The sequence below is a fragment of the Pseudarthrobacter sp. BRE9 genome (assembly GCF_031844305.1).
GTDB lineage: Bacteria > Actinomycetota > Actinomycetes > Actinomycetales > Micrococcaceae > Arthrobacter.
Map to the genome: position 1 here is coordinate 168,900 of NZ_JAUZUY010000004.1, position 115,343 is coordinate 284,242.

The following is a 115,343-nucleotide window of genomic DNA, read 5'->3' on the forward strand; positions in this document are numbered from 1 at the left end:
TGTGGATCAACCGGCGCGCAGGCCGGCAGCGCCGGGCTCCCGAGGCTTTCCGGCGCTACCCCAAGGCCGGGGCGGTGGACGTCCTGCCGGCGAACTGCCGGCGGGCCCACCGGGCGAGCTTCTTGCCCTTCCCCTTCCACCAGTTGTCCTCGTCCTGGTTGTGGTGGAACCGGAAAACGATGGCCACCAGGACGAACATGCCCATCACCACGTCCACCCAGGAGGACAGCACCAGGGCGATGAAGACGGTCATGGCGTTGGCCGCGATCGACGGGATGGCCAGGGTACGGAAGACGGTGCTGGCCACGTAACGCCGATGGGACCGCGGGACGGACAACTCGCGGACCATGTCGAAGCAGACGCAGACCACCACGATGGTCTGCCCGATGGCCAGCAGGATCTGGCCCGGCATGGAGCTGCTGAATGCGGCCACGGATTCCATTCCCGGGCTCATGGCCGGGCCTTGGTCGAAAAGGCTTTGCTGAGAACTTTAAACACGGAAAACCCCCAGAACTTGCGGAACCATCGCCGCTGATCCGGCGATGGTTCCATTCAAGTTCCAGGGGGCTTTTCCGTCACGAGTAGCGGGTACTCGTATTTGGACGGGCGCCGGGAAGCACTACTTATTTTCCGATTGCCTTATTGTCCGATTGCGCGGGGCCGCCACAGCATGACCGCCTGGGAGCGGGGCCGGGGGCGCTGGCCGCGGGCCAGGCTGACCACGTCACCCGCCGCGCCAGCCGCAAAGATACGCGAATCGACAGAACGCGGCCGCCGCCCAAGTTCCTCGGTAAGTTCAACGATCCGGTTTTGGAGGGCTGCCACCTGGTTTTCAAGTTCCAGGATGCGCTTGATCCCCTCCAGCGATACGCCTTCCTGGGACAGCCGCTGCACCTCACGGAGCATGTTCACGTCACGCTGCGAGTAGCGCCGGGACTTTCCGGGGGCACGGCTGGGTGAAACGATGCCCAGCCTGTCGTATTGCCGCAGGGTCTGGGGGTGCATGTCCGCCAGCTCGGCCGCCACGGAAATCACGAAGATCGGCTGGTCAGCACTGATGTCCACGGCTCACCTCCGGTCCTAGAGCCGGGCCTTGGCTGCCAGGCCCTCGCGAACATCCGCCGAAGACGTGGCCTCGGCGAACGCCTTGACCGCAGCTTCGGCATCCTTGTTGAGATTCTTGGGAACCGCGACGTCGATGGTCACCAGCAGGTCGCCGGTGCCCTTGGACGTCTTCACGCCTTTGCCTTTGACCCGCAGGGTACGGCCTGACGGGGTGCCCGCCGGAACACGGACCTTTACCTTGTCGCCGTCGATGGTGGGAACCTCGATGTCCGCGCCCAAAGCAGCCTCCGGGAAGGTGACGGGGACGTGGATCCGGAGATTGTCGCCGTCGCGCGTGTAGAACTGGTGCGGCTGGACCGAGACGGAGACCACCAGGTCACCGTTGCCGGCAGCACCCGGCTGGCCCTTGCCCCGCACGCGGACCTTCTGGCCGTCCTTGATGCCGGCCGGAACCCGGACGTCGATGACTTCACCGCTGGGTTCGCGCAGTCCGATGGTGGTGCCGCGGATCGAGCCGGCAAAGGAAATGCTGGTGGAGGCGGTCCGGTCGGCGCCCTTCTGCGGGGTGCGCTGGAAGCCCGTCTGGCCAAATCCGCCGCCGAACAGATCGGCGAACTCGGGTGGAATACCGCCGGCGGACGGGTTGAAGCCGCCCGCATGCCTGCCGGTGTTGCCGGTGAAAAGGCCGCCGAACAGGTCCTCGAACCCGCCGTTCGTGGCTCCCCCGCCGCCGGGAGCGAAGCGGGCTCCGCCGCCCATGGCCCGGATGGCGTCGTACTGCTGGCGCTCGTCGGGATCCGAGAGCACCGAATAAGCCTCGGAGATGTCCTTGAACTTCTTCTCGGAAGCAGTGTTCCCCGAGTTGGTGTCAGGGTGGTGCTGCCGCGCAAGCTTCCGGTAGGCCTTCTTGATGTCGGCGTCGGAAGCGTCCTTGGCAACACCAAGGATCTTGTAAAAGTCCTTGTCCACCCAATCCTGGCTAGCCAATGGCGTTTCCTTTCAAAGTCTCTCTAAGTATCAGCCCTCCGCGGTACAGGGGCCCCCGCCCCTACGCTGGGTGGCTAAGGATCTGCGATCCTTCGCCACCCAGCTCCGGTAGGCCCGATGCCACTCCCGGGCCCCTGTACCGCTGCGGGCTCTGTGGTTACCTCACCTTAGGCGAGACAACCCGCCGGCGCGGAGGCCGGATAGGGGGCGGCGGTGTGGAGGGCACCGCGCAGCGGGCACCGCCCCCTATCCGGCGTAGCGCCGGAAGTACCCCAACTACGCGGGGACTGCGACGATGACCTGGGCCGCGCGGAGGACGCGGTCGCCTGACTTGTAGCCGGAGCGGAGGACCTGGCTGACGGTGTCAACTTCGATGTCCTCGCCGGGCTGCTGGATCAGTGCCTCGTGGATCGTGGGATCGAACTCCACGCCGGTCTCGTCGATGCGGACCAGGCCGTAGGTCTTCAGCGCGTTCTCCAGTTTGGTGGCGATCGCGGCGAAGGGACCGTCGGTGAGGTCGCCGTGCTGCCGGGCGGCGTCGACGTCGTCCAGGACCGGGAGCAGGGAGTTCAGGACGCCGATGACGGCCATTTCCCCTGCCACGGCGCGGTCCCGTTCAACCCGCTTGCGGTAGTTGACGTACTCAGCCTGGAGGCGGAGCAGGTCGTTGCGCAGTTCGGCTGCCTCGGCGTTGCCGGCGGACCCTCCGGGCGCACCCTGGGCCACGGATTCCTCGGCCGGCACCTCCACGCCGTTGAGAATCTCCTCGGCCTGGGCCAGCGCGTCGCCGTCGGAATCCGCCGCCCCGGCCTGGGAGCCGGCTCCGGGAGCGGACTGGCCGCCCTCGGGGTGCCGGGCCTGCCCGGTCACCGGGTCAACCTTGCGGTTGTCCCGGATGACCGGCTCCTGGCCGTTGCCCTGCGTGTTCTGCTGGCTTGCGGATGTGTTGTGCTCTTCCTCGTTACCGTGGTGCGGCATGGTTACTTCTTCGCTTCGTCTTCGTCGATGATCTCGGCGTCGACGATGTCTTCGTCGGAGGAACCTGCCGAAGCTCCGGCGGCACCGGCGCCCTCAGCACCTGCGGAAGCTCCTGCGCCGTCCGGCGAACCGGCCTGGGCGTAGATGGCTTCGCCGAGCTTGGTCTGGGAAGCCTGCAGCTTCTCGAACGCGGACTTCACGGCGGCGTCGTCAGTGCCTTCCAGGGCCTTCTTGAGGTTGTCGACGTCGGCCTGGACCTCGGTCTTGACCTCTTCAGGCAGCTTGTCGGCGTTGTCGGCGATCAGCTTGTCCACGGAGTAGGCCAGCTGCTCGGCGGAGTTGCGGGTGTCGGTTGCCTCGCGGCGGGCCTTGTCCTCGGCTGCGTGCTCCTCGGCGTCACGGACCATGCGGTCGATGTCTTCCTTGGAGAGTGCGGTGCCGCCGGTGATGGTCATGGACTGTTCCTTGCCGGTGCCCTTGTCCTTCGCGGAGACGTGGACGATGCCGTTGGCGTCGATGTCGAAGGTGACCTCGATCTGCGGGATGCCGCGCGGAGCCGGGGCGATGCCGGTCAGCTCGAACGTGCCGAGCGGCTTGTTGTCGCGGGTGAATTCGCGTTCGCCCTGGAAGACCTGGATGGCCACGGACGGCTGGTTGTCGTCAGCGGTGGTGAAGGTCTCGGACCGCTTGGTGGGGATGGCGGTGTTGCGCTCGATCAGGTGCGTCATCACGCCACCCTTGGTTTCGATGCCGAGGGACAGCGGGGTGACGTCGATCAGGAGGACGTCCTTGCGCTCACCCTTCAGCACACCGGCCTGCAGGGCTGCACCAACGGCCACAACCTCATCCGGGTTCACGCCCTTGTTCGGCTCCTTGCCGCCGGCCAGTTCCTTGACCAGGTCGTACACAGCGGGCATACGGGTGGAGCCACCGACGAGGACGATGTGGTTGATGTCGGAAAGCTTGATGCCGGCTTCCTTGATCACATCGTGGAACGGCTTCTTGGTGCGCTCCAGCAGGTCCTTGGTGAGGTCCTGGAACTTGGCGCGGGTCAGCTGCTCGTCCAGGTGGACCGGGCCGTCGGGGGTGACAGAGAGGTACTGGAGCGAGACGTTGGTGCTGGTGGAGGAGGAGAGTTCCTTCTTGGCCTGCTCAGCTGCTTCGCGGAGGCGCTGCAGGGCGATCTTGTCCTTGGACAGGTCGATGCCCTTGACCTTGAGCTGGTTCAGCAGGTAGTCAACGACGCGCTGGTCCCAGTCGTCGCCGCCCAGGCGGTTGTCACCGGCGGTGGCGCGGACCTGGATGGTGGAGAAGTTGTCCTCGTCCTTGCCGACTTCCAGCAGCGAGACGTCGAAGGTACCGCCACCGAGGTCGAAGACCAGGATGAGTTCATCTTCCTTGCCCTTGTCCAGGCCGTAGGCGAGCGCTGCGGCGGTGGGCTCGTTGACGATGCGCAGGACGTTCAGGCCTGCGATTTCGCCGGCTTCCTTGGTGGCCTGGCGCTCGGCGTCGTTGAAGTAGGCCGGGACGGTGATGACGGCGTCGGTGACCTTTTCACCCAGGTAGGACTCGGCGTCGTTCTTCAGCTTCATGAGGATACGCGCGGAGATTTCCTGCGGGGTGTACTTCTTGCCATCGATGTCCACCTTCCAGTCGGTGCCCATGTGGCGCTTGACCGACGCGATGGTGCGCTCGATGTTGTTGACGGCCTGGCGCTTGGCGATCTCGCCGACCAGAACCTCGCCGGACTTGGAGAATGCAACGACCGACGGCGTGGTGCGGCCACCCTCGGCGTTGGCAATAACGGTGGGCTCGCCACCTTCGAGAACGGAGACGACGGAGTTGGTGGTTCCGAGGTCGATACCTACTGCACGTGACATGTGTTGCTTCCTTCTTTCCTTGGAAACTGGTTGGCGCCCTAAGCATTGAGCGTTCTGCACTCAACTTTACTCAGGGCGCCACCGATGTCAATCCAAAGTTGAGTGGAGTCCGCTCAACTTTGGCTGTCACGTCAGGTTCTTATCTCAGCATTCCTTGGATTTCCGGGCTTTCGTACGCAGAATTACGACGCCGATAAGCGGGTTCGCTGTTGGAGAACGGACCGCCGGGCTGCTTACCGGTCCGCGTCCCGGTCGCCATGAAGGGGGCCGCGCTCTTCCGGCGTCGCCTGGACCTGGCGGTCCGTGAGCCCCTCGCGGATGGCTTCCTCGGTGCGGCCGCCCGCACTGCCGGCGTCGCCGTAGTCGCCTTCCTCGTACTCGCCCTCGGCAAGGTCCCGCTCGGGCTCGTTGATGGTGCCGGCGTCGCCGTAGTCCCCGTCCACGTACTGCCCGCCTTCCCCCTCCAGTCCGGGTGCGCTGCCGCCCTTGCGGGGTTCCTCGCCTGCAACTTCAGGGTTCTCAGTCATGGTGCATCTCTCCTTCGAGGCTGCGCGTCCATGCGGGCGCACTGGCAGTCTATCGACGGCCCGGGCGCATCAACAGGGCTTCGACGCCGCTTATCGGGAGGCGTGTGCCCGCAGGCCGGCAATGCCCGCCAGGACGGCCAGGTGATGGTCGAAGAGCTCAGCGGGTACACGAAAGGTGTCCGGGCCGTACTGGTTGAACACCTCAAAGCTGACGGCACCGAAGAGGGAACTCCACACCAGGACACCCCGCGCCACGAGTTCCTCCGGGAGGTCCAGACCGAACTCTGAACGGATGGCAGCCAGGTCGGCGGCCAGGGTGGGCGGCAGTTGGTGGGACCCATCGGCTGGAACTGACAACTGACCGGCCCGGGAAGCCGCGTCAAGGATGCCGACGAGGCTGACGATGACCCTTGTGCCGGGGCCCGTGGTGCGCTCCGCCGGGGCGTTGTAGCCGGGAACGGGGCTGCCGAAAAGGAGTGCGTAGCTGGCGGGCTCGCGCAGGGCCCATTCCCGGACGGCCCTGCCCAGCGCCAGGAAGCGGGCACGATGGTCGCCTTCCGGCGCCTGCCCGACGGCGGTGTCCACCTCGTCGCCAAGCTCGCCGAAGGCATCGATCAGCAACAAGGTCAGCAGTTCGTCGCGGCTCTCCACATACCGGTAGACGGCGGAGGACACCACTCCCAGGTCCCTGGCTACCGCCCGCAGGGAGAGGGCGGCCGCACCGTGGGTGGCCAGGTGCTGCCGGCCCAGGCGGACGATATCCGCGATGGTTTGCGTCCTTGCGCGCTGCCGGGGGGTGAGGGGGCGGTCGACGCCAGCGGCTGTTTCCTTAACTTCAGTCACCGGTCCAGCATGCCACAACCGAGAGCTGCGGTAACAAAAGAGAGCGCTGCTCTTGACTTAGCGGGCAAGCCGCGCCAAGCTGTTTCTGAGAGCACTGCTCTCAGAAACTGAACGAGGAGGACACGATGGCGCAGGTATATGTAGTAACCGGAGCGGGACCGGTGGGGTGGACGGTCGCCGAACAGTTGGCGGACCGGGGGCGGCAGGTGCGGATCCTCACGCGTTCGGGCAGCGGGCCCGGGCATCCGCTGGTCGAGCGCATTGCCGGGGACGCGAAGGATCCGGACATTCTGCGTACTGCCCTTGCCGGTGCGAAGGCTGTCTTCCACTGCATCCACGGGTCTGCGTATACGGCCCCGGCATGGCAGGCGGAACTTCCCGCCGCCGAGCAGTCAGTCCTCGCCGCGGCGCACGAAGCAGGCGCCGTCGTCGTATTCCCCGAAAGCCTCTATTCCTACTCCGAGCCAGACAGCGTGATGACGGAGGGCAGCCCGCGCCAGGCTGCCGGCGGCAAGCGCGGGGTGCGGACGGGGCTGCTTCGGGCCCGCGAGGCCGCAGCGGCTCCAACCGTGAGCGTGGTGGCAGGCGACTTCTTTGGCCCCCGCGTCCGGATGGCGCACGGAGGCGAACGCATGGTGGTGCCGATCCTGGCGGGAAAGAACGTCAGCGTGGTGGGCAGCTCCCGGCAGCCGCACTCGTTCACGTACGTCCCGGATCTTGCCAGGGCGATGATCGCGGCGGCAGACAGGCCGTCCGCCTGGAATGCCGTCTGGCACGCGCCCACGGGGCCGGCGCTCACCCAGACGGACCTTGCCCACGCTTTCGCCGCCGCGGCGGGACAACGTGCCCCCAAAGTGCGCGCCCTGCCCGGCTGGACGCTGCGCGCGGCGGGCCTGGTCTCAGGCGGTGCCCGCGAGCTGGCGGAGATGCTGTACCAGTTTGAGCGGCCGTTCATCATGGACTCGGCCGCGTCGCAGGCTGCCCTGGACGTCAAACCCACTCCGCTGGAAACGGCTGCTGCCGCCACTGTGGACTGGTGGCGGCAGCAGGCTTAGTGGTTCAGGAGCAGGGGTTTAGCGGCTGGGAACTTCTTCCAGGGGTTCGACGCCGGGCTCCCGCGGCCGCAGTGAAGTCCCGCCGTCGGCGCGTCCGAGCTTGCCCGGCCACCAGATCCTCGGTCCGATGTCGTAGGCCAGGGCCGGCACCAGCAGCGAGCGCACCAGGACGGTGTCCAGCAGCACGCCGAACGCCACAATGAAGGCCAGCTGCACCAGGAACATGATGGGGATGACACCCAGCGCAGCGAACGTGGCGGCGAGCACCACGCCCGCGGAGGTGATGACGCCGCCGGTCACCACCAGGCCGCGGAGGATGCCGGCCCGGGTTCCGTGCTTCAGTGACTCTTCCCGGACCCGGCTCATCAGGAAAATGTTGTAGTCCACGCCCAGGGCCACCAGGAACACGAAGCCAAACAGCGGAACGGTCGCATCGGCGCCGGGGAAGCCAAAGATGTTGTTGAAGGCGAATGCCGAAACACCGAGCGCCGCCGCATAGGAAAGCACCACGGAGAGGACCAGCAGGACCGGGGCCACGATGGAGCGCAGCAGCAGCATCAGGATGAAGAGGATCACCACCAGGACCACGGGGATGATGACCGCCAGGTCGTGCTGGGCTGTGGTGTTGGTGTCCAATGCCGTGGCGGTGACGCCGCCTACCAGCGCGCCGGGGTCGACGGCCTTCACGCCGGTGCGCAGGGCCTTGACCGTTTCCTCCGCTTCCAGCGAGTCTGCCGCGTCGTTGAGGGTGGCGTTGATGATCACCTTTCCGTCGCGGACGTCCGGGGCGCCGGGAGCCCCGGGGGCTCCGGTGATGGGCACACTGCCCGCACCCAGCAGGTAAGCCTCGCCCACGCCGTCGTCCGCTTTCACGCGGTCCAGCACTTCAGCTGCCTTGCCCTGGTCGGCAATCACGACGGCGGGGCTGCCGCTGCCTGCGTTGAAGTGGCGGGCCAGCGCGTCCTGGCCGTCAACGGCGTTGGAGGCGGTGAGGATGACATCGGTCTGCGGCACGCCGTTGGCCTTCAGCTGGAACAGGCCGCCGGCCGCAACCAGCAGCAGGAGGACTGACGCCACCCACACCGTCCGGGGCCGGCGCGCCACCAGTGAACCGGTGGCACGCCACAGCCCCTTCTGGCCCTCCAGGCCCGTGACCAATTCGGGTTCGCGCTGGTCTGCCGGGAGGAGTTTGGGCCGGAACGGCCAGAAGGCGGCCCGGCCCAGCAGAGCCATCAGCGCGGGCAGCAGGGTCAGCGCGGCGAACAGGGCACACAGGATGCCTGCGGCAGCCACGGGGCCCAGCGCCTTGTTGGAGTTCAGGTCGGAGAAGAGCAGGCAGAGCAGCGCGATGATCACGGTGGCGCCGGAGGCCAGGATGGGCTCGAAGGATGCCTTCCATGCGGTGAGGACGGCGGCCGTGCGGTTGGTGGTGTGGGTGAGCGCTTCGCGGAAGCGTGCCACAAACAGCAGGGCGTAGTCCGTGGCCGCGCCGATCACCAGGATGGAGAGGATGCCCTGGCTTTGGCCGTTGAGCTGGATCCAGCCGGCCTTGGCCATGCCGAACACCAGCAGGATTGCTGCGCACAGGGCAAACACGGACGTCAGCAGCACCATGACGGGCAGCAGCAGGGACCGGTAGACGATGAGGAGGATCACGAACACGGCGGACAGGGCAACCAGCAGGAGGATGCCGTCGATGCCGCCGAAGGCTGCGGTGAGGTCCGCGGCAAGGCCGGCGGGACCGGTCACGAAGGTCCGGGCACCCTCCGGCGCTGCCTCCGCCACCGTGCCGCGGAGCTCCTTGACCGCGTCCTTGATCTCCACCGGGGACCCGACGGGGACCACGAACTGGACTGCCTTGGCGTCCTTGGAGGGAATCGGGCCGATCACCGTGCTGCCCAGCTTGAGGTCTTCAAGGCTGGACTTGAGCGCGGCCAGCTCCCCCAGCTGTACGGGCGTGAACGCCTCGTTCTTCTCGATGACGATGATGCCCGGAACCTCGTCCGAGTCACGGAACTTTGCCTGCCAGTCCTGCGCCTCGGTGGCCTCGGCGTTGGCGGGCAGGAACGACGCCTGGTCATTGGAGGAGACCTCCTCCAACCGGCCGAACGTGGGGCCGCCAACCCCGGCAAGTCCCAGCCAGGCCAGCACCAAGACGACAGGGACGAGCCAGCGCAGCCAGAAAGGGACTCGCTCCTTGGCAACTTTTGTGCGGTTCATGGCGCCTTCCATTAATCAGGGGTGGAGTAGAATTTGTTCCATCATAGATTATCTCCATCGTAGACATAAGTGCCTGCCAAGCTTTTTCCGGCAGCTGAAGACGAAAGCGGGAACTGCAGTAATATCCGTCAGTACGGCCGGAAAGAAACGTTGGCGTGGAACCAGGAATGCGGGGAGGTGGGCATGGCAGGCAAAGCTTCGGCTGATTCGGCGCGGGCGCACTTCGACGGCCCTCCCGACGGCCCGCCGCAGCCGCTGCTCCGCCTCCTGCAGGAATTCACCATGGAGGCCAACCGCTACGTGGATGTTGCCGGCGGCCGGAAGGACATGCACCGCACGGACATGAATGCCCTGGCCGCCATCATGCGGCACACCTCCGCCGGCAGCGTGGTGACGCCCGGGGTCCTGCGCAAAGAACTGAACTTGAGCTCTCCGGCCACCACCGCCCTGATCGACCGCCTGGACAAGTCGGGGCACATCGTGCGGGAACGGAACAGTGCGGACCGGCGCCAGGTCCAGCTGAAGATGACCCCCAAGGCGTTCCAGGAAGGCGGTGCGATCTTTGCTCCCCTGGCGCAACACATGGGCAGCGCCATGGCCGCCTTCTCGGAGGAGGAGCTGGAAACCGTCACACGGTTCATGACGGCGATGGTGGAAGCCACGGTGGCGGCAAGGACGGAGTCCGGGTAGCCGCAGGCACGCCGGCATTGGGGGTAGCGTTTGGTTATGAGTGCGCAGCAGCCTGAAGACGACGTTTACACGCACGGCCACCACGAATCGGTGGTCCGCGCCCATGCCGCCAGGACCGCCGAAAATTCAGCGGCGTTCGTCCTTCCGCACGTCACGCCGGGTTCGTCGCTGCTCGACGTCGGTTGCGGCCCTGGCACCATCACCTGCGACTTCGCCGCCCTGGTCAGCCCCGGGAAGGTCACCGGCCTGGACCGCTCACCGGACATCATTGCCCAGGCGCAGGCCCTCGCCGTCGAGCGGGAAGTACCCAACGTTGAATTCGTGGCCGGCAACATCTACGACCTCGACTTCCCTGACGAAACATTCGACGTCGTCCACGCCCACCAGGTACTCCAGCACCTGACCGACCCCGTCGAGGCCCTGCGTGAGATGCGCCGGGTCGCCAAGCCCGGCGGCATCGTGGCAGTGCGCGACGCCGACTTCCACGGCATGAGCTGGTACCCAGCCATCCCCGAGCTGGACGAGTGGATGGACCTGTACCAGCGGATTGCCCGCCGGAACGGAGCAGAGCCCGACGCCGGGCGGCGGCTGGTCAGCTGGGCACAGGCTGCGGGATTCACGGACGTCGCCCCCAGCAGCAGCAACTGGCTTTACGCCACGGCGCAGCAGCGCCGCTGGCAGGCGCGTGTCTGGGGTGAGCGGGTGCTGCACTCGGCCTTCGCCGAGCAGGCGCTGGAGTACGGATTCGCCAACCCGGCAGACCTTGCCCGGATCTCTGCCGGCTGGCACCGCTGGGGCTCCACCGACGACGGCTGGTTCCTGATCCCGAACGGCGAGGTCATCGCCAGGGCCTGAGAGCCCCCAATGGGAGTTGCAACCTTCTGCCGGCAGGGACACTAAACTTGGGTGGTGCAATTCTCCCTCTGGCTGGCCCTGGCCGGCGCCGGCGCCCTGATCAGCTTCACCCCGGGTGCCGGGGCCATCAACACCATGAGCAATTCGCTGAACGCGGGCTTCCGCCGGTCCATCTGGGGAATCCTGGGCCAGCAGGCAGCCCTGGTGGTGCACGTGCTGATTGTGGCCCTGGGCGTTGGGGTACTGGTGGCCAGTTCACCCCTCGCCTTCAACGTGATCCGCTACGCCGGCGCGGCGTACCTGGTGTACCTGGGCATCCGCCAGTTCCTGAGCAAGCCCACGGTGGCCCAGGAACAGGCCGCCACCCTTCGCAACGAACCCGGCTGGTCACTCTTCCGGCGCGGGTTCTGGGTCAACCTCCTGAACCCGAAGGCGATCGTGTTCTTCCTCGCCTTCACCCCCCAGTTCATCCGGCCGGATCAACCCCTGTTCAACCAGTACGCCGTGCTGACGGCCACGATTGTTGTCATCGACATCCTGGTGATGTGGTTCTTCTTTGCTGCGGCCGCGAGGTCGTTCCAACGGTTCACCAACACTGATCGGGGCCAAACGGTCCTGAGCAGGGTGTTCGGAGTCCTGTTTGTGGGCGTGGGCATCCTGCTGGCCCTGATCCACTGAAAAAGCCCTCCCTCAAGGCGGGCACCAACGTGACCCGTACCCCGTTCAGGGGTTAGTAATGCATCTTTACAAAGCCGTAAATCTTTGTGAACACGCGGCTAGCCAAGAGTGATCGGAAGCGCGCATGCTTAGGGGCATGGACTCAGCGTCGAGCGCATACCGCGTCATCACCGTTTGCACCGGCAATATCTGCCGGTCCCCCATGGCCGAGCTTATGCTCGAGGCAGCACTCGAACGCGAGGGTCTTGACGGCCTGGTGGAGGTGGACTCCGCCGGCATCACCGGTTACGAGGCAGGCCGGCCCATTGATCCCCGTGCCGCCCGCCGGCTCGCCGCAACCCAATTGGCCTCCGATCACCACATAGCCCGCGAGTGGGAGCATGGGTGGTTCCGCGAGCGCGACCTGATCCTCGCCCTGGACATTGACCACTACGCCTGGCTCAGCGAAGCGGCGCCGGACCAGGAATCCCTGGACAAGATCCGGATGCTGCGCAGTTTTGATCCCAGCATGGCCGGGCGTGACCGGTTGGACCAGGGCATCGAGGATCCCTGGTACGGCGGCCATGCGGATTTCGACGCCGTCTGGCACCAGATCCATGCAGCGTTGCCGGGACTGGTCCAGCACATCAAGTCCGCCGTCCTGCAGAACACCCAGCTGCAGCCGCACTAGTTGCGGGGGAACCGGTCAGTCCAGGCCGACGAACCGGGGCACAACCAAACCCAAACGCACCACGGAAAACGGTACGCTCTAGTCCATGAGCCCAGCCCCCGTCATTATCGCCATCGACGGGCGCTCCGGCGCAGGGAAGACCACCCTCGCCGTCGAGCTCGCGGCCCGGCTCCGCGCCCACCACAAGGTCTCGCTGTTCCACCTTGAGGACATCTACCCGGGCTGGGACGGACTGGCGGCCGGCGTCGAGCGCTATGTCTCCACGGTCCTCACCCCGCTCAGCCGCGGCCAGGCAGCGACCTGGACCAGCTGGGACTGGGAGAACCATTACGACGGCGACGTCCGGGTGACGCTGCCGGCGGAAATCGTCATCGTGGAGGGGGTAGGGGCCGCCGCGGAGGCCGCCCGGCCCATGCTGGGTGCGGTGATCTGGACCGAATCCCCGGACGATGTCCGGCGGACCCGGGCCCTGGACCGCGACGGCGCAACCTATGAACCGTACTGGGACGTGTGGGCCGCCCAGGAGGAAGAGTGGCTGGGCCGTGACGACGTGCCGGGCCAAGCGGACCTTCGCGTCCGGAACCTTGCCGACGGATCGGCCCCGGCGGACATTGTGCAGCTCCTCCCCTACCTGCCCGCCCTGGCCCCGGTCCTCGGCCCCGAATTGTCAGCCCGCCGCGGCCTGCGCCTTCATGCCGAGCGCATCGATGCCGTCCCCAAGGCACCGGCCCTGTTCCAGTCGCTGTACGGCCGCTCCACCAACGCCGTGTGGCTCGACTCCTCCAACGCGGGCACGGAGCCTGACGGCGGGGACCAGGCGCAGCGGACGGCGGCAGAGCGCAGCCGGTTCAGCATCATGGCGGACGACGGCGGCACGTTCGGACAGTGCGTCACACACCGCGGGGGTGCGAGCCGGATCAGCGCAGGCTCGTCCACTGCCAACGTTCCGGGCCCCTTCTTCCGCTGGCTCGACACCGTCTGGGGCCGCCGGGCGGTGCGGACACCCGAAGGCTACCCCGGCGAATTCACCCTGGGCTGGCTGGGCTGTCTGGGGTACGAGCTGAAACGTGAAACCGGCGGCAGTGATCTTTCCGCACCCACCCCGGACGCTGCCCTGATCTTCGCAGGCCGTGCCGTGGTCCTGGACCACGCCGAAGGCGCCGTCTGGCTCCTGGCGCTGGAGGCACCGGACGCCGACGAGTGGCTGCAGCAGGCGCGTGCAGCCGTGGAAGCCGCGGCGCACCCAACAGCGGACGCGGGCGGCAGCACCGGCGTCGTACCTCCCGCGCCGCCCACGTTCCGCAGCCGGGACACGGGCGAACGGTACCGGGAAAAGATCGCCGCCGCCCAACACCAAATCGCTGAGGGCAACACCTACGAGGTGTGCCTGACCACCACGCTCGAAGCCAGGATCCAGGCCGGCTCGCTGGATCCCTGGACCACCTACCTGGCCCTTCGCCGCAGGAACCCGGCCCCGTTCGCCAGCTACCTCCGGGTGGGAAACCTTGCCGTGGCCAGCACCTCGCCGGAGCGGTTCCTGAAGATAGGGTCCGACGGCGGTATGCGCGCCGAGCCGATCAAGGGCACCCGGCGCCGGGCTGCTGACCCGCAGGAGGACAGCCGGCTGCGTGCGGACCTGGCCACCTCCCTGAAGGACAGGGCCGAGAACATCATGATCGTGGACCTGCTGCGTAACGACCTCAGCCACTTTGCCATGCCGGGCTCCGTCACGGTCAGCCGGCTCTGCGCCATCGAGAGCTACGCCACCGTCCACCAGATGGTCAGCACCATCGATGCCCACCTCCTGCCCGGAGCGCCGCGGGCAGAGGCGGTGGCAGCCTGCTTCCCTGCCGGCTCCATGACCGGCGCCCCCAAGATCAGCACCATGGCCATCCTCGACCAGCTGGAAGCAGGGCCCCGGGGGATCTATTCGGGAGCCATCGGCTATTTCTCCCTGAACGCGGCGGCGGACCTCGCCGTCGCCATCCGGACCCTGGTGGTCAGCGCGGCAGGTGACGGAACCGCGGAACTCTCGCTCGGCGTCGGCGGCGCCATCACCTCGGACTCCGACCCGGACGACGAATATGAGGAGATCCGGACCAAGGCCTACGGGGTCCTCTCCACCCTGGGGGCGGATTTTCCGGACGACTGAAGCGTCCACGGCGGACGGTCCGGCCGGCAGCTTGCCTTGCCACCGCAGCCGGGAAAACGGTTTAGGAGGACACCGCCGCGGGTAGGGAGCTGAGCGTCAGCTGAACCGCTCAAGCAATGCGGCGGGATACCCAAGCGCCCACACGAGTGAGGTTTGCCGCGTGACAGACCCTTCCCACCCCGACAACACCAGCAAGCAGGCACCCCGCAGCGTTAAGTACGTCCTCATGCTGGGTGCCCTGGCCGCCCTTCCCGCCATCACTACGGACATGTACCTGCCCTCGCTGCCTGCCGTGGAAGCCGATCTGCACACCACCCAGACCGCCGCCCAGCTGACACTGTCCGGAACGCTCGTCGGGGCGGGGGTCGGCCAGCTGGTCATCGGACCCTTCTCGGACCGGTTCGGACGACGGTTGCCGCTGATCATCGGGATTTCGCTGCACGTGGCCATCTCGCTGCTGTGTTCAGTAGCCCCGAACATTGAAACCCTGACAGGGCTGCGTGTGCTCCAGGGCTTTTTCAACGCGGCCGCCGCCGTGGTGGCACTGGCCGTCATCCGCGACCGCTTCGTTGGCTCCGCCGCCGCCCGGCTGCTCTCCCGGCTGATGCTGGTGATCGGCGTGGCGCCGCTCCTGGCTCCCACCGTCGGGCAGGCCATTGCCGGCGCCTGGGACTGGCGCGCCGTCTTCTACGCCCTTGCGCTGATCGGGGTGGTCCTGGTCGCAATCGTTTGGCGCTTCATGCCGGAAACGCTGCCGACGGACAGCCGCAGCCCGGGCAACCCCCGGCACGTCGCCGGAGCCTACTGGTCGCTGCTGCGGGACAGGCACTTCATGGCGCTGGCCGTCATCCCCGGGCTGGGGCTGGCCCTGATCATGAGCTACGTGGTGGGCTCCCCCTTCGTCTTCCAGAACGAATACGGCCTCACCGCCCAGCAGTTCGCCCTTGTCTTCGCCCTTAACGGCGCCGCACTTGTCCTTTCCGCCCAGCTCAATGCCGCCCTGGTCCGCAAGTTCCCGCCGGTCCGCCTCCTGCGCACCGCCCTGCTGGTCCAGTTATGCCTGGCCTTGGTGCTGCTCGTGGTGGTGGCCACGGGTGCCGGTGGCGCGTTTGGGCTGGTGGCCGCCCTGTGGCTGGTCCTCTCAGCCCAGGGAATGGTCCCGGCAAACGCCTCCGTCCTGGCCCTGCACAACTACGGCCACATGGCGGGAACGGCGGCGGCGGTCATCGGTGCCCTGCAGTCAGGGGTGGCCGGACTGGTGAGTCCCCTGGTGGGGGTGCTGGGCGGAAATTCGCTGTCGATGGCCAGCGTCATGATCGGCAGCTGCGCCGTGGCGGTGACAGTGCTTGCCCTGGGGACTCCCGCCTACCGGAAGGGCGGCTGGGCGGAGCATGCCGGGCGCGACGACGGCCAGCGGGTCAGTGCCGACGAATAGCTGGCTGCAGCGCGCTTACTGGACCGTGGCCGTCAGCCGGGCCACGTTGTCCACATACCGGGCGGCGAGCGGACGGTTGAGCCAGTCCGCCAGTTTCAGCTCATGGGAGATGTCCCGGTAGGTATCCTCCACCGCCCGCATCTTGTTCACGATGTCCTCGCCCAGAAGCATCACCGAGACCTCAAGGTTCAACGAGAACGACCGCATGTCCATGTTGCTGGACCCCAGGACGGCCACCTCGTCGTCGATCGTGAAGTGCTTGGCGTGCAGAACGAACGGCGCCTTGTACAGGTAGATCCGCACGCCGGCCTCGAGGAGCGCCTCGTAGTAGGACCGCTGCGCGTGGTGCACCAGGAACTGGTCCCCCTTCTCGGACACGAACAGTTCCACGTCAACGCCGCGCTGGGCCGCGGTGGTGATGGCGTACAGCAGTGAGTCATCCGGCACGAAGTAGGGGCTGCAGATGGAGATCCGGTGCTGTGCGGAGTAGATGAGCGTGTTGAAGAGCCGGAGGTTGTTTTCCGTGATGAAGCCGGGGCCGCTGGGCACTACCTGGGCTGTAACGTTGCCGGGTTCCGGGTTCGCCGGGAGCTGCAGCTGGTGTTCCAGGGATTCGTCGGTCTCGCTCAGCCAGTCGGTGGCGAAGACGACGTTCAGGGTGGTCACGATGGGGCCGCGCAGGCATGCCATCAGTTCCACCCATTCGCGGCCTGCCTTGCGGTGGCGCGGGTTGTTGTAGGAGGGCTCGATCAGGTTCTGCGACCCCGTGAAGGCGATTTCGCCGTCGACCACCATGATCTTGCGGTGGTTGCGCAGGTCCGGCCGGCGCCACTGGCCGTGGATGGGCAGGAGCGGCAGCATCCGCTTCCACTGGATCTTGCCTGCCCTTAACCGCTTGAGCAGCTTCCGGTAGCCCTTAATGCGCAGCGTGCCGATGTGGTCGAAGAGGAGCCGCACTTCCACGCCGCGTTCGGCGGCTTCCTCGAGGGCGGTGAGCAGGTCGTTGGTGACGTGGTCCGAGCTCATGATGTAGAACTCCGCGTTGACGAATTTCTTCGCCTTACGCACGGCGTTGGTCATGTCGAGGATGGAGTCCGGGTAGCCGGGGATGAGCTCAACCGAGTTGTTGTCCACCATGGGCAGCGAACCCAGGGTGCGGTTGAGCTCAGCGGCGGATTTCACCCACTCCGGCCCGGGGTAGTCGCTGTCGGCGTCCGCGAGGGCTGAGATGCCAGCCCGCACCCGCTCGTTGACCTGCTGCTGCTGCGCGCGGCGGCGGCTGGAGAGCTGGAAGTTGCCGAACAGCAGGAACAGCACGATGCCCACGAACGGGATGAAGAAGATCCCCAGCAGCCAGGCCATGGCCGTGGTGGGACGCCTGTTGCCGGGGATGATGCCCAGGGCCAGGACCCTGATGACAAGGTCGGCGAAACCCAGGAGCACCACAACCCATGTCGGCGCGGTGCCGGCAAGCGAAAAAGGCCACAACACGTCAATAACTCCCGGCGAGGTTGGGCTCCGGAGGACGGTTTCCCGCCGGGGCACTCTGCCCAGCTTATCCGCGGCGCCGCACTAAGCTGGTGCCATGACCTCTCCAGCCCCCGTGGTTCTCGTTTTCCTTGACCCCGCTTTCCCCGACGGCAGGGTGGCCGACGCTTCCAAGCCCCAGCTGCTGGTCACGGACCTCGGCGTCACGCGCGGCGATGGCGTCTTCGAAACCATGCTGGCGGTCGGTGGAACGGTGCGGAAAATGCAGGCCCACCTGGACCGGCTGGCCGGCTCGGCCACAGCACTGGACCTGGACATCCCCGGCCAGGACGCCTGGCGGCGCGCCATTGCGGCCGCGGTCGCCAGGCACCGGTCAGAGAACCCGCCGGCAGACCCTGCCGCAGATGAGCTAGTGATCAAACTGGTGGTGACACGCGGCGTGGAGGGCGCGCCCGCCCCCACTGCCTGGGTGCAGGCCTCGCCGGCGGGAGCTGCCGGCCGGCGGCAGCGGGAAACGGGCATCGACGTCATCCTCCTTGACCGCGGCTACGACAGTGACGTGGCTGAACGGGCACCCTGGCTGCTCCTGGGAGCCAAGACCCTCTCCTACGCCGTCAACATGGCAGCGCTGCGCCACGCGCACAAGCAGGGCGCCGACGACGTCATCTTCACCTCCTCGAACGGCCGCGTCCTGGAAGGCCCCACGTCCACGGTGCTGCTGGCGCACCTGGAAAAGTCCGACGACGGCACAACAGTCAAGCGCCTGATCACACCACAGCTGGACAGCGGCATCCTGCCCGGAACATCCCAGGGGGCGCTCTTTGCTGCAGCCAAGGCGGCGGGCTGGGAACTGGGCTATGGGCCGCTGGAGCCGCAGGACCTCCTGGACGCCGACGCCGTCTGGCTGATCTCCAGCGTCCGCCTGCTGGCCCCCGTGAACCGGATCGACGGCAAGGAGATCGGCACCCCGGCCGTCCAAAAGGAACTGACCGCTGAATTGAGCGGACTTTTCGCGGGCATCCACTAGCCCCCAGCAGGCCGGGCCAACCCTTTTCCCGTCCCGGCATCGCCCGTAAGGTGTGCAGCATGGACTCGCAAAAGCTGCCGATCGAAAATCTGTCCTTTGACGACTGCTGGGACCTCCTTGAGGGTGACACCTTGGGCAGGCTGGCCATTGTGGTGGACGGGCATCCGGAGATCTTTCCCGTGAATTACGTTGTCCATCTGCGCAGCATCCTGTTCCGCACGGCGCCGGGGTCCAAGCTCTGGGGCGCCAGGATGGAGCGGCCGGCCGCCCTGGAAATCGACGGCTACGATCCCGCGAACGAACTGGCATGGAGTGTGGTGGTGCGGGGCGATACGGAGATCGTCGAGGACCAGGCCGTAAAGGATGCCGTGGACAGCCTCGGCCTGGAGCCGTGGCAGCCCGGCGAGAAGGCAAACTACGTCAGGCTGAACGCCAAGGCACTGACCGGACGCCGGTTCCGGGTGAACCGGCCGGACATCTGGAACACCCGGGTCCAGGACCGGCGCCGGGCCTCGTTCGAATAGCCCGACTCGAATAGCACCGTTTGAATAACCGCGTCTTGACGGCTGCGCCCGTCAGGAGGTGGAGCCTGCCACCTGCCGTGATAGCTGCGCTTCCAGCCCGGACAGCAGGATGGTGAGTCCCTGGTCGAGCTCCCTGGCGCCGTCGTACTCCGCCAATGCCGGCGCAAGGGCGCGGAGCCGGGGGAATTCCTTTGCGGGCAGGCGGTGGAGCCCCAGGCGCAGCAGTACCTCGTTCTCTTCCGGGTCCACAACGTACTCCTGCAGTTCGTTCAGGATGTGCCCGTAGAGGAAACCGTAGTAGGCGCGGTAGACGTGGAGCGCATCTGCCGGTTGGAATCCCGCCGATGCCAGCAGTGTCAGGATCTGTTCCAGCGGCCGGAGCGTGCCCAGCGGGCGCAGCCCCAGCGGCGTGGACAGGGGCCGGGTCACCAGCAGGGGGACAACGTTGGGATGCTCAAGCGCCAGCATCCGCAGATCATGGGCGATGTTCCGCAGCTGGGCTTTCCAGTCCGGGTCTTCCGGATGAATCGGGAGCTGGTCAAGGACCAGCTCAGAAACCCCGTCCAGCAGTGCGGCGCGGTTCTCGGCGTAGCGGTAGAGACTCATGGGGTCCCGGCCAAGCTCCTGCCCCAGGCGCCGCATGGTCAACGCGTCCAGCCCTTCCGCGTCAACCAGTTCGAGTGCCTTGGCCAGCACCGTTTCCCTGCTCAACCTTGCCTTGGCAGGTGTGCGCCCTGAAGCACGCGGGGCATTCATGATGTTGTCCTAGCTGTGGAGGTGGCGTCCCGAATAAATCGAGACGGTTGCGTCACTTGTAGTCTACGGGTAAAGTCTACAGCGTAGACAGGCGCTGACAACGCTGAGGCCCACTGCAGTTCGAGGGGACTCAACCTATAAATCCGATGGCCGCGTGCAGGGCATCGGGTTTTGCTGCTGTAGCCGAACGGCGGCGCCGAGCACTTAGCGAAGGGGAGCCATCATGGCACATTCGCAGTTCGATATTTTTCTCAAGGAAGCCACCTACCCCGACCAAGCCTCAGGTACCAGCCTGGACGGCGACCGCCTCTACGGGCTCTACACCAGCTGGTGCGTTATCAACCAGCAGCCACCGGGCACCGAGTCCAGCTTCTGGTCAGCCATGAAGCACCGGATCTCCCCGCGCCGCAATGGGCTTCGCATGAAGGGTCCTGCCGCCGCGGACTACATCCTGACCAGCTACCCGGGCCTGGTCTAAGACCCACCCGGCTCATAAGAGGCCACCGGGCAACCAGTGGCACATGTTCAAATGCTGTGGCACGCCCGTGCCGCAGCATTTTTCATGCCCGCATTGGTGTGGAAGCGCCGGGGCTAGGTAGGGATGATCCGGAACAGGAACCTGGTGCGGACCATCACCCAGAGCAGGGCCAGGACCACGGCGTAGGCCGCGGTGTTGAGGAAGATGCTTTGCTGCTGCAGCGCCGGAATATTGGCCACGACGGCGATCAGGACCACGTGCATGATGAACACGTAGAGCGTTGCCCTGCCTAGCGGGACCAGGAACCATCCCAGTGCCCGCTCCACCGGCTTCCAGTAGGTACTGAGGAACGCGTAGGCAGCCACCACCAGGGCCAGGACGTTGAGCAGTCGCCCCGGGGCAAGATATGTCCGGCCGAAGAATGCGTCATACATGGCCCGGTAGGACGCATCCGGCAGAAGCGCCAGGCGGACGTCATAGTTGTTGGCCAGGTACGGGTTGCCCCAGGACAGGAAAGCCAGCGCGAAGGCGGCGGTAGTGCAGGCAACCACCACCCAAGTGTGCGCGGACAGCCACTCCGTGATGCTGCGCCGGTAGTAACCCGCAACCAGCCCGAGCACGAACAGCACCTGCCACACCAGCAACGGGAAGGAATCCTCGAACTGCGATGGCATGATCCGGAACCTGGTCACGGTCCCGACTGCGTACACGAGGAGCGTCGCAACCAGCACCCAGATGGCCTTGCCGCGGTTCAACGCCGCGAGGATCAGCGGGCTGGCCAGCAAAAGCACCACATAGAGTCCCATGACATTGAACTGCCAGGGCCCGAACTGCAGCAGCACGATGGCCGGCAGCACCTGGGGTGGGACGGGGAACTGGAACAGCGATGACATGCCCGCGTACAGGTCGTAGCTCCGGCCGGCTCCAGTATGCCCGGCGCCGCCGGTTCCCTGGTCCACGAAGGTGGTCAGGGCCTCGGTGTTGAAGAACGGGAGCAGGGACAGGAGGAAGACGCCGATCAGCACGGCCAGTGCCGTCAGGTAGAGCTTGCCTGCGCGGCGGGTGGTCAGGTCCACCACCCGGCCGAAGTCCTCCTTGGCCTTGGGCCCGTAGACCATGCCCACCACCAGGCCGGAGAACAGGACGAACAGTTCGGCGCCGGACACGAAGCCCACAGCCTCCTGCGTGAGCAGCTGGAACAGCGAGGCCATGCCCAGGTGGTTCACCACCACGAAGACGATGGCCATTCCGCGCAGCAGATCCACGCGGGAATCCCGGGTGGAGGGATCCTGGTAGCTCCACCCCGTGGCGGCGCTGTACCGGCGGGGAATCTGCCACAGGGCCACAAGCAGGATGACCATGGCCGCAGCAACAGTCCACGGCGCAACCCCGGAGAGGGTGTTGGCCCGGACGTACGGGCTGGCGGAGCCCACGTCGGTGACGGGGCCGGTGACAAGCGGCGATGCCTTCAGCCTGTCCAGGGCCGCTTTGGCAACATCCGGTTTTCCAGTGAGCAACCAGCTGATGCTTGCCACTCCGGTATCCCTGGTGCTGGTGCGCTCGTCCCAGACCACCGCGGCCGTCCGGTCGAATGCGGGGGAAGTGGCAGTTGCCACCGCCTGGTCCCACCACCCCACCTTGATGTCCGCCTCGGAGGCGCCCCCGGACGCAGGGCTGTAGAAAGCCGAGGTCTGGAGGAGGAAAGGCTTCCGGTGCCCCTCGGAGTAGGTGCCGTAGAAGTTTTCGCTGCCCGAGGCCGTCAGCATTTCCTGGAGCTCACCGGGCCGCGGCAGGGTGTTGACGGCGGCGCCACCGGCGGTGTCATCGTGATAGGCAGTCAGCGCCACCCAGTCCACGGCGTCGTCGCCCGGGTAGTACGGGGCGTACGCGCTGTCGCTTCCGTTCCAGGCCCCGTCGCCGTTCGTGTCCAGGAGCGAAAAGCCTTCGCTTCCGGGCTGCGGCGCATCCCGGTTGCGGTCAAAGGGGTAGTCCTTGCCCAGGTAAGGGGCCCACACCATGGCGGCCCGGCCGCCGTCGTACTTCTTGAACGCTGCCGCAACCGATTGGAAGGCCTGACGGTACGAGGCAGGCTGTTGGCCCCATGCCACCCAGCTTGCGTTCATGTCCGGCGCGAACCGGATCAGCAGCTGCCCCTTGAACCCGGAGGTAAGGTCCCGCACCTGTGTTGCGAAGGCTTCTGCCTCCGGGGCGCCGAGCTGGGCCAGGGGCACGGATGGCTTCACCGTGAGCAGGGCGTGGGTGCCTTCGGCAGCGGCCTGCTGAAGGAAGCCGCCGATGTCATTCCGTTCCGAATCCCGGTAGGGCATGGTGATGTCGTGGCCGAACACGGCCGGGCCGGCGCCAAGCCGGCCGCTGAAGCCTGCGGCGGTGTCCTCGCCCCACTCGAGCACCGCACCCAGCCAGGGCTTTCCCTTCTCCGGTGGAGCCTCCGCCGCATGCGCCGGACCAGCGGCCGCCAGGGCCAGGAGCGCGATGAGGGCCGCGGCCAGAAACGCGCGGATGGACCGTAGACGGTTCCGGCGGGTTGCGGCGTGGTGGTGCGATGTGACTGCCCGCATGCTGACAAGACCCCCGGTACTCATTGCCCTGATGGCGCCGACGGCGCCCCGGTAAGAACTGTATCGGCCCGGCGGCCGCTGACCACGCGTGGCGGGCCGCCCACCTGCGGTGATGTCCGCCGTCGTACCTTTCTTCGACGCGGCGCCTTCCTTCACCACGGCTCAATTACGGAACATGACGACGGCGGCGGTGCGGCCCGGCGCGGCAGGTGTTACGTTTTTGGGGAGTAATGAGTACCGGTGTGAAGCCCTGACTGGCCGGTCGGCAACCCTCCCTTTCGCGGCGGGGTGCCTCAGGTGAATACTCGGCATATCGACCGATTCGAGCTGCAAGCGTGAAAGAAGGAGATCCGTCGTGTCTGACGCACCTGCCCCTGACGAAAAATTGTCCTACCGCCTGATTACGGGCCCGGACGACCGCGCATTCTGCGAGCGGATCTCGGCTGCGCTGGCGGAGGGCTATGTGCTGCACGGCAGCCCGGCGGCCACCTTCAACGGCACCAGCGTGATTGTGGCGCAGGCATTGGTCCTTCCGGCCGCGATCGCCTCGGCTGACGCAGCGGTAGCGTCTGCGGTGGACGAGCTGGACGCCGAGTTTGAGGGCGAGTTCGACGGCGAGGGCCACGCATGAGCTACGCAGGAGACCTCACGCCCCAGGAAGCCTGGGAGAAGCTGCAGCAGGGCGCCATCCTGGTAGACGTCCGGACCGAGGGCGAATGGGCCCACATCGGCATGCCGGACACCAGGGCCACGGACAACGACCCACTCTTCATCCAGTGGACCTTCCCTGGCGGCATCCCCAACCCGGACTTCCTGAAGGACCTCAGGGAGCAGGCGCCGGAGGACCCCTCCGCCGAACTGGTGTTCCTGTGCCGGTCGGGCCACCGTTCGGTTGCGGCTGCCACCGCCGCCACGCAGGCCGGCTTCACGTCCTACAACGTGCTGGAGGGCTTTGAAGGCGAACCGGACCGCTACGGCGAACGCACCGTCAATGGCTGGAAGAACCGTGGCCTGCCCACCAACCTCGGAAAGAACTAAGTGACTTTCAACCAAGACGCCCCCGGCTGGAACCCCGACACCCAGGCTGTCCGCGGCGGCCTGGACCGCACCAACTTCCAGGAAACGTCCGAGGCCGTCTTCCTGAACTCCGGCTTCGTCTACGAATCCGCCGCAGCGGCTGAACGCGCCTTCACCGGCGAAGACGAGCGCTTTGTGTACTCCCGCTACGGCAACCCGTCCGTGGCCACGTTCCAGGAGCGGCTCAGGCTGCTGGAAGGCACCGAAGCGTGCTTCGCGACGGCGTCGGGCATGTCCGCGGTGTTCACCGCGCTGGGTGCCTTGCTGGCTGCCGGCGACCGGGTGGTGGCCGCCCGTTCGCTGTTCGGTTCGTGCTTTGTGATCCTCAACGAGATCCTGCCGCGGTGGGGCGTGGAAACGGTCTTCGTGGATGGCCCGGACCTGGACCAGTGGCGCGAAGCCCTCTCGAAACCCACCGCCGCCGTCTTCTTCGAGTCCCCGTCCAACCCGATGCAGGAGATCGTGGACATCGCGGCGGTCAGCGAGCTGGCGCATGCCGCCGGAGCCAAGGTTGTGGCCGACAATGTCTTTGCCACTCCCCTGCTGCAGCGCTGCGGGGACTTGGGCGCGGACGTCATTGTCTACTCCGGCACCAAGCACATCGACGGGCAGGGCCGCGTGATGGGCGGGGCCATCCTGGGCACCAAGGAGTTCATTGACGGCCCCGTGAAGCAGCTGATGCGCCATACCGGGCCCGCACTTTCCGCCTTCAACGCCTGGGTCCTGACCAAGGGCCTGGAGACCATGAGCCTGCGCGTGCAGCATTCCTCAGCTACCGCGCTGCGGCTCGCGGAGTGGCTGGAGGAACAGCCTGCCGTGAGTTGGGTGAAGTATCCGCTGCTCAAGTCCCACCCGCAGTACGGGCTGGCCGCAAGGCAGATGAGTGCCGGCGGTACTGTCCTCACGCTTGAGCTCGCCCCCTCCGGTGGGCGCTCCGGCAAGGAAGCGGCGTTCGCACTGCTGGACGGGCTGCGTATCATCGACATCTCCAACAACCTGGGCGATTCCAAATCCCTGATCACGCACCCCGCCACCACCACGCACCGCGCCATGGGCCCGGAGGGGCGTGCCGCCATCGGCCTCACTGACGGTGTGGTGCGGCTTTCCGTGGGGCTTGAGGATGTTGACGACCTGATCCGCGACCTGGAACAGGCCCTGAAGCAGATCTAGGCGACGCGCTTCGTCATTTTCGAGGCGCAAATTCCCTGGCGCCCATGAAATACAGGCTGCGAAGAGGAATGTGCGCGTCGAGAATGGATTTGCGTCGAGAATGGATGTGCGCGTCGCCCGTCAGGACTGGCGGACCCGCAGTAATTCGGGCGTGGCCTCCACGTCCGCAAGATCCAGGGCATCCCTCATCGTCACGTGGACGGCCTGCCGGACCACGGCACCGAACCCCATGTCCTCCGGGGGCGGCCCGGCCAGGGCCTTGTCGCGGGCGCGGCGTTGTTCAGCGGCTCCTGTTCCGCGGGCGATGATGTCCTCCACACCCTGCCGTGCCAGCGCCAGTTCGCCCTGCTCGGCAAGGACTGGCGCCAGGTAATCCACCAGCGAGCGGACCACGTCGGCGGCCGGTGCGGGGCGGAAATTGCCGAAATCGAGGAGTTCACTGCTGAGTCCGGCGCTGCTGGCCTGCCAGGACGCCATCCGCAAGAGGACGGTGGGAACCGGCGCGGGATCCACGCCGTCGTGCCATTCCCTGCTGGCGGATTCGACCAGCGCCCGGACCAGCACGGCAATGAGCGCGGCGTCCTCGGCACGAAGGCACACATCCGCCACGCGGACCTCAACGGTGGGGTGGTTGCGCGAGAGCCGGGCATCGAAATACAGCATGCCTTCGTCGAGCATGACGCCGCTTTCCAGCAGCCGTGTGACCACCCGCCGGTAGGCAGCGTAGGTGCCGTAGATGCCTCCAGGCCCCGCCGTGGGCCACCGGTTCCAGGCCTGGGTGCGGTAGCTTTCGAACCCGGTGGGAACGCTGTTCCAGAAGGGCGAATTGGCGCTCAGCGCCGTGAGCACTGCCAGCTTGTCCCGGATCCGGTCCAGGACCGCCACGCCCTCTTCGGGCGATTCGATGAACGTGTGGACGTGGAAGCCGCAGGTCAGCTGTTCCTGGGCGGTGAGGCCAAAGCGTTCCAGCATCCTGGCGTAGCGCGGGTCCGGCGTCGTGTGGGTGGTGGACGCCAACGGCGAGGTGGCCAGCGCCGCCACCCTGGCACCATGCTTCCGGGCTGCCTGGTCCGCCAGGGCGCGGCCGGCGCGGATCTGTTCGAGCAGGCTCCCGTAGTCCAGGCAAGGCCGGGTCTGCGTCTCGATCTGCTCAAGCTTCAGCTCGGCACTCAAGCCCATCTCGTCGTCGTAATCCGCCTGCTTTCCGCCGTGGTGGACCTCGGGGTCTGCGGGAAGATCGTCGGCCGCTACGTGGTGGCCGGCCAGGAGGGCGTCGGCCAGGGCAAGGGGCTCCCCGGACTCCGGATCAACGATCAGGAGTTCTTCTTCCACGCCAAAAGTACGCATACCAACATTCTGCGATACATACCAGGCATTCAAAGGGGCACGGCGGTTCATGACGAACCGTGAATCCTAGTCCTGGAAGTACTCCACCTTGGCGCCGATGGTGTTCAGGCGCTCGGCCAGGTCTTCGTAGCCACGTTCGATCACGTAGATGTTCCGCAGTTCGGACACGCCCCGCGCAGCGAGCATGGCCAGCAGCAGGCACGCGGCCGGCCGGAGAGCAGGCGGGCAGCCGACCTCGGCGGCGCGCCACTTGGTGGGCCCGTTGACGTAGATCCTGTGCGGATCCAGGAGCTGAATCTGGGCACCAAGCCGGTTCAGCTCCGTCAGGTAAATCGCCCGGTTCTCGTACACCCAGTCATGGATCATGGTCTGGCCGTGGGCGTTGGCGGCGATGACCGCAAAGAAGGGCAGGTTGTCGATGTTCAGCCCGGGGAACGGCATGGGGTGGATCTTGTCCTCGGGGGCGCGCAGCTCCGAAGGCATGGTGGTCACGTCCACCAGCCGGGTGCGGCCGTTGCGGGCCATGTATTCACCCGAAATCTCCAGCTTCTGCCCCATCTGGCCCAGGGTGGCCAACTCGATTTCCATGAACTCGATGGGTACCCGGCGCACCGTGACCTCGGAGTTCGTGACGATGCCGGCGGTGATGAGGCTCATGGCCTCGATGGGGTCCTCGGAGGGGAAGTACTCTATCTCGGCGTCGATTTCGGGCATGCCGGTGATCTTCAGGGTTGTGGTGCCCACGCCCTCGATGGTGACGCCGAGCATCTGCAGGTAGAAGCACAGGTCCTGCACCATGTAGTTGGGGCTCGCGTTGCGGATCACTGTGGTTCCCGGCCGGTGCGCCGCAGCCATGATGGCGTTCTCAGTAACGGTGTCCCCGCGTTCGGTGAGGACGAAGGAGCGGTCGCGGGTGTCGGCAGGGGGAGCCTGGACGGTGTAGAAACCTGTGGTGGCCTCCACCGAAAGGCCGAACTGGCGCAATGCCTGCATGTGTGGCTCCACGGTGCGGGTGCCGAGGTCGCAGCCGCCGGCGTACGGCAGCTTGTACTCCCGCGACTCGTCCAGCAGGGGGCCAAGCAGCATGATGACGCTGCGGGTCCTGCGGGCCGCGTCAACATCCATCGCGTCCAGGTCCAGGACGGCCGGACGGCGCAGGCGGAGATCGGTGTCGTTGAGCCAGGTGCACTCGACGCCGATGCTGGTCAGTACTTCGACGATGCGGTTGACTTCCTCGATCCGGGCCAGCCGGCGGAGGATGGTGGTGCCGCGGTTGATCAGGCTGGCGCACAGCAGGGCGACGCCGGCGTTCTTGCTGCTGTTGACGTCCACGGCCCCGGACAGGGTGCGGCCGCCCTCCACCCGGAGGTGCGTCATCTGCGGCTTGCCGACGTTCACGATGCTGCGGTCGAAGATGGTTTCCAGCCGCTGGATCATCTTCAGGCTCAGGTTTTGCTTGCCCTGTTCCATCCGCGCAACGGCGCTCTGGCTGGTGCCGAGTTCGGCGGCCAGCTGGCCCTGGGTCCAGCCCTTCTCGCTCCGGGCGTCCCTCAACATGGCGGCAACGTGCTCAGCGGTCTCCTGCGTCATAACCAAAATATATCATAAATGAGTTATAGCGGCGCGGCGCCTGAGTCAGCCGGCACTTCTGGAAAGGCTTTACCCAGTACATGCGATAGAAATCACCACCGGGAGCGCTGCACCAACACTAGCTGCCCAGCCACACCATGTTCCACGTTCCGGCGGCCAGGGCCGCGAAAAGGGCAAGCCCGGCCACCATCACACCGCCGGCAACCACCCATACATCAAGCGGGCTGAACGTCGATTCACGCGCCCAGGTCCGTTTCCCGCCGCCGAAACCCCGGGCTTCCATTGTCACGGCCAGCCGGGACGCCCGGCGGATCGCCTGCACCAAAAGGCCGAAGCTCTGCCCCAGCGTCGCCTTGACCCGCTGGCCCAGGCTCCCGCGCGAGCCCACGCCGCGGGCCCGCCGCGCCATCCCGATGGTCTGCCACTCCTCCGCCATCAGCCCCACCAGCCGCATGGCGGCGAGCGTCCCCAGGACGAACCGGTGCGGCAGGCGCGCCTTCTGCGCCAGCGCATCGGCAAGGTCGGTCGGATCGGTGCAGCTCATCAGGAGCACCGCCGGAAGGGCGATGGCAAACCCGCGCAGCAGGAAGCCGATCCCCAGCTGCAGGGAACCCTCGCTCATGGTCCAGATGCCGACGTCGAGCAGGATCCTGCCGCTGTCCGGCGCCAGGATCGAGGTGCTCCAGCCGCCCACGGCAGCGGCGAGGATCATCGGCCAGCCGCGCTGCCACAGCAGGGACAGGGTGAGCCCGGCGAGGGGAAACAGCAGGAGCTCAAAAACCAGGGCCACGGACGCCGACACCCAGTCGATGGACAGCGCCAGGACCGCAGTGATGAGCAGGACGGCCGCGAATTTGCTCAGCGGATTGGCGCGGGCCAGGAGGGCATGGTTGCCGCTCAGGGTGAGTTCCTGCCTCATGGTGCCACCGCTTCCGCCGCAGCCATCCGCAGCTCCGCCCCGCCCAAGGCTTCGGTGAATTCGGCATCATGCGTCACGGAAACCACGGCAGTGCCGGCGTCCAGGAGCTCGGACAGGAACGAGGCCAGCTCGGCCCACGTGTTGGCGTCCTGCCCGAACGTGGGCTCGTCCAGGACCAGGACCTGCGGGCTGGCGGCCAGGACGGTGGCCACGGACAGGCGCCGCTTCTCCCCGCCGGAGAGCGTGTAGGGGTTGGCGTCCACCAGTTGGGTGAGCCGCAGCCGCTCCAGCAGTTCATCCACGCGGTCCTCGCCGTGGCCCAGGTGCCGGGGGCCGAACAGCAGCTCGTCAAGCACCTTGCCGGTCACGAACTGGTGCTCCGGCTCCTGGAACACCGTCCCCACGCGCGAAATCAGCTGCTCGGCCTTCCACTTGTACGGGTCGATGCCGGCACCGCGGCTGAGGTCCAGGGCGGCGGACACCTTTCCGGAGACTGGCTCCAGCAGCCCGGCCAGGGTCAGCGCGAACGTGGACTTACCGGCGCCGTTGGGACCCGTCACGGCGAGGGCCTGCCCGGCGCGGACCTGCGCGGCCAGGCCTTCCTGCACCGGTACGGGCGGGACCGTCCGGAAGCCTTTGCGGCGGGGCCGTTCGCGGGAGACTGCCAGCTGTTCGGCGGCCAGCAGCAGGTTTCCCGTGCCGGGGGCCGGGACAGCAGCGCGGGGCCGGGTGGGGGGCACGTAGCCGGGGACCCAGACACCGGCGGCGGCGAGCATGGCCCGCGCCTCCGTGAGCACCCGGTCCGGCGGCCCGTCCAGGAGCACGGCAGGATCAGTGGCGGAGCCCGGCTGCAGGACCACGATCCGGTCCACCAGGTCCTTCCACACCGAAACCCGGTGCTCCACCACCACCAGCGTGGCCCCGGTCTTGTCCAGGCAGCGCGCCACAGCATCGCGGACCTCCAGCACGCCGTCCGGGTCCAGGTTGGCGGTTGGCTCATCCAGCAGGATCAGGCCCGGGCGCATGGCCAGGATGCCGGCCAGCGCCAGGCGCTGCTTCTGCCCGCCGGACAGGGCCGACGTCGGGTGGTCCAGCGGGAGGTGGGACAGTCCGACGTCGGCAAGCGCCTCGTGCACCCGCGCCCAGATGGCGTCCCGCGGCACCGCAAGGTTCTCGGCGCCGAAGGCGACGTCGTCCCCTACGCGCGACAGGACCACCTGGGTCTCGGGGTCCTGCTGCATGAGTCCGGCACGCCCGCGCCGGGCGCGGGGCACGGCGCCGTCAACCAGCAGCGAACCCGACTCGGCGGCATCCCCAGCCTCGCCGCCGTCGTCGTTAATGTCCCCCAGCACCCCTGCGAGCGCATGCAGGAGCGTGGACTTCCCGGCGCCCGAGGGGCCGAGCAGGAGCACCCGCTCCCCGGGACTGATGTCCAGGTCAAGGGCGTGGACGGCAGGCTTGGCCCTGCCGGCGTGCCGCCAGCCCCAGCCTTGGGCCGTGACGGCGGCAGGGCGGACTGCCGCGTCCTGGGCGGGTGCCATTAGGAGACCGGTGCCATCAGGAGAAGACAGGCTCCGTGGCAGCCTTGCGCGAGGCGAAGGAGCTCAGCACGCCTGTACGCGCCAGCCCGCGGGTGGCCACCCAGGACAGGGCGCCGGCGATGATTGCGCCGGAGATGGTGGTGAGCACGATGTAGGCCAGCTTGTCCGCACCGGAGTAGGCGATGTTCCAGCCCCAGGGCGCGAAGGAGTCGTTCAGGCCGCAGAAGAAACCGGCAGCCGCTCCAGCGAGCAGGGAGACGGGCAGGTTGAACTTGCGGTAGACGAAGATGGCGAAGATGATTTCGGCGCCCAGGCCCTGGATGAAGCCGGAGAAGAGAACGGACGCGCCGTACTGGGAGCCCATGAGGAGTTCCCCGGTGGCAGCGACTGTTTCACAGAACAGCGCGGCGCCGGGCTTGCGGATGATCAGCATTCCCAGGACGCCGGGAATCATCCAGCCGCCGGCAATGATGCCGGTGAGGGGAGGGTAGGCCGCGGTCATGGGGGCAGACAGTGCGGCGGCCGCCTGGTCCCACGCCCAGAAAATAACGCCGCCGGCGATGGCCACCAGCGCAGCCACGACGATGTCCACGACGCGCCAGGACTTGCTGGTGGTCTTCTTGATTGATGCAGTGCTCATGTGATCCTCCTGGGAAACAGGAGGGGAAAGTGGACCCGGCTGACGGCCTGTAGCCGTGCAGCCGCGGCACTTTGAGAACTCGACTCCCTTGCGCCGGTACTAACCGGATCAGGTTCGAGGGTCTGCGGCTGTCCGCACTCTCAGCGCCCACCTGCGGTACCCGGCGTGTGCCAGATGCCCGACGGCGGCGCTCCCCTGTCGTTCGTAGTGTTGCTTTTCGTTGGGTAAGGCTTTTGATTGCCCTTCCGGGCGTGGTCAAGTTTACACCGGGCGGGGGTAGATTGAAGGCCATGAGCGCCATTCCACCGGATGTGACCGGGTTCGATCCTGATTCCGCCGACGCCCAGCCGGAGGGCTCCCTGGAGGCGTTGATCGGCCGCGTCGAGGCGGAGGTCCGGGAGCTCCATTTCCCCGGGTTTTCGGCGGATGACGCGCTGAACCTGGGCCTGCTTCTGGTGGAACTGGGCAAGGAGCGGTCCCTTCCCATCGCCATCGACATCACCAAGGGCGAGCAGGTCCTGTTCCACGTCGCACTGCCGGGCGCCACCCCGGACAACGGGCACTGGATCCGGGCCAAGCAGCGCACTGCCGCCCGGTATGAAGTGCCGTCCCTTTTGGTGGGGCTGCGCGGCCGGCTGGGCGGCGGCCGGATTGAGGACAACGCCTGGTTCGACCAGTCCCGGTACGCAGCCCATGGAGGCGCATTTCCCATCTACGTCACCGGCGTAGGAGCGGTGGCCACGGTCACCGTCTCCGGATTGCCGCAGCTGCAGGACCATGACCTGGTGGTGGAGGCGCTGCGCGACATCCTGGGGTCGGCACTGTCCGACTGAACGCTGAAGGACCAGCAAAACCCCCTATATGGAAAGCCTGCTTAGCTTTCCATTAGTAATCATGCTTACTATATTGTCCCCCGGGTTTCGAGGAGGACAGGGCATGGCAGTCACCATGGGCGGTCCCGCGTTCGTTCCCACCAGCGGCAGACCAAGGAGCACCATGAGAATCCCGGAAAGCAGAGGTCCCCTCAGCAGCGCCCTCTTCGCGGTCCTTGCGCAGGCTCCGGATGGCGCCGGGACGGAACTGGACGGACTGCACCGCTTGGCGGCGGCGCAGGTGGCCGGCACCGGTGACATCATTGGCGACGAGGACATCCAGCTGACCCTCTTCTGCCTCTACGAACTCCACTACTCCGGCCTGGACGGCGTCTCCGACGATTGGGAGTGGGAGCCGGCCTTGATCAGGGTCCGGCAACTGATCGAGAGACCGTTCGAAGCAGCCCTCCGCACCGCCGCACAGCAGGCTGCCGGGGACGTCGAACTACCCACCGGTGTTGCCATGACCAGCGATCAGGTAGCGGACGTCCTGTTCGGCCTCGCCGCCACGGACACCGGTCCCAGCGTCTCCCGCTACGTTGCCAGGAAGGCAACCCTGGAACAGCTCCGGGAGTTCCTGATCCACAAATCCGTGTACCAGCTGAAGGAAGCCGACCCGCACACGTGGGCCATCCCGCGCCTTAGCGGCCGGCCCAAAGCGGCGCTGGTGGAAATCCAGGCGGACGAGTACGGCGGCGGCCGCCCGGACCGGATGCACAGCGCCCTGTTCGCCAGGACCATGCGCGGCCTGGGCCTCGACGACAGCTACGGCGCCTACCTCGATGCCGTCCCCGCCGTCTCCCTCGCATCGGTAAACCTCATGTCACTCTGCGGACTGAACCGGCGGCTCCGCGGTGCCATCACCGGCCACCTGGCAATCTACGAAATGACCTCCTCCCAGCCCAACCGGTTCTACGGCAACGGATTCCGCCGGCACGGATTCGGTACGGACGTCACCCACTACTTCGACGAGCACGTGGAGGCCGACGCCGTCCACGAGCAGATCGCGGGGCGTGACCTCGCCGGCGGCCTCGTCGAAGCCGAGCCGGAACTCCTCGCGGACGTCCTGTTCGGGGCGACCGCCGTCATGGCCATCGACAACCGCCTTTCCGCCCACTTGATGACGTCGTGGGAAGCAGGGACATCATCGCTGCGGGCGGCCGTACCGGCGGCAGCATGACGGGCGGACCTCCGGCAGGGCAGGGGCCGCACCCCTCCGCAACCTCCTGCGCGGAGTACATCCTTCCCCTGCGCTGGACCAGGGATTCCGGACTGGCCGAACTTTCGGACTATCTCCGGCGCCTGGTGGAATGGATGCCCGTCACCGTGGTGGATGGTTCCGACGCCAGCCTCTTCGAACGCCACCGCGCTGCGTTCCCGGCAGCGGTGCGCCACCTCCGGCCGGACCCCGATGTTTCCCCGGACCGCACTTCCCCGGACCACCTGGGCGGCGGGGGCGCCGGGGGCGGCGCCAACAACGGAAAGGTGGCCGGGGTGATGACCGGCGTGCGCTCCTCCAGCGCAGAATTTCTTGTCATTGCCGACGACGACGTCCGCTACACGCGCGAGGCCCTCGCCGCCGTCGTCCATCACCTGGCGTCGGCAGACGTGGTCCGGCCGCAGAACTACTTCGATCCCCGCCCCTGGCACGCACAGTGGGACACGGCCAGGACGCTGCTCAACCGTGCCTGGTCCACCGACTACCCCGGCACGCTGGGAGTCCGCCGCAGCACCCTTCTGGCCACGGACGGCTACGCGGGTGTCCTGTTCGAAAACCTGGAGCTCATCCGGACCGTCAAGGCCGCCGGCGGAAGGGAACGGACCCTTCCCGGCCTGTTCGTTGCCCGCAGGCCGCCTACTGCCCGGCACTTCCTGCGCCAACGGGTGCGGCAGGCCTACGACGATTTTGCCCAGCCACGGCGGCTTGCCGCGGAACTTGCCCTGCTCCCGGCAGTCACCGGCGCCGCGTTCCTTCCCGCCAGGGCGCGGCGGACTGCACTCCTGGGGCTTGCCGGAGCGGCCGTCACCTGCGCGGAAATTGGACGACGCCGGCATAACGGGACCGCCGTTTTTCCCGCCTCGGCAGCCTGGTTCGCGCCGCTGTGGGCACTTGAGCGGGCCGTCTGCGTCTGGCTGGCAGCCGCCTTCAGGATGGCCGGCGGCATCCCCTACGCCGGCAGCAGGATCAGGACGGCGGCCCATTCGGAGGCTGAACTCCGGCAGCGCCATGGCGGAAAACTCAACCGGGCACCGCACACCAAGGAAACAACGATGAAAGCGGTACAGGCATGAAACCCGGAGAGCATGGAACAGAACCCCACGGGGACCAGGATGCAGCCGCCAGCTCCATTGTGGTCTGCCCGGACGGGCCGCTGATAGTCAGGGGCGAGTTTGAAATCGTCACCCCGTCCGGGGACGGTGTGCCGCGTGACCGCAAGACCGTTGCCTTGTGCCGCTGCGGGGCATCGGCCATCAAGCCCTACTGCGACGGCACCCACAAGATGATCAAGTTCCGCACCGAGCCGCCCGCCGGCTAGTCCAACAAGCCGCCTGCAGCACGCCACGCCCTTGCCCGTTCCGGAACAGGCGTACGGCTAGGCTGGAGGCAGTCCGTTTTCCGCCCGCAAGGAGTAATACGAATGAACCTTTTCATCAAGCTGCTCGGGACCGGGGTGAGCCTCGGCGCAGGCCTCGTCGGCACCAAGCTCGTCAACACCATCTGGGAAAAGACCACCGGGCAGAAGGCCCCCACCGGCAAGAACGAGGATGTCCCCACCAGCCTGCGTTCGGCGTTGACCTTCGCCCTGATCTCGGCGTCAGTCAGTGCCATCATCCAGGTCCTGGCCAACCGCGGCACCCAGCGTGCCATCACCCGGTTCGCCAAGACGCAGGACATCGTCTAGCTTTCAGCTGTGCCCGCCGTCGTCGGGGCTGTCCTTCCGGGCAGCCTCGGCGGCGGCTTTTTGCACCACAGCCTCCAGCTCGTCGGCCGTGAGCAGCTCACGGTGCAGGTGCTTGGTGCGGTACCCCGCCCGGCCCACCATGTGGGCCGACACCGGTACCGTGAGCAGCTGGAAGATCCAGGCCACGGCCAGGACCGGCCACACCCACCACGTCCGCATCTGCAGCCCGATGGCTGCCAGCAGCAGGAACAGGCCCAGGACCTGCGGCTTGGTGGCCGCGTGCATGCGGCTCAGCAGGTCCGGGAAGCGGAGCAGGCCAACTGCGGCGCCGAGGGACATGAGCGCACCCACCACCATGAACACGGCGGAGACGGCGTCGATCCAGCCGTCGGGACCCGTAAAGTCAGGATTCATCAGGCTTCACCCTTCGGTCCGCCACAAAACGGGCCACGGTCACGGATCCGATGAAACCGATGATGGAAATGGCCACCACCAGCATGAGGTTGTTCAGGTGCCGGTTCACGGCCATGTCGATGCACAGGGCCCCGGCAAGGATGGCCAGCAGCACATCGGCCGCCAGCACCCGGTCCAGCAGCGAGGGGCCGCGGGAAATCCGCAGGATGGCACCTGCCGCAGCCAGCGAGAAGATGACGGCTGTGACTGCCAGGACAACGTGCATCATGCGGCGGCCTCCCTTCGGACGGCTTCGAGTTCCTCCGGGCTGCCCATGATGCGGATCAGGCCGGCCTCGATGGACCGCACTTCGTTCCGCAGGCCCTCCACATCCTGCTTGGAGGTGATGTTGAGCGCGTGCAGGTACAGGGTGGACGTGGAGCGGTCCACCTCCACCACCAGGGATCCCGGGATCAGGGAGATCACGTGGCCGGTGGCGGTGACGATCAGGTCCTGGTGGCTGCGCAGCCCCACGGCGACGACGGCGTTGGTCACCTTGGGGCCGCGGACCGTGGCCAGGTACAGGACCTGGGCGCTGGCCACCACCACTTTGCCGACGAAGGCCAGCGCGAAGGGCACGGCGTAGAGAAGGTTGAAGCGGCCGCTGAGCTCTACCGGCGGAAGGTAGAAGAGCCGGGCCACGCCCACTGCCAGCAGGGCACCGAACAGGAGGTTTCCGGGGCTGAAATCCTGCCAGAGGGCGCCCCAGACAACCACCAGCCAAACCAGGAGAGGCAGCTCCTGGCGCAGGGAAATGCGTTTGCGGCTCATCGCACTCCTCCCACGGCGGATGTCGCCGGGATGGGGACGTCACTGCCCAGCACAGACTGGATATACGGGGTCCGGTCCAGCATGTCCCGCGCGGCCCGGTCCGAAAGCCCGAACAGGGGCCCGGCAAAGACGGTCAGGGCAACGCCCAGCGCCACCAGGCCCAGGGTCGAGCCCACCATGGTGCGCGGCAGGAGCGTCACGGTGTTGAGCTTCGCCCCCGGCCCGGAAACCCTGGCCGGGCTGGCAAGGAGCACCGGATCCGGATGTTCGGCATCGGTGGGCCGGCGCCAGAACGCGCGGTTCCACACCCTGGCGATGGCCAGCAGCGTCAGGAGGCTGGTGACCACGCCGCCGATCACCAGCGCATAGGCCAGCGGGGTGCCCAGCTCGATGCCCGCCTGCATCAGTCCCACCTTGCCCAGGAACCCGGAGAACGGCGGGATGCCGGCGAGGTTCATGCCGGGGACAAAGAACAGCAGCGCCAGCACGGGCGACAGTTTGGCGAGCCCGCCCAGCCGGTCCACGGAGGAGCTGCCGCCGCGCCGTTCAATCAGGCCGGTGACCAGGAAGAGGCTGGTCTGGATGGTGATGTGGTGCGCCACGTAGAACACCGCCGCCGCCAGCCCGGCCGCGGAGGACATGGCCAGCCCGAACACCATGTAGCCGATGTGGCTGACCAGGGTGAACGAGAGGAGCCGCTTGATGTCGCTTTGGGCCAGGGCGCCAAGGATGCCCACCACCATGGTCAGCAGCGCGGCCACCATCAAGGGCGTGTTCAGCGTGTCCCCGGGGAAGAGCAGGGTCTCGGTCCGGACCATGGCGTAGACACCCACCTTGGTCAGCAACCCGGCGAACACGGCCGTGACCGGGGCGGGTGCGGTGGGGTAGGAGTCGGGGAGCCAGAAGGACAGGGGGAAGACGGCCGCCTTGATGCCGAACGCCACCAGCAGCATGACGTGCAGCAGGGTCTTGGTGCCCTGGTCCAGTTCGCCGAGCTTGATGGCCAGGTCAGCCATGTTGACCGTTCCGGTGGCCCCGTAGACCATGGCGATGGAGATCAGGAACAGCACCGAGGACACCACGGACACCACCACGTAGGTGACGCCCGCCCGGATGCGCGGCCCGGTGCCGCCCAGGGTCATCAGCACGTAGCTCGCTGTCAGCAGGATCTCGAAGCCGACGTAAAGGTTGAACAGGTCCCCGGACAGGAACGCGTTGGACACGCCCGCCACCAGGATCAGGTAGGTGGGGTGGAAGATCGAGACCGGGGCGTCATGGTCGCCGTCGGCCATGCCCTGCCCCGTCGCGTAGACCAGCACGGCCAGGCTCACCGCGGAGGAGACTACCAGCATCAGCGAGGAGAACTGGTCCACCACCATCACGATCCCCCACGGCGGCAGCCAGCCGCCGATGGTCACCGCAGCCGTTCCGCCGTTCCACGCCGATGCCAGCAGGAGGCATTCGAGCGCAAGGGTCAACGAGAGCAGGGCGATGCTCACCGCGCGCTGGGCCCGGGTATGCCTGATCAGCAGGAAGGTCAGGGCAGCGCCCAGAATGGGAAGTACGACGGCGAGCGGGGCAAAGCTTGCGATGTTCACTTTCCGCCTCCTTCCGGGCTGGGGTCAATGGTGAGTGAACCGGGCTTTTCCTCCGCGGCAGCATGTTCGACGGGCATCTCCCGGCCGCCTGCCACGAGCGTGGACACCCGCTGCTCCGTTTCCCGGCCGGCATCCCCGCCGGAAGCTGCATGGTTTGAAACGTCCCGGCCGTCCGATCCCAGCATGGTGAGCGGGAATTCGGAGGTTTCCGCCGGGACTTCGGCGTCGTCCTCCGCGTCGAAGCTCGGCGTTGCCGCCACGCGGCGGTCTTCCAGGTCGTCCTGGATGTCGTCCTGCCGTGCCAGCACCCAGGTGCGGTAGATGATGCCGAGCATGAACGCCGTGACAGCGAAGGAAATAACGATCGAGGTCAGGATCAGGGCCTGCGGGAGCGGATCGTTGTAGTCCTGGGCCGGCGTGTCCTTTGCGAACAGCGGAGCAAGGCCTGCGTATCCCCCGGTAGCCAGGATCAGGAGGTTGGTGGCATTGGCCAGGAGCATCAGCCCCAGCAGCACCCGGGTGAGGCTGCGTTCCAGGATCAGGTAGATGCCGCAGGCATACAGGGCGCCCATGACGATCAGCAGGGTCAGGTTGACGCTCATGCATGGCCCTTCGCGGTGGTCTCGGCAGGCACGGTCTCGGCGGGCACGCTGCCGCGCTCCAGCGGCGGTTCCAGGTCCCCTTCAGCTTCCAGTTCCCCTTCAGCTTCCAGGTCCCGTTCAGCTTCCAGGTCCGGCTGCCCGGGACGGTCCCCGTCCGGCTCGTCCGGGTGTGCGGCTGCCGACCTCTCCTCCATGTGCTCATCAATCTCGGCACCAAGGCTTCGCAGCACGTCAAGCACCAGGCCCACCACCACGATGTACACGCCGATATCGAAGATCGTGGAGGTGACGAATTTGATGTCACCGAATACGGGCAGCCACACCTGGATGATGGCGGACTGGAACACCTGGCCGCCCAGCAGCAGGGGCATCGCCCCGGACACCGCAGCCAGGGCCAGGCCCGTGCCCAGCAGTGCGCCGGCGCTCAGCGGCGCAGCCTCCCGCAGCTCGAACCGTCCGCCTGCCAGGTAGCGGATGGTCAATGCCAGCCCGGCGGTAAGGCCCCCGGCGAAACCGCCGCCCGGCAGGTTGTGCCCGGCCAGCAGCAGGTAGAGCGAGAAGATGATCATCGAGTGGAAGATCAGCCGGGTGACCACCTCGAAGATAATGGAGCGCCGCTCGGGAGCGAGCGTCCGGCCCGCCACGATCCAGGGATCACGGGCAGCGGCGGCGAACCTGCGGCTGATGGCCAGGGCCGCGCCGTCGCGGGAGCCGGGGTCCACGCCGTGACGCCGGCCTACGGTGCCTTCGGCGACCGAGGCGGAGCGCCGCAGGCGGTCGCCGCGGCCGCGGACGAAGATCAGGCTGGCGACGCCGGTGGCGGCGAGCGCCAGGACGCTGATCTCACCGAAGGTGTCCCAGGCGCGGATGTCCACCAGGGTCACGTTGACCACGTTGAGGCCGCCGCCGCCCTCGTAGGCAAGCTGCGGGAATTGCAGTGATACCGGAATGGCGGTCCGCGCGCCCATCGCGAAAATGGCCGCGAACACCATGGTCACGCCGAACCCCGCACCGATGATGACGCGCACCACCCGGTATTTTCCGCCCGTGCGGTCCCGCAGTTCGGGCGGCAGGCTGCGCATGGCCAGGACGAACGCCACCAGGATGATGGTTTCCACCAGCATCTGGGTCAGGGCAAGGTCCGGAGCGCCCTGCAGGGCGAACACCAGCGCGATGCCGTAGCCGGTCACGGACACCATCAACACAGCGAGGAAGCGCTTGTTCGCCTTGACCGCGGCCAGGGCGCCGATCACAATGCCCACCCCCGCCACGAGCTGCAGCGGCGAGTTAGGGTCCACGAGGTAGATGTCCTGGGGCAGGGCGTTTCCGCCCAGGAGGATGGCCGTGAGCGGCAGGACGAACGCCACGCTGAGGATTACCGCGAGGTAGTAGTACAGCGAGCCGCGCTGCGTCCGGCCGGTGATCCAGACCGCCACGTCGTCCAGGGCGCCGATGGTCAGCTGGTAGGCACGGTCGCCATCCACCCAGGCCGGGACCAGGGACTGGACCCGGGCCACCGCATTGCGGCCAGCGTACATGGCCGCGCCCAGCACGAAGGTGACGGCCGTCAGCCCAAGCGCCGGGGTCAGCCCGTGCCACAACGCAAGGTGGCCCGCCTGCGCGGCCGGAGTGCCGGCGTCGGGCGCTGTGGAAGCGAACAACGCCGCGTACGGCTGGATCCATGCGTCCACCGGCACCGGCCAGAGCCCGTAGGCGATGGTCAGGACGGTGAGGACTGCCGGGGCGGCGAGGAAGGAGGGCCTGACCGCTTTGAAGGGGGTGGGCTCCACGCCGGGTTTGGCCGCGAACGCACCCCACATGAAGCGGGCGCTGTAGGCGAAGGTGAGGATTGACCCCACCACCAGCCCAACCAGGACCACCATGCCCCAGGGACCGGAGTGCGGGTCAACAGCGTGGTGCACGAACGCTTCCAGCACCGATTCCTTGGCGACGAAGCCGGCCAGCAGCGGAACCCCCGCCATCGACGCGGCGCCGATGCCGGCCACGATGCCCAGCGCACGCGAGGAACGGAAGACGCCGGACAGTTTGCGGACGTCACGGGTGCCCGACTGGTGGTCGATGATGCCTACCACCAGGAAGAGCGTGGCCTTGAACAGGCCGTGGGCCAGCAGCATGGCAAGGCCTGCCAGCGCGGCGTCGGGCGTGCCCAGTCCCACCGCCATGGTGAGGAAGCCGAGCTGGCTGACGGTGCCGTAGGCGAGGATCAGCTTGATGTCGGTCTGGCGCAGTGCGCGGTAGCCGCCCACGAGCATGGTGGCCAGGCCCAGCCCCAGGACCACGGGCTGCCAGTACGCCGTCTCCGAGAATCCCGGGGCGAGCCGCGCCACCAGGTAGATGCCTGCCTTCACCATCGCGGCAGCATGCAGGTAGGCGCTGACGGGGGTGGGAGCGGCCATGGCACCGGGGAGCCAGAAGTGGAACGGGACCAGGGCTGACTTGGTGATGGCACCCACCAGGATGAGTACGACGGCGGCGCCCACCACGGCGCCGGACGTCCCGGACACCAGCGCGGGAGCCTGCTCCAGGATGCTGGAGATACGGTACGTGCCGGCCGTGTAGCCCAGCATGATCAGGCCCACCAGCATGGCCAGGCCGCCGGCGGTGGTGACCATCAGTGCCTGGAGCGCGGAACGGCGGGCGGCAAGGCGGGTCCGGGCAAAGCCGATCAGCAGGTAGGACAGGATGGTGGTCAGTTCCCAGAAGACGAACAGCAGCAGCAGGTCATCCGCCGTGACCAGCCCGAACATGGCCCCGGCGAAGGCCAGCAGCTGGGCGCCGAACGGGCCGAGGTCTTCGTCTTGACTTTTGAAGTATCGGGCACAGTAGACCAGCACCAGGGCGCCGACGCCGAGCACCAGCAGGGACATCAGCCAGGCGAGCGCGTCCATGCGGAAAGCGAATTCGAGATGGAGGCTGGGGATCCAGTCGAAGACCTCTGTGACGGCGCCGGACCCTGAATAAATGGGATTGTGCTGGAACATCAGCCAGCCGAAGGAAACAGCCGGAACCGCGGCCAGCGCGTAAAAGGCGTTGCGGCCCCACAGCCTGAAGAGGGAGGGCGCGAGGACAGCCACCGAAAAGTGCACGGCAAGGACTGTGATCACTGTATTCTCCGCAACGTCAGGAATTCGATTGTCAAAAGTTGGAGCAGGCGGCAAAAAGTAAGGTTCGGGAGGGTCCAGTTTACCAAGGCCCGCCCGGTATCCGGCCTCTTCCTTGGCGCTACAGGGGTGCGGAATCCCCGCGATCACAGGCCCGTCGTCCCCAGGGTGTTCGCCACAGGCGGATACGATGCATCGTATGAACAGCGCCAGCGCTCCGGGAGCAATGCAGCCTGCCTCGGAACTCGAAACCGGGCCCGGCTACTCCAGCAAGGGCCGCGTGCTGGCCTGGGCTTCCTGGGACTGGGGCTCGGCGGCCTTCAATGCCGTAATGACCACGTTCGTGTTCACCGTTTACCTGACATCCAACGCGTTCGGCGGCGAAGACAACGCCTCCGCCGTCCTCGGAGCGGCACTGGCCGTCGCCGGCTTCGCCATCGCACTGCTGGCCCCCGTCACCGGCCAGCGCTCTGACGCGGGCGGCCGCCGGAAACTGTGGCTGGGAGTGAACTCGGTCGCCGTCGCCATCCTGACGGCCCTGTGCTTCTTTGTCTTCCCGCGCCCGGAATTCCTGCTCCTCGGGGTATCGCTGATCGCGCTCGGCAACGTGTTCTTCGAATTCGCCGGCGTCAACTACAACGCCATGCTGACCCAGGTGTCGACGCCGCAAAACATCGGAAAAGTCAGCGGCTTCGGCTGGGGCGCAGGCTACCTCGGCGGCATCGTGGCCCTCCTGATCGTCCTGCAGCTGTTCGTCCAGCCCGCCTTCGACTGGTTCGGCGCGTCCACCCGGGACAGCCTCAACATCCGGCTGGTGGCCGTCTTCTCCGCCCTGTGGTTCCTCGTCTTCGCCCTCCCCGTCCTGTTTGCCGTCCCCGAGCTGCCCCGGTCCGCCCGGGCGGACCGGCTGGGATTCCTTGCCAGCTACGGCCTGCTGTTCCGGAGGATCAAGGCGATCTACGCCACCAGCCCGCACACCATCTACTTCCTGCTGGCCAGTGCCGTGTTCCGGGACGGCCTCGCCGCCGTCTTCACGTTCGGCGGCATCATCGCCGCCGGCACCTTCGGCTTTGCCCTCTCCCAGGTCATCTTCTTCGCCATCTTCGGGAACGTGGTGGCAGCCGTCGGGGCGGTCATCGGCGGCTTCCTCGACGACAAGGTGGGGCCCAAAGCCGTTATCACCGGTTCCCTGGTGGGGCTCCTGGTCGCCGGGACCGCCATCCTGGTCCTGGGCAACGGGGACTATGTCTTCTTCGGCATCCAATGGGCCGGCGGCACCACGTTCTGGGTGTTCGGGCTCTTCCTCTGCCTGTTCGTCGGGCCTGCCCAGTCCGCGTCCCGCGCCTACCTGGCCCGGCTCGCGCCGCACGGCGAATCAGGCGAACTGTTCGGCCTTTACGCCACCACCGGCCGCGCCGTCAGCTTCCTGGCGCCCGCCCTGTTCACCCTCTGCATCACGGTGGCAACCCCGCTGGTGCCCGCCGGGGAGGCTCAGCGGTGGGGCATCCTGGGCATCATGGTGGTCCTCTTGGCAGGACTCCTGGTGCTGCTGCCGGTGAAGTCCCCGGAAACAGCATCTATCGCCGTGGTCCCAGCCAGCTGAAAACGCCCCCGGAGTGCTCTTCCAGAGCCCGGCCAGGTGTTGCCAGGCAGACTAGGCTGGTTGTATGAACGTGGACGAAACCAACCTTCCCGGCCTGGGCCGGCGGAAGGATTTCATGACCGCTTCCGGACGCCGCATCGGCGTCGTCGAGCGGCGGGAAGGCCAGACGGAACTCATCGTTTCCACCTGGGACGACCCCGACACCTGCCAGGCTTCCATTCCGCTCACCAGCGACGAAGCAGCCACACTGGGCAACCTCCTGGGTGGCACCCACCTGGCCATGAAGCTTGCGGAGGAACACAAGGACGTCCCGGGCATCGTCACCCGGCAGTTCTCCATCGCCGCGGATTCCCCGTTTCAGAACCAGCCCATGGGCAAGGCGTGCATCCGCACCCGGTGCGGCGTATCGATCGTGGCCATCATGCGCGAAGGTGAGGTGCTGCCTTCGCCCGGGCCCGACGTCGTGCTGCACCCCGGTGACCTGCTGGTGGCGGTTGGCACCCAGGAAGGCCTCGACTCAGCGGCCGACATCCTGCGCCACGGTTAGTTCCTATGGACCCGTTGGCCCTGACCCTCATTGAACTGGGGGCCGTTGTGTTCTGCCTGGGGCTGCTGGCCAGGCTGGCCGGACGGATCGGAATGTCGCCTATCCCCCTCTACCTGCTGGGCGGGCTGGCTTTTGGCGCCGGGGGCATCGTCAAGCTTGAAGGCATGCACGAGTTCGCACATCTCTCCGGCGAGATCGGCGTCATCCTGCTGCTGCTTATGCTCGGACTGGAATATACGGCGTCGGAGCTCTTCACCGGCCTGCGCCGCTCGTGGCAGGCAGGCGTCCTGGACCTGGTCCTGAATTTCCTGCCTGGCGCCGGCCTTGCCCTGCTCCTGGGCTGGGGCGGCGTGGGTGCCATGGTCATGGGCGGGGTCACGTACATCTCCTCATCGGGCATCGCCGCCAAGGTCATCACCGACCTTGGCCGGCTTGGAAACCGCGAGACCCCGGTAGTGCTGTCCATCCTGGTGTTCGAGGACCTGGCGATGGCCGTCTACCTGCCCATCCTCACGGCCACCCTCGCGGGCGTGAGTTTCCTGGGCGGGCTCACCACGGTGGGAATCGCCCTGGCCGTGGTCAGCATGGTCCTCATGGTAGCGCTGCGGCACGGTCACCACGTCTCCAAAGCCGTACACAGCGAGAACTCCGAGGTCTTCCTGCTCAACGTCCTCGGGGCCGCCCTGCTGGTGGCAGGCGCCGCGTCAGCCATGCAGGTTTCAGCCGCAGTGGGGGCCTTCATGCTGGGCATCGCCATCTCGGGCGCCACTGCCCACAACGCCACCCGGATCCTTGAGCCGCTGCGCGACCTGTTTGCCGCCATTTTCTTTGTGGCGTTCGGGCTCAACACCGATCCCTCATCCATTCCCCCGGTCCTTGGCTGGGCCCTGGTCCTGGCGGTGGCCACCACGGCCACCAAAATGGCCACCGGGATCTGGGCCGCCAAACGCGCAGGCATCGCCAGGCCCGGCCGGTTCCGTGCCGGCGCCGCACTCGTGGCCCGCGGTGAATTCTCCATCGTGATCGCCGGCCTGGCCGTTGCTTCCGGAGTCGTCCCGCATGAGCTGGCAGCGCTTGCCACAGCGTATGTGCTGCTGATGGCGGTGCTGGGTCCGCTGGCCGCCCGCTACGTCGAAGCGCTGGCCAGGCCGTTCATCCGCAGGCCGGCCGTCGCCCCACAGCTCTAAGCACACTGGCGGGCTCTGGGCACAGCGGCGATGGGACCAATGGCGGGACCTGTGGCCATGCCGGTGCTGCCGGATTCCGGCTGGTACTGGTTGCGGCTAGATGCTGGTGCGGTGGAAGTTGAGGTGGCTGCGGCTGGCGGTAGGACCGCGCTGGCCCTGGTACCGGTTGCCGTACTCGCCCTGGCCGTACGGATATTCGGCGGCCGAGCTCAGCCGGAAGAAGCAGAGCTGCCCGATCTTCATGCCCGGCCACAACTTAATGGGCAGGGTGGCCATGTTGGACAGCTCGAGGGTGACGTGGCCGGAAAAGCCGGGATCGATAAAGCCTGCGGTGGAGTGCGTCAGCAGGCCGAGCCGGCCCAGGGAGGATTTGCCTTCCAGGCGGGCCGCGATGTCATCCGGCAGCGTCACGGTTTCATAGGTGGAACCCAGGACGAACTCCCCCGGGTGCAGGATGAAGGCTTCGTCCTGCTCCACTTCCACCAGCCGCGTCAGCTCAGGCTGCTCCTGCGCCGGATCGATGTGGGCGTACTTGTGGTTGTCGAACAACCGGAAGAACTTGTCGATCCGGACATCCACGGACGACGGCTGGACCATCGCCGGATCGAACGGTTCCAGCACGATCCGCTGGGAATCAATTTCGGCACGAATGTCGCGGTCAGAGATCAGCACCGTCCCAAATTACCGTATCGGTTATCCACAGCCGCACTTTCCCGTTGTTGCTGTGGCCTTGTGGGGCTAATGTTGCGAATGAAAGCCGCCGGAATGGTCTCCCGGAGGGCGTAACAGAGCTGGGGATGTTTGTGAATAAATTGGTGGCACCCTCTTTTATTGGCGTGCTCTGCGCGTGGGCCTTGGTCGCTTCATCAGCTGCCCCGCCTCCCGCATCGTTGCAGGTCCGCCAGGCAGAAGCAGCGGGTATCTCGCTGGCGGCTCCCGTGGTCCGCGACGCCGGGACGTCCGCCACGGGGGACGGTACCGCCGGAAGCCTCACCCCTGCCGTGGACCCGGACATCCGGGTCGCTTCCCCCCTGCGGCAAACCACCGCGACGCCAAGTGCAACCACCATGCCAAGCGCACCAACCACGCCGGGTTCCACGGCCGCGCCCGTGACAGCCTCACCTTCCACGGCTGGGCTTGCGCCCTCTACGGAAACAGCACCGGCACCGTCTGCCGTTTCGGCGGAGCCGACCCCCCAGACAGTGTCGATCCCCCCGTTGTGGGCGACCGACCAGGAACTGACGTCGCCGCCGGCCACCCGGCTGGCCACCCCGGAATCCGCCGCCGCGCTTCCCTCCACCGAGGCCCTGGTCCCGGACTCCAACGCAGCGGCCATCCTCACCGTATTCACCAGGATCAACGAGTACCGGGTGGCCAACGGCCTGAACAAGGTGAAGTACCACCCCACCGTGGCCGGCTTGTCCCAGGAATGGTCGGACAGCATCGCCAGCCGTGACGTGATCGAGCACCGGGCAAGCTTCTGGACCGATCCCCGCGCCCTGAATCCCAACAACGGCGCCGGGGAGGTCATTGCCATCCGTACCGACCGCGACGCCGCCCAATTGGTGGAATGGTGGAAGGGCTCGCCGGGCCACAACGCCATGCTCCTCGACCCGCGCTTCAACGTGATGGGCGCCGGAATCTCCTACACCAACTCCACCTACCAGATCTGGGGAGTGGTGAACTTCTTCGGCTACACCACGCTGCCGGCAGGAACTCTCGATTCCCCGGGCGGCGCGGGATCCAGCGGCGCCTTCCCGGCACCGCCGCCAAGCCTGTGCGATGCGCCGGTCAAGCACATGCCACCCACCCTTAACCTCGCCGCCGCGGCAATCACCGGCCCCGCCGACCTCGTGTCCGTTGACTCCGCCGGGCAGCTGCTGGGCAGGGCCTCCACCGGGCCCCGCACTTATGCCGCAGCCAAGGTGATCGGCTCAGGCTTCAGCGGAGCCAAGGAAGTCTTCGTCACCGACTGGGACCGGGACGGCGCGTACGACGTCCTGACCCAGTGGACCGGCGGCGACCTGACATTGCACCGGGGCAACGCCGGCGGCGGCTTCCAGGCCGCCATCACCCTCGGTAGAGGCGGATGGAACACGCTGACCCTGGCCGTTGGCGGCTGGTGCGCCAACAACCGGATGCCCCAGATCCTGGCCCTGGACGGCGCCGGAAACCTGTTCCTCTACGCCAACAAGGGAACGGGCGATATCGCAGACCGCGCCACCGTCGCCACCGGTGTTTACGCCTCCCGGCTCTCGATGGTGGACTACGACGCCGACGGCTTCCAGGACCTGCTGGCATTGAGGGGCGACGGAAGCATACAGCTCTACCGCGGGTGGGGCACCACAGCACTCCGCGCAGAGGCACGGCCTACCGTGGCCACCGGCTGGACGGACGTCACAGGGATCCGGGCGCTCCGCAACGTCACCGGGCTGAACTCCACAGGCGTCGCGCTCCGCCGCGCGAATGACACCGTGCAGTACTGGGACCTGAGCGCCGGAAGCCTGCTGTCGCCGTCGACCATCGCCGGACCTTGGGCCGGGCAGCGGCTGGCCCAGTAGGCGGGCGCGGCCGCCGCGGGCTCAAATAGCCGGTTGAAGTTCCAGCACGTGCTTCAGCCGGTCCAGTTGGGCCACATCCGCGCTGACGCGGCGCTGCAGCATTCCGTTCAGGAACCCGAACCTGCGGAGGAAGCCGAAGCGCCCCTCGCGTTTCGCTTCCATGGCGAACCGGACCCGCGTCCCCGCGTCCTCGGTGCTCAGGTAGTAACCGCCCCAGCGGATGGCAGGCCCGGAAACAACATGGAACTGGATTTCGGCGCCAGGGCGCACATTGGTGATCTCAAGGTCGGCGGGGATGCTCAGGCCCGAGCGGCCCGCCACCATTTTCCTGTAGACGGCGCCGGTGGCTTCCGCCGGCCCCTGCACGAGTTTCACGCTGCGGACATCGTTCCGCCACGAGGGAAGATTGGTGGCATCAAGGAGGTACTGGTAGACGGCCATGGCGTCGCGCTCGATGAGGACCTCGTATTCTGCGATTGCCATGAAGATATTTCCTGTGGTTGACGTCGGCTGCCGCAATAGCTGCCTCCCCCAACGTGGCGGCTACCCGGATCAGGTTAGCCAGCGCCCGACGCCCAAACCTAGCCGGCAGCGCCGACGTTATTGAAGAGTTACTGGATGACGTCACGCTCCCCGGGACACGGAACCTGCAGCCTGCAGGGTTGCCGGGAAGCCCGCAGAACTGCGCTAAGCTAAGTTCTGCCCCGCGCGAGCGGCGGTAAATGCGGCTGTAGCTCAATGGTAGAGCGCTAGCTTCCCAAGCTTGATACGCGGGTTCGATTCCCGTCAGCCGCTCTCACATCCCGCTCCCCTCATCTCCGCAGGCCCCGGATCCCATTCGGCGCAGGGGTGTAGTGTCGGTAGCCAGGAACCTTTTCGGTTCCGCTACAGGAGCAATCATGGCTGATAAGTCCCCGCGTCAAACGGCATCAAAAAAGTCCGGCAAGTCCATCAAGGAAAAGCGCGCAGACAAGAAGGCCGCCGCTGCGCCGGCCAGCTCCCTGGACATCACGTCCACCAAGGCCGCTAAAAAGAAGTGAGCGGCCAACAGACCCAGCTGAGCCTGGGCGTCCTGGCCACCACGCGAAAACCTGACGAACGCCGCGTTCCCATCCACCCCCTGCACTTCGAGCGGATCGAACCAAGACTGCGGCAACGCATCATCCTGGAGCAGGGCTACGGCGAGCGCTTCGGCGTCCCGGACAGCCACCTCTCCACCTTGGTGGGGAGAATGGCGCCCAGGAAAGAACTGCTGGCCGCTGCCGACGTCGTGCTCCTGCCCAAACCCCAGCCGGAAGACCTCGCCGACATGCGCGACGGGCAGGTCCTCTGGGGCTGGCCGCACTGCGTCCAGGACCGCGCCATCACCCAACTCGCCATCGACAAGAAGCTCACCCTCATCGCATTCGAGGCCATGAACCACTGGGCCAGCGACGGCGGATTCGGCCTGCACGTGTTCCACAAGAACAACGAGCTGGCGGGGTATTGTTCGGTCCTGCATGCCCTTGCACTGACCGGTTCCACCGGGGACTACGGACGCCGCCTGAGCGCCGTCGTGATCGGCTTCGGTGCCACGGCGCGCGGGGCTGTGACGGCACTGAACGCGCACGGCATCCACGATGTCCAGGTGCTCACCAACCGCGGGGTGGCCGCGGTGGGTGCACCGATCCATTCAGTGAACATCGTCCAGTTCGACCACGACGCCGAGGCCCCCTTCCTGAGCCAGGTCATCACGGAGCGCGGCCGGGTTCCGCTGGCCCCGTTCCTGGCCGAAAGCGACATTGTGGTCAACTGCACGCTGCAGGACCCGAACAATCCCCTGACGTACCTGCGGACAGAGGATTTGGCGGGGTTCCGCCCGGGCAGCCTCATCATTGATGTCTCCTGCGACGACGGCATGGGGTTCAGCTGGGCCCGGTCCACCACGTTTGCCGATCCCATGTTCACCGTAGGTGAGCACATCAACTACTACGCGGTGGACCACAGCCCCTCCTACCTCTGGAATTCCTCCAGCTGGGAGATCAGCCAGGCCCTGCAGCCGTTCCTCGAAACGGTGATGGCCGGGCCTGCCGCGTGGGAAAGGGATGAGACCATAGCGCGGGCCATTGAAATCCGTGACGGTGTCATCCGCAATGAAGCCGTGCTTCAGTTCCAGGAGCGGAGCCCGGAGTATCCGCACCGGGCACTCCACCTGGCCGCCCTGTAAGCACCGGGCCTACGCATGGGTGCCTGGGTGCGGTCCTAGGCACCTGCGCGGCTGACGATCCGCACCGGGCGGCGGCCCTTCAGATCCATCCGGAGCTTCAACCCGCCCTTCCGCGCCAGGATGGCGCCCACGGTCATGGCCGCCAGCGCGGGAACGCCGCCGGAGACCAGCAGGGCGACGTGGGGATCGGCATGTTCGGCGATCCAGCCCAGCATGGGTCCGCCCAGTGCCTGGCCGCCGATCAGCACCATGATGTACAGGCTCATCACCCGCCCGCGGATGCCCATGTTGGAACTGACCTGCACCAGCTGGTTGGAGCCGGTGAGGAACATGAGGCACCAGAATCCGGACAGCACCATGACGGCCCCAAACCAGACCATGGAGGGGGCAAGGGCGGCGAGGCAGAGCATCAGGCCGTACATTCCGGCGCAGAACACGACGGAACGCAGGCGGAGCTGCCGACGGCGGGTGGACGCCACGGCGCCGGACAGCGCCCCGAGTGCCACCAAAGCATTCAGGAGGCCATACCCGCCGGCTCCCACCTGGAAGACGTGGTCCGCGAAGGCGGCGAGCACCACGGGCAGGCTCATGGCGAAGACTGAGATGAAGCCGGCCATGAGCCACGGCCAGTAAATGGTGGGCTTACCCAGGGCGTAGCGCAACCCCTCGCGGAGCATGCCCTTGCTTTTGGGCGTGGGGGCACTGACGTACAGCTGGTCCTTGCGCAGGATCAGGAGCATGGCCACCGTGGAGCAGCAGGCAACGGCGTTGGCGGCGAAGGCCCAGCCGGCCCCCACCGCGGTGAGGAGCAGGCCCGCGAGCGCAGGGCCGATCAGGCCACCCAGCTGGAACGTGGTGGAGTTGACGCTGATGGCGTTCCGCAAATACCGGGGGCCAACGAGTTCGTTGACGAACACCTGGCGCGCCGGCTGGTCAAGGACGGTCACCAACCCCAGGACCAGGGCGATGGCGTAGACGTGCCACACCGTGATCACGCCGGTGAGAGAAAGGGTGGCCAGTGTTGCGGCGAGGATGGCGGCCATGGACTGGCAGAGGATGAGGATCTTCCGCTTGGCGAACCGGTCGGCGATCATGCCGCCCCACGGCCCCAGCAGCAGGGAGGGCAGGAACTGCAGCGCCACGGTGATGCCCACGGCGGTCACCGATCCCGAGAGCTGCAGCACCAGCCAGTCCTGGGCAATCCGCTGCATCCAGATGGCGATGACTGCAATGAAGTGGCCGGCCGCGAAGATCCGGAAGTTGGGCACTTTCAGCGAGATGAAGGTGTGCTTCCAGGGGAGCCGCTCCGCCACGACAGGCAGCGGCTGGGTCTGGCTGTCCGGCGGCGCTGAGCCCGCCGCGTCGATGACTGGTTGGGAGACGGAGGCCGACGAAGGCGGTGGGGGTGCCACAGGAGTGTCCTCAAAATTGCGGGCGGTCTGGGATGTCCTTAACGCTAGGCTGGCGGAGCAGATTATGGAGGCGTATGGTCCCTATAACTCGTATTGCAAAACGCAATAGATCAGCCGGAGGAGAAGGACGGAAAGCATGTTCGAACCAGCCCAGTTGCGTTCCTTCCTTGCGGTGGCGGACACCCTCAGCTTCACCAAGGCGGCCGAGCGGCTGGGCCTGGCCCAGCCCACCATCAGCCAACACATCCGCAAACTGGAAGCGGCGGCCAAACGCAGCCTGATCACCCGGGACACCCGCGATGTGCGGCTCACTGACAACGGCGATGCCATGGCGGGCTTTGCCCGCAACATCCTGTCCGCGCATGACGCTGCGGCGCGGTACTTCTCCGGCTCGGCCATGCGGGGCCGCCTGCGGTTCGGCACCGCCGACGACCTCGCCATCACCGGACTGCCCCGGATCCTGCGTGAATTCCGGCAGATCTACCCGCAGATCAACCTGGAACTGACCGTCGGGCAAAGCGACCAGCTGTACCGCAAACTCAACGCCGGCCAACTGGACCTGGTCTTCGTGAAATGGGTGGCCGGAGCCAAGGACGGCACCGTGGTCCAGCACGACTCGTTCTCCTGGGTGGGGCTGGAACAGACAGTGCTGGAGCAGGGCGCACCCGTGCCACTGATCGCTTACCCCTCTCCCAGCCTGAGCCGGAAACTTGCCATCGATGCGCTGGAAGCCCATGGCAGGACCTGGCGGATCACCTGCACCACCCGCCAGATCAGCGGCGTGCTCGCGGCGGTACGGGCCGGCATCGGCGTGGCCGTCATGCCCACGTCGCTGGTACCCGAGGACCTGAAGATCATCACACGGCGCTTCGACCTTCCGGCCGTGGGGGACGTGGATTTCACCCTGATCCGCAACCCGCTGGCGAACGCCGAGGTCATCGACGCCCTCACGCAATCCATCGTGGGGCGGACCATTAACCGCCAAACTTAACTCCCCGTCGTCGCAATTTCCAGCATTTAGGGGAGTTAGGGACCCCGTGTCCATTGATAGGGGAAGTGCCATCCCCTATGCTGTGTTCCAGGGTCAAGCAGCAGGCCAGTTCACCGAAACAAGCGCCATCCGCATGCCGGAAAGCCGCGCTTGGGACAGGCAGCCAATGACGACAGCCAGGAACACCCATCTCAGTTCTGCGCACGCGCGCCCGTACTCCACAGCACGGCCGTCCACCCGCCAGAACACCCTCGGAACCGGACGCGCCTCCGTAGACTCCGGATACGTGGGAAAACCCACCTGCGACAAATGCCGTACCGACGAGTTCGTCTACCTTGAGTCGTACATTCCGCCCACGTACCGCCGTGACGGAACCGTGGCCACCCTGGGCGAAGTGGCCTACACCTGCACCCACTGCGAGGAATTCTCAGCCCATAACGTCCCGGTCACCTGGACACCGCCCGGCTGGTATCTGGGCTAAAACCGCCTGGTCTCGGGGGAAAAGCGATAAGGCCGGGCAGCCACCATCAGGTGGCTGCCCGGCCTTTCCTTAGCGCTGGGAACGCATCCCGGGCGCTTCAGCTAAGGTGACGCTTCCCGTCCGGAACCGATTAGATCAGCGCGTCCGACAGGTGGTTCGGGGTGCCGAACCGGTGCGCGGTGATGCTGACGGCCTGCTCATGCAGGAACGGCAGCAGTTCCACCCGGCCGGCCTCGGTGACGGCGTGGGCGTAGATGGCCAGGTCGGGCCGTCCGCCGGTCGCTTCAGCGAGCGCCGAGGCGTCTCCACCGATCAGGCGGATGCGCGCACCGGACAGCTTGCCCGCCGAAGCGAGGTGTGCCGCCGAAGCCAGCCAGCCGGCGTCGGACTCCACCGTCACGTCAATGTCCTGTGCGGTGAGCACGGAGCGCAGCTGGGCGGGAAGTTCGACGGCGGTGGACACGGTGAGTGCCGACCCCGCCACAACGCCGGCAGCCACGGTCCGGACGAGGTGAGCCAGCGGCGCGCCTTCGGACAGGCGGATGGTGACCGGCAGGCTGCGGTAGCGGAAGATGTTGCGTTCCGCGCTCAGTCCGGAGACATCCTTTGCCGTGCCGAACTCCCCGGCCCACGCTGCGGCGTCGGAGGCCAGGGCGCGCTGCACGGACTCAAGCTCGGCGGGCTGCAGGGCAGGGCCGGCCGCGTTAAGGATGCGGCTGACGCCGGGGTGCGTAACGGACGCCGTGGCAGTGCTGGCCGCCGGGATCCAGTCGCCCAGGCCGGCCAGGTAATTGGGGCCGCCCGCCTTGGTTCCGGCACCGACGGCGGACTTCTTCCAGCCGCCAAACGGCTGGCGCTGCACGATGGCGCCGGTGATGCCGCGGTTCACGTAGAGGTTTCCGGCCTGGATGCTGTCCAGCCAGATGCCGAGTTCCCCGGAGTTCAACGAGTGCAGGCCCGCGGTGAGGCCGTACTCGATCTGGTTCTGGATGGCGATGGCCTCTTCCAGGCTGTCTGCCGTCATGACGCCCAGGACGGGGCCGAAGAACTCGGTCAGGTGGAAGTAGGAGCCGCGCTTGACGCCGTAGCGGACGCCCGGGCTCCAGAGCCGCCCGGTGTCGTCCAGCTTCTTCGGTTCCACCGCCCAGTTCTCGCCTTCACCCAGGGTGGTGAGGGCGTTGAGGAGCTTGCCGTCGGCCGGCTCGATGATCGGGCCCATCTGGCTGGTGGGGTCCTCCGGGTAGCCCACCTTCAGCGAGGTGACGGCGTCGATCAGCTGGTTGTGGAACCGCTTGGACTTCGCCACCGAGCCCACCAGGATCACCAGTGAGGCGGCGGAGCACTTCTGGCCTGCGTGGCCGAACGCGGAGTAGGCCACGTCCTTGGCCGCCAGGTCCAGGTCGGCGCTGGGGGTGACGATGATGGCGTTCTTCCCGCTGGTTTCGGCCAGCAGCGGCAGGTCCTTGCGGAAGGACCGGAACAGTTCGGCGGTCTCGTAGCCGCCGGTGAGGATCACGCGGTCCACGGCCGGGTGGCTGATCAGCTGCTGGCCGAGCTCCCGCTCGCCCAGCTGCACCATGGTCAACACGCCCTTGGGCACGCCGGCTTCCCACAGCGCCTCCACCATGACGGCGCCGCTGCGGGCGGCCTGCTTGGCGGGCTTGATCACGACGGCGGAGCCGGCGGCGAGTGCCGCAAGGGTGGACCCTGCCGGGATGGCGACCGGGAAGTTCCAGGGCGGCGTGACAACGGTGAGCTTGGCTGGGACGAACGTGGCGCCGTCGACCGTGTCCAGCTTCCGCGCGGACTCGGCGTAGTAGTGGGCGAAGTCCACAGCCTCGCTGACCTCGGGATCGCCCTGTTCGATGGTCTTGCCGGTCTCGCTGGCCATGACCTCCAGGAGGTCGGCCCGGCGGGCTTCCAGGATCTCCCCGGCTCGGTGCAGGATCTCTGCACGCTCGGCACCGGACAGGGCGCCCCACGCCTTGCCCTTGTCCACGGCGTTGGCGATGGCGGACTCAAGGGTTGCTTCATCCTTAATGAAGGCGGCCTTCACCGAGGCGTTGCCCAGGGTGGAGGACGGGACGCGTTCCAGAATGGCCCGGCCCCAGGTGCGGTTGGCGGGGAGGGACGGGTCGGTGTCCGGGGTGTTCCCGAAACCGGTGTGCGGCATGGGCTCCGGGGGAAGGTTGCGGTCCTGGCGGCGGTTGGGCAGCGGCACGCTGTTGTCCAGGGCGTCCAGCGAGGCGAGGAAGCGCTGCTTCTCGCGCTCGAACAGGCCTTCGTTTTCGCTGAGTTCGAACACGGCGGACATAAAGTTTTCCTGGCTGGCGCCTTCCTCGAGGCGGCGGATCAGGTAGGCGATGGCGACGTCGAACTCGGACGGGTGCACCACGGGGGTGTACAGCAGGAGGGAGCCGACGTCCTTCTTGACGGCCTCGGCCTGGCCCTGCGCCATGCCCAGCAGCATCTCGAACTCGATGCCGGCTTCCACGCCGCGCTGCTTGGCCAGGAGCCAGGCGAAGGCGATGTCGAACAGGTTGTGGCCGGCCACGCCGATCCGGATGTTCTTGATCCGCTCGGGGTGCAGCGCGTAGTTGATGACGCTCTTGTAGCTGGTGTCCGAGTCCTGCTTGCTGCCCCAGGTGGCCAGCGGCCAGTCATGCAGGGAGGCTTCCACCTGTTCCATGGGCAGGTTGGCACCCTTGACCACACGGACCTTGATGCCCGCGCCGCCGTTGGCGCGGCGTTCGGCAGCCCAGTCCTGCAGGCGGATCATGGCCGAGAGAGCGTCCGGGAGGTAGGCCTGGAGCACGATGCCCGCCTCCAGGTTCTTGAACTCGGGCTTGTCCAGGATCCTGGTGAAGACCGCAATGGTCATGTCCAGGTCCTTGTACTCCTCCATGTCCAGGTTGATGAACTTTGCCTTTCCGCCGTTGTGGGCGAAGGAGGCTGCGCGCTGGAACAGCGGGGTGAGCTTTTCGACGACGTGTTCCACGGCTTCGTCGAAGGCCCAGGCGGAGTGCGGGGCCACAGTGGAGGAGACCTTGATGGAAACGTAGTCGACGTCGGGGCGCGCCAGCAGGGTGTGCGTGCCTTCGAGCCGGCGCGACGCCTCGTGCTCGCCGAGGACCGCTTCGCCGAGGAGGTTAACGTTGAGCATGATCCCGTCCTTGCGGATCTTGGCGATGGCCGGGCCCAGCTTGGCGTCGGTGGCGTCCACGATCAGGTGACCCACCATCTCGCGCAGGACCTTGCGCGCCATCGGAATAACAACCTGCGGCATAACGGGGGCCATGGTGCCGCCCAATGCCACGGCGCTGCGCATGTACCAGGGCAGGAAGGCCGGAACCTTCGGAGCCAGGGCGGCCAGGTTCCGGGCTGCCACGTTCAGGTCCTCGGGGCGGACCACGCCGTCCACGAAGCCCACGGTGAATTCCAGGCCGTTGGGGTCCTTCAGGACGCCGGCGAGCTGCTGGGCGGAGGCGTCCACGGGGACCTTGGCGGCCTCGGTGAGCCACTGCCGGACCAAGGCGACCGCATCATCGGCGAGGGCCTTCGCCTGGGGGACGTCGACGTCGACGGTCTGCGGCACGGCACCGGCGGAAGTTGCTGGTTCCATTGCTACGTGGGTCATGGTTTTTCCCGATCTTTCTGGCTATGGGAGGAGGTCTTTCCACCAGTATGAGCTTCCGCTCACATAAGATAAAGCGATCTTTTCCAACCAATACAGGTTAGGAAAACCAATGCATTTCCCCTGCAAACGCCCGCTCACCTTTGACGCTTAAAACCCAAACCCCCGCTCACCTTTGACCCCCAAACGGCAAACCCCCGCTCACATTTTGCCCTCAAAACCCCAACGCCAGCTCACCTTTGACCCCCAAACGGCAAACCCCCGCTCACCTTTGACGCTTAAAACCCAAACCCCCGCTCACCTTTTGCCCTCAAAACCCAAACCCCCGCTCACCTTTGACCCCTCAAAACCCCAACGCCCGCTCACCTTTGACCCCCAAACGGCAAACCCCCGCTCACCTTAGGTGAGCGGGGGTTTGCAAGGAGGCGCCCATAAGTGAGCGGGCGTTCCGGGAAATGGCGCCAGAAGTGAGCGGGCGTCGGGAGTCGGTTAGGCGAGGGGGCGGTGCAGCTCCACGAGTTCCTCGTGCCGCGGGCTGTTGGGGTTCATCAACGAGTGCTTGCGGCCGTAGCCGAAGTAGACGGCCAGGCCAATGATCAGCCACACCAGGAACCGCACCCAGGTTTCCCACGGCAGCTGGGTCATCAGGAAGCCGGAGGACAGGATGCCGAAGGCCGGCACCACGGGCATCAGGGGCAGGCGGAAGGTCCGCGGAGCGTCGGGACGCTTGTAACGGAAAATGATCACGGACAGGCAGACGACGACGAACGCCGCCAGGATGCCGATGTTCGTCAGGTCGGCCACTTCCTTGATCGGGAAGACGCCGGCCAGGAAGGCGGAGGTGATGCCGGCAATCCAGGTGACGCGCTGGGGTGTGCCGTGGCGGTCGGTCTTGGAGAACCAGCCCGGGAGGAGCCCGTCGCGGCTCATGGAGAACCAGACGCGGGTGACACCGAGCAGGAAGGTAAGCATCACGGTGAGGATGGACAGCACGGCGAACACCGAGATGATGGTGGCGATGACCGGAAGCCCCACGGAGGTGAAAGCGGAGGCGAAGCCGGCCTTCGGGTCGATGTCCTTGTAGTTCTGCATGCCGGTCAGGACCAGGGTGGCGGCTACGTAGAGCAGCATGGCGACGATGAGCGAGAGCACGATGGCTTTGGGCATGTGCTTCTTGCCGTCCTTGGCTTCCTCGGCGGCGGTGCTCATGGCGTCGTAGCCAAACACGGCAAAGAACACCGTGGCGGAGCCTGCCACCACCGGACCGAAGCCGCTGGGCATGAAGGGGTTGTAGTTGTTGGTGTCGATGTAGAAGACGCCCAACCCGATGATGAAGAGGATCAGGACCACCTTGATGGCCACGGCGACGAGTTCGAACCGGCCGAACGCCTTGGTTCCGCGGGACAGGATCCAAGTGACCAGGAGGCAGACAACAATGGCAGGGACGTTGACGATTCCGCCCTTGCCCTCGTCCACCGTGGAGGTCATCCAGGCCGGCATGTGGATCCCGATGCCGGCGAGGAAGGCATCCAGGTAACCGGAAATGCCGATCGCCACCACGGCCACGATGGCAATGTACTCGAGCAGCAGGTCCCAGCCGATGAACCAGCCGATCACCTCGCCGAGCGCAACATAGCCGTACGTGTAGGCCGAGCCGGCGCGCGGGATCATGCCGGCGAATTCGGCATAGGAGAGCGCTGCCGCAGCTGATGCAAGGCCAGCGATCAGGAAGGAGATCAGCACCGCGGGCCCCACACCCGGGTTGTCACCACTGCCTGCCGCCACCAGTCCTGCGAGGGAGAAGATACCGACGCCGATAATGCCGCCAACGCCGATGGCCGTGAGCTGCCACAGCCCAAGGGACTTGAAGAGGCCGCTGTGCTTGTTCTCCTCTTCAATATCGTCGACGGGTTTGCGCCGCATGATTGATTGGCTCATATCTCTACTGCTCATCAAGATCTCCTGCTTGGGGTGCGGTCCCAGCACGGCGCGCGGAAATGGCTGTGATGGGGGTAACTCGATCCCAACAGTATGCAAGGGTGGTTGCGTTAGATAAAGTGACTACTTCTAACCTATATTCGTTAGTTTCAGTTAGGGATTCGCCATGCTTGACGTCCGTCGGCTCCGGCTGCTCCGGGAATTAAGCATCCGGGGGACGCTGGCGGAGGTGGCCGAGGCACTCCAGTACAGCCCGTCGTCGGTATCCCAGCAGCTGGCCCTCCTGGAGAAGGAAGTGGGCGTGGAGCTGCTCAGGAAGACGGGGCGGCGGGTGCAGCTGACGCCCCAGGCCGAGGTGCTGGTGGCCCATACAGCGCAGCTGCTGGAAACCATGGAGCAGGCAGAGGCGGACCTGGCAGCCTCCCTGACCACCGTCACGGGGACTGTGCGGATCGCGGTGTTCCAGTCCGCGGCGCTGGCCCTGATGCCGGACACCTTGACCCGGATGGCCGCAACCTACCCCGAAGTCAGGATCGAAATGATCCAGCGTGAGCCCGAGACCGCCCTGCATGAGACGTGGGCGCGCGACTTCGACCTGGTGATCGCTGAGCAGTACCCCGGGCATGCGGCCCCGCGCTACCCCGAGCTGGACCGGGTAAAGCTGACCACCGACGCCATCCGGCTGGCCGTTCCCCCGGCGTCCGACGGCGGGCCCGCCATCCGTTCGCTCGAGGACACCGCGGACCTCGCCTGGGTCATGGAACCCAGGGGTGCCGCGTCGCGCCACTGGGCGGAACAGGCCTGCCGCAGCGCCGGCTTCGAACCCGACGTCCGCTTTGAGACCGCCGACCTGCAGGCCCAGGCCCGGCTGATCGAGTCCGGCAACGCCGTGGCCCTGATGCCGGACCTGGTGTGGACCGGACGGGGCACCACGGCCCAGCTGCTGGAGCTTCCGGGAAAGCCGCACCGCACCATCTTCACCTCGGTCCGCCGCTCCAGCGCCCAGCGCCCCGCCATCCTGGCCGCCCGGGAGACCCTCGCTGCGGCCGCCGCCGCAGTGGCAAGGGACGACGCCGGCTGACCGGCCGCCGTCGTACATGTCCCAAGGCGTTGTGTTTCCTGCGTCACTGCGGGCAGGAGGCCGCAGGTCTAGACTGGAGCCGTTATGAATCGAACAATGTTCAAGTCCAAAATCCACCGGGCCACCGTCACGCACGCCGACCTGCACTATGTAGGGTCGGTCACCGTGGACCTTGACCTGCTCGAGGCTGCCGACATCCTGCCCGGCGAGCTGGTGTCCATCGTGGACGTCACCAACGGCGCGCGGCTTGAGACCTACACCATCGCCGGCGAACGCGGCTCGGGTGTGATCGGCATTAACGGTGCAGCGGCGCACCTCATGCACGAGAACGACATTGTCATCCTGATTACCTACGCCCAGATGACCACGGAAGAGGCCAAGGCCTATGAGCCGCGCGTGGTCCACGTGGACGCGAACAACCGGATCATCCAGCTCGGCAACGACCCCGCCGAAGGCCTCACCGCCGGCATGATGCGCCCCCCTTTCGCCCTTAACAACGCCACCGTCTAACCGGAGCGTGCGTCCCGGTCCCTGCTTCCGCTGCGCCCAAAAGGCTGACCCTTGCTAGGGGTGCTGGCCGGGTTCTTCGTGGTCTGGTGCATCATCCTGGTGGGATGGTTCGTGGGCCGGCAGAAGATCCTCGGCGATAACGCGCGGCCCGTTCTCAGCGGCCTCACGTTCTTCGTGGCCAGCCCCGCGCTGCTCTTCGAAACCCTCAGCAAGGCCCGCCTGCAGGAAGTGTTCGCCGAACCGCTGTTGGTCACGGCGGTGGCGGCCATCATTACCGCCGCGATTTTCTTTGCCCTCGCAAAGTTCTGGTTGAAGCGGGCACTCCCCGAATCGTTGATGTCCGCCATGTCCGCCTCGCTCGCGAACTCCGCCAACCTGGGTATTCCCATTGCGGTATATGTCCTGGGCGACGCGAGCTACGTGGCCCCGCTGCTGATCTTCCAGCTGGCGTTCTTCACCCCAATGTTCCTGATGATCCTTGATTCGAGCACCAGCACGCACCGCACCACGGTATTGGGGTTCGTCCTGATGATCCTGCGGAACCCGATGATCGTGGGTTCCGGCCTGGGGCTGCTGGTGGCCGGGACCGGCTTCCAGGTTCCGGCACTGGTGATGGAGCCCATCCACCTGATTGGCGGCGCCGCGATTCCTGCCATGCTGATCGCCTTCGGGATGAGCCTGAACGGCACGCGCCCGCTGCAGGCCTCCGCCGGAAGGCGCGTGGACACACTGTTGGCGAGCGGATTCAAACTGGCGGTCCAGCCGGCCCTTGCCTATGTTTTCGCCCGCTTCGCGCTGGGGATGGACGGGCACGCGCTGTTCGCGGTGGTGGTTACGTCGGCCCTGCCCACCGCGCAGAACGTGTTCGTGGCCGCCAGCCGCTACCAGACCGGGCTGACCGTGGCGAAGGACACCGTGCTGATCACCACCGTGGTGGCAGTGCCGGCGATGATCGGCGTCGCGCTGTTGTTGGCATAGCTTTTGACCATAACTGCTGCCTGGAGGGCTGATGAACACTGTTCTTGACACCGTGGTGATCGGCGGGGGCGCCATGGGCTCTGCCGCCGCGTGGGCGTTGTCCCGCCGGGGGCGGCAGGTGACGCTGGTGGAGCAGTTCGGTCCCGGGCACAGGATCGGCGCGTCCCATGGGGCGACCAGGAACCTGAACCCGGGCTACCACCGGCCGGAATACGTGGCCATGCTCGCCGAGGGGCTGGCACTGTGGGACGAGCTGGAGCAGGAAAGCGGTGTGCAGTTGCTGGCGCGCACCGGCGTCGTCAACCACGGCCCGGGCGGGGACCTCCAGAAGGTTTCAGATGCGCTCACCGCGGCCGGGATCCGCGCGGAATTCCTGGACGTGGCGGAGGCCGGCGAACGGTGGCGGGGCATCCGTTTCGACCAGCAGGTCCTGCACATGCCCGACGGCGGCCAGCTCAACCCGGAAGCCGCGTTGCCGGCCTTCCAGCGGCTGGCCTCCGCCCGGGGCGCCGAGATCAGGCACCACACCAAAGTGGTGGACTTTGAGGAGTTCGACGACGGCGTGCGGCTGACGCTCGAATCGGCTGCGGGCACTGAGGTGGTCACGGCAGCGCAGGCAGTGGTGACGGCGGGCGGCTGGACCGGGAAGCTGCTGGAGATGGCTTCAGGAAAGGTTCCGGGCAGCGATTCACGCAGCGACGCTGCCGGGATCCGGATTCCCCGGCTCAGGGTGACACAGGAGCAGCCGGCCCATTTCCGTGTGGCGGACGCCGGCGCGGTGTGGCCCGGCTTCAACCACTACCCGGGCCCGGACTACCGGGGCTGGTACTCCCCGGTCTACGGCATGCAGACTCCGGGGGAGGGCATCAAGGCCGGCTGGCACGGCGTGGGCCCCGTGGTGGACCCGGACCACCGCGACTTCCGGCCCGAACCAGCGCAGCTCGCCGCGCTGCAGGACTACGCGCGGCAGTGGCTGCCGGGCGTGGACCCCGATGACCTCGAGGCCATCAGCTGCACCTACACCACCACCCCGGACGAGGACTTCATCCTGGACCGGGTGGGCCCCGTGGTGATCGGCGCCGGTTTCTCCGGCCACGGCTTCAAGTTCACGCCGGTGGTGGGACGGATCCTGGCAGATCTTGCCACCGGGACCCGGCCGGCGCCGCAGATCTTCCGCGCGTCCCGCTAGGGATCCTAGCTGGCGCGGCCCTCGGGGCTGGGCACCGGTTCTTGTTCCGCAGGTTCCGCCATTTCGGCCTTCACCGCGGGCATGGCCAGCACCGCCGCAACGGTCAGGAGCCCGGCCACCAGCGCCGCAAGGAACACGGCCCCGGATGCGGAGATCACGGTGGCCGGGTCCCCCTCGCCGCCGCTGCTGCCGCCGTAGATGGAGTTGGCCACGGCCCCGAAGACGGCGACGCCCAGGGCACTGCCGATGGAGCGGGCAAACATGTTGGTGCTGGTCACCACGCCGCGTTCGTGCCAAGGGACGCTGGACTGGGCGGCGATCAGGGTGGGGGTGGCCAGCAGGCCCAGGCCGAGCCCGACGACGAAGCAGCTGATGGCGATCAGCGCCACGTTGGGTGCGCCGGCCGTCAGCGACAGAATCAGCAGGCCCACCACGGAAATGGCGATGCCGATCAGGGCGGTGGACTTGAAACCGATCCGCAGGTAGAACTTTCCGGCCTGCGAGGCGCTGAGCGGCCAGCCGAGGGTCAGGGCGGCAAGGGCCAGGCCCGCCACCAGGGGCGAGGAAGACAGTGCCCCCTCAAGGAAGGTGGGCACGTAGGAGGTCAGGCCGATCATCACGGTGCCAACCCCGAAGGACACCAGCGCGGTGGTGCCCAGCAGGCGCCGCGAGACCACCCAGGAGGGCAGGATGGGTTCGGCCGCCCGCCGCTCCACCAGGAGGAACGCGGCCAGCAGGACTGCGCCCACCACGAAGACGCCGATGCTGATGGGCGAGTTCCATGCCCAGGCCTGGCCGCCCTGGAGGGCGCCGAGGATGAGCAGGCCAAGGGAGCCGGCCAGGAGCACGGCGCCGGCGTAGTCCACCTTATGCTTTGCGCGTTCCACGTTTTCGTGGAGGGTGCGGACCAGCATCCAGCCGGCCAGCAGGCAGAGCGGGACGTTGACCAGGAAGATGCCGCGCCAGATGCCCAGCGCGGAGAAAATGCCGCCCAGGCTGGGACCCACCACGGAGGAGATGGCCCAGACGCTGGCCAGGTAGCCCTGGACCTTGGCGCGCTCCTGCAGCGTATAGATATCCCCGGCAATGGTGATGGACACCGGCAGCACCGCGCCGGCACCCAGTCCCTGCAGGGCGCGGAACGCAATCAGGGACGGCATGCTCCAGGCCAGGCCGCAGAGCACCGAGCCCAGCAGGAACAGGCCGATGCCGGTCAGGATGATGGGCTTGCGGCCCGCCATGTCCGAAAGTTTGCCGTAAATGGGCACGGTCACGGCCTGCGCCAGCAGGTAGGCGGAGAAGAGCCAGGGGAAGGAGGAGAAGCCGCCCACGTCACGGACGATCGACGGCACGGCCGTGGCCACGATGGTGGAGTCGATGGCCACGAGTCCGGTGGACAGCATCAGGGCGATGAGGATGGGCCCGCGGTCGGACCGGAAGCCTACGCCTCCTTTTGCGTTCGCTGTTGCCTTCGGCATCTCAGACCCGGACCATTCCGGCGGCCTCGGCCAGCAGTTCGACGGACCGCAGGCGCGCCCCGGTCTCCGGGCTCTGGTGCGCCACGATGAGTTCGTCGGCGTCGGCGTGCTTTCCGAAGCTGTCCAGGTAGTCAATGACCGCGTCGGGCGTCCCCACTGCGGAGTACGTCATCATCTGTGCCACGTGGCGTCCCTGCGGCGAGTCGAGGATCATGTCCGCCTCGTCGTCGGTGAATTCGCGGCCGCCGCCGAAGAACAGGGAGACGCGGGCGCGCTTGGTGGCCTGGAACATTTCCTGCGCCTCGGAGGCGGAGTCGGCGGCGATGACGTTGACGCCGGCGATCACGTGCGGGGCATCCAGCTGGGCGGACGGCTTGAACTCGCGGCGGTAGATGGCCACGGCCTCCTGCAGCGCGGCCGGGGCGAAGTGGGAGGCAAAGGCGTAGGGCAGGCCCAGCTGCGCGGCCAGGCGGGCACCGAACAGGGACGAGCCCAGGATGTACAGCGGCACGTTGGTGCCCTTGCCCGGGGTGGCCTCGACGCCCTGGATGCGGGTGGGCCCGGTCAGGTACCCCTGCAGTTCAAGGACATCCTGCGGGAAGCTGTCGGCCGACATGGGGTCCCGGCGGAGCGCGCGCATGGTGTTCTGGTCGCTGCCGGGTGCGCGGCCCAGGCCCAGGTCGATCCGCCCGGGGTGCAGGGTTTCCAGGGTGCCGAACTGCTCGGCGATGGTGAGCGGCGAGTGGTTGGGAAGCATCACGCCGCCGGCGCCGAGGCGGATACTTTCGGTGTGCGCGGCCACGTGGGCGATCAGCACGCTCGTCGCGGAGGAAGCAATCGAGGACATGTTGTGGTGCTCGGCGTACCAGACGCGCCGGTAGCCCAGTTTCTCGGCGCTCTGCGCCATGGCCACGCTGCCCGCGAAGCTCTCCGCCGCCGTCTGGCCTTTGCCGATGGTTGCCAGGTCAAGGATGGAGAGGGGAAGAGTCACGTCGGGTGCCGGCCTTTCAAAAACGTTTCGTAGGTCGTGCCGGCCGGATTGCGGCGGGCACTAGAGGTGTAACGACGGCGGAGCCCGGCTTATTTCTGTGATCTGCGGAATACTCAGCACACTGATGAGGTTGCCGCCCCTATGAGCCATGATTCAACGAAGCAGCTGGAACTGTCCGCAACGATTGACCTCAAGGACCTGGGAACCGTGCACCGGCTCGGTTTTGGTGCCATGCGCATCGTGGGTGACGGCGTCTGGGGTGAGCCCGCAGACCGGCAGGCCGCCGTGGCCGTGGTGCGCCGCGCCGTCGAACTCGGCGTCGACTTCATCGACACCGCCGATTCCTATGGCCCCAACATCAGTGAAGAAATCATCGCCGAGGCGCTCCACCCCTACAAGGAGGGGCTGAAGATCGCCACCAAGGTTGGGTTCACCCGGACCGGGCCGCACAAGTGGGTTCCCGTGGGCCGGCCGGAATACCTGCGCCAGCAGACGGAACTGAGCCTGCGCAAGCTGAAGGTGGAGACGCTGGACCTGCTGCAGCTGCACCGGATCGATCCCAAGGTGGACGCCGAAGAGCAGTTCGGCGTGCTGCGCGAACTCCAGGACGAAGGCAAGGTCCGCGCCCTGGGCCTGTCCCAGGTGAGCGTGGCCGAGCTCGAAGCCGCCGGTAAGCACTTCACGGTGTCCACGGTCCAGAACCGGTACAACCTGACGGACCGCAGCTCCGAGGACGTGCTGCGCTACTCGGAGGAAAACGGCATCGGGTTCATCCCGTGGGCCCCCATTTCCGCGGGCGAGCTGGCCCAGCCGGGAGGACCGCTGGACGAGGCCGCCAAGCGCCTGGGCGCCACCACGTCCCAGGTGGCCCTGGCCTGGCTGCTGCGCCGCTCCCCCGTGATGATGCCCATTCCCGGCACCGGTTCCGTGCAGCACCTCGAAGAGAACATGGCTGCCGCCGGCGTCTCGCTCGACGACGACACGTACGCGGAGCTCGAAGCGGCCGGCAAGTAAAGAACCCGGTACGTAAAGAACCCAGGACAGGAGCTACACCATGGCAAACATTTTGATGGTCGTTTCGGCCGCGGATTCCCTCACCATGAAGGACGGCAGCGAACACCCCACGGGCTACTGGGCAGAGGAACTGGTGGTGTCCCACCAGACCCTGACCGAGGCCGGCAACACAGTGGACATCGCGACGCCCGGCGGAAAGAAGCCCACCGTGGACCAGGTCAGCCTGGCCCCCGGGTCCGCAGGCGGCGAGGAACGCGCGCAGGGGTTCCGGGACTACCTGGACAAGATCGACAGCGAGCTGGCGCACCCGCTGGTCCTTGCCGACGTCGACCCTGCCGCCTACGACGCCGTGGTGATGCCCGGCGGCCACGGCCCCATGGCCGACCTCTACAAGGACGCCGACCTGGGCCGCCTGCTGGTGGCAGCCAAAAAGGACGGCAAAATCATCGCGCCGTTCTGCCACGGTCCGGCGGGGCTGCTGAGCGCAACGGACGACGACGGCGGGTTCGCTTTCAAGGGCCGGCGCCTCACAGTCTTCACCAACGAGGAAGAGCTGGGCGGCGGGACCGGCGAGAACACCCCGTGGCTCGTAGAGGACGCGCTCAAGGAGAAGGGGGCGGTGATCGAAAACGGTGCCGCCTGGACCTCCAACGTGGTGCGCGACGGCAACCTCATCACCGGGCAGAACCCGCAGTCCAGCGAGGACGTGGCCAAGGAAGTCCTGGCTGCGCTGCCCTGAGTACTGCCGCTTTCCAGGCAATAGCAGAGGGGACCAGTTCGCAATGAACTGGTCCCCTCCTTGCGGCGCGCGTCATTGGGCGCCGGCCCTCAGGCCAACCCGCTGGAATCAGACGGCGCAGCCCCCGTTCGCGATGGTGGGATCGATCGCGGTGATTTGCTTCTGGACGTCCGCCAGCTGGGCTTGGAGACCCGCCACTACCAGCTTCTGTGCGTCGACCGCATCCTTGCTCGGCTTCTTCTGGCCAGTTAAGGTCCGCAGTTTGTCCTGAGCCGCCGTGAGCTGCGAATCAAGTGTCTTAAGCTGGCCCTGCAGTTCCGCCAGCTTCGTTTCCGTGGCGCTGATCTCGCCATTCAGACCGTTGAGCTGCGTCAGCAGTGGCGCTACCCTGCCTTGCAGGTCGAGGATGTTTGCTTCCTTGGTAGCGATCTGGTCGTTGAGCTCAGCGAGCTGGGCTACAAGTCCATCAGCCAGAGCGTTGAGCGAAGCGATATCGGCCGTCTTCCTGGTGACTGCCGCGTCCGCGGCGTCAAGAGTCGTTTGGAGGCCCTTGAGCTGGTTCTGCATGGCGGAAATCTCCGCGTTCTTCTCATCCACGGCAGTGTTGGCCTGCACCAGCGCATCCTTTGCCTGGCCTAGAGCGCCGTTCAAGCCATCAAGGACTACTTTCTGAGCCGCGATGTCCTTCTGCGCCTGCTCCGCATTGTCTGCGAGACCTGCCAGGGTTCCTTCGAGGTCCGCCACCGTCTGCTGCTGGGCTGTCACAGCCGCTGCCGCCTCTTTCGCCGCCTGTTCCAGCGCTGGGAGTTGGCCCTGAAGCGTGCTGAGCTCAGTCTGCTTCACGCTTACTGTGCTGTTGGCTTGGTCGAGTGCAGCTCGAAGGGCCGGAAGCTGGGACTTCAGCAGGTCGATGTCTGATTGCTTTGAAGTGACAGCGTTGTTCGCCGTTGTGAGAGACGTCTGCAGGGCTGCGGCTTGGGACTGCAAGGTGCTGCTTTCCGTTTGCTTGGACAGCAGTTGGGCGTTCAGCGCATCGACCTGCTTCTGGAGCGTGGCCAGGTCGCCGGAAAGTCCCGAGATCTGCGTGTTCTTGTCGCCGATCTGGTTGTTGACGGTGGCCAACTGGCCTTGCTTGGTGGCCACTTGAGCCTCTAGCTGACGCTTTGCGAGGGCGTTGCTGTTGCTTGGAAATGTACTGATCTGTGCGTTCAGTACAGCAATATCGGATTCCAGGCTCGTCTTCTGTGCCTGCAGCGCAGCCAACTCGTTCTGCGCCGTAGTCAGTTGTGCCTGTTTCGCCGGCATCTGATCGTTGAGGGCTTTGATCTGGCCCTGCAGAGTGGTGATGTCAGCGTTGACGGTGGTGATCTTGGCAGCGTTGTCGCTGACCGCTGTCGCTGCTGCCGCCGCGTTGGCCTGCAGGGTCCCTAGGGCTGCCTGGGCCGCCTCAACTTCGGCGTTCTTGGCGTCAAGGGCGGTCTTGGCGGCTGAGGCCGCGGACTGCAGGCCTGTGAGCTCCTTTTGGGCTGCGCCGATTTGGTCCTTCTTGGCGGTGACTGCGTTGTTAGCATTCGCGGCCGTCCCCTGCAGGTTCGTCAGCTTCTGCTCAGCATCGGCGACTAACGCCTGCTGGGCCTCCAAAGCTGCGGTTGCGGTGTCTCCAGCCTGATTCAGCTGCGTGAGCTTCGCCTGTGCGTCATCGACTTCCTTCTGCGCAGCCGTGACGGCATCAGCCGCCAGCTGCGCCTGCACGGTTAGCGTCGAAAGCTGGTCTCGGGCTGTCTGAACCTCCGCTTCCTTTTCGGCCAGGGCGTTTGCGGCATTCTCGGCTGCCGAGGTCAGCGTGGCAAGTTCGGACTGGGCGATGGCCACGTCCTTGCTATTTGCAGCAAGCTGTCCACTCACTGCTTCCGCCTGCGTTTTGAGGTCGGCGGAGGAAGCCTGAGCCACTACGAGCTGCTCCTGCAGCGGATCTAGCTGGCTCTGCAGCTGGGCGAGCTGGTTCTGCAAAGAGGCCATCTCACGTGTGGTGGAATCGAACACGGCCTGCTGGATGCCCTGCTGCTGCTGAATGTCGCTGATTTGGGCGTCAAGCGTTTCTATCTGCAAGTTCAGCGACTCGTCCTGGGCTTTCAGGTCGGCCAGTGCTTTGTTTGCGTCGGAGATCTGTGACGTCAGAGCGTTGGCCGTCGACTGCAGTGCTGCCCTCTCCGCCTGCAGCGCGGCGATAGCGTCCGCGTTCTTCTTCGCCGCCGCCTTCAACAGATTCTCCTGGACTGCACCCCGGTGCGCGAGCTGGTTCACCACGCCGTTGCACATCCCCGTGGTGGACGTGGTAGCCGCAACCGCCGGCTGGATCAGCACCATGCTGGTGGCGAGCAGGCCGGGCAGGACAACGGCGGCAGCCAAGCGGCGGGCACGGACAGAGGGGGAGGGGGAAGTGCGCATGCGAGCTCCTGTTGAGACCTGTCAGCAGACCTCTCTGGCCGCTTCATGCCAACCCTAGGGTCCGGCACACGCGGAGAACACGCGTAATCACTACTTGTCTTTTTTGTCCGAGTACTCGCTTTCTGCTGAATCTGTGTCAGGCGGCCGCCCAGCGCAACGAGCCGCGGCCGGTCAAATATGACCGCCGCGGTCCTCCGGTTAACCGCCGTTACTCCCTGTATCCCAGCATTTCGGGGCCTTTGATTCCCCCTCCGCGGCTGTCGGATAGTTGCTGCAACGCGCACATTCCGTTGCATTCCCGCCACCCTTCCAAGGAGGAACCATGGCCATCAACCCCAAGCCGGCCGCCGTCGTTGCCCTGGCTGTCTCAGCGCTGCTGGGACTGGCCGCCTGCTCCGACCCCGGCGCCGCGGCGGCGACAGCACCGTCGTCGTCCGCCACCAACACCACCGGCAAGACCTTCAACCTGTCCCCGCAGCAGGACCGCTTCAAGGTCACCAAAGATGACGCCGCGGCGGCCCTGGTGCCTGACGCCATCAAGGCCGACGGCAAACTGACAGTAGTCAGCACCGGCGGCACGGCCCCGCTCAGCACCTTCGCCACGGACAACAAGACCCTGATCGGCAGCGAGGTGGACATCGCCTACGCGGTCGGTGAGGCGCTGGGGCTCGACGTCGAGGTCCTGCCCGTTGCCTGGGCGGACTGGCCACTGGGCATCGAATCGTCCAAGTACGAGGCCGTCCTCTCGAACGTCACCGTCACCGAGGCGCGGAAGGAGAAGTTCGACTTCGCCACTTACCGGAATGACCTGCTGGGCTTCTACGCCAAGAGCGGTTCGGACATCGGCGAGATCAAGGAAGCCAAGGACGTGGCGGGCAAGAAGATCATCGTGGGCTCCGGCACCAACCAGGAAGCCATCCTGGTTCGCTGGGACGAGGAAAACAAGAAGAATGGCTTGGCGCCGGTCGAGTTCCAGTATTACGACGACGACTCCGCCTCTACCCTGGCCCTCCAGTCGGGCCGGGCGGACCTGACGTTCGGCCCCAACGCCGGTGCCGCCTACAAGGCCGCGCTGGATGGCAAGAGCAAGCAGGTGGGCACCCTCAACGGCGGCTGGCCGCTGACGGCGCAGATCGCGTTCACCACCAGGAAAGGCAACGGCCTGGCGGTTGCCGCCCAGGCTGCGCTGAACCACCTGATCGAGGACGGCACCTACGCCAAAATCCTGGACCGCTGGGGCCTCTCCTCCGAAGCCATCCAGAAGTCCGAACTGAACCCGGCGGGCCTGCCCAAGAAATAGGCGTCCTGCCGACGAATGGATCCCCACCGGGACTACGCTGGTTAGCCTGCGCCCGGTGGGGATTCTTCCGTGCCGGGCATGCCCCGGGTCAGTGCGGGTCCGGCTCCACTGCCCACGCCAGCCGGTGCAGGAATGTGGCGGCCCTGCTCCGTGCCGCCGTCCATGCGGCCGACATCCGCGAAGGCCTGGCAATGATTTGCGGGGCGTTGGGCTGGGCGCTCCAGCCTCTGCCGACGGCACCTGCAAATAACAGGGCCATGAGGCTTGCGCTTTCCATCGATCTCCAAAGCTGTACGAACAAATGCTGGTGCACAAGCAAGGTGCCCTGCCGGAGACGGCTTCAAACAAAAATCGCCAGCCGGCCGCCCGACCCGCCGGAAAGTGCACTCCCGGCCGGTTAGGCAATAGTCTGGCCAGATGGGGACCAGTGCCGTGAATTCCGGCGAACAGACTGACAGACAGACCCGCATTCTCGAAGCGGCCATGGATCTGCTGTCCCGGCACGGCATTTCCGGTGTGAGCATGCGGGCCGTGGCACGGGAAGCCGGCGTGGCGCTGGGCCTGGTCAACTACTACTACGACGACAAGACCACCCTCATCCGGGCAGCCCTGCGCCGGGTGGATGAGCATGACCTTCTGCTGGTTGCCCCCGATCCGTCGTCACCCCCGGATGAACAGCTGCGCAAGGCCCTGCGCCGGGTGGCGGCCGCCGACCTGCTGACCACGCGCTACCTGTCCCTGCGCCTGCACCTCTGGGCCCTCGCCCAGGCCGATGAGGACTACGCACAGATCAACGCCGCCGCCTTCGACCGGTACATCGACGGGCTCGCAGCACTGGTCTCCAGCGCCAAACCCGAGCTTTCATGGGAGGCATGCCGGGAACGGGCCGCGGACATCGTCGTCATCCAGAACGGCATGTGGCTGACCGCACTGCTCGGCGTGGACAAGGCCTCCATCCAGCGGAGCATCGAGCGCACGGAGCAGATCGCCTTCGCCTAAACAGTAAGTCCGCAAGGCACCGGCAGCTCCCTCAGTCACATTGAACAGTTGTTCAAGAAAACTATTGAACACTTGTTCAACGTGCATTACTGTCCTTCCTATGACTTACGCCACACCGGTTCGGGATGTAGCCCGAACCGAAGAAACTGAGACAGCATCCTCCCTGTTCATCAACGGCGTGTGGGAGCCGGCAGCGTCCGGCGCTGTGCGCCGGATCCACAACCCGGCCGACGGCGAGCTGGTGGCCACGGTTTCCGAGGCCGGCCGGGACGACGCCGAACGCGCCATTGCAGCGGCCCGGGCCGCCTTCGATTCCGGCGTCTGGTCCTCCGTCCCGGCACCCGAGCGCGGCGCCTTCCTCCTGAAGGTCGCGGCCGGCCTGCGCGAACGCCGGGAAAAGTTCGCCCGGGCCGAGTCCCTGGACACCGGCAAGCGGATGGTCGAAAGCCGCATCGACATGGACGACATCGCCGCCTGCTTTGAATACTTCGGCAGGCTCGCCGGGCAGCAGGCCGGGCGGGTGGTCGACGCCGGGGACCCCGGCGTCGTGAGCAGGATCGTCTACGAACCCGTTGGCGTCTGCGGCCTGATCACACCCTGGAACTACCCCCTGCTCCAGGCGGCGTGGAAGATTGCCCCCGCACTGGCCGCCGGCTGCACGTTCGTCCTCAAGCCCTCCGAGCTGACCCCGTCCACCAGCATCCTTGCCATGCAGCTGCTGCAGGACCTCGGCCTGCCGGAAGGGGTGGCCAACCTCGTCACCGGCCCCGGCGCCGAGGCGGGTGCGCCGCTCTCGGAACACCCCGACGTCGACCTTGTCTCCTTCACCGGCGGCCTGGAAACCGGCAAGCGCATCGCCGCGGCCGCCGCGGCCACCGTCAAGAAAGTGGCCCTGGAGCTGGGCGGCAAGAACCCCAACGTGGTGTTCGCCGACGCGGACTTCGACGCCGCCGTGGACAATGCCCTCAACGGCGCCTTCGTCCACTCCGGACAGGTCTGCTCCGCCGGCGCGCGGCTGCTGGTGGAGGAATCCATCGCCGAACGTTTCGTGGCCGAGCTGGCCCGCCGCGCCCAGGCAATCCGGCTGGGCGGCCCCTTTGACGAGGCCGCCGAAACCGGCCCGCTCATCTCCGCAGCCCACCGCGACAAGGTGGACGCCTACGTCCAGCGCGGCATCCAGGAAGGCGCGCGGCTGCGCACCGGCGGCGCGGCACCTTCTGGAGAGAAGTACGACGCCGGGTTCTACTACCAGCCGACCATCCTGGACCAGGTGCAGCGCGGCACGTCCGTGGTCACCGACGAGGCGTTCGGCCCCGTCGTGACCGTCGAAACCTTCCGCACCGAAGACGAGGCCGTGGCCACCGCCAACGACACCATCTACGGGCTGGCCGGCGCGGTGTGGACGCAGGACGCCGGGAAGGCGCAGCGCGTGGCCTCCCGGCTGCGGCACGGCACCATCTGGATCAACGACTACCACCCCTACCTCCCGCAGGCCGAGTGGGGCGGCTTCGGCCAGTCCGGCGTGGGCCGCGAGCTGGGCCCCACCGGCCTGGCGGAGTACCAGGAAGCCAAGCACATCTACCAGAACACCAACCCGCAGGTAACCGGCTGGTTCGCTGACCACGGCAAGGAGAACTAGATGCACTTCGACAACATCGAGGACCTCAGCGAGCGCTCATTCGATTACATCGTCGTCGGCGGCGGATCCGCCGGCGCCGCAGTCGCCGCACGCCTGAGCGAGGACCCGGACGCGACCGTGGCCCTGGTGGAGGCCGGGCCGGATGACCGCAACATCCCGGAAATCCTGCAGCTGGACCGCTGGATGGAACTGCTGGAATCCGGCTACGACTGGGACTACCCGGTGGAACCGCAGGAAAACGGCAACTCCTTCATGCGCCACGCCCGCGCCAAGGTCATGGGCGGCTGCTCCAGCCACAACTCCTGCATCGCCTTCTGGGCACCTCGGGAGGACCTGGACGAGTGGGAGTCCAAGTACGGCGTCGCCGGCTGGAACGCCGACGCTGCCTGGCCCCTGTACAAGCGCCTGGAAACCAACGAGGACGCCGGCCCGGACGCACCCCACCACGGGGACTCCGGCCCCGTGCACCTGATGAACGTGCCCCCGGTGGATCCTGCCGGCGTCGCGCTCCTCGACGCCTGCGAACAGGCCGGGATTCCCCGTGCGAAATTCAACACCGGAACCACGGTGGTCAACGGTGCCAACTTCTTCCAGATCAACCGCCAGGCGGACGGCACTCGCGCCTCCAGCTCGGTGTCCTACATCCACCCCATCATCGAACGCGAAAACTTCACCCTGCTGACCGGCCTCCGGGCCCGCCAGCTGGTGTTCGATGCAGCCAAGCGCTGCACCGGTGTGGACGTGGTGGATTCGGCGTTCGGCCGCACCCACCGGCTGACTGCGCGCCAGGAGGTCATCCTGTCCACGGGTGCCATCGACTCCCCCAAGCTGCTCATGCTGTCCGGGATCGGCCCGGCGGCCCACCTGGCGCAGCATGGCATCGAGGTCCTGGTGGACTCCCCCGGCGTGGGCGAGCACCTGCAGGACCACCCCGAAGGCGTGGTCCAGTTCGAAGCCAAACGGCCCATGGTGCAGACCTCAACGCAGTGGTGGGAAATCGGGATCTTCACCCCCACCGAAGACGGCCTGGACCGTCCGGACCTGATGATGCACTACGGCTCCGTCCCCTTCGACATGAACACCCTGCGGCACGGCTACCCCACCACGGATAACGGCTTCAGCCTCACCCCGAACGTCACACACGCCCGCTCGCGCGGCACCGTCCGGCTGCGCAGCCGCGACTTTCGCGACAAGCCCATGGTGGACCCGCGCTACTTCACCGACCCCGAGGGCCACGACATGCGGGTCATGGTGGCCGGCATCAGGAAGGCCCGCGAAATCGCCGCCCAGCCCGCCTTGGCGGAATGGACCGGCCGTGAACTCTCGCCCGGCGTCGAGGCCCAGACGGACGAGGAACTCCAGGACTACATCCGCAAGACCCACAACACCGTCTACCACCCGGTAGGCACCGTCCGCCTGGGCCCGGCCGACGACGACATGTCGCCACTGGACCCCCACCTGCGGGTCAAGGGCGTCACCGGCCTCCGCGTCGCCGACGCGTCCGTCATGCCCGAACACATCACCGTCAACCCCAACATCACCGTCATGATGATCGGCGAGCGCTGCGCCGATCTGATCCGTGCCGACCACGCCGGCGCAGACGCCATGGAAGAGAAGGAGCTCACCGCATCCCTCGCCTGAGGGCAGGTCTTGGCGGGGCCGCATTTCCCCAACAGCGGCGGCCCCGCACGCATTATTCTGCCGCACCCCAGGGCGGCCCCTCCCATCGTGCTTTTTTGATCTAGGAGTCCATATTGGAACCCAGCAAGAGTATTGATTCAAGCGGCATGGACGAATTCGGCTACACCCAGACCCTTGACCGGAGCATCGGCAAGTTTGCCAGCTTCGCCGCGGGTGTCAGCTACATCTCCATCCTCACGGGTGTCTTCCAACTGTTCTACTTTGGTTTTTCCATGGCCGGCCCGGCGTACGCCTGGTCCTGGCCCATCGTGTTCGTCGGCCAGCTGATGGTGGCCCTCTGTTTTGCCGAACTGGCCGGCCGCTACCCCGTGGCCGGGTCTGTGTACAACTGGGCCAAACGGCTCGCATCCGGGACTTCCGCCTGGCTGGCCGGCTGGCTGCTGATGCTGTCCAGCATCATGGCGCTGGGAGCCGTGGCACTGGCCCTGCAGCTGACGCTGCCGCAGCTCTGGTCCGGCTTCCAGTTCGTCGGTGACGGCACCGGCCCCTACGACTTCGCCATGAACGGCGTGGTGCTGGCCACCATCATGATCACCATCTCCACCCTCATCAACGCGTTCGGCGTGAAGCTCATGACCAGGATCAACAGCATCGGCGTCTTCGTGGAGCTGATCGCGGCCGTGCTGCTCATCCTCGCACTGGGCTGGCACGTGGTGCGGGGGCCCGAGGTCTTCTTCGACACCGCGGGCTTCGGGGAAGGCAACGACCTTGGCTTCTTCGGCGTCTTCCTCATCGGTGCCATGGCTTCCGGCTACGTGATGTACGGCTTTGACACGGCCAGCTCCCTTGGGGAGGAAACAAAGGACCCCAAACGCACGGCGCCCAAGGCCATCCTGCGCGCCGTCACTGCCTCGTTCGTGCTGGGCGGCCTGATCCTGCTTTTCGGCATCCTGGCCGCGCCTGACCTGACCGACCCCAAGGTGGGATCTGCCGACGGCGGCCTGCAGCACATCGTGCTCTCCGTCCTTGGCGGGCCTTTCGGCAAGGCTTTCCTGCTGTGCATCGTGGTGGCCGTGGTGGTCTGCACGCTCGCGGTCCACGCCGCAGCCATCCGCATGGTGTTTGCCATGGCCCGGGACAACAACCTGCCGTTCAGCCGGCAGCTCAGCAAGGTGGATCCGGTCCGCAGGACCCCCACTGTCGCGGCCATCGCGGTGGGCGTCCTGGCCGTCATCCCGCTGCTCATCAACGTCATGCAGCCGGCCATCTTCACCATCCTGTCCAGCATCAGCATCGTGCTGATCTACCTGTCCTACCTCCTGGTCACGGTGCCCATGCTGCGCAACCGCCTCGTGAAGAAGTGGCCCCTGGCCGACGACGGGTCCGAGCCCGGGTTCAGCATGGGCAAATGGGGTCTTCCCGTGAACGTCCTGGCGGTCCTGTGGGGCGCAGCCATGACCGTGAACCTGGTCTGGCCCCGCCAGGAGATCTACAACTCCGTGCCGCCGTTCGAGTGGTACCTGCAGTGGGGCGGCGTGATCTTCGTGGGTGCCGTGGTCATTGGCGGGACCCTGCTTTACCGGCTCAAGATCCGGCACCAGACAGGCGTGCTGGCCGAGCACGCCGCGGCCGTGGCCGCCCATCCGTCGTCAGGTGCCGGTCGGCACCAAGCCGCTCACGAGGCGCCGGAGGATGCTCTGGCAGCCGACGGCGCCCTGGCAACAGAACCCGCTTAACACCTCACGCAATAAGGGCCGACGTCGGCACTCACCCGAGTGCCGTCGTCGGCCCTTTTTGTGTCACACCCCCGCCCATGTTGAGTGTTGGCGTCATAGAAGGAGACGGCCTCCTGCTCCGGACCGGCGACGCCCTACCCTTGACAGGTGACTTTGACTAAGATCCGTACCGCCGCCGCGGGTTCGCTCGCCGCCGCCGGTCTCCTGATTGCCCTCGCCGGCTGTTCCACGCCGGCCGCCAACCAGCCCAGTGCCTCCGCCTCCTCAGCACCGGCTTCAGCCGGCGCTTCTTCCAGCGCCGCCTCTTCCAGCCCCGCCTCTTCCAGCGCATCTGGCGAGCCCTGCGCGGGCGTGAAGGTCATCGTCGATTCCGGCGCCCTGAAGCAGTCCGCCGCCAGCACCTCCACCTGCGTGTCCGTGGACGGACCCACGGTGGCGTCGAAGGTGCTCGACGAGGCGAAGATCAAGACCGAGGGAACGACGCAGTACCCCGATGCCGTATGCCGCGTGAACGGCGTCCCCGCTGCCGACTTTGACATCAAGCACAAGGACGGCACCTACCGCGAAGAATGCAAGGGGATGCCCGCGGCCTTTGCCTACTGGTCGATCTGGATCAAGCCGGCCTCCGGGAAATGGGAATACGCGCAGGAGGGCCTTGCCACCCAGCAGGTAAAGCCGGGAGAGAGCCTGGAGCTGCTCTTCACGGTTGATAACGAGCCGGCGGCCCCCGCGGCATGACCTTCCGGCCCGCGCCGTTACGCGCAGCGGCGGTCCTCGCCGCTGTGTTCGTCGCGGCGCGGGTCATCTACCGCGTCCTTTTCAACGGGGCGGGCACCGGCAGTCCCGTCCTGCTCGATCTGCCGCCGCTGCGCCTTCCCGCCCCGTATGCCCATGTGGTGTTCCTCGGTCCGGTGTCCGCGCCGGGCCTCTGGCAGGCAGTACTGTCCGCCCTGCCCATCGCCGCGACCATCCTCGCTTTCGGCCTGCTCAATGCCTGGGTGGACATCTCCCGCGGTTTCGTCCGGCTGGCCCGCGGCGGCCCCCTGCAGGGCGTGGCCCGGATGCTGGTGGTGGCATGGGCGGCGCTTCCGGCATTGTCCGACGCCGTGGCCTCCGTGCGCCTGGCGTTCCGGTTGCGGGGCGAACGCTTTGGACCCCGCGCCCTGGTGCCCGTGCTGGAACGCACCCTGGAGCACGCGGTTCGGGTTGCCGCGGCCCTGGAACTGCGCGGCTTCGGAAGCCGGGGGGCACACACGCAAGGGTTCGACGGCGACGCGCCGCTCCTCGTCCGGAACGCCCGGTTCCGGATCGGGGACACCTCTATATACGTCGACAGCTTTGCGCCGCCGGGCGGGTCAGTCACGGTGATCACCGGGCCGACGGGCTCCGGGAAGTCCACCATCCTGCGGGGGATCGCGGGCCTGCTCTCCCACGTTGACGGTGGAGAGGTTTCCGCCACCGTGCGGGCCGGCGGACTGGACCGGGTTGCCATGCCGCCGCGTGATACTGCCGGGCTTATCGGCGTCGTCCTCCAGAATCCCCGCGCCGCCTTCGCCACCACCCGGGTCCGCGACGAGATTGCCCTGGCCCTCGAGCTGCGCGGCATGCCCGCTCCTGCCGCGAAGGCGCGGGTGCAGGAGGTGGCGGAACGGATCGGGGTTTCGGCACTGCTGGACCGGAACGTCAGCACCCTTTCGGCCGGTGAGGCGACGTTGGTAGCCATCGCCGCCGCCGTCGTGGACCATCCGGCCCTGCTCCTGGCTGACGAGCCCCTGGCCGACCTTGACGCCACCGCACGCGCACGCGTCCTCACCGTGCTCAGCGGCCTGGCCCGGGAGGAAGGGGTCTGCGTCATCGTCGCGGAGCACCGGGCGGAAGCACTCGCCCCCATTGCCGACTCGTGGTGGACTATCGACGGCGGCGCCTTGTTGCGGGGTACCGCGCCGTCCGCAGCCAGTGTCCATCCCGACGCCGGTCCCGGGCGGGAAGTGGCGGACTCTGTGCCTGTGCTGACGGCGGCACACCTCGCCGTGCACCGCAAGGGCCAGCCGCTGGTGCGTGAGGCGTCCCTGGTCCTGCACCGCGGTGAAGTGGTGGCCTTGGTTGGGCCCAACGGTGCCGGGAAGTCCTCCCTCCTTGTGGCGCTGGCCCTGGGTGAGGGGGCTGTTGAAGGAACGCTCGACGGCGGCAGGATCGCCGGCGGTCGGGTCGCCTTGGTGCCGGACGCCTCGGACGACCTCTTCACCAGGGACACGGTCGCCGGCGAGCTCCGCGCGGCCGAGCGGCGCCTGGCACGGGGGAAGAACGGTGCGCGCGGAACGAGCGGCCAGCATCTTGAACCTGGCTTTGCCGCTGCACGCCTGGCCCGGTTGCGAGGAGGGATGGAAATTCCCGTTGGCCATGAGCATCCGCGGGACCTCTCTGCCGGCGAGCGCAGGATCTTGGCCATCGCGCTGCAGACCATGGACCGCCCGCCGGTTCTCCTGATCGATGAGCCCACCCGCGGCCTGGATCCCGCGGCGCGGGCAGCTGTCTCGGCGGCGCTGCGGGCAGCGGCGGACGACGGTGCAGCGGTGCTGATCGCCACCCACGACCTCGAGTTTGCCCGGGGGCTGGGCGCCCGGATCCTGCCGATGCGGGACGGCGTGGCGCCGTCATCACCCGCGTCCGAGGCTCCTGAGCCGGTTCCCGTCGCTCCCCGGCCCACACTGGCCGGAGCGAAACGCACTTCCATCACCAACTCAGCGGAAGCCGTCGACCCTGCCAGGCACCGCCACCTCCGGATGCCGAGGGGGCTCGAGCTGTCTGTCCTCGCAGCCGCCAACCTGCTGGCCCTCGCGGCCTTCTGCTGGCCACTGCTCGCCGCGGCACTCCCTCAGGACGCCACCGCTGCCCTTCCCTACGCGGCACTGGCCATCGCACCCGTCGCCGCCGTCGCCGTCGTGGTGTCCCTGGACGGATCTGTCCGCTCGGCACATACCGTGGCGCTGCTGGGCGTGCTGGCCGCGGTAGGTTCCGCCGTGCGCGTGGCGAGCACCGGCGTCGGCGGCGTGGAGGCCGTCTTTATCCTGCTGATCCTGGCCGGGCGGGCCTTCGGTGCCCGGTTCGGCCTGCTCCTCGGCGCCGCTACCATTGCGGTCTCCAGCGCCCTGTGGGGCGGCGTTGGGCCGTGGACACCATTCCAAATTTTCGCGTGCGCGTGGGTGGGCGCCGGTGCCGGCCTACTTCCCCGCCGGGTGCGGGGCAAGGCCGAACTGTGGATGCTGGGCGGCTACGGCGTGGTGGCGTCGTACCTGTTCGGGCTGCTGACCAACCTGTGGTTCTGGCCCTTCGCCGTCGGTGCCGGCACCGGCATCTCCTACGTGCCGGGCGCGCCGCTGACCACCAACCTCAGCAGCTTCCTGCTCTACTCGCTGGTGACCTCGACGGCGGGCTGGGACACCCTAAGGGCCATCACCACGGTGATCGGGATCGCCGTGGTGGGCCGGGCCATCCTCGCAGCACTGCGGCGGGTGAAGCCGGTGTCCAGCGGGGGCGGACAAGCCGCGAAGGCCCAGTCCGTCCAGATGAAGGACCCGCTACAGCTCAAGGCCTGAGGACCCCGCTGAAAATAGTGACCGGGCCACCCCCTTTGTTAATGATGGGCTTCAGGCACCCGCGAGTTCGGCGGGGGCGTTGGCTTCGAGTGCGGCGTTTAGTTCCTCAAGGGTGGGTGGGTTCGCTCCGGGGCGCTGCACGGTGATGGCTGCGGCTGCGGCTGCCGTGTGTCCCAGCTGCTCCAGGACTGCTGGGGCGAAGCCTTCGGTTCCCCGGGTGAGGAATCCCAGGATCAGGGCTGACATGTAGGAGTCCCCGGCGCCGATAGTGTCTGCAACTGTCGTTTTCACGGCAGGGATGTCGATGCTGGCGGCGGCCGAGGTGAATGTCGAACCTTCAGCGCCCCTGGTAATGACCGTCAACCGGGTGCCCAGTGCGAGGATGTGCGCGGCGGTTTCATCAAGGCTTTTCCGGGGGTACAGCCACTGGGCGTCCTCGTCGCTGAGTTTGACCACGTCGGTGAGGGCCACGAGTTCTTCGAAGATGGCTTTCGCTTCCGTGTGGCTGCCGAGCAGGGCTGGCCGGATGTTGGGGTCGTAGGTGATCATGCAGTGCCGGTGGGCCTGTTCGAGCAGGGCCTTTACTGCGCCGGCGCCCGGGCTGAGGAAAGTGGCGATGGATCCTGTGTGCAGGATTTTGGGGAAGTACGCGGGCGGTGCGGCGGCCAGGTCCCAGGAGATGTCGAACTCGTAGGTGGCAGAGCCGTCCGGAGCGAGGGTTGCTGTTGCCGATGCCGTCCGCGTAAGGGATTTCGAGCCGGGCAGGAGCACGACTCCTGCACTGCGGAGATGGTTTTCGATGGCAGTCCCGCGGTCGTCAGGTGCGATGGCTGTGAGCAGACCTGTCGCCACGCCCAGGCGGCCAAGTCCGTAGGCGACGTTGGCCGGCGAGCCGCCGGGGTGTTCGACGCGGGCCTGGGACGTTGTGACCACGTCGATCAGCGCTTCACCCACGACCGTAACGTCAAGTGTGGGGTGAGTGTCCTGCCGGGCTGTTGTGAGGTAATCCATGGTCTGTCTCTCGTGGGGAGCTGGGGTGGGGGCTGTTCAAGCGACGTCAGTCCGCGGACCGGCAACCTGGTCCGCGGACTGACGTCGGGGCAAACAGTTGATCAGGCGGTGGCTGCACCGGTCATGATTGCCACTGCATCGGTCATATTGTGGGATTGCGGAGTGATGGTGGCCGCACACTTGCCGAGGCGCTGGATGTGGATGCGGTCTGCCACGTCGAACACGTGGGGCATGTTGTGGCTGATCAGGATGACCGGCAGGCCGCGGTCCCGGAGGTCCCGGACCAGTTGCAGGACCTGGTTGGACTCGCGCACGCCCAGCGCCGCCGTTGGCTCATCCAGCACCACAACCTTTGATCCGAACGCCGCGGCCCGGGCCACGGCGACGGCCTGGCGCTGGCCGCCGGAGAGGTTCTCCACGGGCACGGTGACGTCCTGGAGTGTGGAGATGCCGAGCCGGGTCAGCTCATCCTTGGCCTTGATGCGCATGCCTTTGGTGTCAAGCATCCGGAGTACGCTCCCCAGCAGCCCGGCACGCCTTTCCTCCCTGCCCAGGAACAGGTTGGATGCCACATCCAGCGCGGGCGAGACCGCCAGGTTCTGGTACACGGTCTCGATGCCGTGGGCCCGGGCATCCTGCGGCCGCTTGAAGTGCACGGGCTGCCCTGAAACAAAGAGCTCCCCGGAGTCCGGTACTTCTGCTCCGGTGAGGCATTTGATCAGGGTTGATTTTCCCGCGCCGTTGTCGCCGATAATTGCCAGGACTTCGCCCGGGTAGAGGTCAAGGCTGACGCCGTCCAGGCCTACGACGCGGCCGAAGGTCTTGACGAGGTTCCTGGCTTTCAGGATGGGCTCGCGGGTGGCGGTATGGGTGGCTGCTGATTCTGTCATGGTCATGACTTGACCTTTCGGATCCACTGGTCGACGGACACAGCGAGGATGATCAGGACGCCCACGGCGAGGGTCTGGTACAGAACGTCCAGCCCGGCGAGGGAGAGCCCGTTGCGGAAGACGCCGACGATCAGGGCGCCCAGGAGGGTCCCCCAGACGGAGCCGCGGCCGCCGAAGAGGCTGGTGCCGCCGATGACGACGGCGGTGATGGAGTCCAGGTTCAGGTCCACGCCGGCATTGGGGCTGGCGGCGTTGGTGCGGCCGATCTGGATCCAGGCGCCAACGGCCAGTACGGCGCCGGCTGCCAGGTAGACGCTCATGAGGACACGGTTTACGGGTATGCCGGCCAGGCGGGCCGCTTCCTTGTCATCGCCCACTGCGTACACGTGCCGGCCCCACGCGGTTTTGCCGAGGATGAAGGCGACTGCAATGTAGAGAAGGAGCATCATGATCACGCCGGTCGAGATCCTGACCGGGCCAACCGGGAAGGTGCTCCCGGTCCAGGTCATCAGGGCCGGCATCGCCGATCCGCGCACGGTTGCTCCATTGGAGTAGAGCAGAGTCAGGGCGATGAAGATGTTCAGCGTGCCCAGGGTGACGATGAACGGCGGGAGGCGGAACCGGGTCACCAGGAACCCGTTCAGCGCTCCGGCCGCGAGCCCGACAACCAGGCCCGCGAGCAGCGCCACGGGTGCCGGAACTCCGTTGTTGACGGCCAGCTGGGCCATGACCATCGACGACAGGATCATCACCGCTCCGACGGAAAGGTCGATGCCCGCCGTGAGGATAATGAGCGTCTGGGCGATGGCCAGGGTGCCGACGACGGCGACCTGCTGGGTAATGAGCGACAGGTTCTCAACCCGCAGGAACCTGTCGTTGAGGAGACTGAACACGACCACCGCGATGAGAAGCACCAGGGCCGGGCTGACGGCCGGGTAACGGTGAAGGATATTGCGTATCCGGCTAAGCGGTGTCTGGCGGTCAAGGAATTCCTCCGCCAGGTCGGCATGCCCGGCGCTGGGCGGGCCTGCGGTTTGCTGTTGTGTCACGGTAAGTCCTGATCTTTGATGATTGTTGCTGGTGCGGAGCTGACTGGGTAGGTGGGATGCGGGGAGGCCCTGAAGCTTCGGGCCTCCCTGCAAATCCTTGTGAAGCGTGGGGTTACTTTCCCCAGCAAATGTCTGAGGCCGCCGTCGTAGTGATGCTCTTGACGCCGTCAACCGGCTTGTCCGTGACAAGCTCGACACCGGTGTTGTAGAAGTCCAGACCCGCTGAGTTTTCCGGCTTCTTGCCCGTCTTGGCCAGATCCACAATGGCCTTCACGCCCAGCTCGGCCATCTTGACCGGGTACTGCTGGGCCGTGGCACCGATAACGCCGGCCTTGACGTTGTTCACGCCCGAGCAGCCGCCGTCGATCGAGACGATCAGTGCATCCTTTTCCTTGCCGGCGGATTTCAGGGCCTCGTAGGCGCCGGCTGCGGCGGGTTCATTGATGGTGTAGACCACGTTGATGTTGGGGTTCTTGGACAGCAGGGTTTCCATGGCGGTCCTGCCGCCGTCTTCGTTACCCTCGGTCGCCTGGCTGCCGACGATCTCGTAGTCGCCGCCCTTGCCGCCGGTGTACTTGCCGGTCTTGGCCTCGTCACCGTTCTTCTTCTTGTCCGCGGTGTCGATGCCGAGGCCGGTCAGGAAGCCCTGGTCCCTGTTGTAGTCCACGGAGACCACTTTGTCGTTGAAGAGGTCCAGCAGCGCGATGGTGGCCTTCTTACCGCCAAGCTGGCTCGCAGTCCACTTGCCGATCAGCTGGCCGGCGGCGAAATTGTCCGTCGCAAAGGTGATGTCGGCGGCGTCTGCCGGGTCCGGCGGGGTGTCCAGGGCGATGACGAACAGCCCCGCGTCCTTGGCCTTCTTCAGGGCGTCAACGACAGAGGGGCCGTTGGGGGTGATCAGGATGCCCTTGTCACCCTTGGAAATCGCGTTTTCGATCGCCTGGATCTGTGTGTCTTCGTCACCGTCGGCCTTGCCGGCTGCCAGCTTCAGGTCAACCCCGTCCTTTTCGGCGGCCTTCTTTGCACCGTCCTGCATGGAAACGAAGAACGGGTTGGTGGTGGTCTTCACGATCAGGGAAACGCCGACCTTCTCATCAGCGGAGCCTCCGCTGGCTGAGGGGCTGCTGGAGCTGCCACCGCAGGCGGAAAGACTGACCGCTCCCAGCGTCAGGACCGCTCCTGCCGCGAACAGGCGGGTGGCCATTGAATGGGGTGCTTTGGAACTCAACATTGAATCTCCTGGTGTTTGAGGCCTTAGCTGGCCTCGACAACGATGTCATAACCGAGGTAATCAGGATCACACGTTAGAGTCAATAGAAAAGAACGAGAAGGAGCGACTTTCTTGACAACGATGTCCGATCGTTACCAACCACCCTTGTCCCCGACACGACCCACAATGCGCCACGTAGCCGCACTCGCCGGCGTCGGAATCAAAACCGTTTCCCGCGTGATCAACGACGAGGCCGGGGTATCTGAGGCCACCCGGCAAAAGGTGCTCGATGCCATCGCGCAGCTCAATTACCAGCTGGACGTCACAGCCGGCAGCCTGCGGCGAGCGGGCAGAAGGACCCTCTCGGTTGGCCTCCTGCTGCCCAGCGTCTCCAACCCATTCAGCGCCGAGATACACCGGGCCATGGAGGATGCTCTTGGCGCCCGGGGAATAGCGGTTTTCGCCGCCAGCCTCGACGACGACCCTAAACGGGAGCAGGCCATCATCGCAGCTTTCCTGGGCAGGCGGGTCGACGGGCTTGTCCTGACACCGATCGCTAAAAACCAGGCCTACATGATTCCGGAGCACTCCAGAAACCTGCCAATGGTCTTTATTGACCGGGAACCGGTAGGGGTTGAGGCTGATGCTGTGGTCACCGACAACGCAGTGGGCGCGGGCAAAGCGGCCGCACATCTGCTGATGCACGGACACACCAAATTGGCCTACCTGGGCGACCGCACCGACATCCAAACCGCACGGGAGCGCCGGCGGGGCTTCCTCGAGGAAGTCGGTGGGGCAGGAATTCCCACCTCCGCACTGCCCGTCATCGACAATCTTCATGATGAGGAAGCAGCGAGGCAGGCAGCCCTGGAACTGTTGAGCTCCGAGGATCCCCCGACGGCAATCTTCTCCAGCCAGAACCTCGTCACCTTCGGAACGATGCGCGCACTGAAGGAGCTCGGCCTACACAAGCGTGTGGCACTTGTAGGTTTTGACGACTTTACGCTTGCCGACATGATGGACCCCGGGGTTACTGTCATCGCTCAACACCCGGAGCGGATTGGCGTCAAGTCGGCCGAACGGCTTCTGGCCAGAATCGACGGCGACGATCAACCTCCGCGGACCTACATTGTCCCGTCCGAGCTCATCCAAAGAGGCTCCGGCGAAATCCGTCCGCCGGCATAACCCCCTTCCCCACAAGAACTAAACCTCCGCAAAGCAAACCTGAAGAGAGAGATCATGACCAAAACCTTGTATGCCGAGTTCACCGTCAAAGCCGGCAGTGAGGCCCGCGTTGCCGAAATGATGGCCGAATTGACCCGGCACGTCCGCAACGAACCAGGCAACGAACTGTTTCTTCCCTACACCCGCGAAGAGAATCCCCGGGAATACTTCGTCTTCGAGGTCTACCGGGATGAAGCGGCGTTCCAGGAGCACATCACCGCCGACTACGGAGCCAGGTTCAACGAGGAATTGGCCCGCCATATCGAAGGTGACGCCTCGGAGCTGACCTGGCTCAACCCGGTCCTCTAGCCCCACTGCAATCAGCGGCCATACGGTAGTTCCCACCCAGGGCTCTCCCTCAAAAGCCGCCCATTCGTACGCCTCAGCCCCCGTCCTGCGGACGCGGGGCCAGTCGTCGTTCCCTTGCCCAGCACCGTCAACAGAGCTCAGGAAATCGGTTACAAAATGACCGTTGACTTGTCCAATAGACATCTCTTAGAGTCCATCGCACTGATTGACAACGTTGTCTACTGGCTAGACACGCGCGATGAAGGGCGACACAAGCAACATGAAACAATCCACAATGCGGAGCACGCGCAGCGTCTCTGCACTGACACTGGCCAGCCTCTCGCTCGCCGCTGCATTGGCTGGTGCCATGCCCGCCTCCGCCGCCGAAACCGGGGATGAGCTGCACCGGCCGGCTATCCATTACACGCCGGAAAAGAACTGGATGAACGACCCCAACGGGCTCGTATTCCACAAGGGCGTCTACCACATGTACTACCAGCACAACCCCTCCGGGAACACCTGGGGGAACATGTCCTGGGGCCACGCCACGTCCAAGGACCTCGTCCACTGGGAAGAGCAGCCGCTGGCCATCTCCACCGACGCCCAGGAAGATGTCTTCTCCGGCAGCGTCGTCGTGGACAAAAACAATACGTCCGGACTGGGCACCGCGGAAAACCCGCCCCTGATCGCGATCTACACCAGCGCCTACAAGGAAGCGTCCCCGCATCGCGGCCTGCAGGCCCAGTCCCTGGCCTACAGCCTGGACGACGGCCAGACCTGGACCAAGTACGACGGCAATCCTGTCCTGAACCGGAACTCAGCCAATTTCCGCGACCCGAAGGTCTTCTGGTACGACAACCCGGCCGGCGGAGGCTACTGGGTCATGACCGCGGTGGAATCGCAGGAGCACAAGGTTGTCCTCTACAAGTCCGCCAACCTCAAGGACTGGACCGCGCTGAGCGAATTTGGTCCCGCCAACGCCACCGGCGGACAGTGGGAATGCCCCGACCTCTTCCCGCTGGCCGTGGACGGTGACACCAACAACATCAAGTGGGTGATGGTCGTCAACATCAACCCGGGCGGCGTCGCCGGAGGGTCAGGCGGCCAGTATTTCGTAGGCAACTTCGATGGAACTACCTTTACCTCTGAAACCACTAAACCCGCCGCGACCATGCCGGCAGGCACCGTCCTGGCCGGATTCAACGACGGAACCTACAACGGCTGGACGGTGAACAACGAACCGGGCAACTGGAAGAACGGTCCCTTCGGTGGCGCCCCGGCGGCCGGTTCCCTGCCCGGGCAGAGCCCCGTGACCGGATTCGGCGGCAGCGGATTGATCAACTCCTTCAATGATGGGGACTGGCCCCTCGGATCCATGCAGTCACCCACATTCACCGTGACGGACGACTACTTGAACTTCCTCGTGGGCGGAGGCAAGCACCCCCATGTCTCCGACAAGCTGGACAATAATCCGCCCGAGGGCGAGCTCAAGTTTGACGGCTTCGAGGTTCCCGAGGGGACGACGCTGGCCGATGCCGGCTGGACCGGCACCGGAGACCTGACCCCCAATTTCCAGCCGGCCACGAGCGGTGGGGACTATTACATTGGCGCCAAACGGATCAACACGTTCGAAACCGGCACCGTACCCGGTGATGACCGTCAAGGCACCCTGACATCACCCGAGTTCCCCATCACGAAAAATTTCATGAGCATGTTGGTCGGAGGCGGCAATCGCTCCGCCGATTCCGGACAGACCCTCGCCGTCCAGCTGCTCATCAATGGCAACGTGGTCCGCTCCCTGGCGGGCGACAACGGCGGGTTGCTGAACTGGAAAGGCTGGGACGTCTCCGAATTCGCCGGCCAAAACGCCCAGCTGCGTATCGTTGACCAAGCTACCGGCGGGTGGGGACACCTGACCCTTGACCACGTCATGCTCACCGACACCGCAGCTGTTCCCAGGTCCGATGAAGAAACGGTGAACCTGGTAGTCAACGGCAAGGTGGTCCGTACGGCCACCGGCAACGACAGCGAAACCCTGGACTGGGCATCCTGGAATGTGAAGGAATTCGTTGGCCAGCAGGCACAAATCAAGGTTGTCGACAACAACCGGTTCGGCTGGGGGCACATACTCGCGGATGAATTCACGGCAAGCCCGGCCCCAGCGACGTCCCGGCTGGAGTCCTACGACTGGCTTGATTACGGACGGGACTACTACGCCGCCGTATCCTTCGGCAACATGCCCGAGGACAAGCGGATCATGCTGGGCTGGATGAACAACTGGGACTACGCCAACAACATCCCAACCAGCCCCTGGCGCAGCGCCATGGCCCTTCCCCGCGAAGTGAAACTCACCCAAACCCCTGACGGCCCCCGCCTCACCCAAAGCGCAGTGAAGCAAGTGGAAAAACTGGCAGGGAAAGCCAGCTACAACGACAAGAAGGGCGGCCCGGTTTCACCAGGCACTCACCCGCTGCCTGCACAGTCATCGGGCCAGGTGCAGCAGGTGGACATCACCTTCGCCCCCGGTACCGCGACAAAATCCGGCATCACCGTGCTCGGCGACGGACAGTCGGCCACCGTCATCGGCTACGACGCCACCACCGGCAAGATGTTCGTGGACCGCACGAAATCCGGCAACACCGCATTCCACCCGGCCTTTGCATCCGTCGAGGACGCCGCCGTCACGCTGGACAAGAACGGCAACGTCACCATGCGGATCTACCTCGATCACTCCTCCGTGGAGGTGTTCGCCCAGAACGGCCTGAAGACCATTACCGATCAGGTATTCCCCAACCAGGGAGCCGACAAGATGGCCCTCTTCGCGGAAGGCGGTACCGCCCAGCTCAAATCACTCACCGTGACACCGCTGGAAAAGGCAATGTTCCTCCCCGAAAAGAAGTAACGCAGCCACGATATGACCAGCTCACCTGCGGGTTGGAGCTGAAGGGACTGGGTTCGGTGATACACCGGGCCCAGTCCCTTCGGCTTTTATTCACGATGCAACCAATGTCTTAATTCACTGCATTTAGGCGTCGATCGGCCGGATTTGCATCATCAGCCCGAAGAGGTCCGGGAGACCGTGCTCTTCACTGATTTGACCATTTGTGAATCGATAGATGTTCATCGCCTGCGTTTGGATCGGTTTGCCTGTTGCAGGTACGCCCAGGAAGTCCCCTTGGTGTGTGCCACGAAGGATGAATCGTGCGGCTACTGTGTTTCCTTCAATAATGGTTTCTTCCAGTGACCACTGGACGTCGGGAAACGCTTGTCGCATGATCCCGATGATTTTGAGGTAGCCGTTTGGACCCTGCACCGGCTCCGGCAGGAAGGGCACATGGAACGTCGCCAACGGTGAGATGATCTCATCACCAATCTTTTCGTCGGCTGAATTGATGAATTCGACGAAACGATCCATGCGTTCACGCAGTTCTTCAGTCATTTGCTTGCTTCCTTCACGTCTTAGTGCCTGTCGGTACACCGCTGGCCAGCGGCGGGTAGACGATGACCCTCGCTTCCTGGCTCGTTTCAGCAGCATTCGACCATCGCGCCCAAACAGCAGCGGAACTGCATGCCGATGCTATGGCCCGCGGAGTGATCATCCATCCATTCTGCATGGTTATCTTCAAAATCTTGCGCTTTTATTGCAACTGTTGTGACCCTAATCTCATCATTAGCTCTTCGGCCAGCAGAGTCATTCCTGTCCGATTCAGCGCCGGGCAGGCTGCGTGCTCACGAAGGAAGAGCTGTCCCGTGCCCGTGAAGGGTGCTTCGGTGGCCTGAAACCTGGGGAGGTATCCTCATCGAAGCATTCTTCACGGGACATGGGGCAGCGCCTGCAACTTAGCCGGACCAGTGCAAGGCCATCCGAATGGAAGGCCTGGCACCAAGTACCCCTACCAAAAGGAGTGTCCATGTCAGGAAACAGAGCGGTCGCCTACAAGGAACCCGGTGTCGTCGAAATCATCAACACCGACTACCCGACGTTCGAACTCAAAGATGGGCCTGGCGTCAATCCCGCCAATGTGGGCCGAAAAGTACCCCACGGCGCGATCCTGCGCACGGTGACCACCAATATCTGCGGCTCGGACCAGCACATGGTTAGGGGCCGGACCACGGCCCCCAAGGACCTCGTCCTTGGCCATGAAATCACCGGCGAAGTGGTGGAGGTCGGTTCGGACGTGGAGTTCATTAAGGTGGGAGACATTGTCTCCGTGCCTTTCAACATCTCCTGCGGCCGGTGCCGGAACTGCAAGGAGCGCAAGACGGGCATCTGCCTGAACGTCAACCCGGACCGCCCGGGCAGCGCCTATGGTTATGTGGATATGGGCGGCTGGGTGGGCGGCCAAGCCGAATACGTGCTGGTCCCCTATGCTGACTGGAACCTGCTCAGGTTCCCGGATCGCGACCAGGCCCTGGAAAAGATCATGGACCTGACCATGCTTTCCGATATCTTCCCCACAGGCTTTCACGGCGCCGTCACCGCCGGAGTGGGAGTCGGATCCACCGTCTACATTGCCGGTGCCGGCCCGGTGGGTCTCGCGGCCGCCGTCGGTGCGCAGCTGCTCGGTGCAGCCGTGGTGATTGTCGGTGACATGAACGAGGACCGCCTGGCCCAGGCCCGCTCTTTCGGCTGCGAAACGGTGAACGTCACCAACGGGGATCCGAAGGACCAGATCGAGCAAATCCTTGGTGTCCCCGAAGTGGATTGCGGCGTCGACGCCGTAGGGTTCGAAGCCCGCGGTCACGGCAAGGACGCCTCGCACGAGGCCCCCGCCACCGTGCTGAACTCGCTCATGGACATCACCGCTGCAGGCGGGGCTCTTGGCATTCCCGGCCTGTATGTCACCGGCGACCCTGGTGGAATTGACGAGGCAGCGAAGCACGGCTCCCTGTCGCTGTCCTTGGGCACCGGATGGGCAAAGTCCCTGTCGTTTACCACTGGACAGTGCCCCGTCATGTCGTACAACCGCCAGCTGATGATGGCTATCCTGCACGACAAGGTCCAGATCGCGAAGGCAGTAAACGCCACAGCCATCCCACTTGAGGATGCACCGCGTGGTTACGCCGAATTTGACGCCGGTTCGGCAACGAAATTCGTGCTGAATCCAAACGGATACGTCAAGAATTAGAACCGCAGCAACCCGCCCCGGTGGCACGGGCCTTCCTGGACCGTGCCACCGGTGTGCATCCACTCTTCATGATCAGCAAAGGTAATCACATGACCTACAGCACCGACCAAGAATCAATTCTCCGCCTCAGCAGCACCGGGAAAGAGCATGTTGACATCCGACTCGAATCATCGAGTCCGGTGACCGTACGGCTGCAGCTGGATGGTGGCTGCAATTGCCAGCATGGCGCTGAAAACCGCCCGGGTTCATACGTTGACAGCGACCTCGGCGTCCGCTGACAGCCGCTGCACCGGCCACCCGGCATCAGCCCTGCAGTTCGGCCGCATTGGCGTTTGAGCCGGCCGCTCCGCCCACCGACCGGCTTCACCTCACACCTTGAAGTACTTCGCCTCCGGGTGGTGGAACACGAACGCGTCGGTGGACTGTTCGGGGTGCAGCATCAGCTCATCGCTCAGCACCAGCCCATCCGCTCTGGCTTCAGCAGGTCCGTCACCTTGCGGCGGTCCTCCATGTCCGGGCACGCGGGGCAGCCGAGGGAGAACTGCGCACCGCGGTCATCGAGCTTGAAATAGGCGCTCACCTTGGGTGAGGGAACAGAGTGCGGAAGCGGTCGACGGCGGGCGCGTCGCCCTAGTGCCGGACAGTGGCGGAGCGGAACGCTCCCATGCTAACGGGCAATGCGCAAGATCATTCGCAGCGCCGAAGCGCAGCCGGGACAGGTCGCGCAGTGCCTCCTAACAAACCAGTGGGCAGCCCTAACCGAAATTATTCATGGGTCTGCATTCGCCGCTTTGACGTCACCGGAGTTCCGGTAACGCGGCAGTAGTGGTCAAGACGATGTACTGGAACTGAAGCGTAACTGAAGTCCCTTGACAGCAAGACCCACGAACGTCATGCTTCACCCGAGGTATGGACGTGCAACGGGATTCGGTTTGCCATTGGAAGGCACGTATGGTCCCCGCCCAATACTGCTGAAATGGCGCACATAGGCCGTGTGGAGGACAGAATGAAAATTACAGATCCGGGTGCTCTGCACCCTGCATGGGCAGAATGCTTCAACCGCCAGGACTTTGACGGGATGGCTGGCTTCATGGACACAAATGCCGTATTCGCCCCTCAGCCAGGGTTGGCCCTCACCGGTGAAGACAACCTTGTAGCCCAGCGGCAGTTCCTCGCTATGGGACTGCCGATCGACTTGAATGTCCGACACGTACTACAGGAAGGAGATATAGCACTAGCGATCGTTGACTGGACAATCAAGGGCACAGCCGCCGATGGCAATGAAGTGGACCTGAAAGGCACTGCTGCTGATGTTCTTCGTCTGAGCGACCAAGGATGGAAGCTCATCATAGACAACCCCTTCGGCACCGCCTGAACGGTACGTAGGAAGAGCCAGCTGCTCCGCTTCCGGCACACCCCAGGTGTAACAGACTCCCCCGACAGTGCCCGTTCCGCCAGGCAGAAGCCTTAGCGATTAGTTCAGCTCCTGTTTTGGCTGCCTAGCGCGGCGCCCATGCTTCTCTTCCGCGCCTTGGGAGGCGCTCCGCCCAAAGCGGAGACCCGCTTCAAGTCACACCTTGAAGTACTTCGCCTCCGGGTGGTGGAACACGAACGCGTCGGTGGACTGTTCGGGGTGCAGCATCAGCTCGTCGCTGAGGACCACACCCATCCGCTCGGGCTTCAGCAGTTCCGTCACCTTGCGGCGGTCCTCCATGTCCGGGCAGGCGGGGTAGCCGAGCGAGAACCGGGCACCGCGGTAGTCGAGCTTGAAGTACCCTGCCGTGTCCTTCGGTTCCTCGGCCGCGAAGCCCAGCTCCTTGCGGATGCGCGCGTGCCAGAACTCCGCCAGCGCCTCGGTGAGCTGCATGACCAGGCCGTTGAGTTCGTAGTAGTCGCGGTACTGGTTGGCGGCGAACATCTTGGACGTGAACTCTTCAATCTTCGAGCCGGCGGTGACCAGCTGGACCGGCAGCACGTCGATCTGCCCGGACTCGCGCGACTTCACGAAGTCCGCCAGGCACAGGTGCCGGTCGCGGCGCTGCCGCGGGAAATCGAAGCGCAACCGGTCGGTGCCGATCGGGCCACCTGAACCACCGTCGGGGGCGAGCAGGCCCGCCTGGCCCAGGACGCCGTCGTGGTCCTCCCCATGGTGCAGCACCACCACCTGCTCCCCCTCGGAAACCACGGGGAAGTAGCCGTAGGCGACGGAGGCGTCGAGCATGCCCTCGCCGAGGATGCGGTCCAGCCAGTAGCGCAGGCGCGGCCGGCCCTCGCGTTCCACCAGTTCCTCGTAGGAGGCGCCGTCCTCGCCGCGGCCGGGCTTCAGCCCCCACTGCCCCATGAAGGTGGCGCGCTCGTCGAGGAACGCGGCGTAGTCGTGGAGCGAGACGCCGCGGACAATGCGGGTGCCCCAGAACGGCGGCACGGGCACGGGGTTGTCGGAGACGACATCGGACCGTCCGGGCATGGCCTCAGGCTCGGTAACCGTGAACTTCGCACCGCCCTTGTGGATCCGCTTCTTCAAAGGCGGCAGTCCGACGTCGTCAGGTGATTCGCCGCGGGCCACGCGGACCAGCGGTTCCATGAGGGAAAGGCCTTCGAAGGCGTCCTTGGCGTACCTGACTACGCCGTCGAACTGCTCCGCCAGGTCCTGCTCCACGTAGGCGCGGGTCAGGGCTGCGCCGCCCAGGATCACGGGCCACTTCTTGGCCAGGCCGCGGGACTGCAGCTCGGCGAGGTTTTCCTTCATCACCACGGTGGACTTCACGAGCAGGCCGGACATGCCGATCACGTCGGCGTTGTGCTGCTCGGCTGCGGCGATGATCTCGGCGATGCCCTGCTTGATGCCGATGTTGATGACCTTGTAGCCGTTGTTGGTGAGGATGATGTCCACCAGGTTCTTGCCGATGTCGTGCACGTCGCCGCGCACGGTGGCGATCACCATGGTGCCCTTGCCCGAGGAATCGGACTTCTCCATGTGCGGCTCGAGCAGGGCGACCGCGTTCTTCATCACCTCGGCGGACTGGAGCACGAACGGCAGCTGCATCTCGCCGGCGCCGAAGCGCTCACCCACCACCTTCATGCCCTCGAGCAGGTGGTCGTTGATGATGCCGAGCGGGGTCATGCCCTCGCTGCGGGCCAGGTCCAGGTCCGCTTCGAGGCCCTTGCCTTCGCCGTCGATGATGCGCCGTTCCAGCCGGGCGCCGGTGGGCAGTGCCGCGAGTTCGGCGGCGCGCTGGTCCTTCAGGGCTGCGGTGTCGACGCCGGCGAACATGTCGAGCATGCTGGCCAGGGGGTCGTAGGTGGTGTTGCCATCGGCGTCGTATTCGCGGCGGTCCCAGACGAGGTCCAGTGCCACCTTGCGCTGCTCTTCCGGGAGGGAGGCGAGCGGGACGATCTTGGCGGCGTCGATGATGCCGCTGGTCAGGCCGGCCTGCACGGCCTCGTGCAGGAACACCGAATTCAGGACGATGCGCGCCGCCGGGTTGAGGCCGAAGGACACATTGGAGACGCCGAGCGTAGTGTTGATGCCGGGGTACTTGGTGGTGATCTGGCGAATGGCCTCGATGGTTTCGATGCCGTCCCGGCGGGTTTCCTCCTGGCCGGTGGCGACGGGGAAGGTCAGGCAGTCGACGATGATGTCCTCGACGCGCATGCCCCATTCGCCCACGAGGGCGTCGACGAGTCGGGAGGCGATGGCCACCTTGCCCTCGGTGGTGCGGGCCTGGCCCTGTTCGTCGATGGTCAGGGCGATCACGGCGGTGCCGTGTTCCTTCACCAGCGGCATGATGCGCGCGAAGCGGCTGTTGGGCCCGTCGCCGTCCTCGTAGTTGACGGAGTTGACCACCGGGCGGCCGCCGATGAGTTCCAGGCCGGCCTGCAGGACCGGCGGTTCGGTGGAGTCGATGACGAGCGGGAGGGTTGAGGCGGAAGCGAACCGGCTCACGACTTCCTTGATGTCCGCGACCCCGTCGCGGCCCACGTAGTCGATGCAGACGTCCAGGAGGTGGGCGCCGACGCGGATCTGTTCGCGGGCGATGTCCACGCAGTCGTCCCAGCGTTCTTCGAGCATCGCCTGGCGGAAGGCCTTGGAGCCGTTGGCGTTGGTGCGCTCCCCGATGGCGAGGTAGGAGGCGTCCTGGTCGAAGTTCACATGCTGGTAAAGGGAAGCGACGCCGGCTTCGCGCTCGGTGGGGACGCGGGCCGGAGTGTTGCTGTCGGCGTCCGTCTTGCGGGTTCGGAAGGGGGCAAGACGTTCGACGACGGCGGCCATGTGCTCCGGCGTCGTACCGCAGCAGCCGCCTACCAGGCCCAGGCCGAATTCGCGCACGAACTGCTCGTGCGCGGTGGCGAGTTCGGCGGGTGAGAGCGGGTAGTGCGCGCCGTTGGCGCCGAGCACGGGCAGGCCGGCGTTGGGCATGCAGGCGATGGCCACGGAGGACTGCTTGGAGAGGTGGCGGAGGTGCTCGCTCATCTCGTCCGGGCCGGTGGCGCAGTTCAGGCCGATGGCGTCGACGCCGAGCGGCTCGAGCGCGGTGAGGGCGGCGCCGATTTCGGAGCCCATGAGCATGGTTCCGGTGGTTTCGACCGTCACCTCGACGAAGATGGGGAGCCGGATGCCGCGGGAAACGATGGCCTGCTTGCAGCCGTTGACGGCGGCTTTGGTCTGAAGGAGGTCCTGGCTGGTTTCGATGAGGAAGGCGTCCGCGCCGCCGTCGATGAGGCCCTCGGCCTGCAGTGCGAAGGTCTGCTTGAGGTAATCGTAGCTGGTATGGCCGAGGCTGGGGAGCTTGGTGCCGGGGCCCATTGAGCCCAGGACCCAGCGCATGCGGCCGTCTGTTTCTTCGGCGGCTTCGGCGCGTTCGCGGGCGATCTTGGCGCCCTTGAGGGCGAGCTCGGCGATGCGGTCGTCGATGCCGTAGTCGGACAGGTTGGACCAGTTGGCGCCGAAGGTGTTGGTTTCGACGGCGTCGATGCCCGTGGCGAAGTAGGCGTCGTGGATGTCCGCGATCACGTCCGGGCGGGTGTCGTTGAGGATCTCGTTGCAGCCCTCGAGGTTCTGGAAGTCGACGTCAAGCGACAGCTCCCGGCCCTGCAGCATGGTGCCCATGGCGCCATCGGCGATGACGACGCGGTGGTTCACTGCGTCCAGGAGCTCCTGCGCACGGACAGGGCGGGGCACGGACTCAATATCAAGCGCAAAACGAGGCATCTAAACAGGTTACGGGCGACACGCCGAAACATTGCTTCGTATGTCAGTGTGCTACGACGGGGGGTGGACGGTTCTGCTGTAGTCTCCGCCGGCGCTTGGGTTAGCGGCTGGCCGACGACGGGCGCTTCGGCTTGGCGGTTGTAGCGTTTGCACACGCTAGGGCCGTTGTTATGCCCTCAGTTCGACATGGAGTGATACCTGCAAGCAGATGAGTGCTATTCCGGCAATCGAAGCAATGCCGACTACCCGGAAAAGTGGCCCCACACGCTCATCGCTTAGACCTGGCCTTGGTCGACCCCGGTTTGATGAAGGACCGCGCCGCAAGCTCCTGTCTAAGTTTCATCGCTACGTTCTCGGCCCCGAAATAGGATGGATTGGCAAGGAATCCTCTCAAAATTGGCTGCCGCAAAAGACGCTCGATACGCCATATGGAGTTACACCGGCTAGACCGAAACAAGTCAAGTTGCCGTATCAGCTGGCAGCAGCGTCCTATTTCTTGACTGTCGACAATTCCGGCAGCTCCTCGTACCTGACTTCTGTTATGGGCGAGGTGAATGGCAAATCAAGATCGACGTCCATAATGGCCGACTGCGATTGCAGGGCACGCCGGCAAGCGTCATATATCGGCTCAACGAAGCCATAAGCGAGTTCCTCAGTAACGTAAGCGGTCGACATAGGCTCCTGGTCGCGTTCATAGGCCCGCAGGAAGGCGGTCGCCCGAACTTGCCCATGACCCTTATCTGATGACCTAAAAAGGTGGCCAACCATGACGAAGTTAGGGCCGCTTGCTTGATGGCCAGCCCCAAGATCGTAGAGGTAGACATTCCACTTTAGGGAATCACCTTCGCCGTCGCCAGAATGTCGAACCAGCTCCATTCGATCGACTATGACATCAAAAGAGATGGGCGAGGTTTTTCTGCTTGGCTTGATAGGAGCCTTTTTGGATCCGCTCAAGGAACAAGCGCTTCTAGAGTACGCCGGTCGAACTGCACGTTGTCGCTATGGGAGTCATGCCAGTGCTTTTCACTCAGTAATTGGCGAAACGTCTCAAGATAGTGGGAGTAGCGAGGAATTACCCGGTACGTTATGGAAGCGTCTACAGCGTACGCATACTCTCGAAGATCACTGAGTGAGATGTCAACACGGCCACCGCTGATGGCCCGGACGAGATCAACGTCGATCCCGAGACGCGAAGCAACGTCTTCGTAAGACAAACCAGAAGCCACAAGCGCGCCTCGAAGGGCTTCCCACAGGTGACCTTGCGCTTGGAGATTATCGTCAGCCAGAGATTGGGCAACGTCCCCTGAGTCCGTGTCCCACACACTTGCAGCGTCGACCGTTGTGTTGTTTTCAGCCATCAGGTTCCTCCTCCAATTCCTCTGTCGATCAGTTACTTGTGTGTTGCGACATTTCCCAATTGTGCGCCCTGGTAGCAGCCGTATCAATAGAGTCGTTTTGCTCTTGATCAACGTCTTCTCCGTTGGGCTTTGTTCCCAAGTGTAAGCCCAGGATCGTGGCCTCAAGCGCGCTTGGTTCCGCACAGTACAACCGGACCAGTCGGGCCGGAAGCTGCGGCTGCCCGAACCGCACAAGCCGTTCAGGTTGGGGCCGAAGCTCTATCACAAACTCAGCTCGCTCCATCACCTTGGCATCAGGAAACGGCTCCGAAAACTCCAACTGACCTTTTCTCGCCTTGCGCATCAAAGCTTTGAGCCTTGCAAACGCATCTCGATGCTCGGTCTCTGAAAGCTGGGGATCGAGGACGTTGGCGTGAAATCTCTCCATCTCGGCTCGCAGTTCAGTGCAGCTGAGATCAAAGGAGTTCACGTCTTCATGGGGCGTTTCCTCCCCAATCTTACAGGTGCAGCGGCACCCAATCGGCGTGGCTGCTACGAACAATACTTTCCCCCGTATCCATGATCGCCTCTCTAAGAGTCCGCATCCACTCCGTGAGGTAAGCCTTATCCTCACAAATCGAACTGCCCGCTGCAAGGTCCTCAACTCATCTGTGCAACCGTGTCGCCGCGGAATCGCCCGCGCCGCGTCCAGAATTACGGACTCAGCAGCCCCGGGCCGCCCGTACGCGAAATTGCACCATTCCCAGCCTCGAGCGCAGCTCACGGCTGGGCACCGCGGTGACTCCACGCCGTCGAGCGTTATCCGCCCCGCATCAAATTCGTAGAACTCGCATCATCAGGATCAGCAGTGTGGTCTTGCCCGCCCAGAGATCCCCAAAATGGCCCTGCTGCCCTGTTCCACACGACAGCGCGGAGAAGAACGGCGTCTTCCATGAATAGGGAACCTGTCAGAGCAACTGCTTAGCAAGCAACCCCGTTCAGAAGAGGAAACGCTCTGACCGACCAACCTTCGGTTTCAAAAAGGGACAGGGCACAATTTCTGTCATATAGTTTTCGACGCAACTTCAACATCTGCGCGAGCCAATTCAACGAATCCGTCGACTTCCTCACGGCAGTCCTCGCCCAGACGGTTCAGTTCCTCCCGGTTTGCTACGTCCTTCAACGCCGTGATTCTGTCCAGAATTTGCCGCCCCGACTCCCCCAGGCGCTTATCTGCGGTCAAAAGGTGCACCCCATAATAGGCGGACCATGCGGAACTGCGCGCTCGGTGAACTTCATCGTCCTCCGTCCGCTTCTGCAGTTTATGGTCTTCAAACCATTGATCCATGACCGCCCGCCGGTACTCCATGGCAGTAATGGCAAAGAGCTTGTAGGCCTCTATTCGCGACTCATGAAGGCGAACGGAAACGGCCTTCCTGCGATCAAGAACATAGGTTAGGAAGGCACCGAGAAGCACGCCGGCAAGGCCCCCGGCGATGCCGATAGTGGCAGCATCCATTCAGTCAAACTAGCAACAGAATCTCAGGTGAAAAAGCCTCGACCAGGTGAATCACCCCAGGGCCCAGCCCCTAAGCACGCGCAAGCAATGATTCGAATGGGGGCATCACTGCGAAACAAGTGTTTGAGTCTCTGGGAGAGGCGACTGCGCATGGTCTCCCCCTAAATGGGCACAGCTGAATCTAAACCTCCGCCGCCGGAGCCGCGAACTGCGCCTCATACAGCCGCCCGTAAGCCCCGCCCGCAGCCAAAAGTGAAGCGTGCGTCCCCTGCTCCACGATCTGCCCGGCCTCCATCACCAAAATGAGGTCGGCGTCGCGGATGGTGGACAGGCGGTGCGCGATCACGAACGATGTCCGGTCAGACCGCAAGGCGCTCATCGCCTTCTGCACCAGCACCTGGTCCGGGTATCCACGGAAGACGTCGCCTCATCCAGAATCAAAACCGAAGGCCGGGCCAGGAACGCCCGCGCAATCGTCAGCAGCTGCTTCTCCCGCGCGGACACGTTCCCACCCTCGTCTTCAAGAACCGTGTCGTACCCCTCGGGCAGTGACCGCACGAACCGGTCCACATACGTCACCCGCGCCGCCTCCAGAATCTCTGCCTCCGAAGCCGAAGGCCGCCCGTAGGCAATGTTGTCCCGGATGGTCCCACCAAACAGCCACGTGTCCTGCAGCACCATCCCCAGCCGCGAGCGCAGCTCGCGCCGAGGCACCGAGGTGACGTCCACGCCGTCGAGCGTTATCCGCCCGGCATCCAGCTCGTAGAACCGCATCATCAGGTTCACCAGGGTCGTCTTGCCAGCGCCCGTCGGCCCCACAATCGCCACCGTCTGCCCCGGTTCCGCCACCAACGACAGCCCCGAAATCAGCGGCTTGTCCGGCGAATACGAGAAGGACACGTCCTCGAACACCAGCCGCCCCCGCCCAAAACCGTCGGACTGAGAAACCCCAGGCAAAGGATCGGGCAGCTCCGCGCGGACTGAACCCCGCGTTATGTAAGGCTTTAGTTTACGTATCTCCACCAGATGAATCGTTCCGCCCTCCCCCGGGTGACTTCAAAGGCATTTCGAATGTCCTGAACGAGTACGAGCCCCGTTCCTCCATTGGACGTGTGAGACTTGGATTACCACTTGTCTGTCAAGGAATGGAGCAAATGATGGATGTTAGTCAGCTCGACGGCCTCTCTTTAATCCTCGGGGCTTTAGCTGCGGGGGCTGGAGAGGGCCTTCATGAAGCCGCCAAGGAGACCGCAACGGGTGCAGCACAAGCACTAAGGCAAGGCCTTCAATCTGCGCGAGACAAGCTCCTAATGCTTATTAAGAAGGAGTTTGTTGATAACGAGGAGGCTACCGCGGATCTCAACGTTTACGTGCGCCGACCCAGTGTAGAGAATGCCCAGGCGCTCTCCGGACATATTCTTGCCGCTGGCCTGGACCGCAGCGAAGATATACAGGCGGCGGCCCGCGAAGTCCTACACCATTCCACCTCGGCCGCGATTGGACCGGGAGCCGTTGCATCACAAATCATTTCCACTACTAACAGTGGATCGGGAAGCTCGCATGTCGGTGGAGTTCAGTATTTTGGAGCGTCGCCGGACCCTTTATAGCCGGGGCGGGATACTTTAGGTCGTCCGTTCCCGGCTCTCCTAAAGGCGGAGATCTTCACGCCGAGCAAATAACCACTCACGGGGACCACAATCAACTTGGCGGCACCCGGACATACTTTCTTAATGAAGCCAGGCGAGTTGTAGATGTCGTGCAAGCGAGCATTGATGCGACTAGCAAGGGCGCACTAGGAGTGCCGATCGATAAATGGAAACCTGAACAACTTGGAATACACCCGTCCATAACTGTCAGCGGCGAGACCTCCCTCACGCCTTACCTGCCACGGAACCATGATGAGGGGCTGCGGGACCGTTTGGCGCGGTTTAGGGAGCCTGGTGCTTCCTCTGGCTTGGTCCTGATTGTCGGGACGTCCTGCTCGGGTAAAAGCCGCACGCTTTACGAGGCGATCCAAGCACAGTTGCCTGACTGGGCTGTAGTGGCGCCACAAACGGATGGCGAACTTGCCGCCCTTCTGTCAATGGGAATACGCGGCGGCACGGTCGTTTGGCTTGATGAGTTCCAGCGACACCTCACAACCACACAAGAAGGGATTGCAGCAGCAGGGGGAATCTTCGACCTGCTAACAACGGATCGCGCCGGTCCTGTGGTTTTTGTTGGTACGGTTTGGACCACAAATTTAGCCGAACTTGAAAAACGGCCGGCTGCCGCGGAGGCGAAGACCGGGGCATCGATCATCCATGCACTACTCAAAGACGATCGCGTGGATCGGTTCCGAGTCCCCGAAGGCTTCACTGAACGTGAACTGGACCTGGCAATACATGGACTGGATGCTGATGATGCCAACGATCCTCGGTTGCGTATAGCTGCCATGACAGCAGCAGAGGTCGTATTCGACGGGCGACGTTCTCGATCCATAACGCAGGTGCTGTCCGGAGGTGCGCAACTTGTTGATCGTATGAATGACCCAACCGGCAACAGCCCCTATCGGTTCAGTCTGACCGCTAAAGCTGTCCTACAGGCGGCCGGAGACCTGCGTCGAGCGGGCCACCCCAATCCTCTGCCACGATGGGCGCTAGAGGATGCCACATCGAGTTACTTAGAGCCCGCTGTTCTACAATCGCTTGACCCCGCCACGTGGTTTCAGCAAGCGCTCTTTGAAGCTAGCCAAGGTGCCCGGGATGACAACCCGTACACCGACGCTCGTCTTCTGGACATCCATCATCTTGGAGTGCCGGCACTTAGGCCAAAGTGGCTGTCTGAAAAGACGAGCGGGCGTCAGCCGAGCGAAGCATACGAAATGCATGATTATCTCTACCAGGATCATGCCGCGCGAGTCGGACAGAAACCTATTAAAGCGGCGCTTTGGCGCACCCTTAGCAATACAGAAAACCTCAAGCAAATGCCCTTCTTCGTCAGAAAAGCCATAGCTTGGGAAGCTGCTGCACAGGGACAGGTTCGAGCCGCAAGAGATATAGGCCGAACATTAGAAAGGCCGATTTTTACGGCAAACGTCCTAATTCGTGCCGGTGCCGTGGATGCAGCCATCGGTGTTCTTCGTCCGGCTGCCCCATCGAGTCCGGAGGCCGCCATGAGGCTGGCTCAGCTCTTAGCACAGATGGGCAAGATCCCGGACGCTTTGTTAGTACTGAAGCCCTTTGAAGGAATGAAAGACGTTGCAAGGCTAGCCGCAGAGCTTCTGACCGGGGTGGGTCGCCGACGTGAGGCCATTAGCATTCTCGCAACAATATGCTCCGAGAATGCTGACTGCGCGATAGCACTTGCGGAAATCTATGTTTCGACGGGCTGCTTTGTCGATGCTCTCAAAGTCTTGACTCCCTGGGCCGAGCGATCCCCCGATGCGGCAGTGGCGCTGAGTTCTCTGCATCTTTCCTCCAGCGACCTTGAAGCGTCCCGCTCAGTTCTCGCGTCCACTGCCGATCGTTCGGCGCCAGTGGCTGTTGCTCTGGCAAAGCTGCTCCTCGAGAGCGGTGATGAAGCGGCTGCATCAGAAGCAATGAGCGTCCTGATACCCCATGTGTCATATGCCCAGGCATCATTGCTGTTGACCGATATTTATGTTTCTCGCGGAGAAACGGACCAGGCCATAGAAATGCTGGCAAGGCCTGCGCAGTCGCATCCCCAGAGTGCTGTCCGCCGAGCTCGGCTCCTTTTGGAAGCTGGCCAAGAGGGGAAGGCAATAAGGACACTCGCCCGTCACGCCGTTGTGAGCCAAGAGGCGTCACTGCTGTTAGCCGATATTTATGTTTCTCGTGGAGAAGCGGACCAGGCCATAGAAATGCTGGCAGGGCCTGCGCAGTCGCTTCCCCAGAGTGCTGTTCGCCGAGCTCGGCTCCTTTTGAAAGCTGGCCAAGAGGGGAACGCAATAAGGACACTCGCCCGTCACACCGCCGTGAGCCAAGAGGCGTCACTGCTGTTGGCCGATATTTATGTTTCGCGCGGAGAAGCGGACCAGGCCATAGAAATGCTGGCAGTTCCCGCGCAACGGTTTCACCACACTGCTGTCCGACGTGCGGACATACTCCGAGAGCTACAGCGCCTGCCTGAAGCCCTTGCTAGTTTGGATCCCTTCCTTGAACGGTACGCGGAAGCGAGATTGTCGTGGTGCCACCTCAAACTACAAGAGGGTTGTCGAGAGGAAGCGATGACCCAGCTGGGCAAAGTAGCTTCCAGAGGCAAGTTAGGTCCGATCCTAACCGCCGAGGCCCTGCTGTCCCTGGCTCAAGCAACACATGCTGCCGGTGATCTGATGACACCAAGGTATATCGCGACTGAAATTTGGAGGTCGTCGACAGTCCGCAGCCGGCTCTCAGAAGAAGTGCAGGATCGGCTGTGGCACTGGCTTCGCGACGCTGAGACGTTAAACCGTGCCCTCAAGCCTGTAGCCGCTGCCTCCCTTCTGGAATTTCTATCATCAATGCCCCTGGAGACTAACCAGCGCCTTCACTATGCCATCGTGGAACGTCTCCGTGATGAAGCACAAGGCGAAGCCGCCATCTATTGGAAGATCAAAGCCTATTCCGAGTGCTCGGAGCTGGTGAATCACGTACTCGAAACCGTGCTCGAGCCTTTGGATTAGCCGTGTTCGGCGAGAACGCATGGACACCGAAAGAGCCACGCGAGCTGGCAAACAACGACGACTGGGAATTTCTCCGTCGCGAGCGTTGGAACTGGACGACTGGTTCCAACGCCCTGTGGAAAGGTCCTGGATCTCAACCTTGAGCTCTTATTACAGTTGCACGCGATCTGGTCAAACGGTCAAACCTCCGCCACCGGCGCCGCGAACTGCGCCTCGTATAGCCGCGCGTAAGCCCCGCCGGCAGCCAGCAGCGAAGCGTGCGTCCCCTGTTCCACAATCTGGCCGGCTTCCATCACCAGGATGAGGTCGGCGTCGCGGATCGTGGACAGCCGGTGTGCAATGACAAAAGAAGTCCGGTCGGACCGCAACGCACTCATCGCCTTCTGCACCAGCACCTCGGTCCGGGTATCCACGGAAGACGTCGCCTCATCCAGAATCAAAACCGAAGGCCGGGCCAGGAACGCCCGCGCAATCGTCAGCAGCTGCTTCTCCCCCGCGGACACGTTCCCACCCTCATCCTCCAGCACCGTGTCGTACCCCTCGGGCAGTGACCGCACGAACCGGTCCACATACGTCACCCGCGCCGCCTCCAGAATCTCTGCCTCCGAAGCCGAAGGCCGCCCATACGCAATGTTGTCCCGGATGGTCCCGCCGAACAACCACGTATCCTGCAGCACCATCCCCAGCCGCGAGCGCAGCTCGCGCCGAGGCACCGAGGTGACGTCCACGCCGTCGAGCGTTATCCGCCCGGCATCCAGCTCGTAAAACCGCATCATCAGGTTCACCAGCGTGGTCTTGCCCGCCCCGGTAGGCCCCACAATCGCCACCGTCTGCCCCGGCTCCGCCACCAACGACAACCCGGAAATCAGCGGCTTGTCCGGCGAATACGAGAACGACACCTCCTCAAACACCAGCCGCCCCCGCCCAAACACCGGTCCAGCAGAAGGCGCAGGCTCAACAGACTCCTCGTCCTCATCCAGCAGCGAGAACACCCGCTCGGCCGACGCCACCCCGGACTGCAGCAGGTTGGCCATGGACCCCAGCTGCGCCAGCGGCATGGTGAACTGCCGCGAGTACTGGATGAACGCCTGCACGTCGCCCAGCTGCATCGCCCCGGACGCCACCTGCAGCCCGCCCACCACGGCGATCCCCACGTACTAAGAAGAAGACTTCTCGCCTTCCGCAGGCGCCCAGCCGAGGGCGGGGCCCAGCTTGCCCGCGATGTCTGTCAGGATCTGGATGTAGTCCTCGTGGTCGAAGCTGAAGGGCAGTGCGAACGCCACCTCGTCCACTTCCTCGAATCCAGCGTGTGCGTACAGCTGCTCGGCGATTTCCTGGCTGGTTCCAATGAGGTCCTGAGCGAACATCATGCCCCTCGGCCCCTGCGGAGCGGCAGTGCGGGGAGTGCGTTCGTCGACGTACCGCTGGTACTTCTCCCGTTGTGCCGGACTCGCCGAGTCAGTCGGAATCACCACCAGACCCTGGGAAACACGAGCCGCAGCGTGTCCGGCCGAAACTGCTGCCTCCCGGAAAGCCCTGATCTGCGACTGCTGGACCAGGGCAAAGTCTGGTTCCTGGTCTTTGTCCGGGAAGATCACGCTGCTGGACAGCAGGTTGAAGCCGTTCGAGCCGGCCCAGACAGCTGACTTCGTACTGCCGGCCCCGTACCAAAGACGGCTTCGCAGGCCGGGCGAGTGCGGCTCCACGCGGTTGGAGAACTCCTCGACTACGCCCTGCTTGCCGGAGAACTCCCGTACCGGTTCCCCCGCCACCAGCCGCGCAAACCGCTCCACCCGGGCATAACTGAAGTCCTCCACGTCCGCAGTGCCCGGGTACAGCTCATGCTTCACCGTGTCGTACTGCATCGGTTCCCCCACGCTCACGCCGGGATTGATGCGCCCGCCGGCCAGCAGATCAACAGTGGCCAGGTCCTCGGCCAGGCGCAGCGGATTCTCCCAGCCAAGCGGCGTCACGGCAGTTCCAAGTTCGATCCGGGAAGTCCGCTGGCTTGCCGCAGCCATCACGGCCACGGGAGAAGAAATGCCGAACTGCAGGTGCCGGTGGCGCAGCCAGGCGCTGTCGAACCCCAGCCGCTCGCCCAGCTCAATGATCTGCAGCGTCGATTCATGTCCCGCCCCTGGATCAAGAGGATCGAACAGCCCAATGGTGAGGAACCCCAGCTTGCGCAGGGGACGTTCGGGGTGCGGCATCGGCTTCCTTCAAAACGGGGACGTGGCTGGTTTCAGAGTAGGCGGAAGCCCCTTAGTTGAACCAGCAATCATTGACGACTATGACGACATTGTGGTTAGGCTCGCCTCAAGCAGGCGACGGCGCCGGCACAGGAGGAACGGTCTTAATGTCATTGCAGGAAATCGAGTTCACGTCCGCCAACGGCCGCGACACCATCCAGGCGTGGGTCTACGAACCAATCGGTGCGCCCAAGGCGATCGTGCAGCTGATCCACGGGCTCGGGGAGCACTCCCGCCGCTACCTCCACCTGATCTCCTCGCTGGTAGACGCGGGATTCATTGTGGTGGCAGGCGACCACTCCGGGCACGGGCGCACGGCGATGCAGCAGGGCACCTGGGGCGACGCGGGCGAGGATGCCGCCAGCGTGGTGGTTGCGGATGAGGTCACCCTCCAGGCCAAGGCCAGGGAAGCACTCCCCCAACTCCCGTACGTGTTGTTCGGCCACAGCTGGGGATCCATGATCGCCCGCGGCATGGCCGTCAATGCGCGGACACAGCTTTCCGGCTTGATCCTCTGCGGAGTTGCCGCCCAAATGCGGGGCATCGAGAAGATGATCAACCGGCCGGAACTGGCACGGCTTGCCTCTGGCGAGCGCGCCACGGAGCCCGCACCCGAGGAATTGGTGGGCCAGTTGTTCGACGGTTTCCTGGGCCGCTTTGGCGAAGGTGCCGGCCCCACTGCCTGGGTGGCGCTGGACGTTGACGTCGTTGCCGACCACGGCAGGGACCCCTTCAACAACTTTGGCGCACCGCTGAGCGCGCGGTTCCTGCAGGGCTTCGTGGACCTCTACGACCAGGTCAACTCCGACGACTGGTATAAACAGCTCCCCGCGGACCTCCCCGTGCTGATCCTCGCCGGCGATCAGGACCCCGTGACCAACTATGGCGAAGGCGCCTACCACGTGGCAAACCGCTTGGCTGATTCGGGCCACGCGGACGTCCGCACCCGCGTCTTCCCCGGCGTACGCCACGAGGTGCACAACGAACCCACCACCCGCGCCGAAACGGAGCGCGAGACGGTCGAGTTCATCCAGCGGGTCGCGCGCCAGCGGCAGGAGTCGCCGGCACCGTCACCTACAGCCTGACGGTCCTGGAGGAAAGCAGCCCAGCGGAAGGGTCGACGACGGAACCCACCTCGCCGCCGTCGTCGTTCCTTCCAGCAAAGCCGGCAAACAGCGGCCGGCTCCCTGCTCTGCTAAGCGGCGTCCTCTGCGATGTCCTCCGCCCATAAGTCCGGGTGGTCTTCCTGGAACGCACGCATCATCTCCACACACCGCGGATCATCCAGGACCACCACCTCAACACCGCGTGAGCGCAAAAGGTCGAACTCGCCGTCGAACGTGCGCGCCTCCCCCACCACCACGCGGGGGATCTTGAACTGGATGATGGTTCCCGTGCACATGGCACACGGGGCCAGCGTGGTGTAGAGCGTGGTGTCCCGGTAGCTCTTCTGCCGGCCGGCCGCGCGCAATGCGGACATTTCCCCGTGCGCGATGGGGTCGCCGTTCTGGACGCGTTCGTTGTGTCCGCTGGCGATGACCACGCCGTCACGGGCCAGTGCTGCCCCGATCGGGATGCCACCCTCTTTGAGGCTCTTCTGGGCGCCCTGGTACGCGGCTTCGAAGGCAGGGTCGAAGGTCGCTGGGGCGGCGGACGCTTGAGGTTCGTCAATCATGCGGCCATTCTCGCATGCGGCTATTGGCGTGCGGGGCGGGATCTGTAGACGTGGCCCGGGACGAGTGGCACGCCTTCGAAGAGCTGGGGGACGGATACCAACTGGTAGCCCTGCCCCTGCAGCGCCGTGATGAGTTCCAGTTGCCCGGCTATCGTGCTCGCCTGGACGTCGTGCATGAGCACCGTGGCGCCGGGGGTGATTTCCTTGAGCACTTTAGGCACGAAAACGGCCGGGTTCTTGCTTTGCCAGTCCAGTGAATCGACGGCCCAGAGCATGAGTGGCTTGCCGACGGCGGCCTGGACAGGGGCATCGGCCGCGCCGTACGGGGGACGCATCATTGTCGGGGCCGAGCCTGTGGCGGCCAGGATGGCGGCATCCGCGCGCTCGATCTCCTTCTTCACCGCCGGCGGGGGCAGTTTGGTCAGGTTGGCGTGGCTGAAGGTGTGGTTTCCGATCGCATGTCCAGCGTCCGCGACTTGCTTTGCGATCGAGGGGTTGGCGGCGGCGTTGGAACCGGTCATGAAGAACGTGGCGCGGGCGTTTTTCTCTGCCAGGATGGCCAGCAGCTGTGGTGTCGTGCGGGCGTCCGGCCCGTCGTCGTACGTCAGGGCAGCACACGGGACAAGATCACAGTTGACGTGCCTGAGTGCCGGCGCCGTGGCCGGGCGTGGTGCCGGGGCAGCGTTCAGCTGCCCCAATACCTGCCGGCCATAATCGCTGAGCGCAGTGCCGGTATCGCTGGCATTCATCCTCATGCTCACGCGACGGCCGGGCGCACCAGGCAGCTCTGCCGTTACGGTAAGTTGCCCGGATGGGTCAAGGACCAGGTCGGTCAACGGTGGACCCTGCGGGGAAGGCGCCGCGATCTCTGCGGGGACACCCAGGATGCGCGACTGGATGGTGGGCATGGCCTCAGGCCGCAGCAGCTCGGCGCCACCATGGACTGCCCCGGAAACCGTGTCAACGTAAACGGTGCCAGACGTCACGGAACCCATGCCGTTCGTCCCGGCCCTGGTCACCTTTTCGCGGACCACGATTATTGTTCCGCTGGCTTGGACAGGTACGGCTGAAACGGTCATGTCCGGGCTCACGGCCGGGACATTGTTCAGAGCCATTGCGGGTCGGTAGCGACTGCCCGCGGGGGCGGCGGCATCCAGGAGTCCCAGCAGCCAGGAATCCAGGTGGGTGTTCAGCCCTGGCAGCCCGTCCATGTACGTCCAGGATGCCTGGACGTGACTGCCTCCGACTTGGGCGGCCAGCTTCATGGGATACCCGCCCGGCACCTCGACGGGTGGATCCAGTTCAACCGAGAGGGGCTCTGGCACCGGCCCCGTCCTGGGTTGGCTGGACACCCGTTCGTGATGCAGCATCAGGGAAGGGGCCCCGGCAACGCCGTCACTGCTTAAGATGAGCGCTACTGCGCAAAACGACACCAAGAGGAAACGCAGGCAGACAGTTGCCATGCCTGGGCGGGCGTCCCCCAAACGCTGCCCCATCGATCCCCAATCCCACTTGGTCCTAAAGCCTTCCTTCCCCCAAGCCTACTGGTGCGCTCCGTTGCCTTTGTCAATCACCTTGGTTTCTCACCAGCGGGAACCCCTGTTCGGGCGGGATTCACACCAACACCGACCGCTCCAGCAGTTTCCGGATCCGTTCCACGGTCGTGTCGATGCCTCCCGTTGACTCGATCATCAGGCCGGATTCGTCATCCTGCAGCTCCTCCAGTGTTTCCAGCTGGGAGGTAAGCAGGGAAGCCGGCATGAAGTGCCCGGGGCGCTGGGTGAGCCGGTCCTGCAGTGCGGGCCTGTCGGCCTGCAGCAGGATGAACATCGTGGCCGGCGCAGCCGCCCGGATGGCATCCCGGTAACTGCGCTTAAGGGCCGAGCAGGCCACAGTGGTTCCGTTTCCGGTGCTGGCGGACAGCTGGGCACCCACGCGGTGCAGCCACGGCCACCGGTCCTCATCGGTGAGGGGAGCCCCCGAGGCCATCTTCCTGACGTTGGCTTCCGGATGCAGAGTGTCCCCATCGACGAACTCGGCGCCGAGCTGGGTGGCAAGCGCCTGGCCGACGGAGGATTTCCCTGCCCCGGAGACACCCATCACCACGATGCTCTGGGGCATTACAGGGCGCCCTGTTGTGCGGTGCCTGCGGGGATGGGGGTCAGGCGGGTGACCTCGACGGGTTCTGCCAGGAGTCCTTCGAGTGAGGCGTTGAGCCGCTTGACGGCGTCGCCGACGCCGTGGGCGTCGAGCAGCTCGGCACTCTCCCACTTCTCGATCATGATGATCTGGCCGTCCGGTGCGTCGTGGATGGCGTAAAGGAGGCATCCGGGTTCTTCGTGGACCTCGGCGATGGCGGGCTCGAGGGCCGCGACAACCTGGTCGCGGGCGCCGTCGTTGGGGGTGAATACTGCTGTGACGACGATGGTCATGATGGTTCCTTTGCTCGATTGCTGGTAATGCTCAAGTAGATGCCTGTATGGTCCAGGTCCCCGAGGCCCTCGGTGACCATTGTTTCGAAAGCTGATTTCAGCGTATTGGCAACGGGCAGGGCGAGTCCGGCATCTGCCGCCGCGTCCGTCACAAACCGCAGGTCTTTGAGCTGGTTCTTGGCCGAACCGCCGCCGTCAAAGTCCCCGGTGATCCAGCGGCCGCCTTTCTGCTGGAGGACTTCGGAGTTGGCCAGTCCGCCTTTGAGGATTGCCTGGACCTTTTCCAGGTCCAGGCCCGATGCCTTCGCCAGCGCCATCGACTCAGACAGGGCAGTGACCGTCGCGGCCACCACGATCTGGTTGCAGGCCTTCACGATGGCGCCGGACCCGGCTTCCCCGAACCACATAACGGTGGAGCTGTAGAGCTCGAAAAGCGGCGTCAGCCACTCCACCACGCCCTGGGGCCCGCCGGCCATGATGCTCAACCGCCCCTGCTCGGCCCCGATGGTCCCGCCGCTGAGCGGTGCATCGATGACCACCACCCCATAACGGGACTTGCAGTGGGCTGCGAAGGTGGCGACGGCCGTGGGTGACACGGTGCCGTGGATGACCAGGACCGGTTCACTCACCCCTGCCCGGGTCCACCCGGCGAGCAGGCCGTCGTCGCCCTCCAGGAGTGCTTCGACCTGGGGTAGGTCCGGCAAAACGGTGAGGACAACATCCGCTGCCGCATCCGCCGGCCGCGGGGCTACCGTCCCGCCGTCAATGGCTTCCGCTTTCTGGACCGTGCGGTTCCACAGGGTCAGGGGCACCCCGCCGCTGATGAGGTTCCGGGCGATGGGGGCTCCCATGGGGCCGGTGCCGAGCAGCGAGACGGAGACGCCGGGGTCGAGGGGTGAGGGAGGTTTGGTTTCTGTCATGGATTAGAAGGGGATCAGGCCGGCGAGGGCGGGAAGGAAGGTGCTGAACCAGGGGACGGCGGCGAGGACGAGGAGGCCGACGAACACCGCCACCAGGTACGGCCAGAAGTGTTTGAGGCTGTTTTCCACGGTTTCGCGGGCGGTGGCGCAGGCGACGTAGAAGCCAACGCCCGCCGGCGGGGCGAAGGAGCCGATGCCCATGGAGATGATGAGGACCATGGCGTACTGCACGGGGTTGACGCCGAAATCGGTGGCAATCGGCAGCAGCAGCGGGGCGAAGATGAGCACCGCGGGGAGGCCTTCGAGGAGCTGGCCCATGATGATCAGCAGCACGACGGTGAAGAGCATGAACAGGATGGGGGAATCGCCCAGCCCGGACATGAGGTCGTGGATCTGCTGGGAGACGCCCGCCAGGGCGAGGGTTTGGGCCAGGGGCGACGCCGCGGCGATGATGAACAGCACCATGCCCGCCGTCGTGGTTGTTTCACGCAGGGTGTCGCCGAGAAGGCGCCGGCTGCCGCGGCGGTACGCTGCGGCGAGCACGAAGGCGTAGGCGACGGCGACCGAGGACACCTCGGTGGGGGTGGCGAATCCGCTGAGGATCCCGACCACCATGCCCACGGGGAGCAGAAGTGTCGGCAGGGCGAAGAAAGTGGCGGAGCCCCGTGCCCGCCACGTGGCCTTGGCGCTCGGCACCCCTCCCTGCTTGCGCGCCCTCAGGAACACGAGTGCCATGACCACCAGGGCGAGGAAGGCTGCCGGCACGAAGCCTGCAAGGAACAGGGTGGTGGTTGAGATGGTGGTGATGGAGCCAAGGATGAGCAGCACGATGCTGGGCGGGATGGTCTCGCCCATGATGGCCGACGCCGAGAGCACGGCCACGACTTCGCCCCGCGGGTATTTGCGTTCTTCGAGCATGCCGCGCATGGTGGTTCCCACGGCTGCGACGTCGGCGACCTTGGAGCCGGAGATGCCGGAGAAGATGTACATGGTGACCACTACCACCTGCAGCAGGCCGCCGCGGAGATGGCCGATCAGCGCATCGACGAGCTTGGCCAGCGGCAGGGTGAGGCCCGCGGAGTTCATGACCGTGCCGGCCAGGATGAAGAAGGGGATGGCCAGCAGGACGAATCCCTTGGCTCCGGATGCCATGCCGATGGGGATGGCGCTGACGTCGGAGATGCCGCCCAGGTACAGGTAGATTCCGGAGGCGAGGGCAAGGACAAAGGCAATGGGCAGGCCCAGGAACAGCAGGGCAAACAGGGCCACGAGGACGACGACGAGCAGGACGTTCGGGGAGGCGTAGTAGAACAGCGGCGGGGAGATGAGCACGACGGCGACCAGGGCTGCCGCTATTCCGGCGCCAACGAGGGCGGGACGCCAGGCCTGGCGCCGGAGCTTGACCAGGGCAAACCAGGCGATGAGGACCATGCCGACGGTGAAGGGCATGTTGACCCAGAACACGGGCAGCTGAAGGATGGGTGTCTTTTCCTCGATCTGCTGGGCGAGGGTGGGGACGAACAGGGCAAGCGCGCCGGCGCTCATGACGAAGACGAGCCAGTCGACCAGGGCCGCGAGGTACGGCTTCCACGTTGCGGGCAGGCGCATGATGAGCGCCTGGACGGACATGTGTGCACCCTTCGGATAGGCGATGGCCCCCCCGATGAAGGCAATGGTCAGCAGGGCAACCTCGGACACCTCCTGCGTCCAAAGAACTGAATCCCCCGTGATGACGCGAACGGTGATGTTCAGGAGGATCACCACGAGCTCCGCGAGAATCGCCGCTCCCACAATCCATTCGAGGGTCTTGTCGAGCCATGCAGCACCGCTCCAGCCGGAGGGCACGTGGTCGTGGTGAAGGATTTCCTCCGCTTCGAGGGGAAGGACTTCCTCGTAGTCCTGGGGAGCAACGGTGGGTTTCATGGTTTTCCAGACTGTCGACATTGAGAGCGGGATTTCGATGGGGAGTAGAGGGTCAGTTCGGGTGGGAGCCTATGGAAAGGCTCCCACCCGTCTTTGTTATTTCTTGCCGGCGAAGGCGATGGCCTGGTCGAAGAATTCCTTGCCAATAAGCTTGGAAAACTCGGGGTAAAGGCTTTGGGAGGTGGCCTTGAACTCGGCGAGTCCGGACGCGCTGAGCTCGTTGGCCTTCATGCCCTTGGCCGCCAGTTCATCCAGCTGCTTCTTGGACTGTTCCTCGTCATAACCTGTTTTGAACGTTGCCGTTTCCTCGGAAGCGGTGGTGAGCGCCTTCTTCTGGTCATCCGTCAGTGAATCCCACTTCTTCGATGACAGGGCCAGCACCCACGCGTCGTTGATGTGGTTGGTCATGGACACGTACTTCTGCACCTCGGAGAACTTGTTGGTCCAGGGCACTTCAATCGGGTTCTCCTGGCCGTCGATCGTCCCGGTCTGCAGGCCGGTGAAGACTTCCGAGAAGGCCATGGTGGTGGGGCTCGCCCCCAGCTTGCCGAAGAAGTCGGTCCACAGAGTGTTGCCCGGCACGCGGATCTTCAGCCCCTTCAGGTCCGAAGGCTGTTCAATCGGGCGCACGGAGTTGGTGATCTCCCGGCCGGTCCGGGTCAGGAACGAGAGCGCCACGGTGTCCTTTGCCGCCAGCTTCTCCTTCAGGACCTTTCCGGGCTCTCCGGCGAGGAACTTTGCCTCTTCCTTGGTGTCCGCGAAGAGGTAGGGGATGCTGATGCCGTTCATTTCCGGCACCACCGAGGCGTAGACGGAGGTGGACAGAATCAATCCGTCGAGCGATCCGCCCTGGAGCCGGGTCACCGCGGCATTCTGGTCACCGCTGAAGCTGGTGCCGTTGGGCACCACGGTGACCTGGACGGAATTGTTGGAGGTCTTCTTCACCTGGTCGGCGAAGTGCTGGGCGGTGACGCCGACGGAAGAGGTCAGGGGATCGGGGATGGAGAGCTGGATCTTGGCCACCGGGCCGCTTTGGCCTGCCGGGGCTCCCCCTGCACAGCCGGTCAGCAGGGCCGCAGCCAGGCTTGTTGCCAGTACCCCGGTGATGGCGCGGGTCGTGAGGTTCATTCGATGCCTTTCTTCATTGGAAGGGTGCGGTGCTGCGCTGCAGACACGGCGGGCCGCTGGTCGCAGCGGGTTTGGCTTGGAGCCGGGGTGCTGGTTAGGAGACAGAGGCGGGGGTGGTGATCAGCGCTTCGGTTTCGCGGCGGAGTTCCAGCGCCTGGGAAAGGGAGTCATCCATGATGACATCGTCCCAACCAACGGTCGCACCCTTGGGCACATCGTTACGCAGCTCCACGTGGTGGGCCAGGGCGACGGGGAGGGCGCCGGTGGCAACGGAGTGCTTGGCGGAGACGAGCTTGCCCCAGACGGTGAAGCCGCCTTCGCCGTCGAGGAATTCACCGGCCTTGAGGTCCTTCTTAGCGGTAGCGACGACGTCACCGTAGAAACCGACCGGTCCGCCGGTGGGGATGCCGCGAAGGGCTGCGTTGGCGATGGACATGTTCAGTTCGAGGCCCACGTAGTGGTACGGGCGGTAGAGGGCGGCGTACTGGCCGGTGGGGTCCGGGTGCCAGGGGTATTCGTTGAAGCAGCCGGAGACGTAGTTGTTGGTTGCCTTGACGACGACGAAGACGCCCTCCTGGGTGTTGTGGGGGATCCAGCTGCCGTCGCGGTTGACGCTGGACATGACGTCGACGCTTCCTTCGTGGGCGAGGGACCCGCCGACGGCGGCCGGGCGGCAGATGGTGGCGATTTCTTCAACGTTGCCGGGGGTGAAGCTCAGGCCGGAATCGGAGGGGGCCAGCCCGGCGCCGTTGGCTACCGCTGCCATTTCGATGGCGGCCTTGGTTCCGTCGCGGAACGAGGTGTGCATGTAGGGGTTGAGCTGGCCGGAGTCCGTCAGTTCCTTGGAGAACTCCCAGTTTTCCCAGACGTTGTCCGGGTTCATCTCGTGGTAGTGCTCCAGGTATTTCGCGCCCTTGCCCGCGCAGACCACGTCAAAGCCGCTGGTGCGGGCCCAGTCGACGAGTTCCATGATGAGGGCCGGCTGGTCGCCGTATGCCATCGAGTAGACAACGCCTGCTTCCTCGGCCCGCTTGGCCAGCGCGGGGCCGGCCAGGGCATCGGCTTCGACGGTGACCATGATGATGTGCTTCTTGGTTTCGATAGCCTTCAGGGCGTGCTTGATGCCGACGATCGGGTTGCCGGTGGCTTCGACGATGACGTCAATGTCGACGTCGAACAGTTCGTCTGCGTTGGCGATGATGGCCGTGGATCGGTCCCGCAAAGCTGTAGCGATATCAGGAGCGACCTGGGAGGCAGGCCACTCCACCAGCTCGAAGGCACCCTCGGCCCGCTTGACGTTGATGTCTGCAATGGCAACGACGTGGATGCCCGGGATGTTGTTGGCCTGGGCCAGATACATGGTCCCGTAGCGGCCGGCGCCGATCAGTCCAACGCGGATGGGACGGGACTGCTGCTCACGTTCGCTGAGGAGTTTATGAAGGTTCACGGGGATCTCTCTAACGGTGCTTGGCGAAAGAAAGCACCTCCGGCGAACCGGATGGCACAACTTCTTTGTCGCATTTTGTAAGGAAAACTATCCGGAGTGGAACCGGTTCCACTTTTGTACCAGCTGCTGATAAGCTGTGTCAACGGTCACCTTCCCGGCCCTTTGTAATGAAGAGAGCGGGCAGAAGGGACAGCGTAGGTAACGACGACGAGGGCTTGGGTCTCAAGGAGGAGCGGTGCGCAAAGCGCCTACTATTCGCGATGTAGCGGCGGCTGCGGGAGTGTCCGTCTCCGTGGTCTCACGGGTCCTGAATCCGGAGTCGGGACCGGTGGCACCTGCGAAAAGGCAGGAGGTCCTGAGGGTCATCGAAGAACTGGGTTACCGGCCCAGGGCGGCCGCGCGTGAACTCAGCGCGGGGCATGCACTCACCATCGGCCTGGTGGTTACCGACCTCTCCAACCCGTTTTTCGCCCGCCTGGCGGACAGGATTGTGTGGGAGGCGCGCAGCCATGGTGTCCAGGTGGTGTTGATGACCACGCAGGAGGATCCGCACCTGGAGGCGGATTCCCTGGATACGTTGCTGGACCGCTCAGTGAGCGGCGTAATTGCCACTCCCACCGGTGGCAACATCGAAAAATGGCGGCGC

Annotated in this window: 97 protein-coding genes, 1 tRNA gene, 3 pseudogenes and 2 riboswitches (1 of these 103 only partly in view); of the genes and pseudogenes, 49 read left to right on the plus strand and 52 right to left on the minus strand. The window is 65.4% G+C overall.

Annotated elements, in window-relative coordinates:
* Positions 1-55: 55 nt before the first annotated feature.
* The 7 genes from Q9R31_RS10550 to Q9R31_RS10580 all read right to left on the minus strand — a co-directional run bounded on the left by Q9R31_RS10550 (position 56) and on the right by Q9R31_RS10580 (position 6,280).
* Positions 56-442 (minus strand): hypothetical protein, encoded by a 387-nt coding sequence (locus Q9R31_RS10550; protein ID WP_311262792.1) that lies wholly within the window; start codon positions 440-442, stop codon positions 56-58.
* Between the two features lie 197 nt (positions 443-639).
* Complete coding sequence (locus Q9R31_RS10555) at positions 640-1,065, minus strand: heat shock protein transcriptional repressor HspR (protein ID WP_311262680.1); 426 nt, start codon at positions 1,063-1,065, stop codon at positions 640-642.
* Between the two features lie 15 nt (positions 1,066-1,080).
* Positions 1,081-2,052 carry a DnaJ C-terminal domain-containing protein gene (locus Q9R31_RS10560; RefSeq protein ID WP_311262681.1) on the minus strand — a complete coding sequence of 324 codons (972 nt, stop codon included), beginning with the start codon at positions 2,050-2,052 and terminating at the stop codon, positions 1,081-1,083.
* Positions 2,053-2,328: 276 nt separating this feature from the next.
* Positions 2,329-3,030, minus strand: a complete 702-nt coding sequence (locus Q9R31_RS10565) for a nucleotide exchange factor GrpE (RefSeq protein ID WP_311262682.1) — start codon at positions 3,028-3,030, stop codon at positions 2,329-2,331.
* 2 nt (positions 3,031-3,032) lie between these two features.
* Complete coding sequence (gene dnaK / locus Q9R31_RS10570) at positions 3,033-4,910, minus strand: molecular chaperone DnaK (RefSeq protein WP_311262683.1); 1,878 nt, start codon at positions 4,908-4,910, stop codon at positions 3,033-3,035.
* A 233-nt stretch (positions 4,911-5,143) separates the two neighbouring features.
* A complete protein-coding gene (locus Q9R31_RS10575; protein WP_311262684.1) occupies positions 5,144-5,437 on the minus strand; it encodes a hypothetical protein in 294 nt (97 codons plus the stop codon).
* 90 nt (positions 5,438-5,527) lie between these two features.
* Positions 5,528-6,280, minus strand: coding sequence for a WHG domain-containing protein (locus Q9R31_RS10580; RefSeq protein ID WP_311262685.1), 753 nt, complete (start codon positions 6,278-6,280; stop codon positions 5,528-5,530).
* 125 nt (positions 6,281-6,405) lie between these two features.
* Here Q9R31_RS10580 and Q9R31_RS10585 point away from each other — a divergent pair, with 125 nt between their 5' ends.
* Positions 6,406-7,335 carry an NAD-dependent epimerase/dehydratase family protein gene (locus Q9R31_RS10585; RefSeq protein WP_311262686.1) on the plus strand — a complete coding sequence of 310 codons (930 nt, stop codon included), beginning with the start codon at positions 6,406-6,408 and terminating at the stop codon, positions 7,333-7,335.
* A gap of 18 nt (positions 7,336-7,353) precedes the next feature.
* On the opposite strand, the gene Q9R31_RS10590 is transcribed toward Q9R31_RS10585, so the two are convergent.
* Positions 7,354-9,555, minus strand: a complete 2,202-nt coding sequence (locus tag Q9R31_RS10590; RefSeq protein ID WP_311262687.1) for an MMPL family transporter — start codon at positions 9,553-9,555, stop codon at positions 7,354-7,356.
* Positions 9,556-9,738: 183 nt separating this feature from the next.
* Here Q9R31_RS10590 and Q9R31_RS10595 point away from each other — a divergent pair, with 183 nt between their 5' ends.
* The 6 genes from Q9R31_RS10595 (at position 9,739) to Q9R31_RS10620 (ending at position 16,035) form a co-directional block, all read left to right on the plus strand.
* Positions 9,739-10,245 (plus strand): MarR family transcriptional regulator, encoded by a 507-nt coding sequence (locus Q9R31_RS10595; RefSeq protein ID WP_311262688.1) that lies wholly within the window; start codon positions 9,739-9,741, stop codon positions 10,243-10,245.
* Between the two features lie 36 nt (positions 10,246-10,281).
* Positions 10,282-11,100, plus strand: a complete 819-nt coding sequence (locus Q9R31_RS10600; RefSeq protein WP_311262689.1) for a methyltransferase domain-containing protein — start codon at positions 10,282-10,284, stop codon at positions 11,098-11,100.
* 54 nt (positions 11,101-11,154) lie between these two features.
* Positions 11,155-11,778, plus strand: a complete 624-nt coding sequence (locus tag Q9R31_RS10605; RefSeq protein WP_311262690.1) for a LysE family transporter — start codon at positions 11,155-11,157, stop codon at positions 11,776-11,778.
* Between the two features lie 136 nt (positions 11,779-11,914).
* Positions 11,915-12,448 carry a low molecular weight protein-tyrosine-phosphatase gene (locus Q9R31_RS10610; protein ID WP_311262691.1) on the plus strand — a complete coding sequence of 178 codons (534 nt, stop codon included), beginning with the start codon at positions 11,915-11,917 and terminating at the stop codon, positions 12,446-12,448.
* Positions 12,449-12,533: 85 nt separating this feature from the next.
* The gene (gene pabB / locus Q9R31_RS10615; protein ID WP_311262692.1) at positions 12,534-14,600 is read left to right on the plus strand and encodes an aminodeoxychorismate synthase component I; all 2,067 of its coding nucleotides are present in this window, start codon (positions 12,534-12,536) and stop codon (positions 14,598-14,600) included.
* 160 nt (positions 14,601-14,760) lie between these two features.
* A complete protein-coding gene (locus tag Q9R31_RS10620) occupies positions 14,761-16,035 on the plus strand; it encodes a multidrug effflux MFS transporter (RefSeq protein WP_311262693.1) in 1,275 nt (424 codons plus the stop codon).
* Between the two features lie 15 nt (positions 16,036-16,050).
* Here Q9R31_RS10620 and cls read toward each other — a convergent pair whose 3' ends face one another.
* Complete coding sequence (gene cls, locus Q9R31_RS10625) at positions 16,051-17,526, minus strand: cardiolipin synthase (RefSeq protein ID WP_397428232.1); 1,476 nt, start codon at positions 17,524-17,526, stop codon at positions 16,051-16,053.
* A 94-nt stretch (positions 17,527-17,620) separates the two neighbouring features.
* Here cls and Q9R31_RS10630 point away from each other — a divergent pair, with 94 nt between their 5' ends.
* Both Q9R31_RS10630 and Q9R31_RS10635 read left to right on the plus strand, forming a co-directional pair.
* Positions 17,621-18,550 carry an aminodeoxychorismate lyase gene (locus Q9R31_RS10630; protein ID WP_311262694.1) on the plus strand — a complete coding sequence of 310 codons (930 nt, stop codon included), beginning with the start codon at positions 17,621-17,623 and terminating at the stop codon, positions 18,548-18,550.
* A gap of 59 nt (positions 18,551-18,609) precedes the next feature.
* Entirely contained in the window at positions 18,610-19,074 is a 465-nt protein-coding gene (locus Q9R31_RS10635) for a pyridoxamine 5'-phosphate oxidase family protein (RefSeq protein WP_311262695.1), read from the plus strand.
* A 51-nt stretch (positions 19,075-19,125) separates the two neighbouring features.
* Here Q9R31_RS10635 and Q9R31_RS10640 read toward each other — a convergent pair whose 3' ends face one another.
* Positions 19,126-19,830: a TetR/AcrR family transcriptional regulator C-terminal domain-containing protein gene (locus Q9R31_RS10640; protein ID WP_311262696.1), complete on the minus strand. Its 705-nt coding sequence runs from the start codon at positions 19,828-19,830 to the stop codon at positions 19,126-19,128.
* Between the two features lie 223 nt (positions 19,831-20,053).
* Between Q9R31_RS10640 and Q9R31_RS10645 the strand changes: the two genes are divergently transcribed.
* Positions 20,054-20,308, plus strand: a complete 255-nt coding sequence (locus tag Q9R31_RS10645; RefSeq protein WP_311262697.1) for a hypothetical protein — start codon at positions 20,054-20,056, stop codon at positions 20,306-20,308.
* 113 nt (positions 20,309-20,421) lie between these two features.
* Here Q9R31_RS10645 and opgC read toward each other — a convergent pair whose 3' ends face one another.
* Complete coding sequence (gene opgC, locus Q9R31_RS10650; protein ID WP_311262698.1) at positions 20,422-22,887, minus strand: OpgC domain-containing protein; 2,466 nt, start codon at positions 22,885-22,887, stop codon at positions 20,422-20,424.
* Between the two features lie 226 nt (positions 22,888-23,113).
* Positions 23,114-23,229, plus strand: a riboswitch (SAM riboswitch).
* A 13-nt stretch (positions 23,230-23,242) separates the two neighbouring features.
* Between opgC and Q9R31_RS10655 the strand changes: the two genes are divergently transcribed.
* Genes Q9R31_RS10655 through Q9R31_RS10665 form a run of 3 tightly spaced genes read left to right on the plus strand, consistent with a single transcriptional unit; the run spans position 23,243 to position 25,134 of the window.
* Positions 23,243-23,518 (plus strand): DUF1737 domain-containing protein, encoded by a 276-nt coding sequence (locus Q9R31_RS10655; RefSeq protein WP_311262699.1) that lies wholly within the window; start codon positions 23,243-23,245, stop codon positions 23,516-23,518.
* Positions 23,515-23,925, plus strand: coding sequence for a rhodanese-like domain-containing protein (locus Q9R31_RS10660; RefSeq protein ID WP_311262700.1), 411 nt, complete (start codon positions 23,515-23,517; stop codon positions 23,923-23,925). Before Q9R31_RS10655 ends, Q9R31_RS10660 begins: the two co-directional genes overlap by 4 nt.
* Positions 23,926-25,134 carry an O-succinylhomoserine sulfhydrylase gene (locus tag Q9R31_RS10665; RefSeq protein ID WP_311262701.1) on the plus strand — a complete coding sequence of 403 codons (1,209 nt, stop codon included), beginning with the start codon at positions 23,926-23,928 and terminating at the stop codon, positions 25,132-25,134.
* Between the two features lie 120 nt (positions 25,135-25,254).
* Here Q9R31_RS10665 and Q9R31_RS10670 read toward each other — a convergent pair whose 3' ends face one another.
* The 5 genes from Q9R31_RS10670 to Q9R31_RS10690 all read right to left on the minus strand — a co-directional run bounded on the left by Q9R31_RS10670 (position 25,255) and on the right by Q9R31_RS10690 (position 31,171).
* Complete coding sequence (locus Q9R31_RS10670) at positions 25,255-26,481, minus strand: glutamate--cysteine ligase (protein WP_311262702.1); 1,227 nt, start codon at positions 26,479-26,481, stop codon at positions 25,255-25,257.
* A gap of 66 nt (positions 26,482-26,547) precedes the next feature.
* On the minus strand, positions 26,548-28,071 hold the full coding sequence (locus Q9R31_RS10675) for a UDP-N-acetylglucosamine 1-carboxyvinyltransferase (RefSeq protein WP_311262703.1): 1,524 nt from the start codon (positions 28,069-28,071) through the stop codon (positions 26,548-26,550).
* Positions 28,072-28,189: 118 nt separating this feature from the next.
* Complete coding sequence (locus Q9R31_RS10680) at positions 28,190-28,990, minus strand: energy-coupling factor transporter transmembrane component T (RefSeq protein ID WP_311262704.1); 801 nt, start codon at positions 28,988-28,990, stop codon at positions 28,190-28,192.
* Positions 28,987-30,531 carry an ATP-binding cassette domain-containing protein gene (locus tag Q9R31_RS10685; RefSeq protein WP_311262705.1) on the minus strand — a complete coding sequence of 515 codons (1,545 nt, stop codon included), beginning with the start codon at positions 30,529-30,531 and terminating at the stop codon, positions 28,987-28,989. Before Q9R31_RS10685 ends, Q9R31_RS10680 begins: the two co-directional genes overlap by 4 nt.
* A gap of 16 nt (positions 30,532-30,547) precedes the next feature.
* Complete coding sequence (locus Q9R31_RS10690; RefSeq protein ID WP_311262706.1) at positions 30,548-31,171, minus strand: ECF transporter S component; 624 nt, start codon at positions 31,169-31,171, stop codon at positions 30,548-30,550.
* Between the two features lie 67 nt (positions 31,172-31,238).
* Positions 31,239-31,378: riboswitch (TPP riboswitch) on the minus strand.
* A gap of 83 nt (positions 31,379-31,461) precedes the next feature.
* On the opposite strand from Q9R31_RS10690, the gene Q9R31_RS10695 reads away from it, so the two are divergent.
* The 5 genes from Q9R31_RS10695 (at position 31,462) to Q9R31_RS10715 (ending at position 34,946) form a co-directional block, all read left to right on the plus strand.
* Positions 31,462-32,004: a heme-degrading domain-containing protein gene (locus Q9R31_RS10695; RefSeq protein WP_311262707.1), complete on the plus strand. Its 543-nt coding sequence runs from the start codon at positions 31,462-31,464 to the stop codon at positions 32,002-32,004.
* Positions 32,005-32,167: 163 nt separating this feature from the next.
* Complete coding sequence (locus Q9R31_RS10700) at positions 32,168-33,223, plus strand: iron-containing redox enzyme family protein (RefSeq protein ID WP_311262708.1); 1,056 nt, start codon at positions 32,168-32,170, stop codon at positions 33,221-33,223.
* Positions 33,172-34,335, plus strand: coding sequence for a glycosyltransferase family 2 protein (locus Q9R31_RS10705; protein ID WP_311262709.1), 1,164 nt, complete (start codon positions 33,172-33,174; stop codon positions 34,333-34,335). The genes Q9R31_RS10700 and Q9R31_RS10705 overlap by 52 nt, the downstream gene beginning before the upstream one ends.
* Complete coding sequence (locus Q9R31_RS10710; protein WP_311262710.1) at positions 34,332-34,580, plus strand: CDGSH iron-sulfur domain-containing protein; 249 nt, start codon at positions 34,332-34,334, stop codon at positions 34,578-34,580. Before Q9R31_RS10705 ends, Q9R31_RS10710 begins: the two co-directional genes overlap by 4 nt.
* A 102-nt stretch (positions 34,581-34,682) precedes the next feature.
* Positions 34,683-34,946 carry a DUF4235 domain-containing protein gene (locus Q9R31_RS10715; RefSeq protein WP_142118189.1) on the plus strand — a complete coding sequence of 88 codons (264 nt, stop codon included), beginning with the start codon at positions 34,683-34,685 and terminating at the stop codon, positions 34,944-34,946.
* A 3-nt stretch (positions 34,947-34,949) separates the two neighbouring features.
* Here the strand turns inward: Q9R31_RS10715 and mnhG are convergent, their stop codons facing one another.
* The 6 genes from mnhG to Q9R31_RS10745 are packed head-to-tail and all read right to left on the minus strand — an operon-like array spanning position 34,950 to position 41,495.
* Positions 34,950-35,360: a monovalent cation/H(+) antiporter subunit G gene (mnhG, locus tag Q9R31_RS10720; protein WP_311262711.1), complete on the minus strand. Its 411-nt coding sequence runs from the start codon at positions 35,358-35,360 to the stop codon at positions 34,950-34,952.
* Positions 35,350-35,628 (minus strand): monovalent cation/H+ antiporter complex subunit F, encoded by a 279-nt coding sequence (locus Q9R31_RS10725; protein WP_142118193.1) that lies wholly within the window; start codon positions 35,626-35,628, stop codon positions 35,350-35,352. The genes mnhG and Q9R31_RS10725 overlap by 11 nt, the downstream gene beginning before the upstream one ends.
* Entirely contained in the window at positions 35,625-36,170 is a 546-nt protein-coding gene (locus Q9R31_RS10730) for a Na+/H+ antiporter subunit E (protein ID WP_311262712.1), read from the minus strand. Before Q9R31_RS10730 ends, Q9R31_RS10725 begins: the two co-directional genes overlap by 4 nt.
* The gene (locus Q9R31_RS10735) at positions 36,167-37,768 is read right to left on the minus strand and encodes a Na+/H+ antiporter subunit D (protein WP_311262713.1); all 1,602 of its coding nucleotides are present in this window, start codon (positions 37,766-37,768) and stop codon (positions 36,167-36,169) included. The genes Q9R31_RS10730 and Q9R31_RS10735 overlap by 4 nt, the downstream gene beginning before the upstream one ends.
* Entirely contained in the window at positions 37,765-38,370 is a 606-nt protein-coding gene (locus Q9R31_RS10740) for a Na(+)/H(+) antiporter subunit C (RefSeq protein ID WP_311262714.1), read from the minus strand. Before Q9R31_RS10740 ends, Q9R31_RS10735 begins: the two co-directional genes overlap by 4 nt.
* Positions 38,367-41,495, minus strand: coding sequence for a Na+/H+ antiporter subunit A (locus Q9R31_RS10745; RefSeq protein ID WP_311262715.1), 3,129 nt, complete (start codon positions 41,493-41,495; stop codon positions 38,367-38,369). The genes Q9R31_RS10740 and Q9R31_RS10745 overlap by 4 nt, the downstream gene beginning before the upstream one ends.
* A 196-nt stretch (positions 41,496-41,691) precedes the next feature.
* Between Q9R31_RS10745 and Q9R31_RS10750 the strand changes: the two genes are divergently transcribed.
* The 3 genes from Q9R31_RS10750 (at position 41,692) to Q9R31_RS10760 (ending at position 44,829) form a co-directional block, all read left to right on the plus strand.
* Entirely contained in the window at positions 41,692-43,095 is a 1,404-nt protein-coding gene (locus tag Q9R31_RS10750) for an MFS transporter (protein ID WP_311262716.1), read from the plus strand.
* 64 nt (positions 43,096-43,159) lie between these two features.
* The gene (locus Q9R31_RS10755) at positions 43,160-43,642 is read left to right on the plus strand and encodes a cation:proton antiporter regulatory subunit (protein ID WP_018769969.1); all 483 of its coding nucleotides are present in this window, start codon (positions 43,160-43,162) and stop codon (positions 43,640-43,642) included.
* A 5-nt stretch (positions 43,643-43,647) separates the two neighbouring features.
* Complete coding sequence (locus Q9R31_RS10760; protein ID WP_311262717.1) at positions 43,648-44,829, plus strand: cation:proton antiporter; 1,182 nt, start codon at positions 43,648-43,650, stop codon at positions 44,827-44,829.
* A gap of 96 nt (positions 44,830-44,925) precedes the next feature.
* On the opposite strand, the gene dcd is transcribed toward Q9R31_RS10760, so the two are convergent.
* Entirely contained in the window at positions 44,926-45,501 is a 576-nt protein-coding gene (gene dcd, locus Q9R31_RS10765) for a dCTP deaminase (RefSeq protein WP_018769967.1), read from the minus strand.
* A 125-nt stretch (positions 45,502-45,626) separates the two neighbouring features.
* Between dcd and Q9R31_RS10770 the strand changes: the two genes are divergently transcribed.
* Positions 45,627-47,390, plus strand: a complete 1,764-nt coding sequence (locus tag Q9R31_RS10770; RefSeq protein ID WP_397428233.1) for a CAP domain-containing protein — start codon at positions 45,627-45,629, stop codon at positions 47,388-47,390.
* 21 nt (positions 47,391-47,411) lie between these two features.
* On the opposite strand, the gene Q9R31_RS10775 is transcribed toward Q9R31_RS10770, so the two are convergent.
* On the minus strand, positions 47,412-47,873 hold the full coding sequence (locus Q9R31_RS10775; RefSeq protein WP_311262719.1) for an SRPBCC family protein: 462 nt from the start codon (positions 47,871-47,873) through the stop codon (positions 47,412-47,414).
* Between the two features lie 241 nt (positions 47,874-48,114).
* Here Q9R31_RS10775 and Q9R31_RS10780 point away from each other — a divergent pair.
* The 3 genes from Q9R31_RS10780 (at position 48,115) to Q9R31_RS10790 (ending at position 49,596) form a co-directional block, all read left to right on the plus strand.
* Positions 48,115-48,185, plus strand: a tRNA-Gly gene (locus Q9R31_RS10780).
* 104 nt (positions 48,186-48,289) lie between these two features.
* Entirely contained in the window at positions 48,290-48,430 is a 141-nt protein-coding gene (locus tag Q9R31_RS10785) for a hypothetical protein (RefSeq protein WP_168223187.1), read from the plus strand.
* The gene (locus Q9R31_RS10790; protein ID WP_311262720.1) at positions 48,427-49,596 is read left to right on the plus strand and encodes a N(5)-(carboxyethyl)ornithine synthase; all 1,170 of its coding nucleotides are present in this window, start codon (positions 48,427-48,429) and stop codon (positions 49,594-49,596) included. The genes Q9R31_RS10785 and Q9R31_RS10790 overlap by 4 nt, the downstream gene beginning before the upstream one ends.
* Before the next feature lie 35 nt (positions 49,597-49,631).
* On the opposite strand, the gene Q9R31_RS10795 is transcribed toward Q9R31_RS10790, so the two are convergent.
* Positions 49,632-51,008: an MFS transporter gene (locus tag Q9R31_RS10795; protein WP_311262721.1), complete on the minus strand. Its 1,377-nt coding sequence runs from the start codon at positions 51,006-51,008 to the stop codon at positions 49,632-49,634.
* A gap of 136 nt (positions 51,009-51,144) precedes the next feature.
* Between Q9R31_RS10795 and Q9R31_RS10800 the strand changes: the two genes are divergently transcribed.
* Positions 51,145-51,999, plus strand: coding sequence for a LysR substrate-binding domain-containing protein (locus Q9R31_RS10800; RefSeq protein ID WP_311262722.1), 855 nt, complete (start codon positions 51,145-51,147; stop codon positions 51,997-51,999).
* Positions 52,000-52,285: 286 nt separating this feature from the next.
* Positions 52,286-52,480: a hypothetical protein gene (locus Q9R31_RS10805; protein WP_311262723.1), complete on the plus strand. Its 195-nt coding sequence runs from the start codon at positions 52,286-52,288 to the stop codon at positions 52,478-52,480.
* A gap of 130 nt (positions 52,481-52,610) precedes the next feature.
* Here Q9R31_RS10805 and Q9R31_RS10810 read toward each other — a convergent pair whose 3' ends face one another.
* Positions 52,611-56,117 (minus strand): bifunctional proline dehydrogenase/L-glutamate gamma-semialdehyde dehydrogenase, encoded by a 3,507-nt coding sequence (locus tag Q9R31_RS10810; protein ID WP_311262724.1) that lies wholly within the window; start codon positions 56,115-56,117, stop codon positions 52,611-52,613.
* 486 nt (positions 56,118-56,603) lie between these two features.
* Positions 56,604-58,052 carry an amino acid permease gene (locus tag Q9R31_RS10815; protein ID WP_397428234.1) on the minus strand — a complete coding sequence of 483 codons (1,449 nt, stop codon included), beginning with the start codon at positions 58,050-58,052 and terminating at the stop codon, positions 56,604-56,606.
* Positions 58,053-58,218: 166 nt separating this feature from the next.
* Here Q9R31_RS10815 and Q9R31_RS10820 point away from each other — a divergent pair, with 166 nt between their 5' ends.
* The 4 genes from Q9R31_RS10820 to Q9R31_RS10835 all read left to right on the plus strand — a co-directional run bounded on the left by Q9R31_RS10820 (position 58,219) and on the right by Q9R31_RS10835 (position 61,810).
* Complete coding sequence (locus tag Q9R31_RS10820) at positions 58,219-59,133, plus strand: LysR substrate-binding domain-containing protein (RefSeq protein WP_311262726.1); 915 nt, start codon at positions 58,219-58,221, stop codon at positions 59,131-59,133.
* Between the two features lie 84 nt (positions 59,134-59,217).
* Positions 59,218-59,643 (plus strand): aspartate 1-decarboxylase, encoded by a 426-nt coding sequence (gene panD, locus Q9R31_RS10825; RefSeq protein ID WP_311262727.1) that lies wholly within the window; start codon positions 59,218-59,220, stop codon positions 59,641-59,643.
* A 51-nt stretch (positions 59,644-59,694) separates the two neighbouring features.
* On the plus strand, positions 59,695-60,621 hold the full coding sequence (locus Q9R31_RS10830; RefSeq protein WP_311262728.1) for an AEC family transporter: 927 nt from the start codon (positions 59,695-59,697) through the stop codon (positions 60,619-60,621).
* A gap of 31 nt (positions 60,622-60,652) precedes the next feature.
* Positions 60,653-61,810, plus strand: coding sequence for an FAD-dependent oxidoreductase (locus Q9R31_RS10835; protein ID WP_311262729.1), 1,158 nt, complete (start codon positions 60,653-60,655; stop codon positions 61,808-61,810).
* A 5-nt stretch (positions 61,811-61,815) separates the two neighbouring features.
* Here the strand turns inward: Q9R31_RS10835 and Q9R31_RS10840 are convergent, their stop codons facing one another.
* Together Q9R31_RS10840 and Q9R31_RS10845 are read right to left on the minus strand one after the other, a co-directional pair.
* Positions 61,816-63,288, minus strand: coding sequence for an MFS transporter (locus Q9R31_RS10840; RefSeq protein WP_311262730.1), 1,473 nt, complete (start codon positions 63,286-63,288; stop codon positions 61,816-61,818).
* 1 nt (position 63,289) lies between these two features.
* Entirely contained in the window at positions 63,290-64,279 is a 990-nt protein-coding gene (locus Q9R31_RS10845) for an LLM class flavin-dependent oxidoreductase (RefSeq protein ID WP_311262731.1), read from the minus strand.
* A gap of 141 nt (positions 64,280-64,420) precedes the next feature.
* Here Q9R31_RS10845 and Q9R31_RS10850 point away from each other — a divergent pair, with 141 nt between their 5' ends.
* Complete coding sequence (locus tag Q9R31_RS10850; protein ID WP_311262732.1) at positions 64,421-65,293, plus strand: aldo/keto reductase; 873 nt, start codon at positions 64,421-64,423, stop codon at positions 65,291-65,293.
* A gap of 40 nt (positions 65,294-65,333) precedes the next feature.
* Entirely contained in the window at positions 65,334-66,032 is a 699-nt protein-coding gene (locus Q9R31_RS10855) for a type 1 glutamine amidotransferase domain-containing protein (protein WP_311262733.1), read from the plus strand.
* A gap of 108 nt (positions 66,033-66,140) precedes the next feature.
* Here Q9R31_RS10855 and Q9R31_RS10860 read toward each other — a convergent pair whose 3' ends face one another.
* Positions 66,141-68,399 carry a chromosome segregation ATPase gene (locus Q9R31_RS10860; protein ID WP_311262734.1) on the minus strand — a complete coding sequence of 753 codons (2,259 nt, stop codon included), beginning with the start codon at positions 68,397-68,399 and terminating at the stop codon, positions 66,141-66,143.
* A gap of 403 nt (positions 68,400-68,802) precedes the next feature.
* Here Q9R31_RS10860 and Q9R31_RS10865 point away from each other — a divergent pair, with 403 nt between their 5' ends.
* The 7 genes from Q9R31_RS10865 (at position 68,803) to Q9R31_RS10895 (ending at position 79,391) form a co-directional block, all read left to right on the plus strand.
* A complete protein-coding gene (locus Q9R31_RS10865) occupies positions 68,803-69,780 on the plus strand; it encodes an ABC transporter substrate-binding protein (protein WP_311262735.1) in 978 nt (325 codons plus the stop codon).
* A gap of 417 nt (positions 69,781-70,197) precedes the next feature.
* Complete coding sequence (locus Q9R31_RS10870) at positions 70,198-70,779, plus strand: TetR/AcrR family transcriptional regulator (RefSeq protein WP_311262736.1); 582 nt, start codon at positions 70,198-70,200, stop codon at positions 70,777-70,779.
* 100 nt (positions 70,780-70,879) lie between these two features.
* The gene (locus Q9R31_RS10875; protein ID WP_311262737.1) at positions 70,880-72,418 is read left to right on the plus strand and encodes an aldehyde dehydrogenase family protein; all 1,539 of its coding nucleotides are present in this window, start codon (positions 70,880-70,882) and stop codon (positions 72,416-72,418) included.
* Positions 72,419-74,059, plus strand: coding sequence for a GMC family oxidoreductase N-terminal domain-containing protein (locus Q9R31_RS10880; RefSeq protein ID WP_311262738.1), 1,641 nt, complete (start codon positions 72,419-72,421; stop codon positions 74,057-74,059). It abuts the gene before it with no gap.
* A 146-nt stretch (positions 74,060-74,205) separates the two neighbouring features.
* On the plus strand, positions 74,206-75,795 hold the full coding sequence (locus Q9R31_RS10885) for an APC family permease (protein ID WP_311262794.1): 1,590 nt from the start codon (positions 74,206-74,208) through the stop codon (positions 75,793-75,795).
* A 147-nt stretch (positions 75,796-75,942) separates the two neighbouring features.
* Entirely contained in the window at positions 75,943-76,533 is a 591-nt protein-coding gene (locus Q9R31_RS10890) for a hypothetical protein (RefSeq protein ID WP_311262739.1), read from the plus strand.
* Entirely contained in the window at positions 76,530-79,391 is a 2,862-nt protein-coding gene (locus tag Q9R31_RS10895) for an ATP-binding cassette domain-containing protein (protein WP_311262740.1), read from the plus strand. The genes Q9R31_RS10890 and Q9R31_RS10895 overlap by 4 nt, the downstream gene beginning before the upstream one ends.
* A 51-nt stretch (positions 79,392-79,442) precedes the next feature.
* On the opposite strand, the gene Q9R31_RS10900 is transcribed toward Q9R31_RS10895, so the two are convergent.
* The 4 genes from Q9R31_RS10900 to Q9R31_RS10915 form a co-directional block, all read right to left on the minus strand.
* The gene (locus Q9R31_RS10900; RefSeq protein WP_311262741.1) at positions 79,443-80,402 is read right to left on the minus strand and encodes a carbohydrate kinase; all 960 of its coding nucleotides are present in this window, start codon (positions 80,400-80,402) and stop codon (positions 79,443-79,445) included.
* 101 nt (positions 80,403-80,503) lie between these two features.
* A complete protein-coding gene (locus Q9R31_RS10905; protein ID WP_311262742.1) occupies positions 80,504-81,298 on the minus strand; it encodes an ATP-binding cassette domain-containing protein in 795 nt (264 codons plus the stop codon).
* Positions 81,295-82,341: an ABC transporter permease gene (locus tag Q9R31_RS10910; protein ID WP_311262743.1), complete on the minus strand. Its 1,047-nt coding sequence runs from the start codon at positions 82,339-82,341 to the stop codon at positions 81,295-81,297. The genes Q9R31_RS10905 and Q9R31_RS10910 overlap by 4 nt, the downstream gene beginning before the upstream one ends.
* 112 nt (positions 82,342-82,453) lie before the next feature.
* Positions 82,454-83,572, minus strand: a complete 1,119-nt coding sequence (locus Q9R31_RS10915) for a substrate-binding domain-containing protein (RefSeq protein ID WP_311262744.1) — start codon at positions 83,570-83,572, stop codon at positions 82,454-82,456.
* A gap of 165 nt (positions 83,573-83,737) precedes the next feature.
* Here Q9R31_RS10915 and Q9R31_RS10920 point away from each other — a divergent pair, with 165 nt between their 5' ends.
* The 3 genes from Q9R31_RS10920 (at position 83,738) to Q9R31_RS10930 (ending at position 87,965) form a co-directional block, all read left to right on the plus strand.
* Positions 83,738-84,736: a LacI family DNA-binding transcriptional regulator gene (locus Q9R31_RS10920; protein ID WP_311262745.1), complete on the plus strand. Its 999-nt coding sequence runs from the start codon at positions 83,738-83,740 to the stop codon at positions 84,734-84,736.
* A 54-nt stretch (positions 84,737-84,790) separates the two neighbouring features.
* Positions 84,791-85,084, plus strand: coding sequence for a putative quinol monooxygenase (locus tag Q9R31_RS10925; protein WP_285251004.1), 294 nt, complete (start codon positions 84,791-84,793; stop codon positions 85,082-85,084).
* Positions 85,085-85,343: 259 nt separating this feature from the next.
* Complete coding sequence (locus Q9R31_RS10930) at positions 85,344-87,965, plus strand: GH32 C-terminal domain-containing protein (protein WP_311262746.1); 2,622 nt, start codon at positions 85,344-85,346, stop codon at positions 87,963-87,965.
* A gap of 123 nt (positions 87,966-88,088) precedes the next feature.
* Here the strand turns inward: Q9R31_RS10930 and Q9R31_RS10935 are convergent, their stop codons facing one another.
* Positions 88,089-88,502, minus strand: a complete 414-nt coding sequence (locus Q9R31_RS10935; protein ID WP_311262747.1) for an ester cyclase — start codon at positions 88,500-88,502, stop codon at positions 88,089-88,091.
* A 472-nt stretch (positions 88,503-88,974) separates the two neighbouring features.
* Here Q9R31_RS10935 and fdhA point away from each other — a divergent pair, with 472 nt between their 5' ends.
* Positions 88,975-90,192, plus strand: a complete 1,218-nt coding sequence (fdhA, locus tag Q9R31_RS10940) for a formaldehyde dehydrogenase, glutathione-independent (protein WP_311262748.1) — start codon at positions 88,975-88,977, stop codon at positions 90,190-90,192.
* A 368-nt stretch (positions 90,193-90,560) separates the two neighbouring features.
* Here the strand turns inward: fdhA and Q9R31_RS20165 are convergent.
* Positions 90,561-90,772, minus strand: a pseudogene (locus Q9R31_RS20165) (vitamin B12 dependent-methionine synthase activation domain-containing protein); the annotation flags it as partial.
* 426 nt (positions 90,773-91,198) lie between these two features.
* Here Q9R31_RS20165 and Q9R31_RS10950 point away from each other — a divergent pair.
* On the plus strand, positions 91,199-91,567 hold the full coding sequence (locus tag Q9R31_RS10950; protein ID WP_311262750.1) for a nuclear transport factor 2 family protein: 369 nt from the start codon (positions 91,199-91,201) through the stop codon (positions 91,565-91,567).
* A 195-nt stretch (positions 91,568-91,762) separates the two neighbouring features.
* On the opposite strand, the gene metH is transcribed toward Q9R31_RS10950, so the two are convergent.
* The 6 genes and pseudogenes from metH to Q9R31_RS10980 all read right to left on the minus strand — a co-directional run.
* Positions 91,763-95,404, minus strand: coding sequence for a methionine synthase (gene metH, locus Q9R31_RS10955; protein ID WP_311262751.1), 3,642 nt, complete (start codon positions 95,402-95,404; stop codon positions 91,763-91,765).
* 489 nt (positions 95,405-95,893) lie between these two features.
* Entirely contained in the window at positions 95,894-96,358 is a 465-nt protein-coding gene (locus tag Q9R31_RS10960; RefSeq protein WP_311262752.1) for a hypothetical protein, read from the minus strand.
* Positions 96,355-96,762 (minus strand): hypothetical protein, encoded by a 408-nt coding sequence (locus tag Q9R31_RS10965; RefSeq protein WP_311262753.1) that lies wholly within the window; start codon positions 96,760-96,762, stop codon positions 96,355-96,357. The genes Q9R31_RS10960 and Q9R31_RS10965 overlap by 4 nt, the downstream gene beginning before the upstream one ends.
* A 28-nt stretch (positions 96,763-96,790) precedes the next feature.
* Entirely contained in the window at positions 96,791-97,231 is a 441-nt protein-coding gene (locus Q9R31_RS10970) for a hypothetical protein (RefSeq protein ID WP_311262754.1), read from the minus strand.
* A 573-nt stretch (positions 97,232-97,804) separates the two neighbouring features.
* Positions 97,805-98,260 carry a hypothetical protein gene (locus Q9R31_RS10975; protein ID WP_311262755.1) on the minus strand — a complete coding sequence of 152 codons (456 nt, stop codon included), beginning with the start codon at positions 98,258-98,260 and terminating at the stop codon, positions 97,805-97,807.
* A 181-nt stretch (positions 98,261-98,441) separates the two neighbouring features.
* Positions 98,442-99,196, minus strand: a pseudogene (locus Q9R31_RS10980) (ABC transporter ATP-binding protein); the annotation flags it as partial.
* Positions 99,197-99,414: 218 nt separating this feature from the next.
* Between Q9R31_RS10980 and Q9R31_RS10985 the strand changes: the two are divergent.
* Positions 99,415-99,867, plus strand: a complete 453-nt coding sequence (locus Q9R31_RS10985) for a hypothetical protein (protein WP_311262756.1) — start codon at positions 99,415-99,417, stop codon at positions 99,865-99,867.
* 191 nt (positions 99,868-100,058) lie between these two features.
* A complete protein-coding gene (locus Q9R31_RS10990; RefSeq protein ID WP_311262757.1) occupies positions 100,059-102,923 on the plus strand; it encodes a hypothetical protein in 2,865 nt (954 codons plus the stop codon).
* A gap of 179 nt (positions 102,924-103,102) precedes the next feature.
* On the opposite strand, the pseudogene Q9R31_RS10995 reads toward Q9R31_RS10990, so the two are convergent.
* Positions 103,103-104,080: pseudogene (locus tag Q9R31_RS10995) on the minus strand (ABC transporter ATP-binding protein); the annotation flags it as partial.
* On the minus strand, positions 104,081-105,133 hold the full coding sequence (locus tag Q9R31_RS11000) for an LLM class flavin-dependent oxidoreductase (protein ID WP_311262758.1): 1,053 nt from the start codon (positions 105,131-105,133) through the stop codon (positions 104,081-104,083).
* 146 nt (positions 105,134-105,279) lie between these two features.
* On the opposite strand from Q9R31_RS11000, the gene Q9R31_RS11005 reads away from it, so the two are divergent.
* Positions 105,280-106,257 carry an alpha/beta fold hydrolase gene (locus Q9R31_RS11005; RefSeq protein WP_311262759.1) on the plus strand — a complete coding sequence of 326 codons (978 nt, stop codon included), beginning with the start codon at positions 105,280-105,282 and terminating at the stop codon, positions 106,255-106,257.
* Positions 106,258-106,367: 110 nt separating this feature from the next.
* Here Q9R31_RS11005 and Q9R31_RS11010 read toward each other — a convergent pair whose 3' ends face one another.
* The 8 genes from Q9R31_RS11010 to Q9R31_RS11045 all read right to left on the minus strand — a co-directional run bounded on the left by Q9R31_RS11010 (position 106,368) and on the right by Q9R31_RS11045 (position 114,697).
* Positions 106,368-106,847 (minus strand): nucleoside deaminase, encoded by a 480-nt coding sequence (locus Q9R31_RS11010; RefSeq protein ID WP_311262760.1) that lies wholly within the window; start codon positions 106,845-106,847, stop codon positions 106,368-106,370.
* 20 nt (positions 106,848-106,867) lie between these two features.
* Positions 106,868-108,172 (minus strand): polysaccharide deacetylase family protein, encoded by a 1,305-nt coding sequence (locus Q9R31_RS11015; RefSeq protein ID WP_311262761.1) that lies wholly within the window; start codon positions 108,170-108,172, stop codon positions 106,868-106,870.
* 289 nt (positions 108,173-108,461) lie between these two features.
* Positions 108,462-108,968 carry a gluconokinase gene (locus tag Q9R31_RS11020; RefSeq protein ID WP_311262762.1) on the minus strand — a complete coding sequence of 169 codons (507 nt, stop codon included), beginning with the start codon at positions 108,966-108,968 and terminating at the stop codon, positions 108,462-108,464.
* Positions 108,968-109,279 (minus strand): putative quinol monooxygenase, encoded by a 312-nt coding sequence (locus Q9R31_RS11025; RefSeq protein WP_311262763.1) that lies wholly within the window; start codon positions 109,277-109,279, stop codon positions 108,968-108,970. The genes Q9R31_RS11020 and Q9R31_RS11025 overlap by 1 nt, the downstream gene beginning before the upstream one ends.
* Positions 109,276-110,199 (minus strand): NAD(P)-dependent oxidoreductase, encoded by a 924-nt coding sequence (locus Q9R31_RS11030; protein ID WP_311262764.1) that lies wholly within the window; start codon positions 110,197-110,199, stop codon positions 109,276-109,278. The genes Q9R31_RS11025 and Q9R31_RS11030 overlap by 4 nt, the downstream gene beginning before the upstream one ends.
* Positions 110,200-110,202: 3 nt before the next feature.
* Positions 110,203-112,122 (minus strand): TRAP transporter large permease subunit, encoded by a 1,920-nt coding sequence (locus Q9R31_RS11035; protein WP_311262765.1) that lies wholly within the window; start codon positions 112,120-112,122, stop codon positions 110,203-110,205.
* Between the two features lie 96 nt (positions 112,123-112,218).
* Positions 112,219-113,250, minus strand: coding sequence for a DctP family TRAP transporter solute-binding subunit (locus Q9R31_RS11040; protein ID WP_311262766.1), 1,032 nt, complete (start codon positions 113,248-113,250; stop codon positions 112,219-112,221).
* Between the two features lie 94 nt (positions 113,251-113,344).
* Positions 113,345-114,697 (minus strand): Gfo/Idh/MocA family oxidoreductase, encoded by a 1,353-nt coding sequence (locus Q9R31_RS11045; RefSeq protein WP_311262768.1) that lies wholly within the window; start codon positions 114,695-114,697, stop codon positions 113,345-113,347.
* A 235-nt stretch (positions 114,698-114,932) separates the two neighbouring features.
* Between Q9R31_RS11045 and Q9R31_RS11050 the strand changes: the two genes are divergently transcribed.
* Positions 114,933-115,343, plus strand: the 5' portion of a protein-coding gene (locus Q9R31_RS11050; RefSeq protein WP_311262769.1) for a LacI family DNA-binding transcriptional regulator. It continues 624 nt past the right edge of the window; the window shows 411 of its 1,035 coding nt (coding positions 1-411); its start codon is at positions 114,933-114,935; its stop codon lies off the right edge, out of view.

Excerpts from the sequence above, each read along its gene's own strand:
- Q9R31_RS10730 (WP_311262712.1), bottom strand. The coding sequence starts at position 36,170 with ATGAGCCGCAAACGCATTTCCCTGCGCCAGGAGCTGCCTCTCCTGGTT.
- Q9R31_RS10880 (WP_311262738.1), top strand. The coding sequence starts at position 72,419 with ATGCACTTCGACAACATCGAGGACCTCAGCGAGCGCTCATTCGATTAC.
- Q9R31_RS10925 (WP_285251004.1), top strand. The coding sequence starts at position 84,791 with ATGACCAAAACCTTGTATGCCGAGTTCACCGTCAAAGCCGGCAGTGAG.
- Q9R31_RS10610 (WP_311262691.1), top strand. The coding sequence starts at position 11,915 with ATGGACTCAGCGTCGAGCGCATACCGCGTCATCACCGTTTGCACCGGC.
- Q9R31_RS10630 (WP_311262694.1), top strand. The coding sequence starts at position 17,621 with ATGACCTCTCCAGCCCCCGTGGTTCTCGTTTTCCTTGACCCCGCTTTC.
- Q9R31_RS10640 (WP_311262696.1), bottom strand. The coding sequence starts at position 19,830 with ATGAATGCCCCGCGTGCTTCAGGGCGCACACCTGCCAAGGCAAGGTTG.
- Q9R31_RS10645 (WP_311262697.1), top strand. The coding sequence starts at position 20,054 with ATGGCACATTCGCAGTTCGATATTTTTCTCAAGGAAGCCACCTACCCC.
- Q9R31_RS10675 (WP_311262703.1), bottom strand. The coding sequence starts at position 28,071 with ATGACGCAGGAGACCGCTGAGCACGTTGCCGCCATGTTGAGGGACGCC.
- Q9R31_RS10870 (WP_311262736.1), top strand. The coding sequence starts at position 70,198 with ATGGGGACCAGTGCCGTGAATTCCGGCGAACAGACTGACAGACAGACC.
- Q9R31_RS10875 (WP_311262737.1), top strand. The coding sequence starts at position 70,880 with ATGACTTACGCCACACCGGTTCGGGATGTAGCCCGAACCGAAGAAACT.
- Q9R31_RS10905 (WP_311262742.1), bottom strand. The coding sequence starts at position 81,298 with ATGACCATGACAGAATCAGCAGCCACCCATACCGCCACCCGCGAGCCC.
- Q9R31_RS10600 (WP_311262689.1), top strand. The coding sequence starts at position 10,282 with ATGAGTGCGCAGCAGCCTGAAGACGACGTTTACACGCACGGCCACCAC.
- Q9R31_RS10975 (WP_311262755.1), bottom strand. The coding sequence starts at position 98,260 with ATGGATGCTGCCACTATCGGCATCGCCGGGGGCCTTGCCGGCGTGCTT.
- Q9R31_RS11010 (WP_311262760.1), bottom strand. The coding sequence starts at position 106,847 with ATGATTGACGAACCTCAAGCGTCCGCCGCCCCAGCGACCTTCGACCCT.
- Q9R31_RS10760 (WP_311262717.1), top strand. The coding sequence starts at position 43,648 with ATGGACCCGTTGGCCCTGACCCTCATTGAACTGGGGGCCGTTGTGTTC.
- Q9R31_RS10965 (WP_311262753.1), bottom strand. The coding sequence starts at position 96,762 with ATGGCTGAAAACAACACAACGGTCGACGCTGCAAGTGTGTGGGACACG.
- Q9R31_RS10850 (WP_311262732.1), top strand. The coding sequence starts at position 64,421 with ATGAGCCATGATTCAACGAAGCAGCTGGAACTGTCCGCAACGATTGAC.
- Q9R31_RS10815 (WP_397428234.1), bottom strand. The coding sequence starts at position 58,052 with ATGAGCCAATCAATCATGCGGCGCAAACCCGTCGACGATATTGAAGAG.
- Q9R31_RS11020 (WP_311262762.1), bottom strand. The coding sequence starts at position 108,968 with ATGCCCCAGAGCATCGTGGTGATGGGTGTCTCCGGGGCAGGGAAATCC.
- fdhA (WP_311262748.1), top strand. The coding sequence starts at position 88,975 with ATGTCAGGAAACAGAGCGGTCGCCTACAAGGAACCCGGTGTCGTCGAA.
- Q9R31_RS10575 (WP_311262684.1), bottom strand. The coding sequence starts at position 5,437 with ATGACTGAGAACCCTGAAGTTGCAGGCGAGGAACCCCGCAAGGGCGGC.
- Q9R31_RS10740 (WP_311262714.1), bottom strand. The coding sequence starts at position 38,370 with ATGAGCGTCAACCTGACCCTGCTGATCGTCATGGGCGCCCTGTATGCC.
- Q9R31_RS10855 (WP_311262733.1), top strand. The coding sequence starts at position 65,334 with ATGGCAAACATTTTGATGGTCGTTTCGGCCGCGGATTCCCTCACCATG.
- Q9R31_RS10820 (WP_311262726.1), top strand. The coding sequence starts at position 58,219 with ATGCTTGACGTCCGTCGGCTCCGGCTGCTCCGGGAATTAAGCATCCGG.
- Q9R31_RS10700 (WP_311262708.1), top strand. The coding sequence starts at position 32,168 with ATGAGAATCCCGGAAAGCAGAGGTCCCCTCAGCAGCGCCCTCTTCGCG.
- metH (WP_311262751.1), bottom strand. The coding sequence starts at position 95,404 with ATGCCTCGTTTTGCGCTTGATATTGAGTCCGTGCCCCGCCCTGTCCGT.
- Q9R31_RS10660 (WP_311262700.1), top strand. The coding sequence starts at position 23,515 with ATGAGCTACGCAGGAGACCTCACGCCCCAGGAAGCCTGGGAGAAGCTG.
- Q9R31_RS10800 (WP_311262722.1), top strand. The coding sequence starts at position 51,145 with ATGTTCGAACCAGCCCAGTTGCGTTCCTTCCTTGCGGTGGCGGACACC.
- Q9R31_RS10590 (WP_311262687.1), bottom strand. The coding sequence starts at position 9,555 with ATGAACCGCACAAAAGTTGCCAAGGAGCGAGTCCCTTTCTGGCTGCGC.
- Q9R31_RS10935 (WP_311262747.1), bottom strand. The coding sequence starts at position 88,502 with ATGACTGAAGAACTGCGTGAACGCATGGATCGTTTCGTCGAATTCATC.
- opgC (WP_311262698.1), bottom strand. The coding sequence starts at position 22,887 with ATGCGGGCAGTCACATCGCACCACCACGCCGCAACCCGCCGGAACCGT.
- dnaK (WP_311262683.1), bottom strand. The coding sequence starts at position 4,910 with ATGTCACGTGCAGTAGGTATCGACCTCGGAACCACCAACTCCGTCGTC.
- Q9R31_RS10715 (WP_142118189.1), top strand. The coding sequence starts at position 34,683 with ATGAACCTTTTCATCAAGCTGCTCGGGACCGGGGTGAGCCTCGGCGCA.
- Q9R31_RS10785 (WP_168223187.1), top strand. The coding sequence starts at position 48,290 with ATGGCTGATAAGTCCCCGCGTCAAACGGCATCAAAAAAGTCCGGCAAG.
- Q9R31_RS10885 (WP_311262794.1), top strand. The coding sequence starts at position 74,206 with ATGGACGAATTCGGCTACACCCAGACCCTTGACCGGAGCATCGGCAAG.
- Q9R31_RS10950 (WP_311262750.1), top strand. The coding sequence starts at position 91,199 with ATGAAAATTACAGATCCGGGTGCTCTGCACCCTGCATGGGCAGAATGC.
- Q9R31_RS10920 (WP_311262745.1), top strand. The coding sequence starts at position 83,738 with ATGCGCCACGTAGCCGCACTCGCCGGCGTCGGAATCAAAACCGTTTCC.
- Q9R31_RS10565 (WP_311262682.1), bottom strand. The coding sequence starts at position 3,030 with ATGCCGCACCACGGTAACGAGGAAGAGCACAACACATCCGCAAGCCAG.
- Q9R31_RS10860 (WP_311262734.1), bottom strand. The coding sequence starts at position 68,399 with ATGGTGCTGATCCAGCCGGCGGTTGCGGCTACCACGTCCACCACGGGG.
- Q9R31_RS10695 (WP_311262707.1), top strand. The coding sequence starts at position 31,462 with ATGAGCGCCATTCCACCGGATGTGACCGGGTTCGATCCTGATTCCGCC.
- Q9R31_RS11025 (WP_311262763.1), bottom strand. The coding sequence starts at position 109,279 with ATGACCATCGTCGTCACAGCAGTATTCACCCCCAACGACGGCGCCCGC.
- Q9R31_RS10930 (WP_311262746.1), top strand. The coding sequence starts at position 85,344 with ATGAAACAATCCACAATGCGGAGCACGCGCAGCGTCTCTGCACTGACA.
- Q9R31_RS10690 (WP_311262706.1), bottom strand. The coding sequence starts at position 31,171 with ATGAGCACTGCATCAATCAAGAAGACCACCAGCAAGTCCTGGCGCGTC.
- Q9R31_RS10710 (WP_311262710.1), top strand. The coding sequence starts at position 34,332 with ATGAAACCCGGAGAGCATGGAACAGAACCCCACGGGGACCAGGATGCA.
- Q9R31_RS10895 (WP_311262740.1), top strand. The coding sequence starts at position 76,530 with ATGACCTTCCGGCCCGCGCCGTTACGCGCAGCGGCGGTCCTCGCCGCT.
- Q9R31_RS10670 (WP_311262702.1), bottom strand. The coding sequence starts at position 26,481 with ATGCGTACTTTTGGCGTGGAAGAAGAACTCCTGATCGTTGATCCGGAG.
- Q9R31_RS10835 (WP_311262729.1), top strand. The coding sequence starts at position 60,653 with ATGAACACTGTTCTTGACACCGTGGTGATCGGCGGGGGCGCCATGGGC.
- Q9R31_RS10680 (WP_311262704.1), bottom strand. The coding sequence starts at position 28,990 with ATGAGGCAGGAACTCACCCTGAGCGGCAACCATGCCCTCCTGGCCCGC.
- Q9R31_RS10865 (WP_311262735.1), top strand. The coding sequence starts at position 68,803 with ATGGCCATCAACCCCAAGCCGGCCGCCGTCGTTGCCCTGGCTGTCTCA.
- panD (WP_311262727.1), top strand. The coding sequence starts at position 59,218 with ATGAATCGAACAATGTTCAAGTCCAAAATCCACCGGGCCACCGTCACG.
- Q9R31_RS10725 (WP_142118193.1), bottom strand. The coding sequence starts at position 35,628 with ATGATGCACGTTGTCCTGGCAGTCACAGCCGTCATCTTCTCGCTGGCT.
- Q9R31_RS10755 (WP_018769969.1), top strand. The coding sequence starts at position 43,160 with ATGAACGTGGACGAAACCAACCTTCCCGGCCTGGGCCGGCGGAAGGAT.
- Q9R31_RS10750 (WP_311262716.1), top strand. The coding sequence starts at position 41,692 with ATGAACAGCGCCAGCGCTCCGGGAGCAATGCAGCCTGCCTCGGAACTC.
- Q9R31_RS10840 (WP_311262730.1), bottom strand. The coding sequence starts at position 63,288 with ATGCCGAAGGCAACAGCGAACGCAAAAGGAGGCGTAGGCTTCCGGTCC.
- Q9R31_RS11040 (WP_311262766.1), bottom strand. The coding sequence starts at position 113,250 with ATGAACCTCACGACCCGCGCCATCACCGGGGTACTGGCAACAAGCCTG.
- Q9R31_RS10900 (WP_311262741.1), bottom strand. The coding sequence starts at position 80,402 with ATGGATTACCTCACAACAGCCCGGCAGGACACTCACCCCACACTTGAC.
- Q9R31_RS10985 (WP_311262756.1), top strand. The coding sequence starts at position 99,415 with ATGATGGATGTTAGTCAGCTCGACGGCCTCTCTTTAATCCTCGGGGCT.
- Q9R31_RS10685 (WP_311262705.1), bottom strand. The coding sequence starts at position 30,531 with ATGGCACCCGCCCAGGACGCGGCAGTCCGCCCTGCCGCCGTCACGGCC.
- Q9R31_RS10810 (WP_311262724.1), bottom strand. The coding sequence starts at position 56,117 with ATGACCCACGTAGCAATGGAACCAGCAACTTCCGCCGGTGCCGTGCCG.
- Q9R31_RS10915 (WP_311262744.1), bottom strand. The coding sequence starts at position 83,572 with ATGTTGAGTTCCAAAGCACCCCATTCAATGGCCACCCGCCTGTTCGCG.
- Q9R31_RS10775 (WP_311262719.1), bottom strand. The coding sequence starts at position 47,873 with ATGGCAATCGCAGAATACGAGGTCCTCATCGAGCGCGACGCCATGGCC.
- Q9R31_RS10585 (WP_311262686.1), top strand. The coding sequence starts at position 6,406 with ATGGCGCAGGTATATGTAGTAACCGGAGCGGGACCGGTGGGGTGGACG.
- Q9R31_RS11000 (WP_311262758.1), bottom strand. The coding sequence starts at position 105,133 with ATGCCGCACCCCGAACGTCCCCTGCGCAAGCTGGGGTTCCTCACCATT.
- pabB (WP_311262692.1), top strand. The coding sequence starts at position 12,534 with ATGAGCCCAGCCCCCGTCATTATCGCCATCGACGGGCGCTCCGGCGCA.
- Q9R31_RS10595 (WP_311262688.1), top strand. The coding sequence starts at position 9,739 with ATGGCAGGCAAAGCTTCGGCTGATTCGGCGCGGGCGCACTTCGACGGC.
- Q9R31_RS10635 (WP_311262695.1), top strand. The coding sequence starts at position 18,610 with ATGGACTCGCAAAAGCTGCCGATCGAAAATCTGTCCTTTGACGACTGC.
- Q9R31_RS11005 (WP_311262759.1), top strand. The coding sequence starts at position 105,280 with ATGTCATTGCAGGAAATCGAGTTCACGTCCGCCAACGGCCGCGACACC.
- Q9R31_RS11035 (WP_311262765.1), bottom strand. The coding sequence starts at position 112,122 with ATGAAACCCACCGTTGCTCCCCAGGACTACGAGGAAGTCCTTCCCCTC.
- mnhG (WP_311262711.1), bottom strand. The coding sequence starts at position 35,360 with ATGAATCCTGACTTTACGGGTCCCGACGGCTGGATCGACGCCGTCTCC.
- Q9R31_RS10550 (WP_311262792.1), bottom strand. The coding sequence starts at position 442 with ATGGAATCCGTGGCCGCATTCAGCAGCTCCATGCCGGGCCAGATCCTG.
- Q9R31_RS11030 (WP_311262764.1), bottom strand. The coding sequence starts at position 110,199 with ATGACAGAAACCAAACCTCCCTCACCCCTCGACCCCGGCGTCTCCGTC.
- Q9R31_RS10770 (WP_397428233.1), top strand. The coding sequence starts at position 45,627 with ATGTTTGTGAATAAATTGGTGGCACCCTCTTTTATTGGCGTGCTCTGC.